Raw genomic sequence first — 115,343 nt, forward strand, 5'->3', positions numbered from 1 at the left:
GGTGGGATAGCCAACGCTACAACCCTAGCAATCCCGTAGGGATGACCGATGTTGTACCCCAACACTTTAGTGGTGGGGTAACCCGATGGCGTAACCTTATCTAGTTCAACGTAATCACCCCCCCCTTCACTTCTACCATGGCATTGCCTTCGAGCGACAATTGTGCGTCAGCCTCGGCATTAACCTTCGCCCCTTTAATTTCGACACTGGCTGTACCTTCAATTTTCACACCATTAGTAGCCTTCAGTTCAATATTGTTCTGAGCTTCGAGGGTTATATTGTTCTGCGCCTTCACTTCAATATCCCTGCCTTCGATGTGCACAACACCCTGCGTTTGAATGGTAATTTTACCATCACCATTGAACGATAGTACGATATGCGTATCGTCTTTGTTGACGTTAGTTAGTTCAATTTTCTCGTCCCCCCCTTCATCGTACAAGCTAATCTTATTGCCTCCTTTGGTCTGGATCGTTTTCTGAACATTATCGTGCTGAGTGTAATTGACTCGGTTGTTCTTCGGATATAAGCTGGTTAAAACAAACGGATATTCAGCCAGATTCGACTCGTAGCCAACCATGACCTGGGCATCTATTTCAGGGATAAACACCATGCCTTCGCCATTGGCTGTGTACGGGTGGCCTACCCGGAGCCAGTCAGATTCTTTGTTGTTGCCCGGCCACATAAATTCGACCTTTACCCGTCCTAATGATTCGGGGTCCTCATTATCAATTACTTTAGCCAGCTCGGGCTTGCCGATCGGGAGCTTGAAGGATGGATTGGGGGGCGGATAGGTTACGGAATCAGGCACAGCCCGAAATGTATTGGAATAATTGCCGCTGCCATCTAAGGTGTGCGATACATGCGTAACCCGGTAACTGCCAAAGTTTTCTTCCGATGTGCCCCGTTCGGTTATTCGGGAGCCTTTTACCGAAATAACCGTTCCAACCGACACATCTGGATTTTCGCCAAAGCCCTGAAAATCAACCAATCGACTAGCCTCCATGGCTTTCTGCGTTTTGGCCACTTCGTCCAGTTCGCCTTGGCCGTATACGAGCTTTGGTAGGGGTAGCTGCGATTCCTGACTGAACATTTTTTCGGATTCATCCAGCGTAAAATCGCCCCATTGGCCCAAGCCGCTTACTTGCTGATCGCCAGAATGGCTTTGGTAGGTTTCATCGGCAACATAGTCGTAACGAGTGTATAGAAATTTAGCAGGCAAGACGCGAAGGCTCATGGCAAAGGTTTGCATACCATCCACCTTGAAATCAACTTTTTGATCGTCGGGCTTTCCGAACACGAATTGCAGTCCATCGTAGAAACACCATTCGCCATATTCAGCAGCCAGACGCGCCAGAAACTCGAAGTTCGTTTCGTCGTATTGAACAACGTATTTCAGACTTTCCGATGATTTGGGATCAACTGATCGCTTCAGCAGGTTATTGGGGTAAGGCATTAAAACCTGATTGACAATATCGCTCAGGCTACACTGCAAAAACGTCCGACGCAACCGACTATCTTCCAGCAAAATGGTAAGCCCATAGCCCTTCAGTAGGAAAACATTCGACATGTCGCTGGTATTTTTCAGCGCCAGTTCGGTAATGATTCCTTTAAACTTAAACTCGAATGACCCCTCTTCAAGCAGTGGATCGAACGAGAACTGGATGGTTTTGCCAACCACATTTTTGTGCGATTCATGAAAAAACAGCTCGTTGGCGTCTTCCAGGTCTTCGAAAGGTACAGACAGCTCAAATGTGTGATGGCCGAATAAGTCCTGCTCGATAGACAGACCTGAAACGTTTTTCAGCTCTTTGCCGCCTTCTAATTCGATATGCGGGACGACCTGTTTGGCCATTGGTTACGTGTTTTGGTGATCAATTCCGTCGAGTTTAATCTTGGCGGCCGACAACCGCAGGAGAATGCAGTTACTTATGCCCGTTCGTTTGGCAAAATTTAAGATGACATTTGTACCTGTGATGTACCGATCAAGTAAATCCTGCTTGCCACTTTCATCAAGATCAAATATATCCCGCATGGTGTCGATAATGGGATCCACGTTATTCATATACTCAGATGCCATAAATTCAAAAAAGAAAATTGCGTAAGCATCTTCAAACTCAAGCTTTTGCAGAGACGACTGCTGATCAATCCGATCGAAAACAAGTTCACCGTTTTTTTTGGCGGTCGGGCTGGTTGCCCAACTGCCAAAAATCTCTTCGTCGGTACTATCTATAATCAACACAATCGACCCACCCCGGACACCGGACGTTACTTTGCCCCGCTCACTTTTCTGCTTTAACGAATGGGCGCACTGCAATACGTTGTATGACTTTCCTTCTATAGTTAATGTGGCTCTGAATGACATGGGGCTGACTATACTACTTTTAAAGTGGCTTTATTGAAGGTGATCTCACTGCCAACTATAAAGATCGTCGTTTTTAGGTAATCCTGATCGGCGAAAAACTCATCTCTATAGATGGAACAATAGGCTTTTTTGAATTCAATTTCTTTGTACGTAGCGTCTTCGTCAATCCGATTGAGTACCACTTTGCCATCTTTCTGCATATGCGGATCAATCATCCAATTCTTAATTTTACTGTCTTCCAGGGCATCCAATCCGATGAGTAGGCCCCATTCCGGGCGTGACGAAGGCACTCCCCGCTTATCTTCGTCACGGATGACGCGCAATAACATCCAGTTGATGTTGTAATCATCCCCTTCTATACTAAGTTTTCCTTCGTAGGCCATGATTTCATCCGGATTAGTTAGTTAAGCATCAACCCATTGATTGTCGAGCGGGATGTCGCGCAGTTTTATTTTTTCGCAGGACAACGTAATAAATAAGACGTAAGCCATGTTCGTCCGTTCCTGAAACTGACGGACCCGTTTCCACATATTCCTTACCAGCACGCTTTCCTGTTTACTGAGTCGAGTTAAGTTATAGCCGTATTCATAGGAGTCATCGGTTAAGTCTTCGGCTGAACTGATCCGATTGAACTTGTTCTGAATATTTCCGTGGTCATCGTAGAAACTTTCGGAAACATCCGTAACGAAGGCATTTTCAAACTCATACGTCAGAAAAACGGAGTCCTGATCATTCCGATACGTTTGAATGGTACCACTTTCCAGCCGATCTTCATCCGACAGCCACTCAAAGAAGAAGTCGGAACCACCTTCGGTGATCAGATAAAAATCGCCCAGCATCACATCCGAAGCAGGCAGGCCTTTCTGATTGGACGCCTGTTTGAACGAAACCAGAAATTCCAGGGCTTTAATCTCCTGACCTGCTATTGTTAAAGTTGCTTTATGCGCCATAGTTTTTGTTCGTTGCCGTTTATTCTGCTTCGCTTGGATCTACTGTTAATGTAGCATTTCCATTGGAGACCGATTTCCCCTTAAGAATTAAGTTCGTTGTTTCAAACGACGCGTCGCCAACGAATAATTCAAGCAGGCCAAAACAGTATGTGGCCTCCAGGGTCCACTCTTTTAATTTGGTTTCGCCACCGCCTTCATCGTCGCTGGCGTAAAAGGTAACCGTGACATCTTTTTTCATCTGCGAGTCGAACATCCACTCCGCAAAGGTGGATTGTTCCAGCACGTCCATGGCTATGTGCATTCGCCAGCTAATGCCCGATGCCGGTTCGCCTTTTCGGTTTCGTTTGCGCGAAGCCGTGAAAAAAATTCGGTTAAGCACGAATAAATCATTGTCTACTGTCAGTTCTGCCCGAAACGATGCCATACCTGAAGTTGGTTTAAGGTAAAGAAAGCCTGTTAACTCGCTCACACCGACGTCTTAGCGCCGTTGCGTTTCCCACTCGTTCTTGTGGGTAATTTTTCGAATCTGTACCTGTTCGCACGAGAGGGTGATCATCAGCACGTAATCAATGCCCGTCCGCTGCTGAAACTGCCGGGTCTTGGCTACTGTATTCGTCAGGATATGGCTTAGATCGACGGACTTGAACCCCGTACCTTCCATATTTGTCCACAGCTCAAAGCTTTCACTGGAATCTTCGGCCGTACTTATGCTATTGAAAGCATTCTCAATGCCCTCGTTGTCGTACAGGTTTTCCAGGATGGTGGTAAGAAAGCCCTGCACGAATGTGTATTCGACAAAAGGGGATTCGCCTTTCTTATAATAGACTTTAATCGACCCACTTTCCATACGGGTAGGGTCGCTGATCCACTCGAAGAAGATATCGCTCCCCCCTTCGATAATGAAGTAAAAATCGCCCAGGAAAACGCCCGAAGCGGGTTTGCCCAGGTTATTCGTCTTCTGTCTGAGATTGATATTGAACTCCAACAGGTCAAAATCTTCGCCACAAACCGATAAAACTGCTCGTTTAGCCATTGTTCGTATTGGTTAAGTTCAGTATGATTACGCCCATTGGTAGGTTAACGTCGCGTTTCCGTTGGTGACTGCCTGCCCGGAAAGCAGTAGAATGGTTTCCATAATGCCGAGATCCTGCACGAAATTTTCCTCAAAGCCAACGCAGTACACATCTTTGAAATTCCACTTTTTTACAGCGACCTCTCCCCCTTCATTGAAGAAAATCTCCATGTCCCTTTTTTTGGTCGGATCAATCATCCATTCGGTAAACACAGTATCGCGAACGGCGTACATCGAGACCATAATGGTCCAGGCCAGATTTGGCACTGGTCGGCCTTTATCGTCGCGGTCGCGTGCTACAAAAAAGTTAACCCGGTTGAGTCCGTACCCGAAATCACCGGTCATTAAAATTGCCTTGTAAGCAGACATATTGTTGTTGATTTAGAAGTCTGATGATTAAGTAAGTCTATTGCTGATCGTAGTCTGCTTTCCATTCGGCCGAATCCGGATCGTCGCCTTTCTGGCCGTCGAGTTTGAGCAGGAACGTCTTGGCCGGGAAATACGGCACCATATGGATATCGAGATAGATCCGATCTTTTTGCTTGGGGTCCTGTTCAAAACGCAGTAGTTTGAACTTCTCAATCAGTTTTCCGGGCCCAGTTACATTGTCCAGAAACTTAACAATCTGTTTCTGAATATCAGCTTTGGTGTTGTAGTTGAAATTCTCAAACGCCCGACGGTTCAGAAAATCGATCAATACTTTGGTGATGTAATCGAAGACCCGCACAACAGAATATGTTTGCAAACCCAGATTATCGCCGTTAAATAGTGTTTTCGCAGAGAAAGGCATCACCTTTCCGTATTCGTTTACCATCGGAATCAATCCCATTTTCTCCAGCGCCGAAATTTCACTTTTCTTTAGCGGGAATCGGACACCATCCGCTTCGTTCAGCGCACCATGTTTGCGACCAGCCGACACCTGCGACATAACGGTGGCATAGAGTTTCCCGGCTAAAGCACCTGCTCCGGGCACATAGAGGTCTTCTTCTTCGCCCACATCCTGATGCTTACCTCGCCCAGCCAGCCAGTTACAGGTCATCATTACGTTTGAGAGATAGGCATCGCCCCCCGTCAGATCAGCCGATTCGAACAAATCGACCACATCTTCGGGCGCATCCAGATGTCGAAAATCAGTCACCATCATGACCTTGTTTTTATGAGCAATCTGTGCCCATTTATCCACTACTTTCTTCGACCCTAAGTAGCCCGGAAGTACAAGCAGGGAGTAGCTGTCACGTAAGTCAAGCCGATCGAAGGTGCGGGCAAACTCTTCGGCCACCGCATCGATATAAGTTGTATTATCGAGGTCGGTCAGTTGCTCAGGCTCAGCGTTCATAATGTTGACATTCTTCGCTTTATCCTGTTCTGTATTGGCATAAAAGCTAGCTACCGACCGGTATGATTGCTCCAGACTTCGGTTGGCCTCAAAGGCTCGCAATAGATTTTGCGACAGGAGTTCTTGAGCCGCTTCGGCTTTCTTCTGCGCCGTTTCGGCCACTTCGCCCACGGTGTTGGCACTTCCTAACAACTCAAGCATTAGCTCAAGCCGTTTCTTTAATTCAGCTCGCTCAGCTGCTTTTGCCTCTTCGGTCAGAAAGATTTTTTTACGGGCTTTTTTCTCTGGGTTCATATTTTGAACCCCATCTAATGTGGTTTCTAGAATAGCAAAGCCGCCGTATTTGGCTAATTTGGCCGAACTGGCTTCGAGTGAGGGGATATCTTCAGCGAGTTTTTCGCCTGTTTTCAAGGGTTTGTTCTGGGCTTCCATGTAGATTTTTAGGGGTTGTGGTTTACAGTATTCGGTTTACGGTTGGCTGGCGCGTCATCATTTTTGACAGTCAGCCAGTTGGGCCAGCTAGCTACCGTAAACTGAAAACCATAAACAGAATACTTCATTTCGCTTCTTCCAATTCTCGAATCATGGCCTGGATTGCCGCCATATAGGCAGCTTTGCCATCGGGATTTTCGAGCATGGTTTTCAGGATTTTGTTCGACTTGAGCTGCTTGACGTATTTCTGAAAATCTTCGAAGGTCATGTTCAACTGCTGTAAGTATTCGCTTTGGGCAATGATACCTTTCTTACCGAAATCAGCGAGCGAGTTAAACCGGAGCGTTTCACTGATGGTACTACCTTCTTCAGTGTCAAATTCCACTTCGTTTTCTGGCTTGAAATGGGCAAATACTTCGCCCACATTTTTTAAGCCTTCAACCACTTCCGGGCTGAACGAAGGGTCGGTGGTTAGTTTCTCAATCAAGAGGGTTTTGTTCTGGGGGATGTCAACGATACTCTCGCTAACGTTGAGCTTGCGCTCCTGTCCACCAATTCCGTAGTCAAACATAATTCATGCAGTTAGGTAAAAAATTAGAAATCAATACATTAATTGTTTCAGGTTCAAGGTTTCAAGTTGAAGGTTGATAGTCATAGCAGCTAACGCGTCAGCCAACCTGGAACATGAAACCTGAAACCTTGAACAATACTTCATCCGCCAATCAATACCGTTGGGCAACCAGCTACAATGCTGCCTCCGTGAGCCGTTGTGTCGCCCATTCGGGCAGCGGGTTTTCCACCAATCAGTACCGTTGCCGAGCCTTTTATAATCACATCAGGAGGCCCTACACAGGTGCACATATCGCCCATAACAGCGGCTGGTTGGCCAGCAATCAGTACCGTTGGCATGCCGGGTCCCATGATGGGCCCACCTACATGCGGAATGGGCACTACAGCAGGCGTTTGCATCGGGCAAACGTGCATGTCCATTAAACGAGCGGCTGGTTGTGGCATAATTGGCTAATAATCAGGCGATGTCAGGATTTGTCAGGTATAGTCAGGACAGTTAATAAGCTGCTATCCTGACAATACCTGACCATTTGTGACTAATTCTGATAATACTTGTGAAGCAGGTGTTTCTTCGTGGGTAATTTCCCATTGCAGTTCCTCTCCCTGAAGGCCTACCTGAATCGTTGATCCTTTTGTCACCTCGCCCGCAATGATCATCCGGGAAATCGGCCGACGAAGCTGATTTCGGATTACGCCTTTGAGTTGCCGGGCACCATACTGTGGCGTAAAACCCGATAAGGCCAGATGTCGTTGGGCTTCGGGGGTAAGGTTCAGCGTAATACCTTGTTTGGTGAGCTGATCGGTTAGGCCACGAAGGTGCAGATTGAAAATCCGAACGGCATTTTCCTCGGAGATCGGCGCGAAAGGAACAATCTCGGTCAGGCGGGCCAAAAACTCCGGTCGGAAGTGGCGGCTCATCGTTTCCATCAATTCGGCGTTGGCCGGAATCTGCCCTTCCCCAAACCGCTGAATAACCAGCTGACTACCAATGTTTGAGGTAAACAGCACAACAGCATCCGAGAAATCTCCTTCCTTGCCCAGCCGGTCGTGCAAGCGGCCTTCGTCCAGAATTTGCAGAAAAATATCGAACACCGAGGGGTGCGCTTTTTCGATCTCATCAAACAGCACAACCGAGTACGGTTTCTCGCGGATTTTGTTTACCAACAGCCCTCCTTCTTCGTAACCAACATAGCCGGGAGGAGCGCCGTAGAGCAACGCTGCCGAATGCTCCTCCTTGAACTCCGACATGTCGAACCGAATCAGGAATGACTCATCGTTGAACAGAAAATCAGCCAGTGATTTAGCCAGTTCCGTTTTTCCGGTTCCGGTTGGACCAAGCAAAAAGAACGAACCAATGGGTTGTCCCGCTTTCGTCAGGCCCGACCGAGCCTCCAGAATCGCGTCAGCTACAGCTTTCACGGCATGATCCTGACCAATGACCCGCTTTTTCAGGACCTCATCCATCGCCAGCAGTTTATCGCGCTCCTGGCTCTGTATCTTCCCCAGTGGAATACCCGTTTTGTGCGAGATCACAGCCGCTACATCATGGCGATCGACGTCGGTTTTCGGCGTAGCCACCTGATCGGCCAGGCGACTGAGCGTTTGCCGGATATGCTCAGCTAAGGTCGATGCCGACTCAAATGGATCGGGTGCGGATTCTTCATCAGACGTGGTATCGGCCAACAGATTCGCCAGCAAAATCGGGCTGATCTTGTTTTCCAACTCCTGATGTAAATAGCGCAGGGTACGCAGCGAATCAGGCCCGTTGGATACAGCACTTAGCTGGTCGAGTTGTTCGGTCAGTTTTGCAACTTCAACGGGTGTTCGCTCGCTAATCATCCGAACTGCCGAGAGCGTCCGGTCGAGCAGATCGACAGCGGCATCGGGTAATCGACGATTGCGACTGTATCGTTTGGCTAGTATTACGGCTTCGGCTACGGCATCGGACCCGACATTGAGCTGGTGGTGTTGCTCATAAAAAGGCACCAACCGTTGAATCATCTGGATGGCGGTGTCAACATTGGGCTCTTCTACCCGCAACACATCGAATCGGCGGCTAAAAGCCTCGTCCGTTTCGATGTATTTCCGATATTCATCGAGCGTTGTAGCCCCAATGACGGTTAAATTCCCTTTGGCTAATTCGGGTTTTAGGAGATTGGCGACGCCAGTGCCCAGTGGCCCCCGGCTATCCAATAGTTGGTGAATCTCGTCGATGAACAGAATGATCTTCGTGTCCTGTTTCAACTCTTTCAGGATACTTTTTAACCGATCTTCTACTTCTCCTTTATACGAAGCACCTGCCACTAATGCTCCCAGATCCAGCTCAAGCAAGCGGGCATTTTGCAAATGATTAGGAACTTCGCCAGCTACAATATTCAGGGCGAAACCATCTGCCAGCGCGGTTTTACCAACCCCCGGTTCACCTACCAGAATAACATTCGGTTTCGTCCGTCGACCCAGGGTTTCGGTCATCATACGCACTTCCCGGTCACGACCGATAATTGGATCTAAACGACCTTCGGCAGCCATCGCCGTTTTATCGACGCAGTAACGCAATAACGCCTGTCCAGCTACACCCGCCTGTGATTGGGCTATTTTCGCACCATTTTCTTTGGTATCTGGTGCCACCGCCGTTTGTACATCAGCATCGGCCAGAGCGGCCTGCATTAGTTCTGACTGGGTTATAGGCAGACTCTTTAGCTGCTCGGCACTGAATGCCACGCCCGGTTTAAGCAAAGCAGCCAATACACAGACAGGATCGGTTTGCGCTTTACCCAACTGCATGGCTACCAGATCGGCCAACTCCATAGCCGTTTTTACCTGCCCATCGCCCGGCGGGTTGGGCGACAAACGACTCGATTTGGGGCTAGCTTCCAAACGCACCTCAGCCCACTCGCGCAGGTAGGGCACATCCTGACCAATAACCGCCAGCCACGAAGCCATGCCGACTTCGTTATGCAACAGCCCCATTAGCAAATGTGTCGGAGCGAATAATTCGTTCTGATATTCCTTAGACAGAGCCTGGGCAATCTGTATGGCTCGCTTCACTTCTTCCGTATACGCCATCAGAATTGGAGTTTAAAAATGAGTCAGGATGTGGTCGAGTGTTGTCAGATATTGTCAAGAGTGGGCAGGCATTGTCAGGAGTGGTCAATAGTTGTCAAGGCTGGATAACAATGTCTGACACACTTGACTACTCTTGACCATGCCTGACAGTTTATTCCTCAGTCAGAACCAAGCCGACGTAGTTTGTCATTGATGGCCGTGATGCGCTGTTTGGCGTCAGGGCGAGAATTTCGCTCGAGCGTTTCTATGGCAAATTCATACAAGGGGCGTCGCCAGAGCGGAGGACGATTGGTGGCATCAGCTTTTTTCTCGCAACGATCCACCACGTCCATTTCGACATCTGCCCGCGAAACGCCCGAAGCTACAGGAGCCGCAGCCGGTGCTGGTGTAGTACCGGCCGCTTTCAGTTGATCCTGAAGCTGCGTAATCCGCCGTTGCGCGTCTACCATTTTGGCGGTGCATTCCTGAAACTGCGCCAGGTAGTTAGGCCCTCCCCCACCCGAAGGTGCTGGCGCAGCCGCTGGTGCCGACGTTTTAGCCGCCAAAAGCTTGAGCATTTCATTTTCCTGACGAGCCTGGGTAAGTGCTGCCGTCAGTTTATCGACCTGACTGGCATCGATACCTTCTTTTTCGAGTAGATCGCGCAGGTAGCTAATGCTATTGCGGTACGTCAGCACGGCATCATAGGCTCCAATAATGCCATACGAAAGTTGCTTGTTAAGGGGCTGTAACTGTGCGGTGTCGGCCTTAAGCCCATTTACTTGTTGCTGAAGTCCGTTTTCTAAGCCTGAAAGCTGGTTTTTCAGACTTCCTTTCTCAATGTCTGTTGCTTTCAGATAAGCCTGATCGGTTGTCTGGATGGTTTTGAGATCCGCACTTACCCCATCCATACGCTTCATCAGCTTCTGCGTTTGTTCAGTCAGGGTTTCATTGAGTCGGGCGTTTTCCTGTTTTAGCACGTAGTTAGGAGCGCTGAATAGCAGGTAAACTGCCAATAATGGCACACTAAGCGAAAGACAGTATACACCCAGAAATCGGCTGAAAGCCTGCTGTCGTTCGGGTTTGTTGAGAGGTTCCATTGGTAAGCGGAGAGGATTGATAGAGTTAGGTTTTAAGGTCAGTCAAGATTGAGGTCAGTATTCAGGAACTTGAACTATAGAACTTAGCAACTTAAGAGAATCAATGTTAATCTATTTTCGGACAGACGCTGATTTCTACTTATTAAGCGGTTCTATCCCAGGGGACTCCAGCGTGAACGTGGTTTTTCGGGAGGGGTTTCTTTCACTTCATGTTCAATGATAAATACGTTTTGTCCCTTGCGTTTACCAATGAAATCAAGCTGCGCCAGTTTGTAAAACACATTCGACAGGGTGCGATAAAACGTATCCAACGCCGTGAGCAAGTTGGTTAATTCGGTGTGTTCGTAAGGCAATTGCAGGGTTGCATTGAGCTGTGCTTCCAGTGCTCCCGGTGTTAAATCGGCCCACTCACCAATGTAACCGATGAACTCTTCGCGCTCCCGTCCACTCAACATGGTCATAACTACCCGAACGGCCTGAATAGGTCGAAGCAGCAGTTCAGCCATTTGAACGGGTGGTTCATAAGGAATAATCCAGCTATACCGGGTACTGATGTCGCCCAGAATAAAGGCGATCCGTTCGGCCATCAGTAGCGTACTACTTTGCAGGCCATTTTTGGGGTCTCTCTCCTTTGTTCGTTGCAGGATTTTATAGGCATTGGTTTCCAGCGATTCGAGGTGTTTGCCAAATTGCTGATGCCATTGCTGCAATCGGGGTAAACTATGAATCGATGTACAGGCCGGGAGGTAATCGGTATCCTGCTGCACTTCTCCATTGCCATATCGAACCCGGCCCACAATCAGTTGATGATTCAGCTCATTAGCGCGGACCTGTGTTGAGGGCACTACATCGAGCCGATAATCGGGGCGGGTATGCGGATGACGCGGGGGCACTTCGGTCAGAATGGGCTCGCCCGTAGGAATACGATTAAACGGATCGACCGTCAGGAGTACGTCAAAAGTCTGCGGTTTGCCCGTTTGTAAGCCATAGGTTTCGGCCAACGATGCAAACGATGTCGAGCAAGTAAGTGAGTCGGCTGGACTGTGGTAGTCAATCCGGCCACCATGCGGACTGATGGCCCGACAACTGCGCAGTTGCACCCGGATTTGCTGGTTAAAATCACACTGGATCTGCACATCAAGCGCATTATCAGCTGGCAGAATGCCGTAGCGAAATCGGGATAGCCCCAACGCGTTGCTATCGCGCAACTGATCGTGCATGAAGTTTTCCCATTCGGTAAAATGCCGTCGGGCAATCTTCATTCCATCAATCCAGTTGACAGGTGGGTAACTAAGTTCAGGAACAGTCATGGTAGAGGGGGTCTTTTTTGATGTATGATGTAGGGGAAATGTCGATTGGAATGAAATACAGCCTATATCCTACATTTATATTCGTGTTGTAAAATCCAGTCGACTCAATGAGTTATTGTCGGTAAATAGAAACGAATCGTTCAGTGCCGATGTGTCCAGATCGATCTGGACATCGGTATCTAAGGGTACTAAATAGCCGGTCAGCCATTCGATCAGTCGAATACCGTTATGCCCTGGCATGTAATCAACTACCCGTTCGCTCCGGTCAATGTGCACGGTTATTCGAAGCAAGGGTTCCTCATTATTCAGCCAGCCATCAAATACCGAGCTGTTGCCTAACTCCCACTGCCCCAACGCAGGCGTATTGGCCTGAACCAACGCCATTCCCGGCGAATCAAGTTGAAGACTCACCCGCTCTTCAACCAATTGTTCCAGACAGGTCGTCATAGCCGCAACATCGCCCGCCAGTTTATGCATCAAGGGCAATAGGTACAGCAGGCGTTTTGTCTGGATGGGAATCAGGAAATCTGGCAAATTCCAGAACCAGGCCAGCGGATCATCTGAGAGCACCGGATTCGTATCCGAAAGAAATGTCTGCTGCTCCTGCTCAATCCGGACACGCTGCCGAAAAAACTCCTGCTCGATGGGCAGGAAAAATCGGCGGGCGGCCTGCTCGCGCTCGCGCTGCACACTTATCTCGCGCAATACAGCTTCTTTCGACGCTGAGGCATCATTCGATGTTGGCTGATGAAAAACGCCCTCCGGCAGCAAATCATATAAGCCACTCCGATTCAGGTCTATCTGCAACCATCGCTGTGATTTATACTGTGCTTCAATCCACTTGGTTCGGACAATGTCACGCCCAAATGTCCGTTTGAAGGCGCCTACTGGATTCAAAATCAGCTCATCGAGCGAGATTCCGTCTTCCAGCATATCCACCAGCACCATCTCGGCCCGCAGGTCAATCGGAAGGTGCTTTAATTGGGTGACATAATCGGCTAGTGGTTCCATTCGAACGTTTATCTTAATGGGCTACAACAATAACCTGATAGGGCAAGGCCGATACCGACTGTACCTCTAAACTGCTCTGTAACAACTTAGCCTGCTGCGCCCAATCGGCATCGGAATAAGTGCTCCTTGCAGATGGCTCCAGACTAACCTGAATGCACCGTTGAAAACCGTTTGTGGGCAGTGGGTCTACACGAAAAGCCCGTTCTACACGAACCGACTGAAGGTGATGCCCCAGCTCCGCCTGACACACAACACGCACATCTTCAAGGGTTACAATTCGATTTCGGGTCAGCAATGCCCGTTTATACTGCGTAATCTTTTCTGATTCTTTCAAGCGCTCGCGGCCACCCGTGGTTGCTGTCATCAGAAAACCAGAATCCTTACGCAATGTGCTATCGGAATAGGGAGCGAGTCGGCTCCCCACGGGCAGACGATTGGCTGATTCGCCATCGCAGGTCCAATACTCGATAAATACGGTCTCGCCCGCCTGTTTGGGTTTAACGATCAGATACGGAATCGAATCGCGCTTGCGCGTTTTCTGATCAACCTTTGTTTCGAGCCGCGCCAGTGCCTGATTCAGTTCCCGAATAACCGACGTCAGAAAATCTTCGCCCAATGCCGCAAATGATGCACTTTCATCCCGTAGTAAATCCTGCATATTGATCAGCGCCTGACGAGCATCCCGGTCATCGAATCGGCTGACGCCATACTGCACGGTGTAGGTATCCGTGGCCAAATCCGATAAGTTACCAAGGGGAATCGATGTGAGCTGGCGATTCTGATTCGTTCGAACATCCCGCATGGCCAAAAAGCAACGATCGGTTTCGAGCGGAATGATATTAAGATTTTGCTGAAGTCGGTACGTGATTCGGTGAAGGCGCCGGTTCACAACCGGGAAACAGTTCAGCCCAACAATGAGCCCCTCCAGCGCCTGCGAACTAACCGTATGCGATAACCGTAGTTCGACCCACCAAAGCGACTCCCGAACCGTACGCAATTCCCGCTCAGCAAACCATTGTCCGACCTGTGCCGGATATGCCTGCCGTTGCATACCTGACGATTTAAAGGTTGGTGCTGCTTCGATGGTCACGAAATGACGTTCATAAGCAACTAATGCCTGTTTCTCAACCTTATTCATGACGTCGAATTCGTCTCCTAAAAGCCCATTTGACGAAGTAGGCACTTTCTTTTCAGATAAACCCGCCCGAACTCGTAGTTCCTGTCCGCCTAGCCACCATGAGCCAGTCGCCGGAAAAGATTGATAAGCAGTCCGGTCCGTTTCAGACGACCAGTCGAAGAAGAATGTCAACCCCTCCAACGACGCAATATCCTCGTCCAGCTCTAGTCCCAGCCATACCGATTGATAAGGAAGCACGGCTGGTAGTCCCTGGCGCTGGGCAATGGGCGCTTTCTGCGTCGGTTCGTCTACTCGGTAGAGGGTATCGGTAGTAGCCATGTAGCGAATCGCTCCGTCGACAATTGAATAGGCATCAACAGGCGAGAAATAGGCTTCAAGTGCATTAGTAGAGTCGGTACGCGAGGCTCCGGCCCGTTTGTAGACGAGTTGCGTGGTTGCAGACAATGAAGCCCTGGGCTCAACCGATCGAACCTGCGCAACGCCAAAAGCAGGACGGGCAACATCAGGCTCAGGGTGAAGCACTTGCGCCAGTCGGTCGAGCAGTCGGGTTTGGGTATTTCCAATGGCTACCGACACTCGTTCAAACTCCACAGCACAGGCTTCAATCAACAATGTAACCAGCGGGTCGAAGCTATCGAGGTCCGTCTCGGCGTAACCCCATAAATCCGCAGCCCGACGCAACATTCGGGCTTTAACCCGCTCGCGCGCAAAGCCTTCCGAAACAAGATCAGTAACAGCCATAGGTTAGGTTATTTCAGATTCCAGGTTTCATATTCCAAGTTCAAAACGCTGGCATATGAAACCTGAAACATTGAACGCAAAACGTTATTCGGTGGAAAGAGGGGCCAGGTACAGACTGCGCTGAAACGAAAATTGCTCATTAGTTCGTGCCAGCACCCCATCAATCCAGACACTGAGTCGTCGTTTAATCCGGCGATTTGTTCGGTCAAGTTGCATTTCCTGATCGGTCAGATCGACCCGAACCCGCACCTGGGTTAATCGCTTTTCATGTTTAAGCACCGATGCCTCAATCGATTGGCGTATATCTTCTTTCCAGCGGCTGCTCGCCAGATTGGAGAAATCTTCGTCCCACAAACTACACCCAAACGATTCATCAAATCGCGACTCGTTAAAGTGAGTCGTCAGCATCAGAAAAAGATTCTGGGCAATCGACTGCGGCAGTGAGCAGGTTGGATGTGATTTATGTTGCAGCACCTCGTCCAGGCGCAGTGGCAATGCATAATATGGCTGTGGCATACCTAACGCTGGTTTAGAACCGGAACATTAAGCCAGCCCCCACACCTATGCTATTCATGACCACATTATAACTAGCTGATTGATAGACATCTATACCATCTTGCTTAGTGTTTGTATATTCGCCCTCATTCTTGTATTGAGAGATGGTAGAGGATTTGCTGGTTACTATACCCGTTTTTGTATTTGTTGTGGTTGATGTATACAAAGACTCCTTTGGCTTGAACGACTGATTATAGGCAACGATCTCAGCAAATCCCCGTAAGCTCTGACTCAGGCGAAATTGAATCCCTAACGCAGCCTGATAGCCAATTGCCAGTGAGTTCTGGCGATAGTCAGTTTCTGCAATTGTTGTGGTAGAGGTACCTGTAGTAGGTGCATATAAGTTGTTGGAATTCGTCTTATAATCCATAATAATCCCTCCAACGAGGCCCAGTCGATTGTATATATAATAGGCAGGCCGCGACAGCGCTTTGAAGGTAATATTTGGCGTTATCGATAAGACCTTTAAGGTTGTGGTCGTAGTACCTGTCGATGTATAGGTAGAGCTCTTACTGATATATTCCGTTGTTAAGGCAGAGCCAAACAACATATCGGCGTCAATTCCCAGATTAATAAAATCACTGACAATTACCCCTACACCGATACCAGCTCGTGGGCCAGCGCCTAATCCGGAACTGTTATTTTTAAAACCCGAATTCGTCATGCCTGACAAGCCCGACGTATAACTGGTCGCCACCTGCGACCCTGGCGTCAACAGACTATAAAAGCCGTAAAGTTTTACGTAGAAAGGAGCTTCCACCATTGCCTTTGGCTGGCGGGGGGCATTCTCTGTAGGTCTCGATTCCGAAGAACGGCTTACTGGGTTTAAAGAGGCTATCGATTGAGCTTGTACCGTCGCCGAACCAGCAACCAGGCAGAAAAGTAGAGTAAGGTAGCGATGAGTAGTCATTTGATGTAGTATTAATCGAGGATATACAACACATAATTAGTCGCCAAAAAAATGAACAACTACTTGTTCACTGGAACTACAAAAAGACAAAGTTAAACCGTCCGATAACCGGTCTCATAGCGTATAAATACGTGTATCAACGGGCATAAATCCGGGTTTTAACCGTCGTATTCCGAAGGCAGTTAGTTGGAGGAGTCTGATGAAGGGCAAGGGTCAACTAAAAAGATAATCTCCTGATTTACAACAACAATAGTATCTCTTATTTATCAGTATACTTTTTATATAGTTTATAAATACATACAACTTTACAGGAAGCTTTTAAGTGAATACTATCATATAACTAATATGACCATTTTTACGACTATAGTATTTGACCAATTTGTATCTATTGTTTAACAAAAAGCTCCTATTATTTCCCGTTTTAGCTACTAATGGGCCTGGCAGTATGGTGGATATTTGGTTACCAATTAACTTGCTCAACGTCTAATAGGTCTCGATTGCAAAATATCATTTTAGCAATCCGATATGGGTTATATTTTAACGCTGGCTTCAATGAGGTCAGCGTTTTTTGTGGTCGTAATTTCGCAACCAGTTTTTAAGGTGTTGCAAGTAAATTACAAAGGCTCCTGGTATTGAACAGGTTAAATCCTAAAATCTTGCTATTATAGACAAAGCCTTTTGGGTAAAAGGCTTTGATGAAATCAGCTGTGACTAATTTAGGCGAAGCAGTTTAAAGAAAGTTGGTTATGTCCCAGCATGTCGTTGTGGCACAACCAGCAGGCCAGTATTAAGATCATACATTACTGAGGACTTACTGAGCATATGAGCCGCTGCCAAAAACTCCTCGGGTGAATCTACCGGCAATCTAAAGGGAGTATCATGCTTTGATGTCGAGATGACGATGCGCCAGGCGTCCGGCCGATTAGGATTAACATCCCATTCCAGTGAATAATCAACGACTTTTTCCATCGATAGATAAATTAAGAATCAGACTTTTTTTAAGATTTGAAGATAGGAGAATGAAGATTAAGGCAGTTACGAGCTGAATTAAATTCTGATTAATAGCGAGTTACTTCTATCTACGGTCACCAAACCGTGTCCTACTACTGATTGTGTAGTGATTTGGCTATTAAGATTCGAAAGCATGTTTAACCGTCTATTTGGCCGTAGAAGCGGGTAGCATTTGGCTAAGCACCTGTTCAAACGATTCGGCATCTACACTAAAGTCACCCCGAAAAGGATTATCCATCGCTACCGTCAAAAACAATAAGGAGCCTAATAGAAGAGCTAACAAAAGTGTCAGTAATAGGTGATATCCTACGTGATCACTGACAAAAAACCAGGTAATAATGATATTAATAAAAGAGCCCAGAATAATGACCCACCATAGAACAGCCGGTAAACTACTGGTGCTGCCTTGCAATCGGTCCCGTCGCACCTTGGCAAGTTCGTTATACTGCTCCAGCGCCTGTTCATGAATTAAGCGTAGCCCAGCATCGGTGGGTACGAAATTGAATAATTCCCGTTTAAACCGGTAGAGGATGTGGGTACTTGCTGTAGGCATGTTCCCCTGTCGAAGATGAGGCCAATCCTGATTAATTACGGCCTTGACATAGTCTTGTAGATGTTGCTGCAATAGTTGGCGCTGGGGCATTGGATAAGCACTGATATCCTGATAGATCGCTGCCGTGATGCCTGCTTCGTCATCAACTTCTCCGGATAAGGTTTGAAAATTACTCCAGACTCCAGCGGCTACTAACCCCAGAGCGATACCATAAATGACACCTGAAGCTCCCAAAAAGTAGCTCACCAAATCATTTTGCTGCTCATGTTGATCGGCATGTCGTTGCACCCATTTTCGGCTTGCCAGCAGACCCAAGGCGGCAAAGGTCATGGAAGTTCCAGTACAGAATAGAAAAAGCAGCCAATTAGGTAAGGTATAAATCCAGTCCATAGCATTGACACAAATCAGTAAACAGAGCCAAAGCTATTCAAGCGAAGCTTATTTTAGGACCTTACTCAGTGGGTATTGGGTTAAATATGGATTAAACTGATTCTCTGCATCAAAGATTTTATATAAGCCCGACTGCTACAGATCAAGAATGAACGTAGTTAATGGCATACGATTTTAACGCTACGCAGCTGATCGTACAACTATAAAATTGGTTTCCTGATGAATGACGGCAACAGGTAACATTTTCTGTCAATTAATAGCCCATTACAGAGCAGAGTAGTGGGAAGGTACCTTTACATCGGCATTTTCATTGAGAGCGATTACTCGCCGATAAACTTCCAGAGTTTGATGAACCAGTTGCTCAGAAGAAAACGCTTCCTGTCGAAGATACCCTTTCTGACGCAAGGACTGGCGCAGCTCAGGATCGACTAAAATGGATTCAACCTGTTGTTGAATTGAGTGAGCAGATTCGGGATCAAAATAAAGGGCGGCATCCTGAGCTACTTCTGGGAAGCAGGAAGTATTACTTACTACTACTGGACAGCCAGCGGCAAAGGCCTCCAGAATCGGAATTCCAAATCCTTCATAAAGCGAGGGATATACGAACGCCAGAGCGTGCTGATATAAACGATACAAGATTGAGTCATTTATAGCATAGTAACTGATCCGGCCGTTTAGTCCTAGCTGTTCAATAAGTCGATTTTCATCGACAGTGAAAGTTCCTCCACCGCCACAAACTAAGGTCAGGGATGGGTATTTTTTGAATAGAGGAACAAGAGCCTGAAGAAACGGAGCAAAATTTTTGTAACTCTCCCGAGCGCCAACATAAAGTAGATAAGACTGGGGCGTCTGGATTTGGAACGTGTCGGGTACGGTGATATCACGGAAATAAGTTGCATGATGAATAACCGTGATTTTATCCGCTTGAAGCTGGAACAACTCGATTAAATCAGCCTTGGTATTTTCTGATACCGCAATGATATGGGCAGCTCGGTTGAGTAAAAGCTGTTTTTGAGCCTTCGATGTATTATCGACATGCCCATATTTATCACCAAATTTATCTTTGATTGCATCGTGATAGGTTAAGACAAAAGGCTTATTACCAATGAATTTCAGAAAATAGGGATGAAAAAACGTAGGATGAAATAGATCATACTGCTTCCGTAATACCTGCACCGAACTCCACAAGCGATTGATTAGTGAAAAGAGCCGGTTAGTGAGTTTATAGCCCAAAAAATAACGAAAGGTTTGAGTGCGAGACCAGGCGTTCTGATTTAAGTACTCATTATTGGAAAAAAGAATCGCTATTCGGGCTTCAATACCTTGTTGGCGAAGAGCACTCCTGAGATGGTAAAAGTAGCGGGATATTCCTCCAAATCGATTTGCGGTAAAGGCCTGGTGATCGTACAATAGTTTCATTACGGGTGTGTATTTTTTACAAATAAAGGCGAAAAGAACAGCTTCTTAGAACTCGGCTGGCCGAAAATGATCGACTGGTGATTTTATGTTATTTTTAGCCATGTCTTTTCGTAAGACTCCAAAAGCGTGCAAATAGTTGGATTCTCCCGTCCTTCTTCAATTCAATTTTTTAACTTGTTATCACTATGAGTCCGAAAGAACAATCCGACATTCGGCGCAATCGGATCACCGAAGCGATTGAAGGTATTCAATTACGCCAAAGAAATTAACCACATCACAAAGACTTGCCGCTATTATAATATTTCCTGTGCGACGTTTTATCACCGCGACGGCGGGCCGTTGGAAGCAGGCCTATGAAGGATCGGGTAAAGCAGGGCTGATTACTAATAAACCCTGCCCCGAAAATCCAAAGCTGAGAACCCCACCTGAGATTGAAGAGTTGATCTTACGCTTATGAAAGACCCACTACCCTGGTCAGATGCGTATCAAATAGTACCTAGAACGCTATCATGATATTAAGGTGTCTTCTGGGGCCGTTTATAATGTCTTGAAACGTAACGGACTAAATAAACTGCTTCAGATTGACAAACGCTCTATGTTCGGGTAAGAGCGCTGAAAATCTATCCGAAACGTAACCAACGGTTAAGCCAGATTACCTGGGTTTCTGCTTATCAGACCAACCTGAGTAAATCTTTTCATCAGCACCTCCCCTATCAAAAGCTAATCCAAAAAAATGTATTGCAACTACATGAAAAAAGCCACTCAACATTTCTGTTAAGTGGCTTTTTTTAGAGAGCCAGTGGAGGGATTCGAACCCCCGACGCGCTTGCGCATCCTGATTACAAATCAGGCGGAATCGACCGTAAAAAGCCCATTGGGAGGGTTTTTAGGGGGTTTTTAGGGACGGGTCAGACATAAATGTTTTACCTATGTTTTACCTAATTTTATGAACCTCTCTATCCGAGTCCTGATCCGTAAGGACAAAAAACCGAAAGACGGTTTGTACCCGATTCATCTTCGAATTACCCAGAATCGGAAACACTACTACCTGTCTACCAAACACCATATTGAACCCAGCTACTGGGATGAAGTCCGGGAGCGGGTTAAAAAAAGCAACCCTAGGCATAAAGCAATTAATGAAGACCTGTCCGAGCTTTATAACCGGATAATCCGGTTGAGCAATGACGATCTGCATCCTATCCAGATCGTTCAGCAGATAAAGAAATTACCAGAAGCTCCCCCGGAGCTGGATGAGCCATTGGTAGGTGAAGCAATCAAAGAACTCAGTAAACAGCTCCGGGCGGCAAACCGGATAAGCTATGCCCGGGCTTTTGAGGAGTTACACGCTGCCTTATTTCGGTTCTGGAAGGAAGATAAACCGGCCTCGGCTATAACATATACCATGCTGGTTAACTGGGAAACCTTCCTGATTCAGAATGGCTGTCGGATGAATAGTGTATTTGTGTACATGAGGCACCTGAAGGTGGTTGTGAACCGCTTACGGAAAGCCGGGTTGATGCCAAAGGACTGGTATCCGTTTGAGTCATTCAGCTTTGCCCGGTATAGCCGGATACGAACCATAAAGCGGGCAATTAGTCAGGAGTCGATTCAGGAACTTATCCATTTAACTCCGCCAACCCCTGCTCAAGTTAAAGCCAGAGACTTTTTTCTTTTCTCGTACTACTGCCGGGGCATGAACTACCGGGATATGGCTTTGCTGACATCCGCTAATTTACATGATGGCCGGTTGCTTTATGTCCGGTCAAAAACGAAGAAACCGTTTTCGATCAGGATTACCGAACCAGTTCAAGCAATATTGACTAAATACCAAAATGAGGGAGGTTATCTGCTTCCAATTCTGGATAATCGAATAGAACGGACTGTTGAAGCCATTGAGGAAAAAATCCGTAGCTCTCGTCAGAATATCAACCGATGCCTACGGAAATTAGGTCAATCTATTGGCCTAAATCTGGAAATGACTACTTATGTAGCCCGTCATAGTTTTGCTACTGGGCTGAAAAAGAAGGGGGTCCGTAATGGGCTAATTTCTGAAATGATGGGTCATCCGACCGAAGAAGTTACCCAGATCTACCTCAAAAGCTTTGATGACGAGGAACTGGACTCAGCCGCCGAAGTCTTACTGTAGCTACTAGACCCTATAGCTGACAATACAGATCGACTATTGTCAACATCCGCACCCATTCGTTGGGGCGGTTTTTTTGTTTTCCAGCTACCCAAAGTGCTTTAGGACCAGACTTATTATATCCCCGTCAGAGCTACTCTGGGTACTAGTACACCCCCGCCCATTTTCGGTCATCCGGTACCCCCCCCTATAACAGCTCACGGGATTATATGTAGCTGACCGACAGTATGAGTGATGGCTGGCTTATTGCCTCTGACATGAACTCTGCTTTTGCCGGAAATATGTTACTAAATCTATAGCCATAAAGGGGTTTTATTGCTCATTAAACCAATTTTCATTTTTAAACAATCCATCATTATGGTTACCATTTCATCTTATCAGGAACGTACCTCAATGGAAGGCAAACCCTATCTCGTACTTGAATTGACCAGCCAGGAACCTGAACTGGTGCTTTCCCAGCAAACGGGTCGGTTTTATGTGACGGTTCGGAAATGTTACCTGTCGGCTACATTCCCTGAAGCGATTTGCAAACAGATGGTCGGAAAACAGTTGCCAGGCTGTATTACCAAAACGGAATGTGAGCCCTATGAGTATACTATTCCTGACACCGGAGAAATCATTACCCGATCACATCGGTACGACTATCAGCCCATTGAACAGAATTCTATGGAGGAAACGGTTTTGGCAGGCTCTCCCTTAGCGGCTGTTTTATGACAGACTGGAAATATGAAACAAACGAAGGGGCCTGAGAAGGTCCCTTTTTCATTTAAACCTTTTATCAATACAGACTATGGAACATCAATTTAACCAACCAGAGCAGGCTCTGGAAGCTGTTCTGCTTCCTGATCATGGCTCCTCCGAATCGGCTTTTATCCAGGCCAATACACAGGATACTTCTTTGGTTGAAATGCAGCAGTATCATATTATTCCTGTATACAGCAAAGACAACGAACCCCTGATCAGCCATAGTGAGTTTATTGAAGCCACAACCGAAACCGTGTACCGGCTTTTCCCTCAGGAATCCATTCTGGAACCTGCCGTTCGAGTATCTCACCCCGTGAAAGGACGTATCCCTCAGGCCCGAAACAAACCCGCTAAGGACTTACAGGAATGGGAGAAGACACTCTACTTCGAACGAGCTGCCTTTGTGATCGAGATACCGACCATTCAGGAAACCGTTGGAGGAAACGCCTTGTCATTGACGGTTGGTGGGGTAAAAGCCTATAACCTGGATAGCCTCCACCTGCGGAAAGGAGCCGATGAACATTTCAAGGTTTTCATCGGCTTTCAGAATAAGGTCTGTACAAACCTGTGTGTCTGGTCGGATGGGTATGTGGCAGACCTTCGGGTGAAGTCGGTCGAACAGTTAGTTCAAGCCATTACTGAGCTTATCACTCGGTACCGGGCTGAACAACAGCTTCACATACTCACCCAGCTAACGAATTACTATCTGACTGAGACGGAGTTTGCCCAACTGATTGGCCGATGCCGTCTGTATCAGTTTCTGCCCCTGGCTACCCGACGAACAATTCCCCCGTTGCTTCTGGGAGATCAGCAGTTAGCGACCATTGCCCGAGATTATTATCGGGACCAATCCTTTTGCCAACTGGAGGATGGCTCTATAAGCCTATGGCGGGTTTACAATCTCTTTACCGGAGCTATCAAATCAAGCTACATTGACACTTTTCTGGACCGGAATGTCAATTCGTTTGACATAGCCAAGAGCCTTCTCCTGACGATTCAGGGTGGGGCTACAAACTGGTTTCTTCAGTAAACAGGCTGGGCAGACTACCATGCATAGTCTGTCCAGCTCTCTCTACCAATGTAAAAATGCTGAAAGACTCTTCCATACCTGCCAGCTTTGATCGTGTTACAAGCTGCCTGTTTGTCAATGGAGCTGGAAAATTATTCCGGGTTCACTGCCCGTTTCAGGTTGTTTGTCAATCCATGTATCCCCCATATGAGGTAGGTGAACGGCTGATAGTTACCCGAATTGGTGCTGCCGCTGATCAACGGGTACTATTCCAGATCAACCAGCAGTATTGGCCTCATCACCCTTTTCGCCTGATCTATTAAGAGCAGTAGTAAGCGGTTATGCTGTATTTTGTTGGCCACGTTCTTTTGAGATGGTTTCCGCCCAACAAAACCTCTGAAAACGAACGTGGTATTTTAATAGATTTGTCAGATCCCAACCATTTGATTTTATGAAATATAAATTTACTGTGTTTGCTTGTACCCTGTTTTTGCTGGGGCTTAGTTGTTCAAAAAAGGATGACACCACCAATAATAATAGTTCTTTCTCTGATGAATCGGATGAAGAATATCCCGATGGCCGATATTGTGCCCGTGTCAATTATTACTACTCTGAAACAGGGACCAGTTCAACTTACACTCTAGCCATTGATATAGAAGATGGCGAATTAGAAAAGATTTACTGGCCAAACGGAGGCTGGTTAGATCACAGCCATTTTTCTATAGCTGACATTAGTGGTGGGACAGCACGGTTCCATAGCTTTGAAGGAGTGGATTATCGAGTGACAATTATTGGTAGAGATGGAGAGTGTTCTCTGTCAACTAATGCTATTTCTGAGGATCAGTTGATAGAGGACGCCAGGGAGGATAAAGAAGAATATGAACAGCAACTTAGGGACGAGCAGGAAGAGGAAGAAGAAAGAGAGAGATAAAGACAGTTAGAGGAAGAGGAGGAGGAAGAAGAGCGTAGAAAAAAAGCAGAAGAGGAAGAAGAGGAGGAGGAAGACCCAAACCAGTTTTGAGCATATAAGTACAATTCTGTGGATAGCCAACCAATAACGAAATAGTTGACCTATACAGTAACATTAATGATAATGTTTGTATATTCCGGTCGACTGATGCTATTCCGCCCGTGACCCCCGAACAGATTGCCCGACAACAAATTGACAAAATGCTGGCTGAGGCTGGCTGGCTTGTACAGGATGTTAAACACCTTAACTTTTCGGCTAGCCCAGGGGTAGCGGTACGGGAGTATCCTACCGATTCCGGGCCAGCCGATTACCTGCTTTTTGTGGACAGGAAGCCGGTCGGGGTCATCGAAGCTAAACCGGAGGGCACCATCCTTAGCCCAGTGGAGGAGCAGTCCGGGCGGTATGCAACTAGTAAATTAAAGTGGCAGAAAGACCATCAAACACTCCGGTTTATCTATGAGTCAACCGGAGCCGAAACCCACTTTACCGATAATGGTGATCCAATTCCCCGGTCTCGGGAAGTCTTTTTCTTCCATCGGCCCGAAACACTTCGGAACTGGTTGAAACAGGGGAGTTCATTACGGGGAAGGTTGCAGTGCTTCCCGGAGCTGGATACCCGTCACCTCCGGGACTGCCAGATAACGGCAATTAACAACCTCGAAAAGTCCTTTGGTAAAAACCAGCCCCGAGCTCTGGTCCAGATGGCTACCGGATCTGGTAAGACCTTCACCGCCATTACAGCCACGTACCGGCTACTGAAATATGCGAAGGCCCACCGAATTCTGTTTCTGGTCGATACCCGGAACCTGGGCGAGCAGGCCGAACAGGAGTTTCAGGCCTTTACCCCAAACGACGATCCCCGGAAGTTTAACGAGCTCTATAACGTTCAACGGCTCAAGTCATCTTTTATAGACCCCTCGGCTCAGGTTTGTATCAGTACCATACAACGGCTCTATTCATCGCTGCGGGGAGAGGAGGTCGATGAGTCGGCTGAGGACGAATCCCCCAACGAGCGGAGGCTGACTCCGGTAGCCAGAGAGGTCGTCTACAATCCTCAGATACCCATAGAGACGTTCGACGTTGTTATCATTGATGAATGCCACCGATCCATCTATAACGAATGGAAACAGGTGCTCGATTACTTCGATGCGTTCCTGGTTGGCCTGACCGCAACGCCCGACAACCGGACGTTTGGCTTCTTCAACCGGAATGTGGTCAGTGAGTACACCTATGAACGGGCGGTTGCCGATGGGGTTAACGTTCCGTTCGATGTCTATACCATTGAAACCGAAATTACCCGAAATGGGGCCGTCGTCAAAGCTGGGGAATGGATCGATAGGAGGGACCGGCAGACCCGGAAGAAACGGTGGGAACAACTGGATGAAGATACCACCTATTCAGGTTCGGCCCTGGATCGGGATGTTGTCAACCCCGATCAGATCCGAACCGTGATCCGAACCTTCCGGGACAAGCTGCCTGAACTGTTCCCCCATCGGACTGAAATTCCGAAAACCCTGATCTTTGCCAAGAGCGACTTCCATGCCGATGATATTATCCGAACGGTAAGGGAGGTCTTTGACGAACGGAATGAGTTTTGCCGGAAAGTAACCTACAGTGTGGGTAAAGATGGGGGCGAGAAACCGTCGGAGGTCCTTCAGCAGTTCCGAACGTCCTACTATCCCCGGATTGCCGTGACAGTCGACATGATTGCTACCGGAACCGATGTAAAGGCCATTGAGTGCCTGCTGTTTATGCGGGATGTGAAATCCCGGTCTTACTTCGAACAGATGAAAGGCCGGGGAACCCGTACTATGTCGGCCGATGATCTGCGGAAAGTGACCCCCTCGGCTGTGGGTAATAAAACCCATTTCGTGCTGGTCGATGCGGTTGGGGTTAGCCGATCCTTGAAAACGGATAGCCGACCCCTGGAACGGAAATCCGGCATTAGCCTGAAAGACCTGCTCTGGAGTGTAGCCGTAGGAGGAGACACTTCTGAAGATACACTGACCTCCCTGGCCAATCGGCTGACCCGGCTGGAAAAGCAGCTCAGCCCGGTCGAACGGGAACAGTTGAGCAAGAAGGCTGGGGGTAAGACCATCAACCGGGTGGTCAATGAACTGCTGGATGCCTACAACCCCGATAAAATAGAGGAACAGGCCCGGCTCATGGCCCAACGTATGGAGGGCTCCGTTACACCTGCTTTGCTCGACGAAGCTCGGGAAGCGTTGTGCCGGGAAGCTATAGCCGTATTCGATGATCCCGACTATCGGGACCTGATCGAATCCATTCGTCGTACCCATGAGCAACTGATTGATGGGGTCAATCTGGATACGGTTATCGCGGCTGGGTGGGATGCCTCCATGGCCGATAAAGCCGAACAGATCATTCAGGATTTTAAGACCTATCTCTACGAACACCGGGACCAGATTACAGCCCTGCAAATCTTTTATAACCAGCCTAACCGCCGTCGAGAGCTGACCTACCGAATGATTCAGGAGGTGGTAGAGAAACTAAAAGTCGACAAACCGGCCCTGGCCCCGTTTACGGTCTGGAAAGCCTATGAAGTGCTGGGCAATGTAAAAGGCAACCGCCCTCAATCGGAATTGGTGGCCCTGGTCTCATTGATTCGGAAGGTTGTCGACATCGATCCGGAGCTTACGCCCTATGACCAGATTGTAAACCGTAATTTCCAGACCTGGGTGTTTCGTCAGCAGGCGGGTTCTCTGAAATTTACCGAAGAGCAGATGGAATGGCTCCGCATGATGAAAGATACCATTGCCCGGTCTATTCAGCTCGACAGGGACGATTTTGAGCTGTCGCCCTTTGTAGAACATGGCGGGCTAGGCCGACTCTGGAAACTGTTTGGTGATCGGACCTTCCCCTTGATTGATGAGTTGAATGAGCACCTAGCTGCCTGATAGGTGGCTCATAGCCCTTCGGCCAACATCCGCTTGTACGTTCTCTTTACCGGGGGTCTACTAAGTCCAGGTTAAACTTTTAATGCCTGGCTTTGGGCCAGAAACTCCAACTGGTCAACATACATCCGCTGTTTCTCGGGCATGTTGTCCAGCAATCGGCCAAAATCAATTTCATAGTCGGTAGTTGTCATCAGCCCCTTTTCCAGATAATCCAGAACCCCTTTTTCTCGGGCAATCTGGTGCCAGAGCGAATGGGGGCGGTGGGTTAAGGCTACCAACTCCTTGGCCGTTAACGAACCGAATTTTTGGGCTACGGTTTCCAGAAGATTCATTTCATTGTCCGAAAACTCATCATCCGAAAAGGGTTTACGGCTTCTCAGCGTCGTTATACAATCCTGCTCCTGACGTTGGATATAATCGCTTAGCAGAACAGGTTCTTCGGTCGAAAAATCGACAAAGACATCTTCGGCCACCGGCCCTAACCGCCAGACCAGAAAGGGCATATTGAAAAAAGGCAGACCGTAAGCTTTAACCGATGTCTCCTGAAGCAGGTAGATCAGTGTAAGAAGCTTGGTCTTGGATAGAGGGCCAATCCGGTCGATCAGGTAAATGATGGCATTACCAAGTTTTGCCAGATCAGCCTGTGTATAAGGGTGTCGATCGGCCATTGAACTTCACTAATGGGGTACAATTATATATAATGTAACTGAAATAACCAGGCTTTGTTGTTAACTAATTGGTTGACTACCAGCCTAAAAAGAATGACCCTGTCAAATAAAGTAAGCCCACCTTTGCACTGAGAAGGTTGTCCTTCAACGACCTGGAGTCGGAGTTCATGCAGAGGCAGGCTTGGCTATAAACATACTAACTAGTTGTATACGTTAATAGGTACCAAGCATTTTATTTGATAATCAGGCTATAGGTTACTCAAAAGAGCAGGGGGGAAGGCGGTTGACTGAGCTCGAATTCTCTACCTTTAACTAAAGTAACCCACTATTTTAAGGAGCTGAACGAACAGGCTGGTAAAGGAGCAGAAAGAATATGTATTTTTCTATCACCTATTCTACCTAGACCCTTCCTGTTTATGAGCGACTCGAAAGAGCCCACCTTTTACCTCGGCCTGTGCATGGCCGGAGCCATCTCCGCTGGTGCCTATACGGCTGGTGTGATGGATTACCTGATTGAAGCCCTCGACCGATGGGAACAGGTCCGTGATAAGGACCCACGAATCCCCAGGCATCGTGTCGTGATCGATATTATGACCGGAGCATCGGCCGGTGGTATGACAGCGGCTATTGCGGCTGCGGCCCTCCACGATCGGCTTGATCCGGTGAATAGTGAAAACGGAGGCTATCTGCATTTCGATTCAACTCGGAAGAAGAACAAGCTGTATCAGGCCTGGGTCAATCTGCTGGCCGATGAGATGCTGCCCATCATGCTCGATACCGATGATCTGCCCGAGCATGGAGCTGCCTCCGTACTGAACTCCAACTTTATTGATCAGGTGGCTCAGGAAATGCTTGAGATCAATGAGTCCTGCCCACCACGCCCCTACGTTTCGGAAAATCTGGAGATATGCGTATCCCTGAGCAATCTGACAGGCTTTCAGGAGGTTATTAAATTTGATAATGATTCAGAAACCCGCCGAACAGTAACCGACCCCAGTCATGAGGTTGATGGCCGTTACATTAGTATCAACCACCGGGATTTTGGTCATTTTGTTGTCGGAAAGCATTACAATCATGATGGACGAATTCCCGTACTGTTTGGGGATGAAACCAACGAGGGCTTGCATACCCTGCGCGACTGTGCCATGGCTACCGGAGCCTTTCCCGTTGGGTTACGATGGCGGCCTGTTATCCGAAAAGGTAAGTATCTGAACGATAATCGGCTGATCAATTACCTGGCTCCCAATAAGTCTATTTTTAAAATTAACGATAATCAACTCTATGCCAGTGTCAACGTGGATGGCGGGTTGTTGAACAATGAGCCGTTCGAAATCGCTCAGGATATTCTGGGGTTTCGGGGCCGGGAGCCTAAACCCAATCCTAATGAAGAGGAAGCAGAACGGAGGTTTGTTCAGCAGGCAACGCAGACGGCTAAAGACCGGTATGCCTGGGCGGCAAATAACCAGACAGCGGCCTCTGTTCTGATGATTGAGCCCTTTCCGACGATTCAGAATCCACCCCAGATCAAACCCCAGCCGCGACTGCTGCTGAAAACCCTGATCGGTCAGATTTACTCGACCATGCGGACGCAGCTCCGGTTCAAACAGGGGAATCTTCAGCAAGCTGTTGATCAGGATTTAATCAGTAAGTACATCATTGCCCCAACCCGGCTGGCTGGCAACCGGAAAGTTATCGGATCGCAGGCCATTGCCTGTGGTTCACTCGGTGGTTTTGGCGGGTTCCTGACAAAGGCGTATCGAGCTCATGACTTTCAGTTAGGCAGGCTTAACTGCCAGAAATTCCTTCGGGAGCATTTCCGGATCGATGCCGATACGACGAATACAATCTTTACGGAAGGCTATGCCGATCCAGAAAGCCAGAACACGTTTACCTACAAGAGTAAGGGGAAATACTATTGGCCCATTATTCCGGATATCGACCCTAAGCTTATTCGAAAACCAAGCTCAGCGAAACGACCACCGTCCATAGCTCCTCCTCCTGAGCCCATTCCGGACTATCCGGTTCGGACGGTAACCGAGCTTACTGATTTACTGGGCCGGTCTCGCGGGGCACTGAAAGAACGGCTCTTTGCCATTTTAAAGGCCAACGGTGCCTTTTCTAATGTCTGGATAGGGCTGGCTGTCCGGCTGTTTAAGTCGAAAATTATGGGTACCCTGGCCCGTCAGATTGAGGATATGGTGATCGAGGATTTATACGATCATGACCTGCTTAAAAAGAACATTATCCGGCTGACAAAAGAGTTTCTGAAAAATGGCCCGGTTACCCGAACAACCGACGCTGATTAAGCCGTCAAAGCCGTATCTTGCCCGTTTATTACCGAATTAAATCATGTCTGAAATACAGTTGCCGAAAGGGTGGGTTTGGAAGAAGCTGGGGGAGATTTTGACAAATTTTGATGGTAAAAGAGTCCCCCTTAGTAGAGAAGTTCGATCCAAACGACAGGGTGAATACCGGTATTACGGGGCCACGGAGATAGTAGATCACATCGACTCCTATATTTTTGACGGTGATTATATCTTAATTGGAGAAGACGGAGCTAATTTGTTGTCTAAAACAAAGCCCCTCTCTTTTATAGTTTCAGGTAAGTTTTGGGTTAATAATCATGCCCATATACTCCAACCCAAATCACTGTTAGATATTAAGTTTTTTAATTACTATTTCAATTCCCTCCACATAAATGACTACGTAACAGGGTCTGCTCAGCCCAAATTAAATCAAGCCAACCTAAACAAGATTGAAATCCCCCTCCCTCCACTCACCGTTCAGCAAGCCATCGTAGCCCGGATTGAGGAGTTGTTTTCGGAGTTGGAGGCCGGAACTCGGGAACTCCAAACGGCCCTTGATCGGCTGAAAATCTATCGGCAGGCGGTTTTGCATCATTACCTCAATAACCCAGATTGGGAGCGGGTGAAGTTGGGGGAAGTGGCAGATATGCGGTTAGGCAAAATGCTTGATGCTGCAAAAAACAAGGGAGTTGCCCAACCCTATTTGAGGAATATTAATGTACGCTGGGGAGCTTTTGACCTTAGTGATCTACTAGAAATGAGGTTTGAATCCAGTGAGGAGGAGCGTTACGGCCTTGAACAGGGCGATCTTGTTGTATGTGAGGGTGGCGAACCTGGAAGAGCAGCTATATGGAAGGGGCAAAATGGTGGTCTGAAAATTCAAAAAGCCCTACATCGTATCCGATTTACTCACTCGATTAATGTAGAGTTCTTCTACCATTTCCTACATTTAAGTTCTTTTAATGGCTATCTAGCTCAACATTTTACTGGTACAACTATCAAGCATCTAACCGGTAGAGAGTTTGCGAAATTTGAATTTCCTGTGCCAGATATTCATACCCAGACCCAAATCGTCACGGAAATCGAAGCCCGATTATCTGAAGCTGATTCAATGGAAACCACCATTCGGCAGGAGTTGGCCCGGGCTGAGAATTTACGACAAAGTATCCTGAAACAGGCGTTTGAAGGGAAACTGGTTTCGGTCGTTTCGGAGGAATCTGACGAAGAGGAAGCGATAGAGGTTGCGGAACCAGCCAGCCCCGTTCCCAGCAGCCGCCATGCCGGGCCGTCGGGCGGGCAATTGAGCTTATTTTAATCCTATTCACATTCATCAACTTAACTTGCCTTTATGAATCTGTCTCTATTCGATCCTGTTCGCCCAGAGGATATTAGGAAAGCTATTGATGAGATCAATCGAGATGGTGTAAGATCTGGACGGCAATCGTCTACATACGACTTATTAGTTGGAGGTAAGCGATACCCTCCTAAGTACGTGTTGTCTCTGGCGTATAAATACGCTACAGGTAATGAGTTAGATCATAGCTTATTTGATGGTGGAGAAAATACGCCTGCCTTTACTTTTCTCCGTAACTGCGGCTACCAGATAGTACCTAAGGCTATTGAAAACGAGAACGTAAACTATTGGGTGTTTCAGGGCAATCCAGCTCAATTTCGAATTGTAGACTCGTTGAGAGATAGAGCATTAAAAACATGGCGGGTTACTGCTCATGCCGAACGAATCAAGCCAGGAGACAAAGTCATTCTCTGGGTAACAGGTCCTGAAGCAGGCTGTTACGCTCTGGCCGAGGTAACGTCGGAGGTCTATACTGGAATAGACGAAACAGGAGAGCAATATTATCAGCTACCGGGCTTTGCGGGCGAATCGACCCGACGGGTAAAGTTAAAGATCCTGCTCAATCTATGGGATCAGCCTGTCATAAAAGAGGACATACAGGGATTGACTGCCTTTGCAGATTTTAAGGGAGGTAGTCAGGGCACAAACTTTACGGCTACCCGTGAACAGTATGAGTCTATTAGCCAAATGACTAGACCCGCCATTCCGATAGGAAACCGACGGTTTTGGAAGTATGCTCCTGGAAAACAGGCGGCTCGCTGGGCAGATGATCTTAGGGAAAGTGTAATGGCCATCGACTTTTCTAACTATGATACAGGTTCCCTGAGCCAGTATGCTACTCAGGCTGATTTAGATAATTATCTAGGGAAGGCGGATAAAAACTCGAATCAGACTTGGAATATGATCTTATTCAAAGATGCTACTGAGGGTGATGTGGTTTTTGCCAACCGGGGTAGGAATACAGTTGCTGGAATTGGGATTATAAGAGGCCCCTATCGATACCGATCCGATACACCCTATAACCGCCATTCCCGCTCAGTCGAGTGGTTAGCCGATCAAGAATGGCAATATCCTCAAAATCTGTTTCCTGAAAATCGTAATCTATTTCGGATTGATACGTTTTCTCCGACCCGAATGGGGCCACAAATAATTCAGGAATATATCAAACAGTATCCTCAGTATAAGCCAGTATTTGAACAAAATGGTCTGATCGATCCTGTAAAACCAGAAAGCTTATTCATGCCAGTCTCCTTGAATAACCATCCTAAAAATATCATTCTCTACGGCCCTCCGGGTACGGGTAAAACCTACGAAACTATCGACTTGGCCGTAGACATCGTGGATGGCCGGAAAGATCATGATCATAAGGCAAATAAACTCCGGTTTGACCAGCTCCGCAAAGAAGGCCAAATAGAGTTCGTGACCTTCCACCAGAACTACACTTACGAGGATTTTGTGATGGGACTGAAACCTGATGTGTCGGCCGGGAGCCTTCAGTTTGAACAGCGGGAAGGCATTTTTTACCGACTGGCGAAACGGGCTCGCCAGAATTTTGAAGCGAGCCGTAGTAATAGCTCTACCTCTGCCTTACGACCTTTTGACGAGTTGTTTGAGGAGTTTATGCAGCCGCTTACAGATTTCGATAAGCCTATTCAGGTAAAGATGGCTTCTGGAATATTGTTTCAGATTACCGGCCTGGGCGAGCGGAGTATCCTGTTTGAAAAGTCGAATGGTAGTCGAAAACATACCTTAAGTATCAGCACGTTAAAACGGATTTATGAGGGTGGGCAGGAAGTTCAGCCAAACGGACTTAAGCCGTACTACCTGCCCTTATCAGAAGAATTGTCGAAACGTGGCCATCAGTCAGCTTCACGGACGACGGCTAAAAACTACGTGCTGGTCATTGACGAAATCAACCGGGCTAACATGTCCCGGGTGTTTGGTGAATTGATTACCCTACTGGAAGAAGACAAACGACTGGGTGAAGAAAACGAACTGACCGTTACCCTGCCATCTGGTGAGCCGTTTTCAGTGCCGCCTAATCTGTATCTGATTGGTACCATGAATACGGCCGATAAATCCCTGGCTCTGCTGGATATTGCCTTACGTCGGCGGTTCGAGTTTATAGGCAAATACCCAAACTATGAGGTCGTAGACGCCCCCGCCAGTGGTGTACTGGAACGGTTGAACCGGGCTATTCTGGCCCATCACAAACCCGCCGACTTCCTGATTGGTCATGCCTACTTCATTGGCAAACCACTCAACCAGTTACCTGCCGTGTTCAACAACCGGGTTATCCCCTTGCTGATGGAATATTTCAACGGTCGGACCGATCTGGTTATGACCGTATTGAACGAGGCTGGCATCCAGTCGGAACGCCAACCCCTAACCGATCAACTGACCGTGAGCCATGTGGAATGACCCGATTAGCCTGATCGAGTATCACCGAAAGCCGGTACCTAAACCACTGGCCGAAAAACTGGCTGGCCTGAGTCAGTACCTGGATGAGGTATGGCAGACCCGAACCCTCTTTTTCGACGAAGACCCGGATCAGCCCCTATCGGCCCGGCAGCAGTTTCTGGAATTTGGCTTTGATCCGGGCCAGGGGCAGTTGACCATGAAAGCCGGGAAGTACGTCGGCTTTATCCAGTACGAAGGGCATACTATCCAGATTCTGCCCAAGCTGTTCGGCAAAGGCCAGTCAAACGTAGCCTTCCAACATCTGCTCTGGTGGCTGGATTACAGCCAGCGGGTTCGTTTCCCTTTTGCCGATCTGCTGGCGGACTCCGAAACCATCGACAATTTTCCCGAAGCCCTGATCCGGTATTTTGCCCGGTTTACCTATCAGCTACTGTCGGCCTCTCCCTATCATCAGTATGAAGAGACGACGGAAACCATGCCGTATCTGCGGGGGCGGCTCAACACCCAGGCCTATGTGAATACCAGCCTGAGCCGGGGCAACTGGCATGAGCTGGTGTGCGATCATGAACCCTTTGTGTTCAATAACCGACTCAACCAGATCATCAAGTTTGTTGCCCGTCGGCTCGGGCATCTGTGTCGGTATGCCGATACCGGACGGGACCTGGATCGGATTGTCTTTCTGCTCGATGAGGTAGCTGATGTTCCCTGTACGGCTCAGGATTGCCATACGGTACAGATCAACCGGTTCTTTCAGGGGTACGATCAATGCCTGGCTATGTGCCGGTTTTTCCTGTCGGATCAGTACCTGAACCGCCAGAATGCCCACCAGAAACATTTCTGTTTTCTGGTTCCGATGGATATGGTCTACGAAGATTTCATTGCCGGAGTCGTCCGGTCCCAGTTAGGGCATCGGTACACGGTCAAAACACAATCGACCGATTTCCTGGCCCGATCCGAACCGACCGGAAAAGCCGTTTTCCAGATCAGAAACGACCTGTTACTGACCGATAGGCTAACCGGAGCCAATTTAATAGTCGATACAAAATACAAAGTCCGACCATCCGAACCGACCGACCTAAAAGCCGGGATCAGCCAGTCCGACCTCTACCAGATGGTCAGCTACGGTCTCCGCCGAAATACCCGACAGGTGGTGTTGCTGTACCCGTCCATGTACAACCAGGAACCGGCCCAGCCCCAGACCTACACGGTCCATTCCGACTTAATGAACACTGGCCCGATTCACATTCAGGCTGTTGATCTGACCGTGACGGGCCTGGTAAGAACCCAAAAAGAATTTAACCATCAGGTAGTAAAAGGAGCATTACTGCCCCAACTTGCTACCGCTTTCAATCAATTCTATTAGCCATGAGCTCTACTGCTTTAGTCCAAAAAGTCTGGAATTTCTGTAATACCCTCCGCGATGACGGCATGGGCTACGGTGATTATTTGGAACAACTGACCTACCTGCTGTTTCTGAAAATGGCCGATGAGTACAGTAAGCCACCTTACTTTCGGGATACCCACATCCCCGGAGCCTACAACTGGGACAGCCTGACCGATAAGAACGGGGCTGAGCTGGAGGTCCAGTACGTACACACCCTCAATGAACTAGGCAAACAGCAGGGGATGATCGGGCAGATCTTTTTCAAGGCCCAGAACAAAATTCAGGACCCGGCAAAGCTCTACAAGCTGGTACAGCTTATCAACGCCGAAACCTGGATTGGGCTGGATACCGATGTTAAAGGGGATATTTACGAAGGCCTGCTGGAGAAGAACGCCGAAGATACCAAATCGGGAGCCGGGCAGTATTTTACCCCTCGGCCCCTGATCCGGGCCATGGTGGACTGTATCCGTCCGGAGCCGATGAAAACCATTGCCGATCCAAGCTGTGGCACCGGAGGTTTCTTTCTGGCGGCCTACGACTTCCTGGCCAAACAGAAGCTGGACCGGGACCAGTTGAAATTCCTGAAGTACGAAACCTTTCATGGTTGGGAAATTGTACCGGCCACGGCCCGGCTCTGTCTGATGAACCTCTTCTTGCACAACATCGGCGATCTCAACAGTGAGCCCCCCATTGAGCGAAACGACAGCCTGATCAGCCTGCCTTCGCAGCGGTATGATTATGTACTGGCTAATCCACCCTTCGGCAAAAAGAGCAGTATTACCGTGACCAATGAGGAAGGGGAGCAGGAGCGGGAAGCACTGACCTACCAGCGGCAGGATTTCTGGGCTTCGACCTCCAACAAGCAACTGAACTTCTTACAGCATATCCGGTCCCTGCTGAAGATCGACGGACAGGCGGCCGTGGTTCTGCCCGATAACGTACTGTTTGAAGGGGGAGCCGGGGAAATTGTTCGAAAAAGGCTGCTTCAAAGTACCGATTTGCACACCATCCTACGGCTTCCAACGGGCATTTTCTATGCTCAGGGAGTCAAGGCAAACGTCCTGTTTTTTGATAATAAACCGGCCAGTAAGGACCCTTGGACGAAGCAGGTGTGGATTTATGACTACCGGACCAATATTAAACATACCCTGAAAACCAATCCGCTCCGGCTGGACCATCTCCAGGATTTTATTCAATGCTACCGGCCAGGTAATCGTCATGACAGGCAGGAAACCGAACGTTTCCGGAGCTTCAGCTATGATGACATCATTGGCCGGGACAAAACCAGTCTGGACATCTTCTGGCTCAAAGACGACAGCCTGGGCGATCTGGACAACCTCCCTGACCCCGACCAACTGGCAATGGAAATAGTCGACAACCTGGAGTCGGCCCTGGGGAGCTTCCGGCAGATCGTTAGTCAGTTACAGGCCAGGTAGTAGGGATCAAATAAAAGCATACGGCTTAACTTAATTTGATTGTAGGAGATAAGTGTTTGGTGTTATAACCTATAACCTAATCTATAGGTAATATCTATAAATAGATTTTATTCCAATAAAGGTTACCTTTTAAAAAGATGATTACCTTTGTCATGGTAAATCTTTAACTCGGTGGAGTTATGGTCTTTTGCTCTGAATATTGTTTTGATATTCGTTAAAGAGCTTTTTAGCAGATTTACTGCCAATTCTACTTATAGAAATAGTCTAGTTGAGTGGAACCTGTTAACGGGTTGACAACATTTACAAAGACTTTTTCTGTTGCCTAAATCGGTAACCGATTGTAAATAGGCTTCAATCTCCATTGTTCTTTCATAGTTTCATCGAAGTAATATGTACCGGTCCGGTACTGTTTAAATTACTTCGAAAAGCTGGTTCCTCGACCATAGTCAGGTTTGGGCTCTTCACCGGCTATTTTTAACATTTTAACATTTTGTATTATGGACATTAGGCTGACCATTTTGAATGGTATTCCCTATGTGAGTAGCTATACCCTGGCCAACTGGTACAGTATAGACCATAATGATTTAATTAAATGCTTGCAGAAATACCCAGGTATATTAAATGAAACTCGTCGGTTAGGAGCCGACGGATACCTTTTCTCTGAGCAGCAAATGCATGTAATTAGTCTACTGGCAAAAAATAATCAACAGGTTCTTAGGAAAAAAATTAATGAGGCCTTTCATTCCTACTGGGTTAATTCTCTGGCACGCCAAATGCCAACAAAACAACTTTTTAGAAGGGAATACAAAAACCACGATATCTGTTTTTCTATTGAGAATAATCGCATTATGGCTAATGCTCTGCAAATATGTCAGGCCCTCAATGTTAATATCTTTGATTATTTGACTACTACCGAGGCTAGCCAAGCTTTAAGTGATTGTTTTACAAAAATGTCAAAGTTTGTCGACCAGATATTTGTCTATCATTCTGGGCCTTCTAATGCCGGTGGGGGAATATGGATTGTTGAAGAACTGATCGAAGAGTTGGCTTTGTGGCTTTCCGATGATTCCCTTGAGTTCGTTGAATGGTGTGAGAAAAGGATTGAAGAATTAAAATACGAAAATTTGATCATTCAACAATCTCGGGCTTACTCCCTTTCCTTTAGCGATTCATTGGAGGCACAGAAGCTGGTTGATAGAGCTATTGTCACGCCTATTGACCATGTTATTGCCAATGGGGTTCCTTATATGGTGTTTTATAATTAGACTTTATTGTGCCTGATGATAGTTTACCTAGGTCGTAAAAGTGGCTCCGGTAAACTCATCATCAGGTACTTAAACGTGTGAAGTCTAATTTTTTGAGATCAGGAACTAGAGTGAAATAAATTACCTACTTCTAGCCTAGTTGAATGGTAGGTTAAATGCTTTACTTAATGGAATATAGCTTCGAAAAGGGCTAATGCCTCTCTGAGCTATATGCTATAGCGGGTTGGAAGATCGTTGAACAGTGGCATCTAACAGTTACCAGGACGGTAAAGATCAATTGCTATTAATGTAGTGATCTCAGTAGTAAAACCTGATAGCTACAAGTATTGCCAAAGCTTAGCCAGAATACTGCCTGTCATTTACATCTATGGGGGTATGGTATCCAACCGTTAGAGATAATCTGTTAGGACCAGGAGTAGGATAGATAGAAGGGTATTTACTTGTAAAATACTGGTTTTCAGTATGAAATCCAGGTAGTTATTCCTTCAAAAACTACTGTTTATTACTGCATGTTAGAACAACGTATTCTGATCTGAGTAATAATGTTTAATTGAAAAGGCATGGTATTCTTAATAATTTAGAATATCGACCAGTAGAATACCTGTCACTTATCCGTGAGCAAAGGAAGCAGGAATCACATGAACAGACGAAAATCTTATCTTAAAGCCAGTTTGGTTGAACGGGACAATTATTTTGATGCCGACACAGGCGATATTGTGAAGGTCGACCAAAAAATTCACACATACATTGCCAATTCCAAGGAAGAGTTCTTACTAGTTTATACCTCCCTACTGAGCATCTTTAAAGACCTTACATATGGGGCTATTCAGGTATATGCTTACCTCCTTCTGCACTATCGACCAGGTACACCTATAGAAATTGGCCGTAAGACTCGGAAGGAAATTGCCAATCATAGTTCTATTTCGGAAAGTAATGTAGCTAACTCACTGACTGAACTGAAGAAATGTAAGTTGGTCTTCTCGCCCGAACAAAAAATTTATTACCTCAACCCCCGATATGCTTTCCGTGGGAATACCAGCAGTCGTAATAGGGAACTTAAAGCTATTATTGAGCTGGGTTGCAAAAACTGCTGAACGGTTCCTCTGGCTACCACAATCCTTTGCTCTGGCTGGCTCTCAACAGGCAGATTTTGACTCCTAAAAGCCTGGTAATAGTTAGACCCTCCTCTGGTAATTGATTCAACTCTCAGGGCTCCCAGCAAGGACGTGACATTGTTTCTGGTTTCTTTCTTGGCCAGTACCCGCCGTTCGTAGGCAGACAGGCGGGGGCTTTCGGGGCGGTTCCGGTGTCAGGTTGCCGCCGGGTAGCAGGAAGAATTCGGCAATATTCTCCATTTCAGGAATTTTAATTAGGTTTATGTCCGTAGCCAGCAATAAAGTTACATGGCCATGGAACAGACAGAAGACTTACGGTATACTACCCAGAATGAGTTCAAAATGGGGGCACTTTGGTATAAGGTCAAGAAACGGGATCCGGATACAGGTCGTATCCTACAGGTAGTCCAACTGGGCTACTTGCCGGAAACCTCGGAAAACCTAGCGACTCTCCCTCCTCCAACTCTCTTAAAAAAAGGAGAAAAGAGGTTTCCAGATATTATAGAGAGGCTACCCAATGGAGCCATCTATTCCGAACGTTATTTTGACCAGTCTACCGGCAAAGAGATTGGTAATTTACTGGCAGATCCTGTCTATATACCAAAGCCAGGTCAGTCTAAAAATTGGCTACTACGGTTCTGGGCTTGGCTTCATGAGTAAGTTGTATCACTAATCTTACTCTCACAGTATCAATCCCATGGCCAGGAAAGATTCAGACACGATTAGCTTCTAGAGGGACATTAAACAGGTTTTAACGGTAATGGCCCAGCATTGATAGGCTCTACTTGCCCTTTACAAAAGTTGGAAGAGAAAGCATAAGGTCGACAATAGGCTGAACTCTTACCTAGGCAACTCAGAGTAAAGATATACCCGACGGGTAGGTTTTGGGACCGGCTAGGCTGGGTCAGAAAGAAGAGTTCGGCACTATTCTTCATTACAAAGATTTTCGGTAGGAAGTGATCAAGATCAGAGCTAAAGTGACAACAATCCTTCGAACAATTTACCATGCACACCCGGTAGGAAAGGTATTATGCCTAGCGTTGGGATGGACACAAACCTATGATGCCTACGTGGCTCGTCTCTTTATAGGCCCCTGGGTAGAATTTCCATTAGAAGTTCTCAGCCGTCGGATAAATGGTAACTACCAGATTAGCCCGTACGATATTGATAATGTAGTAACTAGGGTCTCTCTGCTCTACTGGCAATTAGTTTATTTACCTACATTGCTAATTATAGCAGTTTTATGGCTTTTTCCTGACGGCCGGGCTCTTTTTCGAACTGGTAGGGATCTCATTATAAAACAGAAAAGAATGGACCGCTCCTAACCTCGTTGTCTACCTGGGCTAAGATCAGACACCTTGCTTTAAAGCTTAGTGACTTTTGGTTGAAGCTCCAGCAGTTTAGTGTCTACCTATTAAATAAGTCGAAGCGATGAGTTTTGTAGATAGCCCGTAGCTAGGTTAAGTCATGTTAACCTCAATCTGTTTAGAGGCTATCAGCAGGAAAATTTATTACCTTTCGGCTGACTCGTTACCTGAATCGCTCCGGGGCCTAAAAATGTTTTACCCCGGTGTTACCTTCCTGGAGAAGATACCATCGGGGTAAGTTGTTTTGAGAGCTAACTCCCTGAGCCAGTGGAGGGATTCGAACCCCCGACGCGCTTGCGCATCCTGATTACAAATCAGGCGGAATCGACCGCTATCCGACACTGGCAACAATTCTCAACTCGTTTCCGAATCGTGATGCAAAAGTAGGCAATTTGAGTTTTCTTTGCAAGACAGTCCCTAAAAAAAAATCAAAAAAGGTGGCCTGATTCTGAATTAGGCCACCTTTTTTGATTTTTCAAGCTATTTTACGCCTGAGCTACTCGTAACTGATGCCGCAGGTCTTCCAATTGCTTTTCAGCCTCAGCGATTTTCTTGTCGATATCAGCACGGAGCTTATCAGCATTCTTTGAGCGAGCAAAGAATTCAATGTTATTCCGATAGGTAGCAATATCGTTTTCGATCGCTGTAATACGTCGACGAATATCGCCTTCGCGCTTATTACCGGCGCTATCACCGCCACCCCGATTGAAATCACGGTCACGTCCGCCACCGTTACGGGAACCGCCAGAGCGGGTAGCTTCAGCTTCGCTTTGAAGCATAATACGCTCTTTGTCTTTGGCAGGAATTTTACCCGTTGCCCCTACCAATGCATTAACGGCATTGATATACCGCTTTTGGGTAGACTGCATATCTTTTTTGGGAACGAAGCCGATTGCATTCCACTCTTTCTTGAACTCGTTCAATTCCGATAGGTCAGCGTTAGCACTGGCAGCCGCTTCAATGCGCTCGATAAGGGCAATTTTCTGCGCCAAATTAGCTTCAAACTCTCGTTCCGTTTCCTGATTTTTCGAGCGTTTCTTATTAAAGAACGCATCGCAGGCCGCTTTGAACCGATCGAAAATCGTATTTTTCTGCTTTTCGGGAACCTGACCGATATTTTTCCACTGACGCTGTAATTCAATAACCGTCTGCGTCAATTCTGGAGATTCTTCGCCCGAAGCCAGAATTGCTTCAACCTGTTCGCAGAGTTGAACTTTCGCCCGTAGGTTTTCTTCCCGCTTGCTTTCGAGTTGACGGAAAAATTCGCCTTTGTTGTGGAAGAACGTTTTTAATGCAGCCCAGAATTTTTTACTCAACTCTTTGCCTTCTTCACGAGGCATTGGCCCTTTGATCGCATTCCAGCGATCCTGCAAAGCCATAACTGCCTTCGTTTTGTCGTTCCAGTCATTAATACTGTTCGAGGCAAATGAAGTAATGGGTACTAATTCTTCATAAATCGCTGACTTCTCTTCGTATAATAGAGCCGACTCTTTCCGCTGCTCATTGGTTTGTCCTCGACGTTTGTCGTACAGAACATCCAGAGCGGCTTTCATCCGACCCCACAATACTTCCTGCTCAGCTTTAGGAGCCGGACCGATGTGTTTATATTCTTCGAATAAAGCATTAGCCTCATCGATAGTCTGCCGGGTTACCGACGTTTCTTCCGATGCTTTTGCCATCGCTTCGACCTTCTCGATCACCTCCGTTTTCAGGCTGGTATTTCGTTTACGGTCGAGTTCTTTCAATTCAAAGTATATATTCCGGTTGCTATAATACCGGTCAACCAATGCATGATAGGTTGCCCAAAGCGTTGCGTTATGGGGCGAATTCATGTTTCCGGCCGATTTCCACTCGTCCTGAATTTTCTTGAATTCGTTCCAGCTTACTTTAGGATCACCGGCATTGTTTTCATCCGTTTCAACCAACTCCCGTAAGCGCGTCAGCAACTCTGTTTTCGAAGCAAAGTTGGTTTCTTTAGCCTTATCTAAATTCTGGAAGTAGGTATTCTTCTGACTCTTGATCTGTTTATATAACTCGTCGAAACGAGTAACAGACTCATCATATTTGTATTCAAAGCCTTCTTCGGCCTCTGTTTCAGCAACATAGGCTTGCAAAGCGGCCTCACGCTCTGCCCGCTTCATCTGATCGAAGAGCGGCTTAACTTCTTTCAGTACCAGATCGGCCTTCTTGAAATCGCTGGGATTAACTGATGCTGTGCTGATCGCAGCCAGTTGCGTTTCCAATAGATTAACAAAATCCTGCTTGGTGAACTGACTGTAATCAACGGCAGAATGAGTCACCGTTTCATCTTCGACCTCTGGTACGTCGGCATACTGCGCTGTGATTTCTTCACTGATTTCCGGTACGTCGATCGATACAGCTGCAGTTGGCTCCACTACAGGTATATCTGCAGGCTCGTCAACGGATACTGGAGCAACTTCCTCCGTAGAATCAACCTCAGCCACTTCGGGCGTCTCGGCGATCTCATCCGAAGGAGTTACAGACGTACTACTTTCAACGGGTGTGGGTGTTGAGGGAGTCGCTATATCAGATTCACTCGCTTCAGTCGACTGCGTTTCAGCAGCTGGTGTGGTGTCGACTTCCGCCAATTCAGGCGTAGCCTCACTACCCTCGATTGATGCCTCGGGGGTGACCACAGCGGGTGTTGTGGTATCTTCGGGAATGTGCACTGCCAGCGATCCTTCAGCCTGTGGAGTGGTTTCTGGTTGCTGGTTAATTTCCTGCTCTTGGTTTGCCATGTTGGGAACGTACCGATTACTTTTGCAAAAGTACGATAAAATGCGAATTTTCTTGTAGTACAGCCTTTAAACAAGCCCACAGAATGTCATCAGCTATCAGTGATTTACGTAATGAATACACACTAAGCGGTTTAGACGCTGCTGAGGTCGCTCCAGATCCGATTATTCAGTTCCGGCAATGGTTCGATGCAGCGGTGCAGGCAGGGGTTCCAGAGCCCAATGCGATGCATGTCAGTACCGTTACAGGTGAGGGTCGTCCAGATGGGCGAATCGTTTTACTGAAAGATGTATCAAACGGGGGCTTTGTTTTTTATACTAATTATGAAAGCCGGAAAGGGCAGGAACTTACGCACCATCCGTTTGCCACACTCACTTTTTTTTATGCCGAACTTGAACAGCAAATTCGGATTGAGGGTGTGGTGGAAAAAGTTCGGCCAGAAGAATCGGATGCTTACTTCAGTAGTCGCCCGCGGGGCAGTCAGATTGGCGCCTGGGTTTCAAACCAAAGTAATGTGATCGAAAGCCGCGACGTACTGGAAAATCGACAGCGAGAATTGGAAGCTCAATTTGCGGGTCAGCCCATTCCCAGACCACCCTACTGGGGAGGTTTCCGGGTGTTGCCCGATGCCATCGAATTCTGGCAAGGTCGCCCAAGCCGATTACACGACCGGATTCGCTATAAAATCATAGATGGCAATTGGCAGATTGAACGGCTAGCGCCGTAAATGTAATGGCGAAAGAGCGAATGAGTGAAAGGGCGAAGAGCATCGGCAGCATATAATTTCGCTCTTTCACTCATTCGCTCCGCTTCGGCGGTCCGATTTCGCCATTCTATAAGGTAAATGCTACTCCTAAATCGCTTTGGTAAGCGAAATCTCTCCCTTCCTATTCTTTATGAGTGCCAAGCGAAGCAAAGCGAAACCGAAATCAACGGTTGATAAACGTACTTTATTCAGTGTCATCTCGGCCTCATCGGTCGGAACACTCATTGAATGGTACGATTTCTACATTTTCGGTAGTCTGGCGGCCATATTATCGTCGCAATTTTTCCCAAAAGATAACCCTACAGCCGCCTTACTGTCAACCCTGGCAACCTTCGCGGCAGGCTTCATTGTACGTCCCTTTGGTGCATTGGTGTTTGGGCGATTGGGCGATCTGGTCGGTCGGAAATACACGTTTTTAGTGACGCTGGTGCTAATGGGTGGTTCAACTTTTGCTATCGGACTCATTCCGGGCTATGCAACCATTGGTTTCTGGGCTCCCCTACTGGTTTTGTTGCTTCGACTCATTCAAGGCTTAGCTCTTGGTGGAGAATATGGTGGCGCTGCAACCTACGTGGCCGAGTACGCACCCGAAGGCCGACGAGGCTACTATACCAGTTTTATCCAGACGACCGCTACATTAGGTTTGTTTGTATCATTAGGCGTGATTTTGCTAACCCGCGAATCGCTGGGCGTTGACAAATTTGCGGCCTGGGGTTGGCGGGTGCCGTTTCTGTTATCGATTCTTCTAGTTGGCGTATCCATCGTCATTCGGCTACGGATGGCCGAGTCGCCTTTGTTTTCCAAATTAAAAATTGAAGGAAATCTCTCGAAAAACCCACTGGCAGAAAGTTTTGGCAAGAAGCAGAACCTGAAAATGGTCTTGTTGGCGCTGTTTGGAGCTACAGCCGGGCAGGGTGTTATCTGGTACACAGGGCAGTTTTACGCTTTGTCGTTTATTCAGAAAGCCTGCAATATTGAGTTCGTTCAATCGAATATGATCGTCGCGATTGCGTTACTCGCAGCCACTCCTTTCTTTATCGTATTTGGTGGATTATCCGATCGAATTGGCCGCAAACCCATTATGCTGGCGGGTATGGCGTTGGGTGTTCTGACCTACCGTCCCATTTATGACAAGTTGTACAGCCTGAGCGATCTAAGCCAGAAGCAGGAGTTTGTCGATGCGCAAACGATTGACCGAAAATCGACAAAGCAGGACGATGGTAGTTTGCTAACCACGATGACGAAAAACCACTTTTACGAAGGTGGGCTCATCGCTAAAGAGATTGAAAAAACGGTCACCACGAATCCAGGAGACAAACCATCAAAGCCCGAACTGACTAAAACCATTATCTTACCTACGGGCAGCTTCTGGCTAATGGTCTTACTGATCTTTATACAGGTAATTTATGTAACAATGGTGTATGGCCCTGTTGCGGCCTTCCTGGTCGAATTATTCCCAACCCGTATTCGCTATACGTCCATGTCGCTGCCGTATCATATTGGCAATGGCATTTTTGGTGGACTAACCCCATTCATTGCCACCGCCCTGGTAGCAACAGCCACCAAAGCGAACGAAGTCGCTCCCGGTTCGGTAGCGAAACCCTATCTCGAAGGGCTTTGGTACCCGATTCTGGTAGCGGGCGTATGTTTAGTCATTGGATTGCTTTACTTAAATAACAAGAGCGAAAGGGTGAATGAGTGAATGAGCGAAAACTTGCTGGAACATTTCACTCTTTCATTCATTCGCTCTTTCACTCATTAAAACATGGAACAACTCAAAAAATATTTCGGCATTATCTGGATACTACTCGGCATTTACGTTGGTTACGAACGCATTACCGACAGCTTAACTAAAATCGGTAGCGACAAGCTCGAAGACCGTGTTTTTGGGTGGGTCGTGCTTTGCGTACTTGTCCCCATCGTTGTGGGCGGACTAATCCTTTTCGGGAAGTATGCTCTGGATGGAGAATATTCTAATGATCGAAAGAACGAAAGAGCGAAAGAGTGAATAGATTTGTGGCACCTTTTTGCTTGAGCGATTTTATTCATTCGTTCATTCACTCTTTCGCTCTTTAATTATTATGCGTATCCGAACCTTTGACGAGTACCAGACAGCTTATCAGAAAAGTGTTGACGACCCAGAAGAGTTCTGGGCCGAAATCGCTCAGAATTTCCTGTGGCGCAAACCCTGGACAAAAACCCTGCAATGGAACTTCAACGAGCCGAATGTTAAGTGGTTCATTGGCGGCAAGCTAAACATTACCGAAAACTGTCTTGATCGGCACCTGGCCGAGCGGGGTGATCAGCCGGCTATCATCTGGGAACCCAACGATCCGAACGAAGCGGGTGTTACGCTTACCTACCGAATGCTGCACGATCAGGTTTGCCGGTTTGCCAATGTGCTGAAACGCAACGGCGTTGTCAAAGGCGACCGGGTCTGTATTTACTTGCCAATGGTTCCTGAACTAGCCATTGCCGTGCTGGCCTGCGCCCGAATTGGCGCCGTCCATTCGGTGGTATTTGGCGGTTTTTCGGCACAAAGTATCGCTGACCGAATTAATGACTCGCAGTGTAAAGTGGTCGTTACAGCCGATGGTTCGTATCGGGGCAATAAGGAAATTCCACTCAAAAGTACCGTAGACGACGCGCTGATTGGCTGCCCAAGCGTTCAGAAAGTGATCGTTATGACGCGTACCCGCACTCCAGTGTCCATGCTAAAAGGCCGTGACATTTGGTGGGAGCAGGAATTAAAGCAAGTCACAGCCGATTGCCCCGCTGAGGTAATGGACGCTGAAGACATGCTCTTCATTTTGTATACGTCTGGCTCTACCGGCAAGCCTAAAGGTGTTGTGCATACCTGTGGTGGCTACATGGTTTACGCGACCTATACGTTCCAGAATGTGTTTCAATATGAACCCGGCCAGGTGTTTTTCTGTACTGCCGACATTGGCTGGATTACAGGGCATAGCTATATCGTATATGGTCCATTGGCATCGGGCGCTACTTCGGTGATTTTCGAAGGCGTGCCAACCTACCCCGATTGTGGTCGTTTCTGGGATATTACCGATAAGCACAAAGTCAATATTCTTTACACGGCTCCAACGGCTATTCGGTCGTTGATGGGCTTTGGTCTTGACAAAGTCGAGAACCACGACTTAAGTAGCTTACAGGTGCTTGGTTCGGTGGGTGAACCGATCAATGAAGAAGCCTGGCATTGGTACGACGATCACATTGGTAAAAACCGTTGTCCGATTGTCGATACGTGGTGGCAGACCGAAACAGGTGGCATTCTAATTTCACCATTGGCGGGTATTACCAAAACTAAACCTACGTTTGCTACGCTCCCACTCCCTGGCGTTCAGCCAATTCTGGTGGACGAAAATGGAAAAGAAATTGAAGGGAATGGCGTTAGTGGAAACCTTTGTATAAAATTTCCGTGGCCGGGCATTCTTCGTACCACCTACGGAGATCACGAACGCTGCCGTCAGACGTACTTCGCAACTTATCCGGGTCTGTACTTTACGGGGGATGGTTGTTTGCGGGATGAAGACGGTTATTACCGGATTACAGGTCGCGTCGATGATGTGTTAAACGTATCGGGCCACCGGATTGGTACAGCCGAAGTAGAAAATGCGATCAATATGCACACGGGTGTAGTTGAGAGCGCCGTAGTCGGTTATCCGCACGACATCAAAGGTCAAGGCATTTACGCTTACGTCATTACCGATCAGGAACCAAACGGACACGATGCCGACCTAACCAAACGTGATATTCTGGCAACCGTTAGCCGGGTCATTGGTCCCATTGCCAAGCCCGACAAAATCCAGTTTGTAACGGGTCTTCCTAAAACACGTTCCGGTAAAATCATGCGCCGAATCCTGCGCAAAATTGCCGAAGGGGACACTAGTAATTTAGGCGATACCTCAACTCTGCTCGATCCGGCAGTGGTCGATGAGATTAAGGAGGGAGCATTATAGTTTTTGTCATGCTGACGGAGGAAGCATCTTAAAGCCCTGCTACTAATGAGTTAGGATACCTTAAGATGCTTCTTTCGTCAGCATGAAACTAAACGCCGGACGGAAACGCCCGGCGTTTAGTTTTTGTGGCTAGAATCCCATGTTTTTATAAGCTAAATGGTATATCGTTTAGCCGTTCCCTAACCGAAAATTGCCGCCTACGTCCAGTTGGCTTTTTTCTATTACATTTTCCTTTGTTGGTGTTGGCCCACCTTCACGTGGTTGAGTGTCTCCAATATGTGCATCACCAACGATCTTTAGAGTAGAGTCTTTTATAACATTTTTCTCGTAGGAATAGGCGGCTAACTGCGCCTGCAACTCCTGCACAAACTTAGGATTTTTGAGTAAGTCCGATAGTTTAGCCTCTAGCACCGCTTCTTTTACCGGCGCGGGTTTGTCTGACTCGACAATCGCTTTGGTAACCGGATCATCCTCCAAAAACCACGACCGTACCCAACGGACGGAGGCTGACAAAAAATCTTTGGGAAACTTCTGTACCTCCTCATTCTTCAGAAGTAAATCAGTAAGATAGGCCATAGCCTGCGGCATAAGGGTTTCGATCATGATTATGAATTGGTTTGCATGGATTGAATAATCTGGTTGAAACGCTCCTCGCCGATTTGTTCAAAAATATTATTTAGGTATTGGATTGTGTTATTGGCCTTGGGCGAGCCAAGCTGTTTACGAATTAAGTACGCATACCAGAGCAAGGGAAGAGCTTTTTCTGCATCCTGATACTGTTCCCAATAAAGTGCCCCCATATTGTTGATTGTCGTTCCTTCGCCATTTTTATCCCCAATCTGCTGGCTAATGCGCAGGCTATCCTGCAAATAGCTCAAGGCCGTTTCGTAATCCCCTCTGGCATCATAAATCTGACTGATATTGTTGAGGGTCGTTCCTTCGCCATTTTTATCCCCAATCTGCTGGCGGATGCGCAAGCTATCCTGCAAATAGCTTAAGGTCGTTTCGTAATCCCCTCTGGCATGATAAATTTGGCTGATGTTGTTGAGGAGCGTCCCTTCTCCCTTCTTATCCCCAATCTGCTGGCAGATGCGAAGACTATCCTGCAAATAGCTCAAGGCCGTTTCGTAATCCCCTCTGGCATCATAAATCTGACTGATGTTGTTGAGGATCTTCCCTTCGCCATTCTTATCCCCAATCTGCTGGCAGATGCGAAGACTATCCTGCAAATAGCTCAAGGCCGTTTCGTAGTCCCCCTTGGCATAAGCAGTCGTTGCTAAATTGTTGAGGGTCACCCCTTCGCCATGCTTATCCCCAATCTGCTGGCGGATGCGCAGGCTATCCTGCAAATAGCTTAAGGTCGTTTCGTAATCCCCTCTAGCATCATAAATCTGGCTGATGTTGTTGAGGGTCGCTCCTTCGCCATGCTTATCCCCAATCTGCTGGCGGATGCGCAGGCTATCCTGCAAATAGCTCAAGGCCGTTTCGTAATCCCCAATATATAGTCCAATCAAACCTAACCCATTCAGTGCCTGACTATTCAGCTCAGGCGAGATGTCTTTTCTCAATACATCCTGATTTAACTGTTCAGCAGTAATGTACAAACCAACTAACTGATAGTAGCTATTTAGCCGAAAGGCTACATTGGCATAGTTTTCCCAGGCTTCAGCCTGTTCAAAATAGTCTTTTGCAAGCCAGTAGTCGTTATAAGTGGCTTGCTTCTCAAAATACTGGCCTGCCCGGGCTGATAATTCCCTTCTGCGTTCTGGTTCGGGGTAACCTTGCTGCTGGAGCCAGGCCCTGGTTAGCGCATGAACCTCAACTGTCTGCTCGGCCTCGTCGTAAAAGCATAACGAGCTGTCGCGCAAAGCTTCCACTATAGACAGAAACGAATCGACTGGCTGGTCGAGAATTGCTTCCAGTGCAGCCAATGGACTACGGCTAAACAAGATTCCAGCCGCCATTAGTACAGTACGTTCAGTATCGGTTAGCTGCTCAAACAGCCGTTTCAGTAGTAAGTTCTCAAAAATTTGTACTTCAACCTGCCCAACAGAAGCATCAAAACGGGATAGATCAAACCGGCGGTCCCGGCGTAGCAAGCCTTCCAGCAGTTCCAGCGCCCGAGGGTGGCCATCAATCCTGCGGTCAAGTATGGCTCTCCCGTCAACGGGCAGCTTTCGGAGCGTATCGGAATAGTTGATGTACCGATATTGCTCGGCATACGTCATTTTGTCGATAGGAACGTGCGTTACCCAACTAGCCAGGTCAGGAATAGTGTAGCGGGTTGTGAATAGTACAGGACAATGCTCTGGAAGGTTTTTCAGTAGATGCTCCAAAAACGTTCGAAGCTCATCGGTACTGATGGTGTGGCTCGGCCCTGTTTGTATATCCTCCACATTATCGAAAATCAGAATGGTTGGATGCGTACTCAGGTAGCTGGTTATCAGGTATTGTAACTTCTGTTCGGGCGTTGTTTGGGGACTATTTACCCGTTCTTCCAACTGCTTTATCAGAAATTCACTGAGTCGGGTGGTCGTTTTCGCTTTTTCCAACAGCCGGTTCAGGATAACCGCTTCCTGAACTTCGCCAGTCCGAAACATCAAAATGTCGTGGCCGTGACGTCGACGGTACAAATCGGCAGCCGCTTCGGCAGTTGTGGTTTTGCCAAGTCCACCCAATCCATGCAGGCAAATGGCTTCACCCTCATCAAACCCCTTCCGTATTCGAATCAGAAGTCGCTTACGTCCAATAAATCCCTCACCAACGAGCCGGTTCCCGCCCAGAAATGCCAATGGCGGGTAGAACCGGTTTAGCGTATCGCTATCATAAGTACCCCGCCCCGCCAGGCTACCAACTACCTGATTCTGATAGAGTACTGGCGTAAACCATTCTGCCTGTGGTAGTAATTGAGGAGTAGTTTTTCGTTGTTCGACTACGTGTTCCCACAATGTTTGCCGGGCATCATGCATGGCCTTCGTCAGAGTGTCTCCATAGGCCAGTCGTTCATAAAGGGTTTCGGTAAACAATCTTGCTCCTTCATCTGTCACGGCAAAGCGCATGGCCAGCACGGCAGGCAATCCAACAGCGGCCATTTGTTCGGCAGTGCTTCCCTCCGAGCCTCCTACTGCCGTTTCGCAGGCACTTAATACAAGCAATTTTATAGATCCGAATCGCCGTAAGGCCTTGCCTAGTTCTTTTCCCGAAACAAGCTGCTCGTCGCCGTCTTCATTTTCCAGGTACAGCATTCCCTGCCTCACCGATTCCACATAGGCCCCATGCCCACTAATATGCACAATGTCGTGATGATGATTTTGAAGGGCACTTATAATCTCTTCAAGATGAGCACAGTCCAGAATTTCCATTACTAGCCGGGGCTGCTGACTACCTGTTGCCTCTAATCCACGAACAGCTTCAATGATTTTTTTCTGCTCTTTTTCAATTTCCAGCAGTTTACTCCGCTCAGCCAGGTTTTCGGGCAGAGCGGGAATAAATAACAACTTGAGTGGGGCTATACTGGCAGTTGGTCCCTGTTTGCTGAATCGCTCAATGCTGGTTTCGCGGGTACGAATTAGACCAAAATTATCACGAGGAAGCTCATCGCCAGGGCCAAGCTGCGGAAGTACCATCTCCCAGGGTAAGTTCTGAATTCGCTCATCTGGGGAGGCAATAATCAGCAGTAATTCATTTATTTTTCTGCGCTGTAATAATTCCAGAAAATCGCGACATACTTGCCCAATACCACCCGTAAAAAAGGTCTCGTACAACTGCTGGGCCAGACTGGTTTCGATGGCTTCAGGAGAAACGTTATTGCTGTCGTTCCGGCGCATAAGCTCGGAAGAACTGCGTCGAGTGCTCTGAAAAGCATCTACCTGTTCAAAAAACTGGTCAGGTATCGTCAACTTTACGATCTCACGCAACAGAGGTATTACTTCATCACTCTCTGTTTTCGCTGATAGCATCAACTCAAAATCTGAGGCATTTGCATTGATCTGGAGGAAGAGGAGGCTACACGCAAAATCGCGTTCAACTGTATAATACTTATTACCAATGTGGATATTACCGCCAGCCGTGAGAGAGCTGCCGTAAACTATATTCTCGTACATAAAAGCGCTGGCGGGAAGATTTAGTAGAAAGATATTAACTTTTCACTAAATAATTTAATGGCTTTATTATTTGCCAGGCCAGATTTTGCAATACAAGTACGCTGGGGAGAAAGACTTCTATAATTAGAATTTCCTACTTCACCTTCACAATCTCCCCGAAGTAGTTCATAAACAGCGTAAATTCCATTGTCTTTTTGCTTTCCGGCTCTAGCAGATGCATCGTTAAAGTGATGTACCGCTGCCCGTTGAAGGTCGGTTTATAGGTTACTTTCTCCAGAATAGACTGGTTGATCGCGTCATCACTTTTGGTAAAATACAGTAGATCATCTTTAAGCAACGTTCGCTTGAACAGCTGACTGCCCGATTTTTTCGTTGCCAGCACCGTAATGGTATTATTGAAGTAACAACCACTCCCTACTTGTGTCGAGCTGGTGTCCTGCTCTAAGGTTAGCGAGACTTTAATCGATTTACCTGACTCCTGATACACATCGGCTTTTCCCAGTTTATCCGCATCGGCAACCGATAGGCAATTTTTGGGTTTCGGCGTTGTTGCAGTCACAGAATCTGTAGTAATCGTTGTGGATTGACCGGTAGGCTCCTGTTTTTTTTCTGAATTTCCACCACAAGCCGTTAGCAGACCGAGACCAAAGAGAAGTAGAAAGGCGTTTTTCATAAAATAAAGGGGGCTTAACCACTCCGGCAGCCCGGCGCAAAGGTATCGCAAAGATTGCAAAGAACTATTGCTATACGGCCTTCGCGATACTTTTGCGCTCTCTGCGGTTAAAACAGCTCGTTCCAGACGACCTAAAATCCTCCGTTTTGTGTTGTATTCATGAGGCTGTCGGGTATTAGGTACGCCTGGTTCATCAACGTCTTGTATTACTACTAACTTATTTATGCAACTTCTTTACAGTTATTTACGGCGCTATTGGGGCCTGTTGGCACTTGCGCTGGTGTTGGCAGCTATCAACCAGATTTTCTCGCTGCTTGATCCGTACATCTTCCGAAAAATCATTGACCAGTACGTCGTTAAGCCCGGCGTGGATTCGCCCGGTGGCACTCTGCGACCGTTGGGGTTCTGGGGCTTCCTCAAAAATGGGGCAGGTCTCCTGATTTTGCAGGCGCTTGGTGTTGCTATGGTGAGCCGCATCGCCAAGAATTTTCAGGATTATTACGTCAACGTAATTACCCAACGGTTAGGGGCACGGCTCTACACCGATGGGCTGCGTCATTCGCTCGAACTCCCCTATCAGGTATTTGAAGATCAACGGTCGGGCGAAACGCTGGGCAAGCTACAGAAAGTGCGTTCCGACGTTGAGAAATTAATCCAATCGTTTGTGAATGTGCTGTTTACCTCAGTCGTGGGTATTGTGTTTGTGATGTGGTATGCGGCTACGGTCTATTGGCCCATTGCACCCGCTTACTTCCTGACGATTCCGTTGCTGGGTTTTGTCAGTTCGTTACTCAGCAAAAAAATCAAGACTGTACAGAAAACAATTGTTGCCGAAACAACTGCCCTGGCAGGTTCTACCACCGAAAGTTTACGGAATATCGAGTTAGTCAAAAGTCTCGGTCTGGCTCAACAGGAGACCGAACGACTAAATGGTACGACCGAAAAAATCCTGAAACTCGAACTCAAAAAAGTACGCTACATCCGGTCGCTGTCTTTCATTCAGGGCACGTTTGTGAATTTACTTCGCAATGCAATCATGCTGCTTATGCTGTTTCTGGTGGTGCAGGAACGAATTACAGTGGGTGAGTTTTTCTCTCTGTTTATTTACTCATTTGCCATTTTTGGACCCTTGCAGGAACTCGGAAACATCATCAACGTATATCGGGAAACGGAAGCCTCGCTGGCTAATTTCCAGCAGATTCTGGATACTCCGCGTGATGTTCAACCAACCCATCCGCAACCTGTTGAAACGCTCAAAACACTGGCTTTTGAGGATGTTCACTTCAAACACCTCACCGCCGACAAACCAGCGCTCGATGGTATTTCGTTCGATGCGAAATTGGGTGAAACGATTGCCTTTGTTGGGCCCAGTGGTTCAGGAAAAACAACCCTTGTCAAGTTGCTAGTTGGGTTATACAAACCGCTACGTGGGCAGATTTTGTACAATCATATTCCTGGCTATGAGGTCAATCTGGATGAGCTGCGGGAACAGATCGGTTTTGTTACGCAGGATACGCAGCTTTTTGCCGGGACTATCCGTGAAAACCTTCGCTTTGTGGCTCCCAATGCAACGGATGAAGAATGCCTGACGGCCTTGCATCAGGCAGCTGCCGATTCGCTATTGGCTCGTGCCCCACAAGGACTTGATACGGTCATTGGCGAAGGTGGCGTGAAAGTGTCTGGTGGCGAAAAACAACGACTGAGTATCGCTCGAGCCTTGCTCCGGAAACCAGCCTTGCTGGTCTTCGATGAAGCTACTTCAGCCCTCGATTCGCTTACTGAAGAAGAAATTGGCCGAACGGTTCGGGATCTGTCAGGTTCCCGCCAACACATTACCATTCTCATCGCCCATCGCCTGAGCACCATCCTGCACGCCGACCGAATTTTTGTGCTGGAGCAAGGCCATGTGGTTGAGCAAGGTGGCCATAATGAGCTATTAGCCCAGAAAGGATTGTACTACGCCATGTGGCGGCAACAAATCGGAGAACGCAAAGAATTAGTGGCTGTTTAAAACGAGATCAGGGGTTTCGCTTCAAGCGGGTGCAGCTTTCGTTGCTGTGTTTTTGCTCAGTAGCTTTTTTATTGAGCCGAAGCCAGCCGCAAAAACGGCTAGTGCTTTGGCAAACTAGATTCTAGGGGATTCTATAGATTCTCGGGGCCGCCCGCGCGGTTGGCCCTATTGTGCTGATAATCAAAGACGATAGAATCAAAAGAATCTATAGAAACTAAATTGGACGAGTACTAGAGAGAACTATCAAACGTATTGCTCCTCGTGTCACGGCGAGAAAGTGGAAGCCTTTGTCGACCGGAAATGGAAGCAGAGTAATATCAAGAGCGAGCTGATTACCAGCATTTCGGGAGGCTATCCCGCTTTGGGAATGCCAACCAGGAAAGCGACCCTGAGTGCCACCGAATATGAATCTGTGTGAGGTTGCTAACGTTTTTATCATGACATTCTACCAACAGCAAGTACTAAAATTTAAGAACGAACTCTACCCAAACGAGGCACTATGCCAGCAAGTTGTTCAGGCAAAACGACTAATGGATAGCGAATTAGACGGCAACCTAACGCTCGACGCTATTGCCCAGGAAGCCTCGTTCTCAAAATTCCACTTTATTCGTCTTTTCAAGAAGCTATACGGCCAGACTCCACACCAATACCTGACACTTGTTCGGATCGAAAAGGCGAAACGGCTCCTTCAAACAAACGACTGTATCAAAGACGTCTGTTTTGCCGTTGGTTTTGATAGTGCCAGCTCTTTTACGGGGCTTTTCAAAAAGATGACGGGGTCAACACCGAAAGCCTACAAAAACCGGCAAAACCTGCGTTCTTAGCTGGTGATTCACCACCTTACTATTTCCTCACTTTCGCTGGTACACCTAGAAAAATAGCAATTTTCGAGAAGTGCGTTTAGCAACCATTGTAGACCTTTGCCAGGATCATAAGCAAGGCAAACGCCCTTTGCCGATCAGAACTTAGTGTAGCTGAAGATATGAAACTTAAAGTAACAAGTTTATTAGTTGACGATCAGGAGAAAGCGCTCAAATTTTATACAGAAATACTAGGCTTCGTCAAGAAAACGGAGGTTCCTTTGGGTGACCATAAATGGCTAACTGTTGTCTCAAATGAAGAACGGGACGGCATTGAGATACTCCTTGAACCAATGGCCTTTGCGCCTGCCGCTGTTTATCAGAAAGCTTTATTTGACGCTGGCATTCCGCTGATGGCCTTTAACGTCGATAATATCCAGAGTGAGTACGAACGACTGGAAAAACTCGGGGTCGTTTTTAGTATGAAACCAACGACAATGGGCCCGGTAACGATTGCTGTATTTAATGATACCTGCGGCAATAATATTCAGCTCGTTCAGCTATAGGCGTCATTTCTTATTCATCTAATCTCGCCTTCTGTCGAAAATTAAAATGGGCCTCTAGTGCTCTTTCGGGGCTTTATAAATCTCCCAGGAGCAGCTTTCCAGAAACATTCGACCGCCAAGCGTTTGGGTGGTAGAGCCGTCTGAGATGGAAAGTGTGGCTTCTCCACCCACCGTTCCCCAAACCTGGCTTGGACTGGCAGAGGGGAAACAAACCAATGTTTTTGCCGTAGAAGGCACCATTTTGAGTCGAAACCTAAAGCTCTCGTGCTGAAACTGAATTTCCCCTCCCGTCAGCAATTTGGCATGATCGGGACTTGAGTAGGTACGGTTTTGAAGCGTATAATTCTTGCTAATCAATTGAAAGCCTGCACACAGAATCTGATCGCCCTTTTGTAGATAAATGTAGCTACCCGGACTACCAAAAATATTCCAGCCATCGCCCGCAAAGTGGTACCATGTCCAGCTCCCACCCTGGCGTTCTGGCATGTCGTTCAGTCGACCTTGTTCGTGATAAGCCTGACCGGTGAAGTGAGCCTGATAATCGTTCCAGGCAAGCGAGCCGGAAACAACGCCATTCGGAATCTGGGAAACGTAGCTAAAGCTTGGTGATCCCACAGGAGCCCCACTCAATACCGTACGCAATGGTCCTGGCATCAAGCCCGACGGGTAAGCCGCAAACGGAAGCTGAGTGGGGGTAATAAGAAACTCGCCTTTGATTTCCGGGAAATTTACCTGAATCGAGAATTGATTGTCATCCCTTCCCTGAACAGCCCGAATGACCAAGCGAGATGGAATTTCCAGCTGACTGGCCGAGGTTTTAATTGTCGACTGCGGAACAACGGTCGTAAACCGCTTTACAGCACCTTCCTGGGGCTTAAGCGCTATTGTAAATACAGCTTTTTTGTCGCTGGCTGATTCGGGTTTTTCCCACCAATGCTGGGGAATAAACGCCAGCGTAACCGAACTCCCATCCTGAAGAAAAAAATCGAAATACCACCATTGCAGCTGGACTTTAGCCCGCTGAAAGTTCCGGACCTGAAGCTTATGAAAACGTTCGGTATCCTGCCACTCCTGATAGCTAAGAAACTTATTGACAAGTCGTTTTGGGAGTAAATGTGCGCTAACTCGCTTCAGGAATGGGGCATTAGGTAGGCTAAAGGCGCCATCTTTTTGGGGCTTCAGCGCATATACTTTCTTGATTAATAGGTGCGGAAGTTCGCCATAGTAATGCGGTATTGATTCGTCATGATCCGCCACTTGCTCCCATTTTAAGCGAGGATCGGCGGCAGACACCTTAAGTTTCACTAAGAGCAAATCGGTCTGATTTCGATATAAGCCATTGGCCGTCAGCATTACCTGTTCTGGCGTTAAAAGAGAAATAAAGCCATCGGTAGCCAAAGCAGTAGGCCGGTAATGAGCATTTGCCGATTGAGCTGCCCAATCGGCCTTCTTAACCAGATAGTAAAGAGTTTCGGAAGCTATCGACACGCCGATCGGCAACGTACTCAGGAGCGCAATTAGCAGGAAACGGGGAACGATATTTTGTCGATACATAGACGGGGAACAAATGCACAAAAGTCTTACCAGAATCACCGGGCGTCGTTACCCTGACACAACTTACAGCGAAACGCCTGACATGTACCAAGCTCAAAAGTATGTCAATAAAGACATTTAATAACTCAAGTTATATGGTTAAAGGAAAAATAACAGATAGTGGGCTAATATGAAGCCACCACTTTGAGCAAAAAGCCGTTAGCCGTTACCGCATGAATGCGCCGAGGCCAGCGATCTACCAACCGACTAATGTCGGTTTCCACATGCCGCCGTGCCCGCTGGCGCAACCAGTTGGTACAATAATCGTTGTCTACTGAACACATCGCACAAGTCGTCGGTGTCAAAGTGGAGCATGGTCAATAGTTTGGGTTTGGTGACTCAAAACTATTCAAACCATGCCTTTTTATTCAATTCTGCTTATACCACACAACCTGGTTTAAATAGTATTTAAGTTTTACAAAAGCGGACAATATCGCTACCCAACGCAAGTAGTATCCTCGTAATAATGCTTTATCATGTTATAATGCCAATTTATGCCTCATGGTTAAGCCTGTCTATGTTAGTAGCCTGATTTGTGCCAGTCTTCTATGTTTGCTCAGCTTTAAAACAAACGTAAGAACAACGCTGGGGGAAGGCCCATCACCTGTAAAAACACCAGCCGAAGAACAGGCTACGTTTCAACTCGAACCAGGTTTGAGCATTCAACTGGTTGCTTCCGAGCCAATGATTCAGGACCCGGTGGTCATCAACTTTGATGAAGATGGTCGCCTTTGGGTGGTTGAGATGCGGGGGTTCATGCCCGATGTTAACGGCGATGGTGAGGATAAACCCGTTGGTCGTGTGTCGGTCCTCGAAGACACGAATGGCGACGGCCAGATGGACGTCAGTAAAGTGTATCTCGACAGTCTGGTTATGCCCCGTGCCCTTGCCTTTGTACCTGGCGGTGTGCTGGTTGCTGAAAATGGCGCTTTGTGGATGACCAAAGACCTCAACGGTGACTTGAAAGCCGATACCAAGACCGTTGTTGATGCTCAGTATGTAGGCAGCGGCCTGCCAGAGCATGCACCAAACGGACTATGGCGGGGGTTAGATAACTGGTATTACAACGCCAAATCACGCCTTCGGTATCGTCTGGTCGGCGGAAAATGGGAGCGCGATAGCACTGAGTTTCGTGGGCAATGGGGCATTAGTTACGACGACAAAGGCCGTCTGTACTACAACTACAACTGGTCGCAGCTTCACGCCGATTTGGTGGCTCCAAACTACTTATCCCGGAATAAAAATCATAAACCTACCACCGGTATCGATCATGGCCTAACCATCGACAGGCGAGTTTACCCAATCCGACCCAATCCAGCCGTAAACCGGGGTTATATCCCAGGAACGCTCGACAAAGAGGGTCATTTACTGGAATTTACGGCCGCCTGCTCACCCCTAGCCTATCGGGGAACAGCCTTACCTGCTGCCTATTATGGTAATGCGTTCGTTTGTGAACCCGCCGGGAATCTCATTAAACGCAATGTGGTAGAGGAAAAAGGGTTGCTGATTACGGCGCATGATCCTCATCCGGGCACCGAGTTCCTGGCTTCGACCGATGAACGTTTCCGTCCGGTTCACATGGCAACTGGTCCAGATGGCGCTCTGTATATTGCGGATATGTATCGCGGTCTTATCCAGCACAAAGCGTACGTGACGCCCTATTTGAAAGAGCAAACCCTTGCCCGCGAGCTGGATAAGCCCGTCAACCGGGGCCGTATCTGGCGTATTGTTCCGCAAAACTGGAAAGCACCCAAGGCGAAAAAGCTGTCCAGTGCCTCGTCAGATGAACTCGTGGCAGAATTGTCGAATGCCGATGGATGGCACCGAGATGTAGCCCAACATTTACTCATCGACCGGAACGACAAACGGGTTGGTCCGGCTTTGACAACGTTGGCCACGAAAGGGGGCCAACCGCTTGGGCGATTCCATGCTTTATGGACGCTGGACGGCTTGAAACTCAGCAATCCCAACCTATTGTCTGGGTTAGTAGCCGACCCGAACCCACTGGTTAGTTCAACGGCACTCCGGTTGCTGGAGCCATTTGCCAAAACGGATAAAACCATTCGGACTAAACTCGGCGAACAATTGTTGGCCAGATGGGAACAGGCGCCGATTGAGCAAATCCTCCAGATGACTTTTACGGCTGGCGTACTCGACCAACCTGCTGCTCAGTCATTACTCGCTACTATAGTCGGACGTTATGGAGAGTCGGCCTTGATTCGGGATGCAGCCATGAGTAGCCTTCAGAATCAGGAGTTTGCCTTTTTACAACGATTACTAAAATCACCCCAATGGCAAACGCACGAACCCGCCAAAGAAATTTTCATTGAGGTACTGACAACTGCCATTGTCAAAAAGCGAAACCCTGCTGAGTTAACTTCCCTACTGGCGCTTTTAGATGCACACAAAGAGCCGTTGAGCTGGCAGGAGAAGGCTGTACTGACCAGCATGTCGATTGCCGGAAGCAGTAAAATCAAACCTATTAAACTTGCTGCTGCCCCTAGCCTATTAGCCAAGTCCAGCCACAAAATCGATCCATCGCGTCTGGCTTCGCTGGAATCAATGTTTGAATGGCCCGGCCATGTTGCTGCCAAAAGCAGTTCCGCTAAAAAGAGCCTGCTGAACGATGAAGAGCAAAAGCTATTTGCATCGGGGCGACAATTGTATCTGAATACCTGCTCGGGCTGTCATGGTACCGATGGAGCCGGACTGCCTCGTTTTGGGCCTCCACTGGTTGGTTCGGATTGGGTGCTGGGCGACGAGAAACGATTAGCGCTCGTCCTGTTACACGGTATGGAAGGGCCTGTTGAAATTAATAAACGCGTTTACGATGCGCCCGACATACTCCCAGTTATGCCCGCCCACTCGACCCTGGATGACCAGTCAATTACCTCGATTCTGATGTATATCCGTAACGAATGGGGCAATAATGGGGGACCAATCGGCAAACGAACGGTGGGAATGACCCGCATTCTGGCCCAAGGTCGCGTAGTTCCCTGGACGGCCAAAGAGTTAAACAAATACATCCAGGAGACACAAGCCACAAGCCCTAAATAGATGTCAAAAGTGGTCAGGCGTAGTCAGGTATTGTCAAGTGCAGCCATGCCTTGTTCAAACCAGATATGACAACACTTGACAATTTTTGACCACCCTTGACAATACCTGACAACAAACTCCTACCCTAAACAACTCTTGACCTTTGCCCAAATGGATAGACGAGATTTCTTGCAACAAGCTGCAGCAGGTGCTATAGCTGTTTCTTTCCCTGCTGTTCCCGATTGGTTTGCCGACAAGCGGATGGGTATTGTTGTCCATTCGTACTGGAGCCGCTGGAACTCAAAAGTGGACAGTCAGAAATATCCGGCCTTTACCAACGCGATTCAACTGCTTGATCACTGCCACCAACTGGGGGCTGGTGGTGTGCAGGTGATTGTAGGTGGCTGGTCGTCCGATTTTGCCAAAAAGGTGCGCGATGTACGGGAGAAATACGGACTTTATCTGGAAGGCTCGATTGGATTGCCCAAGAAGGCAGATGAAGTCGCCAAATTTGAACAGGACGTCATCAACGCTCGGGAAGCGGGTGCGCAGGTGTTGCGAACCGTTTGCTCAACAGGTCGACGGTATGAAACCTATCATTCTCCCGCAGCTTTCGAAGAGTTGAAGAAAAACGCCTTGACCATGTTGCAATTGGCCGAACCTGTGCTACGCAAACATAAGGTCAAACTAGGTGTCGAAAATCACAAAGACTGGCGGGCTCCCGATTTAGTGAACCTCTTGAAACAGGTTAACAGCGAGTGGATTGGCGTCACCCTCGATTTTGGTAATAGCATGGCGTTATTGGAAGACCCGATGGAAGTAGTCGAAACCCTATCGCCTTATGTGTTCAGTACCCACGTGAAAGACATGGCGGTAGAGGAATATCCAGATGGATTTCTCTTATCGGAAGTACCAATGGGCAAGGGTATTTTAGACTTACCTAAGATGGTCGACCTCTGCCGAAAACATAATCCAACCGGAACATTTAGTCTGGAAATGATTACCCGCGACCCACTGGAAATTCCCTGCGTGACCAATGCGTACTGGGAAACAATGGGCTCGGTACCGGGCTCTGATCTGGCCCGAATGCTCCGAACGGTCCGGCACCATAAATACGCTGGCGGCTTACCTCGTGTATCGCAATTGAGTAACGATGAAAAACTGGCGCTCGAAGAAGCCAACATTGTAGCCTGCCTAAATTACAGCAAAGACAAATTAGGAATGAAATAAAGCAATCTCATGAGTAAAGAAATACTACCTGGAGTCAGTCAATTTAACTTAACTGGAAAAACGGCCATCATTACGGGCGGCTCAAAAGGTCTCGGTCTGGCTATGGCGGCCGGTCTTGCTTCGGCAGGAGCCAACCTCATGCTCGTCAACCGGAATGCCGAAGAAGGTGAACGTGCCGCTCAGGAACTGAGTCAGGATTATGGTATCAAAGCTATCTCCTTCAGCGCCGACATTTCTAACCCAGAACAAACAGAAGCGATGGCCCAAAAAGCGATCGACACGTTTGGGCAGATCGACATTCTGATCAATAGCGCTGGAATTAACATCCGAGGTCCAATCGACGAACTGACGCCCGCCGATTTTGCCAAGGTCATGGAGGTGAACGTAACGGGAACCTGGCTGTGCTGCAAGGCCGTAGTCCCGTTCATGAAAAAAGCGGGTCGGGGAAGCATCATCAATCTGGCGAGTACGCTTGGTTTGGTAGGCTTATCCAATCGCACCCCCTATACATCCAGCAAAGGGGCGGTAGTCCAGATGACCCGCGCGCTGGCGCTGGAAATGGCACCTTATAATATCAACGTCAATGCCATTTGCCCAGGCCCTTTTCTGACCGAAATGAACCTGCCCATTGCCGACACCGACGAAGGAAAGAAATTTGTAGTAGGCGCAACGGCCTTAGGTCGTTGGGGACATTTGCGGGAGATTCAGGGAGCCGCCATTTTCCTGGCCAGCGACGCCGGAAGCTACATGGTTGGTTCGATGCTCACCGTCGATGGTGGCTGGACTGCACGATAATTTATTGTTTCAAGTTCCAGGTTTCAAGTTCGCTGGGGGAAGTATTGTGCGTCAGCCAACTTGAAACCTGGAACTTGAAAGAACTACTTAACCTCCGAAACAATGGAACAGTTTACCGGAAAAAGCAAACCAACCCGAGTTCGGTATGGGATGTTAGCCCTCGTATTCGTCAATGTAGCGATTAGTTATCTGGATCGCACCAATATTGGTGTCGCTGCGTCAGCCCTTGGCAAAGACCTTAATCTGTCGAAAGTCGAGTTAGGCTACATTCTGTCCGCGTTTGGGTGGGCCTATGCGGCTTTGCAGATTCCGGGTGGGCTAATCGCCGACCGGTTTGGGCCTCGCATTTTATATGCTTTCTGTTTAATTACCTGGTCTATTGTAACCCTGGCCCATGTGCTTGTTCGAGGCATTGCCAGTCTATTCTTTCTCCGACTGGCCACAGGTACCCTCGAAGCACCTTCTTATCCGATCAACAATCGCGTGGTAACTCAATGGTTTCCGAATAACGAGCGAGCATCGGCCATTGCCATGTATGTATCTGGCCAATTTATCGGGCTCGCGTTTCTAAGTCCTATTCTGGCAATGGTTCAGGTATATGCAGGCTGGAGAGGGTTATTTATTGGCACGGGTCTGGTTGGTCTGATATGGGGTATTGTCTGGTATCTGTTCTATCGCGATCCACTCGATAGCGCCAATGTGAATAAAGCAGAACTGGATTATATTGAAGAAGGTGGCGGCTTATTACGAGGAAAAGAGCAAACAAAGGATCAGGCCAATATTTGGCACTGGTCGAATGTAAAACTGATTCTTTCGAGCCGGACGTTATGGGGGGTTTATATCGGTCAATTTTGTGTTAATGCCACACTCTGGTTTTTTCTTACCTGGTTCCCAACTTATTTAGTGGAGTATCGGCATTTGAGTTTTATAAAATCGGGCTATTTGGCTTCAATACCGTTTCTGGCGGCCTGTGCCGGTTTACTGTTATCGGGTTTCCTGTCCGATTGGCTCATCAGTCAGGGTAAATCGGCGAGTCTGGCCCGAAAAGCTCCTATTATCATTGGGTTTATTTTATCATTAAGCATTGTTGGCGCGAACTACACCGAAAATGACACATTGGTCATCTTCTTCCTATCCTTCGCCTTTTTCGGAATCGGCATGGCCCTGATTTCGTGGATATTTGTATCAGTTTTATCGCCTAAACACCTGATTGGTCTGACGAGTGGCGTATTCAATTTCATGGGCAATCTGGCCTCAATCGTGGTACCTATCTCAATTGGATACCTGATTCAAGGCGGAAGTTTTAAACCAGCTCTACTCTTTATCGGGACAATTGAATTTATCGGCGCTTGCTCGTACATCTTCCTCGTTGGTAAAATTGAGCGTATAGGTACGCCTACTCAGAGCGATATAAATGAGGGCAAGCTGGTATCATAAAGATATTAATACCCCTAAATCCTCTGAAGGGGATTTAGGGGTAAAAAGGCCGGTAATCGATCTTAACTTACCTTTATCCTCTTGCGCGTGAAGAAGGGACGGCTTAGGATGAACGAGACGAGCCAGAAAAACGTGGGCACTAAAAGCTGTTCATAATCAATCGAATAATCGACCGACATCAAATCGTTCACTGATGCATCGTAACGCGCTTTTAACGAGTCATTGGGCTTAAGCCTTTCAAAATCATCTTCACTAATAGGAATTACCCGCTCTTGCTGTTGGTAACGAATGGTTGCTTTGTAGGTATACTCACGCCAGCTTCTTGATGTTGAATTACGGTACTTGGCGTGTCGCTGTGTATCCAATACCTTAACGGTAACCTCCTGTCCATGAGCCTTTAGCTGTTGGTAATACTGAAAATACGTCCAGGTATCATACGAAAAGAAGACCGCAGCCATCAGTAGTTCCACAACAAGAATAAAGCGGGCTATATCCTGTAGAAATGTAAGTGGAATAAGCGTTACAACAAGCCCTGTGATCATGAAAAAAGAAGCCGTTGCCAGTATTATGCAGAATAGAAACAACTGATGCTCCCTACTGAAATCGCGTACGGTACTCCAGTCAATTAATCGGGATTTTCGCGCGGACTTATCAAACCGATTGTCGCTTTCTGGTTGCCGAAACGCACTATACGCTGGATGATACAATAACTTAACCCGGTCGCCAGAACCCACATAGCCCGAATCCATAACAAAGCGGGTGGTGTAGGTTTTACCCTGATAAGGAAAAGTTAGATATGCACTATTGCCGAATATATCCCGCCAGGACTGGTGCTTCCGACTGGTCTGCTCAACCATCACCGAAACGAGTTTACCTTCTTTCATAAACTTATTCTGAAGTCGTAACTCCTGATACTGCCCCCAGAATACCCAGGTCGCAATGACCAGAATAGTAGCCACGATCAACCCTATCAGGAAATTATAAACCTTACCTATTGACGAGAGAAGTGGTTTAAGCATGACTGGCTGGTGTCGATAGAGCACATACTACTAATCTCTAAAGGTAGTCGAATGAGAAATCTGATTGACACTACAGTATGTAAACGGTACTGTAAATACCTTAAGCAAAAGTTAAATCGTTCGGCAGGATTTAGTAATAATGCCACAAACGAAATACTCTCTGCGTACTAGATTATAGCGATTGTAGGTTAATGGTGGAACCTACATTTGGTGTGGATAGAACTTAAACGCTGGCTTTACTAAGGCCAGCGTTTTTTTATGGTAATTCCTTCAGGACTTACTTACCTATTTTAAAGTAGCCAGTACAAACGCCAAAAGATAAACTCAGTCAATTAAAAATCGCCATTCAATTGATTATGAGTTAGTTTATCTTATTTTAGCCACAAGTTAATATTCACACTTTCAAACCAACTCCAAGTAAATGAAACCTATTTTTTATGCACTTTTATTTTTTGCAAGCAGCTCACTTTTTGCGCAAAACAATTACATAGCAACCTCTCCTGTTTCAGCTACGCCCGGTATGGATAACACGATCGTAGGTCCTAGTGCCGGCAATACAACCATGACGGGAACTAATAATGTTATTTTGGGCTACTATGCTGGTTTAAAGAACACAACAGGTGATGGAAATGCTTTTTTAGGGTTTCAAGCAGGAGCCTTAAATACGATAGGTAGTAATAATACTATGGTAGGAAATACTGCCGGGAATGCAAATACAAATGGCAACTCCAACACGTTTGTGGGCAATGAGGCTGGTTATAATAATAAGGCATCTAACAACGTCTTTATTGGCAATCAGACAGGCCGTACTAATACATTCGGCGGTCTCAACGTCTTTATTGGTGGGCAGGCAGGATTTGCTAACACCATTGGCAACGCCAATACTTTCATTGGGTACTCTTCAGGTAGTACTAATACTACCGGCAACTCTAATACATTCATGGGAAATTCCGCTGGTATTTCAAATACAGTTGGCAGTTTCAATATTTTTATAGGCGAAGGTGCGGGCTCGTTAAACGAGACAGGTGCCAACAATGCCTTTTTGGGAGCTAATTCGGGTTCAAATAACACCTCGGGCGTTAATAATACCTTTCTTGGCTATTATGCAGGCGCGTCTAATTCTACGGCTAGTAATAACACTTTTTTAGGTACCCAGGCAGGCACGGCCAATCAAACTGGCACATTAAATACGTTTTTGGGTTATCGGGCAGGCTATTTCAATACACAGGGCACTTCCAACACCTTTTTAGGCACTGAAGCGGGTTGGACAAATAAGACTGCTGATCGTAATACATTTGTGGGCAACCAGGCTGGCTACACCAATCTCGACGGGACCAACAATACCTTCTTAGGTTACCACACCGGTTTAGCGAATACATCGGCGGGCTATAACACCTTTCTGGGTGGAGAAGCAGGTGCAGCCAACACAACGGGTGGGGCCAATACGTTCGTCGGCAATAGTGCAGGATTGGCTAACCAAATGGGGCCTAACAACACTTTTCTGGGCTATTTTGCCGGAAGAGCTAATACAAACGGAGCCAGCAATACATTTTTGGGGTATCGGGCAGGTTTTAATGCCACTACTGGCAGTAACAACATTATTATTGGGCCTTTTTCGGGTACGGCCATCACCACGAGCGATGACAATGTACTAATGGGTTATAACACTCAGGCAGGCGACGGAAGCGGGGGACATAATGTTATTATTGGGGGCGAAGCGGGCGGTGGGCTCTGGGCAGGCATCAGTAATACGCTGATTGGCCACCAAACCAATGCTGAGTCAACCAATTTGCATCATGCCACAGCGATTGGGGCTGGCGCGAAAGTAACAATTAGTAATGCCGTTGTATTAGGAAATCAGGCCAATGTTGGTATTGGTACATCAGCCCCAACAGCCCGTTTGGAAGTAGTCAGCGAATCACCTGATATGAGTGGGTTGCGGCTAACCAATCTGACAACTGCCAGCCGGCCTGCGCTGGCGACCGATCAGTTTTTAACCGTTAATGAACGCGGTGATGTAGTAAAAGCCAGATACCAGCTTCGTATCAATACGACGAACGAGTGGAGTGATCACGTCTTTACATCTACCTATCAATTACAACCACTAGCTGCTCTGGCGGCTTACATCAACTTAAATGGTCATTTACCGGGTGTGCCTTCTGCAGAACAGGTGGTACGAGAGGGCGTTGACCTGGTAAAAATGAATGCTAAATTGTTAGAGAAAGTAGAAGAATTAACGCTCTACAGCATTCAACAACAGAAAGAAATTGATGAGTTAAAACTGTTGGTCCGACAACTAGTGGAGAAAAAATAAATCAGTAGCTACGAGAAGCCCCTTTAGAAGAGGCTTCTCGTAGGATAAATTACTGTCCGAACAGGCCTAATACTGTTCCGAGAGCACCTATCAGGGCTATAATCAAGCCAATGAAAGCAGCGGTTCCCGTACCAGCAATCAACAGAATCAAACCCCCAATCAGCAGCACAATTCCACCAATTAAAATCACGGGATTAATAGTTGTATTGGTTATATGAGCGGGTGCCAACTGACGGTTTATCTTTTTATTGATTTTCTTCAGCATCAATCGCTCCATCAAACTCATTTTCTGAGAAGTGTTGGCCGTTTTAGGTGCCAGCGTTCCATGCGTTGACGTCAATAACGCTTTTACGCGACTCATTCGCGCTGTCAGTTTTTTGTTTGAGGCTAATTGGTTGTCATTTCGAACGTAGCCTTCCAGTTGCGTCATAGTCGTGGTAGCCTGGGCGAGCGCTTCGGTCTCGTTGGGTTCAGCGGCAAGCGTCGGCGTGGGCGCAGTTGCAGCTATCGTCTGAGTTTTAGCAGAAGGATCGACAGAAGAACGCTGGAAATAAGCAACGGGGCGGCTACACGACGAAAGAATAGCGGCTCCTACCAGAGCCACACACAGATGTTGAGTGAAAAACTTGATCATAAATTACAACTAGTTAGAAAAAATCTAGCCCCAATACCTGCCTGGCGCTAGTTTAGCTTCGGGTAAAGTTCTCTTTCTAGTTATGACGTAGGATTAAAGTAACGTTAAATCGCATCTCAATACATCATCTCAAAAAACGACTAAACCAATTGCTGGTTCAATCAGGAAGTGGCCAACAAAAAATGCTGCCCCTAAAAGAGTCAGCATTTCCGCTTCTATCCACACCATCCATTTGCCAAACAAACGGCAAACGGTAATCAAGAAATTAATATTCACTGCCCCGAAACTGACTACCAACTACGCAATTCAACTCAAATCAATTCCGGTTTTCCTTCTCGTCGGGTTTTAACCCGGTGCAAATTAAAAATAGTAAATCAGGCAACTACCTATAACATTAGAAGCACACAAACGATTAAGATAGCCAGAAGGGTCAGGGCGACTAAAATATAGTTCAAAATTACTGACTGATAACTCTGGGCATTCATAATAATGGACAAGTTAGCTGAGTACGGTTTATAGATTAGATACAAACGCTAGAAAAAGACACAAAATATTTATTAAAAGGCAGAATAGACCGCTGTGTGATTCGGAGAGATCTGCGCTACATATATAAACCAGATTCATATAGCCTATAAATAAAACTATATTTAGTTTAAATTTTCCTCATAATAGTATCTAATTGTTACCAATAAATAAATAAAACCAATATCATCAGCAATTGTTTAGCGCGAATCTAGTACCTTAAATTCCCGTATGCATAGCTAATAAAATTTATGGTTTCCCCCCCTAATGAACGTAAGCGATTAGAAGCATTACATAGATACCAAATTCTGGACACGCTACCCGACAAAGCATTCGATAGATTAACTGAATTAGCATCGTTGATTTGTGAAACCCCGATGTCGCTTGTAACCTTACTTGATAAGGAACGACAATGGTTCAAATCGCAAATCGGTTTCGATGGATCAGAAACCAGCCGGGACATTTCTTTTTGCCAACATGCTATTCTGAATACGACCATTCTTGAGATAGAAGATGCAACAACAGATAGTCGTTTTAAAGAAAATCCGTTAGTCACAGCGGAGCCGAACATTCGATTTTATGCAGGCTATCCGCTAACTGATCCAGATGGCTATGCCCTAGGTTCTTTGTGTGTATTGGATCAAACACCCAGAAAGCTCACCGCCAGTCAGCAGAAAGCATTGACAATACTGGGCGAAATGGCCACATCGCTCATTGTCGAACACCGCCAGAAACAGGAACTGGCTTATTTTGAAAATCTCTTTACACTATCCAACGATTTAATTTTTGTAGCTGGCATTGATGGATACCTCAAGAAAATAAATCCAGCCTTTCAGCAGCTACTGGGCTGGGACGAGCGCTATTTATTGTCAACCTCATTTTTCGAGTTAGTTCATCCCGACGATCGGCTGGCAACAGAACAGGAAATTAGTCAGTTAGCGGCAGGTAATACAGCCATCAACTTTACCCATCGCTTCCGATGCCAGAATGGTACCTACCGCTATCTGCAATGGGTGGCGACACCTGAATCGGCTACGGGCTATCTGTTTGCAGTGGCTCGGGATGTGACCGCCGAAAAACAAAAAGAGGTTAAACTCTATCAATCGGAGAACAGGTTCCGCTCATTCTTCGAAAACTCGCAGGGTCTTATGTGTATCCACGACCTGGAGGGTAAAATACTGAGTGTCAATGCCGCAGGGGCGCAAGCGCTGGGTTATGAACCCGAAGAACTAATCGGGCGTCGTTTGCAGAATATCGTTCCAGAAGAGCAGCATCCTGGTTTTGAGGTGTATTTAGAAACCATTCGTAAAACCGGCAAGGCTAGCGGGCTTATGCATACGTTGCATAAAGATGGCTCGCTACATATCTGGCTATTTGCGAATATTCTGGAGCATGAGTTAAACGGCGAAGCCTACGTTATTGGAAACGCCATCGACATTACCCGACGGCACCAGTTGGAAGTTGACCTGAAATGGACCAAACAAATGCTCGAGCAAACCAATAAGGTGGCTCAAATTGGAACCTGGGAAGCCGACTTTACAAAAGAAACCATGTATTGGTCGGCCGTTACCAAAGCCATTCATGAAGTCCCCGACGAGTTTGAGCCCATGCTCAACTCGGGTGAAACCTTCTTCCAGGGCAAAAATCATGAGCAAATTGTTGAAGCTGTTGACCGAGCCCTTGCCGAAGGTACTCCGTTTGACATAGAACTGCAGATTGTTACCGCAAACAATCGGGAAGTTTGGGTTCGTGTAGTAGGACAGCCGGAATGTGGCGAAGCAGGATGCACTCGTTTGTACGGTACGTTCCAGGATATTCACGAAAAGAAAGAAGCTGAGCAGGCATTGCTCAACGAAAAATTACGACTCGCAGCCTTCGTTGAGCATGCTCCGGCGGCCGTAGCCATGTTCGACCAGACAATGTCGTATCTGGCCGTTAGTAATCGGTGGCTGGAAGATTACAAACTCAAAACCAGTGTCATTGGCTTATCCCACTACGATGTATTCCCAACGCTATCTGATGACTGGAAGGCGACCTTCAGCCGATGTTTAAATGGAGCCATCGAGAAAAGTGATGAGTATGTCTGGCGTCCCAAATGGAGCGATCATGATCGTTATTTATGTTGGGAAATTAGGCCCTGGTACCAGTATGACGGTTCCATTGGGGGCATCATGATGTTAACCCAGGACATTACCGAATCTTATCTGCAACGCGAAGAACTGAAGAAGGCCAAACAACAGGCCGAGCAGGGCAGTGTTGCCAAATCGGAATTTCTGGCCAATATGAGCCATGAAATCCGAACTCCCTTGAATGGGGTCATTGGCTTTACGGATCTGCTGCTCAAAACCTCGCTCAACGAAACCCAGCACCAATACCTGTCCATTGTCGATCAATCGGCGAATGCCTTATTAAGCATTATCAATGATATCCTGGACTTTTCGAAAATTGAAGCGGGCAAACTGGAATTGGCCGTTGAGAAAGTAGATGTCTACGAAATCAGTAGTCAGGCGGCCGACATTATTACGTATCAGGCTCAGAATAAAGGGCTTGAAATGCTGCTCAATTTGCCAGCCGATTTGCCACGCTTCATTTACATTGATTCGGTACGTTTAAAGCAAATTCTGGTAAACCTGCTGGGCAACGCGGTCAAGTTCACGCAGAAAGGAGAAATAGAACTAAAAATCAAGCCATTAACGGACCCCACTCAGGAGTACGTCACGTTACGGTTTGAGGTACGCGATACCGGCATTGGTATAAAATCCGACATGCAGGAACGCATTTTTGATGCCTTCTCGCAGGAAGATGCTTCGACCACAAAAAAATACGGCGGAACCGGACTGGGCTTAACGATCTCGAATAAACTGCTCGGTCTGATGGGAAGCCGTCTGGAGCTAGTCAGCACACTGAACGAAGGCAGTTGTTTTTCGTTCGATGTTCGCCTGAAAACCGAAGTCGGTGAAGCAATTAATTGGCTGGATATAAACGAGATAAAGAACGTTCTGATTGTTGACGACAATGAAAACAACCGTCTGATTCTGCGCCAGATGTTTTTGCTGCGCCAGATCAGTGTCGATGAAGCCAGCAATGGTTTCGAAGCGCTACAGTTGTTGGCCAAACAGAAACAATACGATGTGATTCTGATGGATTATCACATGCCGTACATGGATGGCCTGGAAACCATTGAGAAAATCCGGGCGAATTTCTCGTCGCCAACTGAGCAACAGACAATTATCCTTCTTCATAGTTCTTCCGATGACGAACGCCTGATTAAAGCAAGTGAGTCATTGGCCATCAACCAGCGATTGGTAAAACCGGTTAAAATGACCGACTTGTTCCGGGCGCTATCACACCTGGGTCAGCAGACCAGCAAACACGCGTTTCAGGAAGCCCAGCAGTCTGCTCAGATTGCCCAACAGGCAGTTAAACTATTGCTGGTTGAAGATAATAAGATCAATCAGTTACTGGCTAAAACCTTTGTAAACAAGCTTATACCCAATGCGCAAATCATAGAAGCCATTAATGGGCAGGAAGCGGTAGACAATTACATAGAGCACCAACCCGACCTGATTCTGATGGATATCCAAATGCCCGTGATGAACGGATATGAAGCCACACAACGTATTCGAGCTTTAGAACAGGATCGGCATATCCCAATTATTGCGCTCACGGCTGGTACGGTAAAAGGCGAACGGGAAAAGTGCCTTGCCGCCGGTATGGATGATTTCATCACGAAACCTATCGTCGAAAAATCAATGGCTTCGCTCTTCCAGAAGTGGCTGGAAACGCAATCAACAGACATACCCGATACTATTGATGTCGACGATCCTGATACTCATTTCGACCCTCAACTCTTAAAAACTATATCGGGCGAAGACCTAGACCTTCTGGAGAAGCTCATAGAAGCTGCTGAAGATGAACTAACTAGTTCACTAGCCAATCTTTTACGTCAGGCAGAAATCCGAAATCTAGCGGGCTTGAAGTCGGCGGGCCATAAGCTGAACGGAACCGCACTCAGTGCTGGTATGCCGAATCTGGCTCAGCTGGCCTACAAACTGGAGCATTTAGAGCAATTTGAAGAAACCCATGTTCGTACTCTGCTGGAACGTACGCAATCGGAAATTAAGCTCGTCACATCGTTGATGAGCGATGTTTTAAAAGTGGTTTGAGTAGAAACCACGCTGTAAATTAAGGAATTACAGAAAAGCAATACGGTATGACCCCGACGGGGTCAGATGTCTATAGAAAAGAACCATATTATAAACATTTGACCCCATCGGGAGTACACCGTGTCCGTGTTCTCACAGACCAAGGATACCAAGAAATCACTAAACTTCCCGAATAAGGGGCTTGATTTGGGTGGCCATGTCGGGCGTAACCGTCACCTGATGCGCTTCCTGCGCATGTTGGGCAGCTAATTCTAACACTTCGGTTTCACTTTCGGCCTGGATCACACCGGGGCAGTCGAAACCAACGTCTTTGCAGTGTAATACTTTCATGATCGGAAGAATTTTGAGGGTGAAGTTTGAGTGGTTTTTAATTTGTCATTTGTAGGATAGACGAAAGTTATCAAACCTATAAAGCCCTAATGACAAGACACTACATTAGGTAGGGTTTACTTTAAAAACGGTGGAATTGGAGCTATAACTGGCTCAGAACACTACATCGGATAGGATTTATTTACGCCAAACCGTTTTTCGAAGGCCAATATAGCCCCCAACGGCATTCGTATATAAGGCCCCAAAATCAGCAGCAACAGAAGCGGTTAACGATAGGCCACCTAGCCATGATAACGGCATACCAATCTGTACAATAGAAGACAACTGCTTTGGTGAATCAGGAAAAGGCCCAAAATAAGTCCCCCGGTTTCGACTGTAGGATAACTTCGCCATCAAGCTCATTCGATGCGCCACCTTGGTTCGCAAACCAATGTGTGCCATCTGAAGACGGTTATTAATAACTGTTAACCCTGTAGCACTCTGGTATTCGGGTTTGACATCCTGTTTTAACGTAATAAAAGGCGTTCCCAGAATGCGGTTTTTATACGCCCAACCTTCCTGATATTGTCCATTATTAAAATAGTTGTCGTTTCCCGACAGCCCATTCCAGGGTTCAAATATTGCTCCGCTCTGGTTTATCGTAGTTAGGAACTCAATTAGAAAATCTTCGATCTGAAATCCAGATGAACCGGCTTGTAGCGGCTGGATTCGCAGGCCACTTAGCCCGTCAGGCGCATTCTTAAAAAACACGCCCGAGGCATCATCATAACTATGTTGATGATAAAGCATCAGGTTAATTGGTACAAGCCTCAATTCAACCCCAAAATCAATACTTCCAACATGATTGCCATATAAATTGACATAATCAAAAGATGTAATACGTGGATTATTTAAGCCATCTGTTCGAATAGCCAGAAATACATTAGGGAAATCACGTAATTGCCCAGGAAGCTGCCCATCTACTGCATAGTGGTAATCTAAATAATCAGAATGCCCTCCCCACTGCACGTTGTGATTAATTCCAGCATATAACCGCACCCGAGACGCCGGTTTTCCAACTCGGAATATGACCGATTTCTGGTGCAGAAACGAATGTTGCATGTAATCGGTATTGGCAAACCAACCGTGAGCTATAAAAGCATTAATGGCCAACCATTGCTTGCGCCCCAATGGAGCAAATCCTTTTGTCCCAAATTGAATTTTAGGAATTGGCAGCGCATTCCCCGACCAGGAGTAGGACCCCGATGTGAGTGTAGTGTCGACCAAACCAATAACCTCCTTTTGGCGACCTATACTGAATTGAATTTGCCGATGAGATAGCTTTATATAATATTCTGGGGCTATTAGCTGATTCTCTTTTCCGGCGTTGCCCACAGCCTCCGCACCATAGCTAACTATCCATGCACGACTTGGCAGCTTACGTGCCTTACTTCCTGCGGTATCTGTAAGTAAAACAGAACCCTTTACACCTGCCCGTAGTGTACCGATTGGCGCAGAATTCGGTACAATTCCAAATTGGTTAGCCCGCAGCCAGAAGGGCGTCCGGTCTACTGATGAAGCCATGCCGCCAGCTTCTACATAAAGCTGCTGAAGACTACCTGTTTGGGCTAAACTGGGCAAATAAAGACTACTGACCAGTATGGCAATTAAGGAGAGTTGTTTCATGTAGAGATGGCATCAGGATACGCTATTCTGCAGCTATATGTTAGAACATATTGAATCAATTTAAACACTAGCACTACCTCTAAGTATACCTTTTTAGCAACCGGTAAATTTGGCTTCCTATTGGCAATAAATCTTATATTGATTCGCGATCAATAGCTCAAACAGAACTAGCTCTACGCTATTCACTCCAAATGTTAAATAATTATAAATCAACCACTTATTAACATTTCTTAACAAGAGTAGCAGACTAGCAATGATGGTTCAGGGTGTAGTTTTGGCGGGTTCTTACACAAATACATATCGCTAAATCTCTACGTCTATGGTATCCTTTAAACGCCTGAACAATTGGGTTGGATGGCTCGTATTTGCCATTGCCTTTATCACCTACGCCCTAACCGTGGAACGAACGGCTAGTTTCTGGGACTGCGGTGAGTTCATTGCTTCTTCGTTCAAACTCCAGATTCCTCACCCGCCCGGTGCCCCCTTGTTTCTTCTACTGGGGCGAATTTTCTCGATGCTATCTTTTGGCGACCTGACTCGTGTAGCGTACTGGATCAACATGGGGTCTGTGCTAGCCAGCGCCTTCACGATTCTATTCTTATTCTGGACGATTACCCTGCTTACCCGAAAACTACTGGGCAACCGAGATACTAACCAATCCGATGAAGCCTATACCCTCACCGACAAGCTATTGATCCTTGGCACGGGAGCCGTTGGGGCGCTGGCGTACACATTCTCCGACACCTTCTGGTTTTCGGCTGTTGAAGCGGAGGTGTATGGCATGTCGTCCTTTTTTACCGCCATCGTTATTTGGGCCGCCTTCAAGTGGGAACGAATACAGGATGATGCCGCAGCCAACCGATGGTTAATTTTGACGGCTTACCTGATCGGTTTATCCATTGGGGTTCACCTGCTCAATCTGGTGATTATCCCCGCGCTTGCCCTTATTTACTACTTCAAAAAATACCCACAGCCCACCTTTTGGGGAGGCACGGCCGCGCTGGGAATTGGATTGGCCATACTTGGTATTATCAATGCGTCGATACCGGGTTTACCAGGCATGGCTTTTTTCGTGGAACGCCTGTTTGTCAATACGTTTGGGTTACCCTTCAATTCAGGAGTGATTTTCTTTACGCTGGCTTTACTAGGAGCCGTTGGGTACGGCATCGTCTGGTCTGCCCGCCAAAAACGTGTGACCCTGAACACCTCGTTACTCAGTCTGGCGTTTCTCTTGATTGGGTATGCCTCATACATGCAGGTTTTGGTACGAGCGAACTTCAACCCGCCCATTAACGAAAATAATCCCGATGATGTACTGAATTTCCGGTCTTACCAAAATCGGGAGCAGTATGGAAGCCGTTCGCTGTTGTTCGGTCCGATCTTTACAGCTCGACCAATCGATCAGAAAAAAGGGGCACCCATGTGGAAAAAACAGGGCGATAAATACGTCATTTACGATTACCAGCCCGACTATATCTATGCACCCGGCGATGAAATGCTTTTTCCCCGCATGTATAGTAGTTATTCCAATCATCCACAATTATACCGGCAGATGTTAGGGCTCGCCGAAGGGCAGAAACCAACGATGGGCGACAATCTTCGTTTTCTGTTTACCTACCAGCTCAACCATATGTGGTGGCGCTATCTGATGTGGAATTTTACGGGTCGGGAAAGCGACGAAGAAGGCGCGGGTTACCTCCTACCCTGGTCATCGGATCAGAACGTACCCGACTTGTTGAAAGCGAATAAAGCCCACGACAATTTCTACATGCTACCCTTTCTATTGGGGCTCTTCGGCATGGTATTTCAATACCGACGTCGCCGTCATGATTTTCTCATCATTGGTTTCCTGTTTCTGATTACAGGGATTGGTCTTCAGGTTTTCCTCAACTCTCCTCCTTCTGAACCGCGCGAACGTGATTATATATACGTTGGCTCGTATTACTTCTTTTCCATTTGGCTGGGATTAGGTGTGCTAGCGCTTGTTGAATTTCTACGCGTCTTTCTGGTCCGATTTAAATCGGTAACGTTCCGAAACGAATTCGTTATTGGTATGTGTTTGCTCGTGCCCGTTATGATGTGCGTTAAAAGCTGGGATAACCACAACCGTGATCATCGCTTTCATTCGGTCGATTTCGCGAAGAATATGCTCAATTCCTGTGCGCCGAATGCGATTCTGTTTACCGAAGGCGACAATGATACCTTCCCACTCTGGTACGTGCAGGAAGTTGAAAGTTTCCGACGCGATGTTCGAGTGTGTAATCTTAGCCTATTGGGTACGGAGTGGTACATTCAGCAAATGAAGCGCAAAACGTACGAGTCCGATGCCGTACCGATGTCGCTGGAATTTGATCAGTTTAATAAGGGCAAAAATGATATTATTCCCTTTTACGAGGTGGCTGGCGTAAAAAATGGAATCGATCTGAAACAGTATATTAACCTCGTTAAAACCAATAATCCGGCCATTCAGGTACCATTGACAACGGGTGATATGACGAATATCCTCCCCTCGTCGGTGTTGTTTTTGCCTATAGACAAGCAGGCCGTCGATCAGGCCAAGTTCGTTCCGGCTAATCTACGTCCACTTATGAAGGATACGTTGCAATGGACGCTTGGTAATAAAGACCTCTTCAAGCCCGATCTGGTTATGCTCGATATGATTGCTACCAATAATTGGCAACGTCCTATTTATTTTTCGAGTACACTGGCCAATGAGCATTATCTGAATCTGAAGAATTACATGCAGCTAGAAGGTTATACTTATCGGCTGATGCCAGTTGCAATACCAGGGGCTACAGATGGCTACGTCAACTCCGACATTATGTATGATAACATGATGAATAAGACGTTCTGGCGGGAGTTTGATAACCCCGCCGTTTATTACGACGACACCTACAAAGGGCCACCCGTTATTTCGGCAAGAATAGCTTTCTTCCGGCTGGCCGATCAATTAATTCGGGAAGGCAAATCCGACAAAGCCCGCAAGGTTCTTGACTATTCGCTGAAGGTGATGCCCGATAAGAGCATTCCATACGATCAAATATCATCCAATTATGTACGGTTCCTGTTTGCAGTAAACGACACAAAGAAAGCACTAACTATTGCCGACACCATGGCTACTCGTGCCGATCAGAACCTTGTGTACGCCAGAAGTAACCAGAGTCGTAGTCCAAATGCTGATTTATACATCCTCCAAACGATAGTGGAAGCCTGTAAAGAAGCAAACCAGCAAACGGCTGCCATGAAGTATGAAGCCATTTTCCAAAAGCACCTAACTATTTTTGGTTAATATAATTAACGTGAATAATGGAGGATTTACGAATAGAATTATACTAGTTTTTTGTCATCCCGACGCCAGGAGGGATCTTCGGCAACTGGTTATTTACCGAAGATCCCTCCTGGCGTCGGGATGACAAAACAACATTATAAATAACTGGTAATCAGTCAACAATTTCAGGATTTATCCATTATTCACGTTATAATTAGGCTCAGGAAAGCAGGTAAATTAAGTAAGCGGCCCTTTTTAGCCCCTCTCCTGTTTTCAGGGGAGGGGTTGGGGTGGGGTAAAAATCACTAAAAAACAAAACAGCAGCCCTACCAATTATGGTAGGGCTGCTTTCATAGGTTGGTAGTTGAAAAGCATTCTCCAAAGCATTCACCACACCCCTGAAGTAATGTACGCAGACAATTCTAAAATCGTTGCGTTACATCCAGGCATTTAGAGATCTTTAATCTACCCACCCTACCGTTTATTGTTAACTGACATTTTAAGTTGATTTTCCAGTCGCTGAATCCGCAGGTTCTGCTGGTTTATTTGCTCACTCTTATGCTGATCCGCTTTTTTCATATCAATCATATACAAGGTCAGCTCTTCCACTTTCTCCAGCAATTTAGCATTCATCTTTACCAGATCAACACCTTCGCGAACCACCTGCTCTGCCGATGGTACACCCGGCAAGTGCCCATATTCACCAATGTAAGTGGCTACGGAATCCAAGGATTTCAATACATAAGTAGGCTCGAAGACTTTATCGCTCCATTCTGTAACATTATTAATTCGTAGCTGATAACGGGCTTTCACCACATCCCCTTGTTCATTTACCGTCAGAAATTGATCGGTAGATTGGGAAGCTGGGCTACTGGCTGTCAGTTGAGTTAATCGAAAACCACTGGCATCGGGTGTTTCACTTACCACCTCCAGGCGGGCCATCGGCGTCGATGTACCAATGCCCACATTGGCATTATTACCCAGCACGATAGCATTGCTTACACCCACTTTTGCATCGGCCCCGATGGCCGTAGCGTGCGTTAAGTTCTGCGCCAAAACATCGGTTCCTGTACCTAAGAGTATATTGTGCGACCCTTTATCGAACTGCCCCGAATTATAGCCTAAATAGACATTATCGTTCCCATCCAGGTTTGAAGGCCCCGCGCCGTTCCCAACAATGGTGTTACGGCTTCCGGTGGTATTTCCCCGACCTGAGCCTACCCCCAGAAATGTATTTCCTTTTCCCGTAGTCGTTGCAAAACCCGACTGATAGCCAATGAATGTATTTGAATCGGCAACGGCATTATAACCCGATTGGAAACCCAAATACGTGCTTTTTTGCCCCGTCAGGTTCGTAAATCCAGCTTTGGAACCAAGCATCACATTGCCATCGCTATTCGTGTTGAAACCTGCACTATCGCCGATGATTACGTTTTTGTTGCCCGTTTGAATTTTACTGCCCGCCCGAAGGCCAACGGATATATTATTCGATCCTGTCGTATTTCGAAGTCCAGCTGAAATGCCTAAAAATGTATTACCAGAACCCGTAGTGTTAAAGGAACCTGTATTACCACCTACGAAGGCATTACTGGAGCCCGTAGTGTTCTCATAACCAGCCGAATTCCCAATAAACGTGTTGGTTGCACCTATTGTATTATTGTAGCCAGCATTGTTACCTATGAATGCATTTTGAGAACCCGTGGTCGTAGCCTGACCAGCATATGAACCGACAAAGGCATTAAAACTACCCGTTGTATTAGCCTGCCCGGCATTGGTACCAATTAGCGTATTTCCAGCACCCGTTGTGTTGTTGTAGCCTGCGTTGCTTCCTAAAAAAGTGCTGCCTCCACCCGTCGTATTTAAGTAACCGGCTGCGTTGCCAAGGAACGTGTTACCAGATCCGATAGTTGTATTAAAACCAGCATTATAACCCAAAAAGGTATTCTGAGAGCCCGTCGTGTTGTTATTGCCCGCCGAAAAGCCAACAAAGCTATTCTGTGTACCTGTTACGTTTAAGGTACCTGCACTGCTTCCTAAAAATGTATTGTTAGCCCCGGTGGTCGTTACCTGACCTGCCAAACTACCCACAAACGTATTTCCGGAGGCCGTTGAACTAGTATAACCAGCCCGGTAGCCTATGTATGCATTATTAGAACCAGCTGAGTTCGTATAACCGGCATCGCTCCCAATAAAGGTGTTGAAATAACCCGTATTATTCGTGTAACCCGAGTTGTTCCCAACAAAGACATTATTGTAGCCAATGGTATTTAGCCGCCCAGCGCCATTGCCGATGAAAGCATTAAAACTAGCCGTGGTCGTCGATAAACCCGATTCATATCCGATAAATGTATTTCGATTTCCGGTGGTTGCCGCCTGACCTGACATTGAGCCTAGAAACGTATTATAATTTCCTGTGATGCTATTCGTTCCCGACCGGTGACCCATAAATGTATTATCGATCCCTGTAGTATTATACCTACCAGCCCCATTACCAATAAACGTATTTTCATAGCCTCCTGTAGTAGATACTCCGCTTTGAAAGCCGTAAAACGAATTAAAATAGCCCGTTAACGTACCGTTCCCTGCAGTAGGACCAACGATCGTGTTATACGTACCCGGTGAATTCGCATTCGCAGAGGTAATAACGTAGTTCGTTTGTGCCAATACAAGGTTTGCGACGAAGCTAAGAAGCGCAGTTAGTACGGTTATTCGCATATAATAGAAGATAAAACTTACCGAGTATATATAGTTATAGATAAAAAAAGAGTTAATAAAACGGTGGTATATGTTACTCTCTTAAACTAATAGCAAACACCTAGCCAAATCTATATTTTGAACGTATACGAAGGATAAAAAATAGGCACAAATAAAAATAATCCTATTTTCCAATATCTAGATTTGTCTAAAAAATAGGCCAACTGTATATGAATCAGACAGAATAGATACAGATGACAGAAGAAAGATCAAGTAAAATTTAAGTTTTAAATCTTAGCAGAAAGACGTTAGGGGACCAGCCATTAACTATCCATGCACTTACCGTACGCTAATAATATTGCATACTCCAATACTTTGGTCAGATTCTTGCTAAGTATCGTTTTTAGGAATTCCGACGATACTACTAGAAAAAATCACATTATAGTCTATCCAAAAGGAGTCATGACTTTATATATCCACCGCTATAGACGTATCTATTTTATTCTAGTCTTTATGTCTTATGCTCAACGACACGTATGCTACGGCTTTAAATGCTGACTTTGTCCCTAATCCGGTAGCTCCAAATGAAACCTATGCAACAGCCTCAAATGGTGATTTTACCCTCAATCCGCCTGTAACTGTACAGACGATTGTGGCCAATCCCGAGTTGTTTACTCCAGCGGTAGAATGGAACTCAGCAGGGAAAGCCCGGATTGTCAACACGGTACAATTGACTACCCAAGGAGCAGAATCTGTTTATTACTTTATAGGTGGCATGACGGCAGTAACCAGTCTGCCAACTACGTATGACTTTAATCCAGGTGATAGTATATCAATCATCATGGCAATTGCTTACCTTCCAACCAGCCCATATAACTGGACCCGAAAAGCGTTCGTTCACATCGTTTTGGGCGCAGACCCTCCTCCTGTTTATCAGTCTACGCTTCCTTACCGCGTAACCCGACCAGCCTGGCTTTCTCCAACCGATATATGGGTGGCTCGTGGTATGAAAGATGCACCTACCCTGTCTCTGCCAGATAACCGGATATTTACCATTGTTCGGAAACGAACAGATATTACCTCCGACAGCATTGTTGCACTTCGGCGAGGAGGAGTACAGGCGGTAATGGACAGTAATCTCCCCAATACGCAACGAATTAGCTGGACACATAGTCAAGACCTTCAAACACCGGGTGCTCCTGGCCCGTATACGGGAAGCGATGGCTATGGTGGACAAAGCCTGAGTAATGACGATATAGTTAGAGCCAGCAACAGCATACCGTGTGCCTTGTTCGAGGCCAATGAGTTTCAGGAAGGTTCCTATGGAATGCCCAGTTATTCACCCCAGTATTTTCAATGGTATGCCGCCAGGCTACAAAAATACAGGAACCCTGACTTTAATCCTGCCGGGTTACCCTTTCGCGATTTTGGAACCTATGGCGGTGACGCCAACTACAACGGCGATCCCTGGAATTATCAGGTACCTGGTGGTGGTAATAAAATGCCTAACGATACCCTGTTTAAACAGAAAATAACCAGTGTCGATGGCGCTCGCCAAACGTGCAATTATTTTTTCCCCAATGCAGGGCTCGAAGCAATGGGAGTTGGTGCCATCATAAAACACTATGCCGATCAGCCTGACTATGCCAGTCGTTATTATAATAAAGCTTTTGCGGCAGAGGTAATGGCTAAAGGTATCAATGACACCCCTGCTGGCATTCCTCCATTTCAATTAATTTATCTGGATTGGGGCAAAGTAGAGGGACTTGGCAGCGAAAATGGCGCCCTACACAACGGCTACTTTTTCACCCGTTCGGTAAGCAATCTGGGTACTATTAAAACAGCTGTTCACCCTCAGGTTGATTATGACTGGCAGGTAGGCAATATCTTCGGCATTGGCTTTTGCCGTACCATTGGTTATATCATTTTTGATAATCGAAGCCAGTATGATCAATACGGCACCAATCCTAACGAAGTGAAGGCCAGAGACCCAAATGCGAATCCGTCAACCTGGCAATGGCTGCCGACAAGTGCCGGTACGCCCGCTCCTATAACTTCGGCTGGCTACCCTACCGAACCGTGCCGATGGCATGATGCAGGTTTCGAAGCAGCCTACTATTACTCGCAGTGTAGCCGAACGGAAGGGGCTCCCTGGCAATACTGTCGATATCAGTTTAAGGAATCCGGTGTTTGGGTTGAACCCCAAACCGATGGGACTACTATTCTGGAACATGCGTCAGCGTTCGACGGCCCTTATGCTACGCATCCGACAGCCCGGCGCGGGCGGCCCGATGCCATGTTTCGAATTAAAGATAATGCCGTGGACGTTTGGGCATTCGACCCTAGCCGTGGTAAAAACAGTTATGAAACCATTATCCTAAACCCGGTTCCTAATGTCCAGATAGAAGTGAATTTGCAGGGGAGCAAGTTGGCCCTGTTCAACACGGTTCAATTTTTCTTCTGACAAGCTCCCTATATAAAAAACATAAATCATTAACAACCATGGCATTAGGCACACAACTTATCCGAATTCGTCGTACTAGCGATGGGCAGGTGATTTACCTGGCGACGACTCTACGAAACACCGCCGACTATCCGCTAAATAGCGCAGGACAAGCAGCTTTCGAAGCGGCTGTCAGTGCAGGAAGTTTTACTTTAACAGTTGATAACGGCGCTATTATTCCGGCAGGAACAATACCACCACTAATAAAACCTGGCGCTGTGACTAGCCCGGCTTTCTCGCAAAAGATACAGGCTGAAGATGCAGCAGGAACAGGAGCATCATCGGGTCCTTCGGCCGATAACAATGTACGTGGCCCCTATACAACGAGCAGTGATTATCTGGTTTATACAGTAACGGGTATACCAACCACAGCGTCTAATTACACATTGATCGTACGTTATCAATCAGCTGCACAGGCATCAGGCATTGCCAGTCTCATCATCAATGGAGCGGCTCCAATTGACTTTCCGATAGAAGGAACTGACGGGGGAATGCGCACCTACACGGCAACCATTTCGCTAACGCCAGGAAATAATACGATTCGAGTTCAGGGTAAATCGGGTGCACCCTTTTTTCAGGATTATATTCTTGTTACGCGACCTGCTGGTTAGCCGTTATCGGCCGAACTGGCGAGTGATCATTGACCACTTGCCGTTGCCGCTATTGATGTACTGACCGCCCGTAAACGAGCCACCCGAATGCCTGAAAGCCGCTTGTGCTCCAACACATAATCGCTGATTGGATAGGGCGTAATGACTACCGCTCCCAGATCAGATGATGCATGCAGGAGGTGCATTCGTCCATCCGGTTGCCGAACGGCAAGACCTACATGCTTCATGTCTAAACCAGGACGGGCGGCTGTCAGCATAATGATGTCGCCTTCACGAAGTTGCGCTTCAGCCTGCCGAATGTTTTTCTTCGGAATAAACGAGAAAGCCTTTTGACTAATTGACGCTTCCGTTTGCGCTACCTGTTTGAAAACAGCAGGATCATTCAGGTGCGGGTATTTGTAAATTGAGGTGGTCATGTACGAAACCGGCTTAGCCACCGATAAGCTACCGGGCAACTCACGGGTTACATCGGTCACGAGCCCCTTACGCTCATTGTCGCCAAGCCAGTCTGAGAAATAATGTAAACGACTGGCATACCCATCAATACGACCATCCCGATAACGAAGTTTGGTCAGGTACTTGCGAAACGTTTGCTCAAAAACAAATTGATTTTGCTTATCTGGTGTGTCCTGATAAGCTAATGAAAGCGCCAGTACAGTCTCCAGATAGGTTGTACAATCAAACTCACGGACATTAACCACCAACTGTTCGGTTGGGTTTGCATCCAGTGTATGCGCAACATAGGGTCGGCCTATGAATTGCTTGCCAATATTAATGGTCGTTTCGGGGGCAGTTTTACCACCTATAAGAGTCAACGACTGTAGGTTTGTCGACAAAACAAGCTCCTGAGCATGGCTCGTTATGACTACCAGCAGTAGGCAAAATGTAGTAAACAGTCTTAGCATAGGTGGGTATTTGTTTTCAACCGTACACTATTGACTAAGTACGGCTTGAAAAGTAGCATGAATCTACGATTTAATTTCGAGTACATATACAGCCCTGGGTGGCAATAAAACAGGCACCCCAGCCAACCCAACACTTTCAATCTGCATATTGTTGAGGAATATATCACAGAACTGATAGGTACCGGTTGGGTCCAGCCCCATAGCACCAAAGGCCGAATTTGGTATTACAACCGTTGTTTCATAGGTCGAGAAATTCGAGAAATTACAGATAATCAGCAACTTTTGCCGCTCAGTATAGCGAAGGTAGCTATAGACCTGATGTGCATCGTAACCCGCACTTTGGCCCTGGTCATTGACGTACTGTAAGTCATAGAAATACCCATTTTGAATCGCATCAGACCCGCTGACCAGGTAGTTCAATTGTTGATAAAATAACCGCAGCCGGCGTTGATCATCGGTTAAACCACCTCCGTCGTACTGTCCGTGGTTGATATACCCCTGCCAGTCGGGCAACCCCCAATAGTCAAAGATGGTGGTCCGACCATCATCGCCACTGAAGCCTTCGGTTCCCTCTGCCCGCACGCCGATCTCCTGACCAAAATAGAGCAACATGGGTCCCGTATGCATGGTGGCCAACAGCGTCATTCCGGGCACTGCGGCCCAGGGATCGTTCGTGAAGAACCGGGACGCAATGCGCTGTTCATCATGGGTTTCCAGAAACCGAAGCATGTGTTGCGCAAAATCGCCGGACTCCTGTTGCCATACCCGAGTAAGGTCATAACAGGAACCATGATTTTCCATCAGCCGTCGAACGGCATCATACAGCCCGACTTTATCGTAAAGATAATCGAACCCACCCCCGAAAATAAACGAACGATATAAGCCGGGGTCGTAAATCTCGGCAATGAAAATCATCCGGGGATAACGCTGCTTAACCCGACTGATTGCCCACTGCCAGAATTCAACCGGTACCAAATGGGCCATATCGCATCGGAATCCATCAATGCCTTTATCCGCCCAGAACAGCAGAATATCGAGCATCTTATGCCAGGTAGTCGGCACAGGGTCAAACTGGGTCGTTCCGTCAAAAATGTTGTAGCCGTAGTTCAGTTTAACCGTTTCGTACCAGTCGTTGATATCAGGAGTTGCCGTAATCGAACCGCTGCCCGTCACTTTAGCCGGAAACTCATGCAACTTATTGACACTATCCTGTGGATATAAATGATCTTGCGGGCCAACAAAGGTTTGCCCAGGTAGATAATAAAAATTGTTCTGACTCGAGAAGGTAACGGTCGTATCATCATGCTGCCCAAGGTCCTCAACGCCCGCTGGTTTCACATCGGACTGGTACTGACGGGCCACATGGTTCGGCACAAAGTCGATAATAACTTTCAACCCATTGGCATGTGTACGTTGCACCAATGCCTCGAATTCGTCCATGCGATCGGGTACGCTTACGGCCAGATCGGGGTCAACATCGTAATAATCTTTAACCGCATAGGGCGAACCAGCTTTCCCCTTCACCACCGCCGGATCGTCGGGGCGGATACCACTGGCCGAGTAATCGGTTTGGGTAGCATGCTCAATAATGCCCGTAAACCAGATATGCGACGCCCCAAATTGCCGGATCGATTTTAGAGCCGCATCGTTGATGTCGTTAAATTTTCCAACACCATTTTCATCACGACTTCCGTTTGTCTGGTTCGTTGTATTCTGATTGCCAAACAGGCGCGTAAAAATCTGGTAAATAATCAGTTTGTCCATTACTGGAACAACAGACGGAGTATACATATAACGGGCAAAAGTCAGGTAGTGGGAACACGTCAGGTTCGTAACCACAAAACTATGGCCTTTTTCAACGAAAATCTTGGGTTATTTTTACGTTCTTGTTGCATTATTTTTAGTTCTTCGACTGCTACCTATGAAACGATCTATTTTTACGCTCCTAATCGCCCTATTCTCCCATTTTAGCGCATCGTATGCCCAGAATGCGCTGATCCAGCGGGTTAATCCGACCAACTGGTGGGTAGGGATGAAAAATCCGAATTTGCAATTGTTAGTATACGGTCCTAATGCCGGAACATTGGCCTATTCGCTTATTTATCCGGGCGTAAAACTGGTCAAAACACACACCGTCGAAAATCCCAACTATGCGTTTCTTGACCTCGTCATTGCCGCTACTGCCAAACCCGGCACCCTGAAACTGATCGGCAAACGGGGCAATCAGACGCTTACCCAATCCTTTGAGTTAAAGGCTCGCGACAACAGCCCGAAAGGCCAGGGCGTGACATCGGCCGATTTTATTTACCTGGCTATGCCCGACCGCTTTGCCAACGGCGATCCGAGCAACGATAAGTTTGCCGATATGGCCGATCCCAACGCCGACCGAAGTAACCCTTTCTACCGACATGGGGGCGATTTGGCTGGGGCAGCTCAACGGATCAATTACCTGAAAGACTTAGGCGTCACGGCCATCTGGTTTACGCCCGTCATTGAAAATAATCAGCCCCTTACGAATGAAGGTGGCGCAATGCGATCGGCTTATCATGGCTACGGTTTTACGGATCACTACGCAGTCGATCGGCGCTTTGGTGGCAACGAAGCTTATAAATCCTTTGTGAAAGAGGCTCATGCGGCTGGCCTGAAAGTGGTGCAGGATGCGGTGTACAACCATTGTGGCATCAACCACTGGTTTATTAAAGATATGCCCAGCAAAGATTGGCTGCACCAGTGGCCAACCTATACCAACACCTCCTACAAATACCAACCTATCACCGACCCTCACGGTGCCGAAAGTGACCGTAAAGTGACCCTCGATGGCTGGTTCGTACCGTTTCTGCCGGATCTAAATCAGAGCAACCCGTTCGTTGCTAACTTTCTGATCCAGCACGCGATTTGGTCCGTCGAGAACTTTGGCGTCGATGCCTGGCGTATTGACACCTACATGTATAACGATCAGCCCTTTATGAATCGCTGCAATCAGGCGCTGATGACCGAGTACCCAAAAATTCACATTTTCGGTGAATCGTGGGTCAATAATGTGGTAGATCAAGCATACTATACGCGCAACAAAATCGATTTTCCCTTCAAGTCAAATCAGCCGGGCGGACTCGATTTTGTACTCTATGCGTCAATGAACGATGCCCTGAAACAGAAATTCAGCTGGGATGATGGCGTGAATCGCTTTTATCAGGCACTTGCTCAGGATGCAGTTTACCAGGACCCTACTAAGCTGGTAACCTTTCTGGACAACCACGATACCGATCGTTACCTGTCGGTCATTGGGGAGGATTTCGAAAAGTATAAAATTGGCCTTACCTGGTTGCTGACCACACGCGGTATTCCATCGATGTACTACGGCACCGAAATTTTAATGAAGAATTTTAAAGACCCATCGGATGCCGAAGTCCGACGTGATTTCCCCGGTGGTTTCCCCGGCGATAAAGAGAATAAGTTTGAAACGGCCGGGCGTACCAACCGGGAAAACGAAGCCTTCCAGTTCGTGCGGAAGTTAGCTACCTACCGGCGAGACAATCCTGTAATGCACACGGGTAAGCTCATGCAGTTTCTACCGCAGGAAGGCACTTATGTCTATTTCCGATACGATGGGCGCAAAACCGTTATGGTTGCCACCAATACCAACGAAAAAGAAATTACGCTGAATACCGCTCGCTTTGGGGAGCGACTGAAGGGCTTTTCGTCGGGTAAAAACGTAGTAAGTGATCAGATACTCACCGATTTGTCCAATATATTACTACCAGCCAAAACGGCTCTTGTGTTAGAATTGAACTAATTGTTGACTAGTACTCGCCCAATTTAGTTTCTAGAGATTCCTGGGATTCTATTGCTCTGATAATCACCTTTGATTAAATCGAAAGAATCTATAGAATCCTCTAGAATCTATGTTGTCAAAGCACTAAGTTATTACTTCCAGACCGGTCTGGACCCAATTCTCAACGTATCTCATGACTCCATCAAGCTCATTTGGTCAGTCAAGTGACGATCGACTGCCATCGCCCGAGACTATACGGTTAGCTCTGGCTGCGTACGATGCATCACTGAACAGCATTATTTCGATGGTCGCCATTCGGGATCAGGAGCGAACTATTGTTGATTTTATGATCGAAACAGCGAACCCGATGACGGAACAGAGTTTGTCTATGCCTCCCAACGAACTAATTGGAAGACGCATGCTGGCCCTATTCCCCGCTGCGATTGAGTTAGGGATACTTACCTTGTTTGAACGCGTGGTCGAAACGGGTCAGGCGGTGCAACTCACGCAATATTACGCCGATGAGCATGTGCCCGAATCTTGGTTCGATTTATCGGCGGTTCGGTCCGAACCCGAGCAGGTAGTGGTAACGTTTCTGAATATTACTGCCAGTAAGCGGGTAGAATTGGAAATGAAACGCCAGGCCGAACTGCTTAAAACGGTGCTTGATCATACACAAACGGCCATTTCCCGACACGAAGCCATTCGGGATCAGACTGGGAAAATTATTGATTTCCAAGCCGTATTAGCCAATCGGCATTCTATTCGTATGTGGGGCGATCTGGCCGAAGCCATCCTGACCAAAAGCTTTTTCGAGGTCTCAACCGCCGATCAGCAACTCTATGATTTTCCGAAGTATGTACATGTCGTTGAAACGGGAGAACCCGACCTGACGGAATTTAACATTGGCGATCAATGGCTACTTCGGCTGACAGCCAAATCGGGCGATGGGGTGGTAATCTCGAATATCGACATCTCGGAAAATCGACGGTACCGACAACAGATCGAAGCGACGAATGTCGAATTAAAGCGGTCAAACGACAGCCTACAATCATTCGCTTACATTGCCAGTCATGATTTACAGGAGCCGCTTCGCAAAATAATTGCGTTTGGAGCCATGCTAAACGAACGCTACACAACCGTACTGGGCACAGAAGGCAGCGAAATGCTCGCTCGAATGCAGTCGGCAGCCGAACGGATGTCGGTCCTGATCCGGGATTTACTGGACTACTCCAAAATATCGTCGCAACGCGATTCGTTCCACTCCTTTTCGCTCACCAAACTGATTGAGGACATTCTGGAAGATCTCTGGCACCCCATTCAGGATACCAATGCCCAGATTCAAATCGGCACCGACGGCCCCTTACCTAACCTAATCGGCGACCGGCCTCAACTGCGGCAGCTATTTCAAAACTTGCTATCCAACGCACTGAAATTTCACCAAACCGACTCAGCAGGCGCTCCTATCCCACCGTTCATTCAGGTATCGGCCAAGCGGATCACAAGCGCCAAATTACCCGATACAATCAGGCAGGAGTTAAAAGCGAATCAGGCCTATTGGGCCATTAGCATTGCCGACAATGGGATTGGTTTTGAGCAGAAATATGCCGAACAGATTTTCCAGGTTTTCCAGCGATTGCACAGCCGCAAACAGTTTGGCGGAACTGGGATTGGGTTAGCCGTTGTCAAAAAAGTTATTGAACAACACGAAGGTGCGATTCAGGTAGACAGCGAGGCCGGAAAAGGCACAACGTTTACGGTTTACCTACCCGCCTGAGCTGGTTGGCATCGGTTACTTATAACCGATACCACCAGTATACCTCTTTGCGACTGTCATTCTCAATTTCCCGGTCTGGGATTTAGCTAGCTTGATCGGCAGCACCCTTTGACTGCTCTAGCTGGTAATCGTGGGTTGTCACTTTTTACGAGATGAGAAACAGCAAGCACGAACTGAAACAACTGCGACCTTTCCTATTGATTACAACGCTTTTAGCATTTTCAGGATCATGACTAAAACCCCTGTCTTATGGCCAAACTCTCCCTACTCTTCGTCTTGCTCCTAGTATTTGTCGGTTGTCAAAAAGAGACTGTTTCACCCGACGATGGCACGCTACCCGGCAGTTTTCGACTGGAAGCCGACCCACTCCGCTGCTCGCTTCCGACTACGCAACGACTGACCATTCAACAGACCAGTAATGGAACCTATCGCTTTGACTATGACCGTTTTGGACTAGGTTCGTATCAATTAGCGGGTGTAGTCGCCACAAAAAGCAGCGCAACCAAATACGACTTACTGGTCGATGATCAGGTGATTGGCCAATATGCATTTGAGGACTTACGCACGCTCAACGGCACTCAGAAACGATGGGTTCTGATGGTTAGTCACAAAGCCAGTCAAAGTGATGGTTTGGAATTTATGGGCGTAAAAGAATGACCTGGTCAAGCCAGCTTCTCCTCTGCTTCATATCCCCGATACCAGTCGACATGGCGAGTCAGATACATAATGCTACTGAGTATCAGCAACAGTCCTAGGCTTCCGAGCAGCAATGAATAATCTTCCAGCTGAAGCAACGAGTAGAAAAAACCATAGAGCAAGGCCAGAACAACACTAAACAGAACCGTCAGGCGAACGTTGCGGAATACATAGCGGACATAGGCTGTAATGAGTGACAGAATGATGACACTCCCGATCAAATACGCCCAGTCGAAGGAGATATGCTCGGAAAAAGACAATAGCAACAAATAAAACAGACAGATGGCAAACCCAACCAGCAGGTATTGGATCGGGTGAATACGTCGACGATCAAGAATTTCGATAAAGAAGAAAGCCACGAAAGTTAGCAAAACGAACATAATGCCGTACTTGGCAGAACGCATTGTTTTCTGATATTCATCGACGGGCAACAGGAGTTTCACGCCAAACGCGGGCAATTCATTCCCCTCATGAACTGATTTGTTCAGGAAATTACCAATACCCTGCTGAGGGAAATTCCGATTGAATTGCAGGACTTTCCAATTGGCCTGAAAACCTTGTGCCGTCACGGTTCGCTCATCGGGCAGGAATGAACCGATAAAACTTGGTGTTGTCCAGGGCGATTGCAGACGTACCCGCGTTTCTTTTCCCAATGGAAGAAAGCTCAGTTGGGTGCTCCCATTCAGGTTAATTGTCGATTCCACCTGGTATGTGTCGGCGTTGAGCTCCACCGGCACACTTACGCCCGACGCCAAAATATCGCTACTGGGAATACCCGGTTCGGCCTCCAGCACTTCTTTGTTCACATGAACCGTGATGGCATCCCGAATCCCTTTCATATCACTGACGCCCAATGATATAAATGCCTTATCCCATTGCATCGTCTCGGGTGCTAAGCCTAACGAAGCAACCGACGGCTTTTTGAACCGCGCCCGAATCGTAAGCTTTGTATTATAAAGCATGACCACAAAAATTCCTCGACTTCGTTGTTCGGGCTGGACTTTACCATCGAACTGGAGATCATCCGGCAGAAAATGAGCAAATTCGGTATGGCTCTCGGATTCGCCTTGCTCGTTTTTGGTGGTCACTTCATAGGGAACGGACAGGACTGGCCCGCCAATCAGTTGCTCGTCGCCCCATTTTTCGCTGACTTCTTTTACGGCCTGATCGCGCGTTGATTCACGTTCATGAATCAATGTACTTAACATACCTGTTGGAATCAGCAACACAAGTGTCAGGATACCAATTACGGCCAATTTCAACATCGTGGATGTACGAATCCAGCGATTAATGCGGTCGACTAGTGAAATAGATTCTTCGGAAGTGGAATCTTGATCCATTGATTATATATTTAAAAGTACTTTGTTAAACAAAGTAAATTAAAAGCAAATTGATTTCGCAATTTTTGGCGTAAGTTTTTTTCAAACCACCAATCAGTACCTGAATCGACTACTTTTGTCGTTTGCCAACCTGAAGCATTATGTCTATCAAAGCGTTCCTGTTCGACCTCGATGGGGTTATTGTCGACACGGCCATCTACCATTATCAAGCCTGGAAACGGCTTGCCAATGAACTCGGCTTCGACATTTCGGAAGAATTTAATGAACAACTCAAAGGCGTTAGCCGCATGGAATCGCTGGATTTGATTCTGGCGCATGGCGGATTAACCCTATCGGATGATAAAAAGAACGAACTGGCTACCCAGAAAAACCAGTGGTATCTCGAACTTGTCAGCCGCATGACCTCCGATGATATTCTGCCAGGAGTGCCTGCTTTCTTTGCCCAGGTTCGCCAAGCAGGTTTGCTTACAGCACTTGGTTCGGTGAGTAAAAACGCGCCCATGATTCTGGAACGAATTGGTATGTCCGATGCCTTTGATGCCATTATCGACGGCACAAAAATCAGCAAAGGCAAACCCGATCCAGAAGTGTTTACTAAAGGGGCCGCCGAATTGGGCGTTAGTCCAGCCGAATGCGTTGTGTTTGAAGATGCAGTAGCGGGTGTCGAAGCGGGTAAGCGAGGTGGTATGTTTGTCGTAGGACTTGGTTCGCCTGAAGTACTCACCCAGGCCGACCTGGTTGCTCCTTCACTGGAAACATTGACAGTAGAGCAGGTTTTGGAAAAAGCATCGGTATAAAGTAGGCTAGCCCAGACTCACATAGAAATCATCAGTACTGGAGAAAACCCAATAGTACCCGATGGATCATTCGCCATAACGGCCTGATCGAGTTGCGCAATCCAATCCTGACAAACCGGAGCATCCATTTTGCAGTGGTGGTCCAATTGGAGGCATAAGTTAGCAGAAGCTGGCTTTTTGCGAAAGGCCTAAAATAAATTACACATAGCCAAAACAACAGCGGCTAGTAACGCGTTATGTGAGTGTATTTCGCTCGAGATGGCAAAGTAGTGTTGAATTGCAGTAGAGTGTCCATCAACAGCGAGACAAAAGCCAGATGACTTCGATCGTCTGGCTTTCTTTTTGGGTAAAATCCCGAATTTTACCCAAAAACCACAGAACCATGACGACCTGGCCTGACAATCGCATTCAACGTTTACTTGGTATTGACTTGCCCATTCTATTGGCTCCGATGGCAGGAGCGGCCACCTCCGAAATGGCAATTGCTGTCGCCGAAGCCGGTGGACTCGGATCGCTTGCCTGCGCGTTGCTTACACCAGAACAGATACGTGCAGAAGTAGCGCATATCCGACAACATACAACGCGCCCAATCAACCTTAATTTTTTCTGCCATCAACCGCCCCAGTTCGATGTCGACCGCGAGAACAACTGGAAAAAACGGCTGGAACCCTATTATCATGAACTGAACATCGATCCGCAAGCCCCCACGCCTATTTCAAATCGTGCTCCATTCGATGCCGCCTTATGCAATCTGGTTGCTGAATTAAAACCAGAGGTGGTGAGTTTTCACTTTGGACTTCCCGATAAAAGCCTTCTTGCCCGCGTAAAGGCCACAGGCGCGCAAATTCTGTCCTCGGCCACCACTGTCGATGAAGCACGTTGGCTTGAGCAGGAAGGTTGCGATGCAATCATTGCGCAGGGTGCCGAAGCTGGCGGACATCGGGGCTTATTTCTTAGTCGGGATATCTCAACGCAGGCAGGTACGATGGCGCTTGTACCCCAGATAGTCGATGCTGTAAAGGTACCGGTTATTGCTGCGGGCGGGATTGCGGATGCCCGCGGTATTGTAGCAGCCTTTGCGCTTGGAGCCTCGGCAGTACAAATCGGCACGGCTTACCTATTCTGTCCAGAATCAACGATAGCGCCTGTTCATCGAGAAGCCTTACGAAGTGCCAAAGACAATACAACAGCGATCACTAATGTATTTACGGGACGTCCAGCCAGAAGTATTGTCAATCGTCTGGTTCGTGAAGTTGGCCCTATGTCCGATAGCGCACCTGAATTTCCGCTGGCTGGCGGAGCCCTTGTGCCCCTGCGTGCAAAAACAGAGCCAGTTGGGTCGGGCGATTTTATGTCGCTGTGGTCAGGTCAGGCAGCTGCTTTGGGCCGGGAATTGCCAGCCGGTGAATTAACTCGACAGTTAGCAGAAGAAACATTAGCGCGATTGGGCAGGTAAGCGAAACCGTTTGGAAAATTGCCACTATCTTTAGAAACTGCAAAAGAGTAGGAACCGACGACTTTTCGGTTTTCAAACCAGACTCATTTATCTCTCCTTTTTATTCCATGCGAGCCTATTCTTTCATTTTTCTAAGCCTGATGAGTGCTGGTTTTACGACTCAGGCCCAGACCTGGCAACCTGTAACTACCCAAAATTCGTGCTCCCCTCGTCACGAAAATGCAGCGGCTCTCATCGGCGACAGTCTGTATGCGGTGGGTGGTCGGGGAATCAAACCACTGGAAGCACTCAATCTCAAAACACTGGTTTGGCAAACACTGCCAACTCCCCCGCTCGAAATGAATCATTTCCAGGCCATTAATTATAACGGGGAGCTTTATGTGATGGGCGCGTTTCAGGGCAAATACCCCCACGAAACACCTATACCAAACATCTATATCTACAGTCCGAAGCAGGGTATCTGGCGCATGGGTCCCGAAATTCCCAAAGAACGTCTTCGGGGTTCGGCGGGCGTAGTCGTTTATAAAAACAAGATTTATATGGCTTGCGGCATCATCGACGGGCATTACGACGGGCACGTAGCCTGGCTGGATGAGTATGACCCCAAAACAAATACCTGGAAACGCTTGCCCGATGCACCCCGCACGCGCGATCATATCAGTGCGGCTGTTGTAGACGATAAACTCTATCTGGCAGGCGGTCGTAACTCCACAGCACGAATCAATAAAGTGCTGGAAACGACTATTGCCGAAGTCGATGTGTATGATTTCAAAACGGGCAAATGGACAACCCTGCCCACTACATCCAATATTCCAACACAACGGGCTGGTGGCACGGCCGTAACGCAAGGCGGTAAAGTCTGGATTATTGGTGGCGAAACGGTACAACTTCTGGCGCATAACGAAGCCGAAGCCCTCGACCCAAAAACGAATCAGTGGACCAAAGGACCGGCCCTGAAACAAGGGCGTCATGGCACACAGGCTGTTGTTTACAAAGACAAAATTTATATTGTTGCCGGGTCGGCCAATCACGGCGGAGGACCGGAATTGAATACGGTGGAAGTGATGAAATAAGTGATAACTGTTCCAGGTTCCAGGTTTTCGAAGCCACATGAAACCTGGAACACGAAACCCAAGACTTAAAGCATGAAAAAACTTATCCAAACGCTAATTCTTTGCCTGATAACCATCTCAACAATATTGGCCCAAAAAGCAGCTGACCGTCAGGAATGGGTTCAGCTTTTCAATGGGAAAGATCTCAAAAACTGGGACATCAAGATTGCGGGATTGCCCCTGAATGATAATTACAAAAACACCTTCCGCGTCGAGAACGGCATCCTGCGTATTGCTTACGATCAGTACAAAACGTTCGATGGCAAATATGGCCATATGTACTACAATAAGCCGTTTTCGTATTACCGGGTGCGGTTTACGTACCGATTTGTAGGGAACCAAACACCTGGTGGCGATACCTGGAATGTACGCAACAGTGGCGTCATGGTCCACTCGCAATCGGCGGCAAGTTGTTCCATTGGGCAAACGTTTCCGGTATCACTGGAAATCCAGTTGCTGGGCGGCTTGGGCAAAGGGCCACGCCACACAGGCAACTTGTGTACACCCGGTACCCAGGTCTACATGCATGGCAAACTCAACCCCGAACATTGCATCGACTCAGATTCCAAAACCTACGATGGTGATCAATGGGTAACGGCCGAAGCTATTGTACTGGGGGACTCTATTGTTCATCATATTGTAGAAGGCAACACGGTACTGACCTATGAGCGCCCCGAAGTCGGTGGTGGCTTTGTGAGTGAAGGCACGGACTGGAAAGCAGCACACATCGACAATGCCGATTACTGGATCAGCCGAGCGAATACGCCCCTTGGTGAAGGCTACATTGCCCTGCAGGCCGAAAGCCACGCCATTGACTTCAAGAAGGTAGAAGTGCTTGAACTAAAAGGGTGCACAGACCCTAAAGCACTGAATTATAAGTCCTATTACCTAAAATCGGACAACACCCAGTGCCGATATAAAAAACGTTAACTATTCTGTTGTTTCAGGTTTCATGTTCCAGGTCTGAAGCAATTTAAATCTGGAACATGAAACCTGAAACAACCAACCTCTGCATGAAGCGCGTAACTGCTATTGACGTAACACGTGGTCTGGTCATGGTAATTATGGCCCTGGACCATGTTCGTGACCTATTGCACCTGCCCGCAATGAGTCAGAATCCGACCGATTTAACGACAACAACACCGGCTATTTTCATGACTCGTTGGGTTACGCACTTATGCGCACCAACCTTCGTGTTTTTATCGGGAACGTCGGCGTATTTGTCACTCAGGAAACGAAACGATGCCGCAGCCCGACAGTTTTTACGCAAGCGTGGGTTGGTTTTACTCCTGCTCGAACTCACGATAATCAACTTTGCCTTCTGGTTCGACATTCATTTTCATTCCCTTATGCTACAGGTAATTTACGCCATCGGGAGTGGGTTAATCATTCTCTCCTTTATCGTGAAATTACCCGTCAAATGGATCGCTATTATTGGCTTCGTGATTGTATTTGGGCATAATATTCTCCAGATCGTGCCTACGTTTGCTAATCCAGCGGCTCGCCTGACTTGGGCCTTAATCTTTCGCAGCGACTTTTTTTCAATAAGCCCATCGTTTGCCTTACTAGTAGCCTATCCAATCGTTCCCTGGTTAGGCATTATGCTCGTTGGTTTTGCCTGCGGCTCGTTGATGGAACGGCCCGTCGAAGAACGTAAACCACTCCTATTACGCATCGGCCTGGGCGCTTTAGTGCTGTTTGTACTGCTCCGTTTCCTGAACCTCTACGGCGATCCCGCTCCCTGGTCCGCGCAGAAAGATGCCTTATTTACGTTTCTGTCCTTCATGAACGTAACCAAGTACCCGCCTTCGCTGCTGTATACACTCGTCACGATTGGCCTGATGCTAATCTTCTTATCAAGCGCCGATGGAGCCAATAATGGCTTCACGCGTTGGCTAACGGTTTACGGAAAAGTGCCCATGTTTTATTACATTTTGCATTGGTATCTGGTGCACATAGCCATGCTTATCATGAGTTTTCTACAAGGCTATACCTGGGCCGATATTCCTTCTGGCCCCCTAAACTTTGGCCGACCCGATGGCGCCGGCCTCTCGCTGGGGGGCGTGTATGCCGTATGGATCGGATTGGTTCTTTTGTTGTACCCTGCCTGTAAATGGTATAGCCGCTACAAAGCCAATCATCCCGAAATTGGCTGGTTACGGTATCTCTAATGAATTTATCTTCTGTTAAAACCACATTCCTATTATGTTAACTCGATTTGCGGGCCAAGTAGCGATTATTACAGGCGGTGCCGATGGTATTGGAAAAGCGATTGCCAACCGCATTGCTTCTGAAGGCGCTACCATTGCCCTGTTCGATATTAACCATGTCCAACTCAAACGTACCGTTGCCGAGTTGAGCAAGCAGGGATTTGCCGTAACAGGTCATGTGGTCGATATTTCGCAGGAGAGTTCGGTTGAAAAGGCAATTCAGGCAGTCGCAGAAGCGTCAGGTCGTTTAGATATTATTGTGAACTCAGCGGGTATTGTAGGACCAACCAGCACCAAAATCACCGACTATTCAGTAGCCGACTACGATCGGGTTTACCATACCAATCTGCGGGGAGCTTTTCTGATGACCAAGTATGGCATTAAGGTCATGGAAAGCCGAAACTATGGGCGCATTCTCCATCTGGCTTCCATTGCGGGGAAAGAAGGTAACCCCTTTATGACGGGCTACTCGTCCATGAAAGCAGGAGTTATTGGCTTGGTCAAAGGAATCGGGAAAGAATACGCCGAAACTGGCATTACGGTCAATGGATTGGCTCCTGCGGTCATCAAAACGGCCTTAAACAACGATACTGACCCTGAACAACTGGCCTATATGACGGCCAAAATACCCATGAAACGCTTGGGTACGGTAGAAGAAGTAGCGGCTATGGCTGCCTGGATTGTATCGGAAGAAGCCAGTTTCACTACAGGTTTCATCTTTGATTTATCGGGCGGACGAGCTACTTATTGATTGACGAAATCAGCTGCCAGAGCAACAGCCGATGGGCAACTATAACTAGATTAGTTAAACAGAGTCTTCTGCTCAAAAACCGAAACGCGTCACTCGCGCTCCTGAAAGTGGCATTCCGCCGGTTTCTTTTTTGCAGTTTATGACTAGTAACTAGTTTTGTTTATAAACCTAACGTGCTATGTCCTATCGTCTAACGACTTCGCAAAAATGGCAACTCGCCCTGAGCGTGTTCGTTATTTACTGGCCCATTCGACTGTACGTCAATGGGGCTACGCTAGATTGGTTGTTCTCACCACGAAATATTCCGTTTTGGGTACTCGAAATATGCCTGATCATTTTGTTTCTATATGCCTGGCTTACTGTAACCGAATGGCTACAGCAACGATTCGTTAGTCGTTTTGGGGATGGATTCCTGATTGAATTCAAAATCCCAGCTCAGGTTGCCACCTTAGTGATTGCCAGCGCCTTGGCTGTTCTGTTCAATATTGGTTTTGGGATGCTTTGGAAGGGTCTGGATACTGTTTTAGAACAACAGTTTGGGTTCTACCGCGAACAGGAAGCTCGTTTTCAACGTCCGCCTGGGCCACCCCGTACCGAAGAAGATAGACGTAGAGGCCGTGAACAACGTCGGCGCGTGAACAACGGGTTGACTGTGATGTCGATGTTATCGGCCTTCTATCTGGCCGCGAACCGACGGGCCAATCGACGGCTGGAGGAAATTCAGGTACGCGCCGAACGGCTGGAAAAAGAGAATGTGCAGGCCCAGTTTGCTGCGCTAAAAAGCCAGGTAAATCCGCATTTTCTGTTCAATAGCCTCAGTATCTTGTCGTCGTTAGTACATGCTGATGCCGAATTGTCCGAAAAATTCATTGACCAGTTATCGAGGGCATATCGCTATATTCTTGAACAGAAAGACAACGAGCGGGTTCTCCTTAAAACAGAGTTGGAGTTTATTCAGGCTTACCGCTTCTTGCTCAATATCCGCTTCGAGAACAAATTTGATGTCATTATTAATGTGCCCGAGGCTGATCTAACGCGCTATAGTATCGCCCCGCTAACGTTGCAACTACTCGTAGAGAATGCGGTGAAACACAACCGAATGTCTGTCAAAGAGCCTTTGAAAGTGCATATTCAGCTTGAAGGCGATTGTTTAGTTGTCAGAAATAACCTACAGCCTCGTCCACAATCGGAAACATCGACTGGTGTAGGTCTGCAAAATATTATTACCCGTTACGCCATGCTTACTGAGGAATCGGTTTGGGTGGGTGAGAGCGATGGTAGTTTTGTTGTTAAGATTCCTCTATTACTTAATGAGCGCATGAATGAAGTAGTGAATGAACGAGCTAACGTGCTGATAAATAAAGTATAAACAGGCTCATTTTCATTTATTTATTCGCTCAGTAACTGATCAAAAATGAACGTAGTCATCATCGAAGACGAAAACCTAACCGCCAAACGACTCGAAAGTCTGCTTCATAAATACGATTCGGGTATTAACGTGCTAGCCCGACTTCCATCGGTAGCCGAAGCGGTGGCGTGGTTTAGCGAATCAACAGACCCCATCGACCTGATTTTTATGGACATCCACCTCGAAGATGACCTGGGATTCCGCATTTTTGAGCAAACACAAGTGGCTACGCCGGTTATTTTCACGACAGCCTATGACGAATACATGATTCAGGCGTTTAAGGTCAATAGCATCGATTACCTGCTGAAACCTATCAATTATGATGAGTTGGTTGCCGCTATCGAAAAGTTTAAAGCGCTGAAAAAACAATTTGGGCAGAATACGTCTTCCTCACACGACATTGAAACGTTACTCAACCTGATTGGCAAATCGAAGCATACCGATTACAAAGATCGGTTTATGATTACGGTTGGCACGAAAATCAGGAGCATTGAAACCAGCGAAGTAGCCTATTTCTATCTGGAAGAAAAAGTAGTGTTTTTAGTCACGAAAGATGGCCTGACACTACCCGTTGATTACAGTCTGGACAAACTGACCCAGTTGCTGAATCCTCGGCAGTTTTTCCGAATCAGTCGTCAGTTTCTGGTTTCACTCCCCGCTATCCAGACGATTCACACGTTTTCGGCGGGTAAACTTAAGCTCGACTTAAACCCCAAATCTCGTCAGGAGGTCTTCGTTAGTGGCGACCGCATGACTGAGTTCAAGGAGTGGCTGGGCAAATAAACACAAAGAGACGCTCAGACTCCCGATTTACATTGAGTCCAATAAACAGACAACCCCGCCAGATTAGCTAGCGGGGTTGTCTGTTTATTGGACTGTACGATTTACCTGACTTTTCGAATGACGACAGGTACGCACTTTGGTGCAGGACACTCACATTCAGCCGGACTCAGAACGACCGTTACATCGGAGAAGCAAGTACCATTGGCACTGTACAATCGAATCGTATAGGACTGCGCACTAGCGGGGTTTGCCAAATTTGCAAAAGACACCACACCTCCGCTTACTACCTGATTACTAGGCGCACCATAAGCAGGCCCGGCGTAGGTGGTTCCGAGCGAAATATCAGCCCGTTCCGCATTCTGCAACGTCGTGAAGTCAATATGCGCATTGTTATTTGCCGCTGCCCCTGTACAAGTAGCTGCGACTACTGTTGGAGCCACACTGTAAGTTGGCGCTGAATTCACAACGACGGTTGTTGCTATGGCAGCGGTACAGCCTGTTAGAAACGTACAGGTGGCCGAGTACGTCGTGGTGATTAGCGGTGTAATCGTTAGAGACGCCGTATTATCACCCGTAGCCCAGTTGAGTGTACCGCCAGCGCAACCATTAACCGTTAAGGTAGCCGTTCCTCCCGCACACAAGGTAACCGAGTTAATGGTGAGTTGTGGTGCAGGATTAACGGTTACAGTCGTACTCGCAACAGCGCTACAACCCACTGAGCTATTTACCGTCACCGAATAAGGTCCGCTGGCAGTTACAGAAATCGTCGCAGTCGTCGCACCTGTTGACCACAGGTAGCCACTCCCTCCGCCTGCGGTGAGTGTTGTGCTTTCCCCCTGGCATATCGTTGAATTAGTAACCGCGATTGTCGCCGTCACCGATGGGTTCACCGTCACCGTACCCGTGGCCACCGCTGAACAACCAAAGCCCGAGGTCACCGTCACTGAATAAGGATTCGATCCGTTCACCGTGGGCGCCACTACTAAGGTGCCCGAGGTGTTGTTGGTCACCGTGGTGCCATCAAAGAAACGATAACTAGACCCGCCACCCGCTACTAACGTGCCGCTGGTGCCGTTACAGATGGTAATACTGGACAAGGTCGCTGTCACCGATGGGTTCACTGTCACCGTACCCGTGGCCACCGCTGAACAACCGAAGCCTGAGGTCACTGTCACCGAGTAGGGATTATCGCCGTTCACCGTGGGTGCTACCACTAAGGTACCCGAGGTGTTGTTGGTTACCGTAGTGCCATCGAAGAAGCGGTAGTTTGTTCCCCCTTCGGCGGTCAGTGTACCGCTGGTGCCGTTACAGATGGTGATGCTGGAGAGCGTGGCCGTTACCGATGGGTTCACCGTCACCGTACCCGTGGCCACCGCTGAACAACCGAAGCCCGAGGTCACCGTCACCGAATAAGGATTCGACCCATTCACTGTAGGCGCCACCACTAAAGTTCCTGAGGTATTGTTGGTCACTGTGGTGCCATCAAAGAAGCGGTACGAACTGCCGCCACCCGCTACTAACGTGCCGCTGGTGCCGTTACAAATCGTGATGCTGGACAGCGTGGCCGTCACCGATGGGTTCACTGTCACCGTACCCGTGGCCACCGCCGAACAACCGAAGCCCGAGGTCACTGTCACCGAGTAGGGATTATCGCCGTTCACCGTGGGTGCTACCACTAAGGTACCCGAGGTGTTGTTGGTTACCGTAGTGCCATCAAAGAAACGGTACGAACTACCGCCACCTGCCACCAACGTACCGCTGGTGCCGTTACAAATCGTGATGCTGGACAAGGTCGCTGTTACTGATGGATTGACCGTAACGGTAGTAGAGGTTACACCGGGACAGGTTCCATAAGCGCTTGGCGTACACGTTACCGAGTAAATGGTTGTTGCGGTTGGGGATACCAAAATACTTGCTGTTGTGGCGCTTGATGCATTTGCGCTCCATAATAAAGTTCCTCCTGTGCAGCCTGCAACCGTTAAGCTTGTGCTTTGTCCCTGACAAATAGCTGGGTTTGTAGGCGTAATAGCCAGCGTTGGAACCAGCCCATCCTCGACAACAATTGGGCAACATCCATTAGCCGGGCAACTTACATTCGCTGTGGTTGTAAATGTATAACTACCCGATTGTACAATTGTAAAACTGTTTCCTGTGGCTACGGGTGTTGACCCTCCATTTCTGAACCATTGGACATTGGTATATTGAGCCGGTAAACTAGCAACATAATTTTCCCCAGCACATAGCTTGATGGGGACAGTTACACAAGACCTTCCCGCATTATTCGCTACACTGTTCTCTGTATCAGTCGTTGCAACATATGCCGTATTATATAAGACTCCTTCGGCACGCGTGGTTGTCGTCACCGTCAGATTCGTTGTCGCCCCTGCGGTTAATGTGCCTAGATTCCAAACTAAAATCCGGGTATCTCCATAAGTCGTTGTGGTTGCAGCTGGCGATGACGATACATAAGCCAAACCAGCGTCCAGCGTATCCCGCACTTGTACATTGGTAGCCGCTCCACTCCCGCTATTCGTTACCTGAATCGTGAAGGTCGCATTATTACCTAACGTCGTTTGCGATACATCTGTGGTTTTAGCCACAATTAAATCAGGGTTTCCGGCCACGAAACCAATATCATACGAGTTATCGGCGGTGTTGGTATTGTTGGTCGTCAGAAAAACAACCGCATTCCCACCAACCAGTTGAGCATCACTATCTACCTCTGGGTTGCTCCCCTGATGGTAACTGGTCAATTTCAGACCTGAAGGAAAATCGCCGGGAGCGATCCTGACTTCGTAAGCCGTATTGGGCAATAATCCCGTTGTGAACGAATATTGACCACTACTATTGGTGGTAGTTTGCCCACGCTGTATCCCACTCTGATAGAGCCGAACAATTACGTTAGCAATACCCGGTTCTCCGGTATCCTGAATACCATTTCGGTTATAATCCAGGAATACAAAATCACCAATTCCCAAAAGTTTCGGAGCCGACTCCTTGTTAGGAGCTTCTGCCCGTACCAACTGCGCTATCAGCAATAAGCCAATAACCCAACCATGTCTCAACATCCTAAGTGACAGAGGCATAATCATTTGTAGTTTTTTTTTCATCAATTCAAGCGGTAAGATGTGAATCAAAAAAGGCACATATCCATAAATTCGAAATCGCTAATTCATATTAAGGGGCAATCGTAACGATGACACAAGACGGTGATGGGCACTGACAATTCACAGGATCAAGTCGGGCACCAACATCGACAAAACAACTCCCCGATCCGCTAAACAACCGAATAGTATATGTCTGGCTGGAAGCTGGATTAGGCAGGCTACTAAAGCTAACCGCACTACTAGTCACTATTTTATTACTTGCAGCTCCGTATGCTGGCCCTGAATAGGTTGCTCCTAAGGAGATATCGGCACGCTCGGTATTCTGTAATGTAGTAAAGTCAATATGGGCCGAGTTCGTAGCCGTCACTCCATTGCAGGTAGCTGCGGTAACGGTCGGTATGCTTGTAAATGTGGGAGTAGGACGTATCGTTACAGTCGCTGAAACTGAAGCGGAACAACCCGAAGTGTTCGTACACGTAGCGGAATAGGTTGTTGTGACCACTGGAGCGACGACAATAGACGTAGTATTGTCGCCTGTTGACCAAAGCAAAGTCCCACCCGTACAGCCCCCTACGGATAAGGTGGTCGATGAACCGGCACAGATTGAAACTGAATTTAAGGTCAAGACTGGTGTAGGCGGTTGAGCATTCACCGTCACTGAAGTAGCCGCTGAGGTACAACCGCTACTATTGCGAACCGTCACAGCGTAGGTGCCTGCTACCACACCCGTGAACACGCCCGTTGTATTCGTATAGGTTGTGCCATTAATACTATACGTCAACCCGGTACCGATGGGTGCCGTAATGGTAATGGTACCCGTGGAGGTCAGACAGTTGGGCTGAGCCGTCACACTCACGGTTGGGGCGGCAGGCGTGGACGGTTGTGCATTTACTGTAACTGAGGTAGCAGTAGAAATACAACCAAGACCATTTCGATCGGTCACTGCATATACACCCGGAGCCACGCCGGTAAACACACCCGTCGTATTGGTGTAAGTCGATCCGTCAATGCTATAAGAAAACCCGAGACCGGTCGGAGCCGTGATGGTAATGGTGCCGGTGGCCGTCAGACAGTTGGGTTGTGATGTCACGCTTGCCGTTGGAGCCGCTGAGGCTAGTAAGGCGCCATTTACGGTTGCGGTAGTAGCTGAGGACGTACACCCACTACTATTGCGGACCGTCACCGAGTACGTTCCAGGTGCAACGCCAGAAAAGGTTGTAGACGAAACATAGTTTACGCCGTCTATACTATACGTCAATCCTGTACCTGTGGGCGCCGTGATAGTGATTGTTCCAGTTGGTTGCGTACACGTTGGCTGGGTTACATTCACCGTTGGCGCTGCCGGTGTCGCAGGTTGCGCAGTTATCGTTACCGACGTAGCGGAAGACGTACACCCACTATTTGTATTGCGGACGGTAACAGTATAGGTACCTGCCGCCACACCTGTGAACACACCTGTTGTATTGGTGTAAGTCGTACCGTTGATACTATACGTTAAACCCGTTCCTGTAGGGGCTGTAACAGTAATGGTACCCGTGGCAAGCGTACAACTGGGCTGTATTAAACTAACCGTGGGGGTAGCTGGTGTAGCCGTATTGCTGACCACGGTTGTAGTAGCTACTGCTGTACAACCACTGGGCGTCGTTACCAAAACCGTATAGGTTCCCGGCTGCGTAACAACCGCTGTACTGGTCGAACCCGTTTGACTTAGACCTGGCCCGGTAAATGCATACGAAGTTGGGGCAGTGCTGCTGGTTGCTGTTAACGTAACGCTGGTTACTGTACAGGTTAGTGTTCCTGAATTAGTTAGGGTAACTGTAGGTGGAGCGTCGACGGTTACCGATGTAACGGCAGTGCTCGTACAGGCCGTGTTTGAATTGAGCGAATTGGTAGTTGTAACGCTAAAATTATATACGCCAGCTGCCAGTCCACTAACCGTAGCCGTGTTTGTGGTGCTTGTAGAGCCAATAATGCCATTCGGCCCTCTGAATGTATAATTCGTTACGCCTGAAGCACTTGTACCGGGCGTAGCCGTCAGGCTAATCGTACTACCCACACAAACCAGCGAAGCATTAGCCGTTAAAAGTGGTTGAAGAACTCGAAACGTAACCGACGTTATGGCCTGATTACCAATATTATCCTGCGCATAGAACGACGTAACCGATGTTCCCTCGGTAGTAGGATTAAAACTAAAGGCAGAGGTTACCGTATTTGAACCCGTGACAGGCGAGAATGTAGCCCCCGATGGCAAACCTACCCCCTGAAGCGTGATGGTATTACTGGTTGGATCAGTATCGGTTGCCCGAACATTAAAATTAATTGGACAACCTACATACGTCTGTATAGTCGAATTATTTGCGGGCGTAATGCCCCCATACACAAAAACGGGCGGATCGCTGGCAGCAACGATTTTAATAATAAAGTCAACAATGACAAACGACTTGCCATCTGATATTTTTATGATCGCATTGTATAACTGCCCAACTGCTTTCGGCGACCGCGTGTCGAATGTGGCTACACCACTGGATGAAATGGAAAAATTGGTTGGCTGAGTAAACGTATACGATGTTGCGCCCAGATCAGCGGCAGTTGCCAGACTGAACGTAAGCGGATTGCCATCTGGATCTGTAGCGGGCACTGTAAACGTAGCCGCAGACTGATTAAACGGTAGATTGACAATTGGCGGTAAGGTCGATGCTGGTGGCAGGTTGGCATTGGCAGCACCGACGTTAACCAACGAGTTGATTCGATAACGGCCATCGCCATTATTCTGCAACGTACTAAGCCGTGCGCTTGCCTCAATAAAGGCGGTAAAGTTTCCTGTTGTTGAGTATGCCTTTGTTAATATAGCTTCAGCATAAAAATAATCATCTGCTGTATTAACCGAAGTTACCGTAAAATTGAACGCTGTAGTCGTCGTGCCATCGCCATAGGTAAAGGCGGCACTTCCGTTGGCATTGGCATTACTAACGGTAGAACCAACGGTTGGTGTGGGAGAGAAATTACTATAACTCAGCCGGAACCCCATGGTGAGCTTAAACTCAATAGTTCGGCCTGTTGCATCAGACGGTAATTGTCGCCAGCTAAGGTTGCCATATCTAAAGTGCGTTGCATTAGCCGCAGGTATATGTACGAGCTGCCCAAGGAGACAGAACAATATACATAGCCAAACTCGTTTTAAATAGCTTGGCAACGCCATAAATGAGCTATAAACCTGCACCATACACAAACGTCAAGTAAACCAATACCTTCTGGTTAAAATCTGTTATAGAAGCTATCCCCTTATCTACAATATTATGTTTGAACTATTTGCGAAATCGTTAAACACAATAGCCAATTCTATGCCAGAGTTGAACATTTTAACATGTAATAGAATGTTCAGACATGCGATCAACTATAACTCCCTAATAATCAAAAGGAAGCAAAAAACATTATGAGCGAAAGGCCAAGGTTTGGGAAATTGGCTCTCTACATTCAGAGCAGGAGAACACATATTTATAGTTAGAAAGCCGTCTGCTCCTGCATCCTTGTCGGCTAGCAGATCGGCTGTTTTGTTTTAATAAGGAGCCATGACAAATAAGATCGAACAGGAAACCGTACCTTTGTCGTATGGAGAATACCGACAAGCCTCGCCGACAGCGCGGCCAACGTACTGATAGTAAACTGACTGTCGCAGAGCCGATTCAGCTAATGGCGTTTCTAATTGCCCAGTTACCTCATAAGAATCGGAACAACATCAAATCGTTGCTGAGTAACAAGCAAATTCTCGTTGATGGTAAAGTGTTCACGCAGTTTAATCATCCGCTGAGAGCCGGGCAAATTGTGACTGTAGCCGCTAATCGTGCCCCTCAAACCACGCAGTACCGTGGTCTGACCATTCTATACGAAGACCCAAGTATTATTGTCATTAACAAACAGGCCGGGCTGCTCTCGATGGCAACGAACAAAGAGCGGGACCGTACTGCCTATGGCATTTTGAGTGATTACCTTAAGAAAGAGAATCCCAAAAACAAAATCTTCATCATCCACCGGCTCGATCGCGAGACGTCGGGTGTTATGATGTTTGCCAAAAGCGAGAAAGTTCAGAAGTTGATGCAGGAGTCCTGGAATGCGACGACTAAACAGCGGACTTACGTAGCTTTGGTGGAAGGCGTACCAGAACCACCAACTGGCACAGTTACCTCCTTCCTGCGCGAAAGTAAAGCGCTGATCGTTTATTCGAGTCAGAATCCCGATAACGGACAGCTAGCCATCACGAATTACAAGGTTTTAAAATCCAATCAAGCGTATTCGTTGCTGGAACTAGAGCTGGAAACCGGGCGCAAAAATCAGATTCGGGTGCATATGCAGGACATTGGCCACCCTATTGTGGGCGATGCCAAGTATGGAGCATCTACCGATCCTATTGGCCGACTGGGGTTACATGCCGAAGTACTAGCCTTTGAACACCCGATAACGGGCGAGGCTATGCGTTTCGATGCCCCCATACCCCGAGCTTTTGTGAATATGATGAAAGAACGGACTGAGGAGTAGTCAGAAATAATCAAGAGTGGTCAGGTATTGTCAAGGACTGTCTATCGACACCTGACAATACCTGACCACTCTTGACTATTCATGACCTTTACTTCACAATTCGGTATTTCAGAAGTACCCAAATCGCTTCAATACCATCCAGCCATGAGATTTTTTTTCCCTCAGCAATAGAGCGAGGGTAATAACTAATTGGTAACTCTTTGATACGGATGCCTCGCTTTGCTACTTTGGCGGTCACTTCGGGACAAAATTCAAAACGCGTACATTCAAGCGGAATAGATCGTAGGAAGTTGGCATCGAATACTTTATAGCAGGTCGGTTCGTCGGTGAGTCGTTGGTTGAAGAGAATATTGGTTAGCAACGTAACGACCTGACCACCAATATAGAAACTGTAATAGGAATGTCGGTTTTCGGGCTTCAGAAATCGGGACCCATAAATTACCTTCTCTTTACCATCAACAATCGGCTGGATCAATGCCGGATAATCCATTGGTTCATATTCCAGATCTGCATCCTGAACAATGGCAATATCACCCGTCATATGCTGAATAGCCGTGCGAATAGCGGCTCCTTTACCCTGATTATGCTCGTGAAAGATAACCTGAATGTTCGGTACAGATCGGTATGTGTTCAAACGTTCACGCGTACCATCCGTAGAGCCATCGTCAACAATAATAATTTCTTTCGCTAATGGAACAGCCTGAACTTTTTCGAGGAGTGTATCAATATTATTAATCTCGTTGTAAGCAGGAATCAAAACAGATAGCAGCATAAAGCAAATATAAGCGAAAACGATGGGTTTACTTTCTTCGCCAGTAGGGTAGCGGGAAACGGGGGTCTTCAACTCGCACAAAGTCTTTTTGCAGACCAGCGCGTAATTGCCCGATGGCGTGAACGTTAGCCGGGTTATTGAGCGCCGTGCTATCGTCTATCACACTCGATCGGTTGCCAAAAATGACAAATTTCAGACTGGTATCAGCCAGTGCCTTCCCATAGGTGTCGGGATGCGACTCCAGATAATGCGTTGCCTGCATTTCAGTAAAAATAAACGGTACATTCGGCTCCCGATCTGATAGATAATATAAAGGCATAGCCATATCGAAGATCAGCACATGCCCATTTGGCCCTGCTTTCTCCCGAATAAATGCGCCAGCCGCTTCTTCATCCTGATAGTCTCTGATCGTCACCAATCGTTTGACGGTATTCGGGCGATAAAGCAACAAGCTCACCAATAAAAGTAAACCCATACCACCAACACCCACGAGGGCTTGCCAGTATGAAACCTGCTGACGACGAGCTTCATAGTGCGCCAGCCATTGATCGGCCATGAAGCCCAGGTGTAGGACAAAAAATACAGAAGCCTGAAAAAAGTAATGACTTGCCTGTGTTTTCAACATCGTAACACAGGCAAAACCCGCTAACAGCAAAGCCAGCCACAAGGCCGGAGTCTTTTGATAGATTTCCCGATAAGGCTGCTGAAAAACGAGGATAAATGAGACCAGCAAAAGCAGAAGAAGCCAGCTTAACTTAATTAAAAACTTGACCAGAAACAGCGTATGGGACGGATACCCACCAAACGGATAAACATACGTCCACTCCAGGTGAGCCTCTAAGCGATTGGTGGCGAAAAAATAGAGCATCGACAGAAGCAATGGCAAAGCAAAACCAGCCAGCACTAACATGCCACGGCCAACCATTTGCCAGAAGTTTATCCGTCCTGTTAAACACAGCAGGAGTATAAACGCCCCAAATCCTACCAGATAAAATGCCGCTACGCTTTTGAAGCACATAGCCAGGCCAAGCAAAATACCCGCACTGAGCCATCGCCAATTCTGTCTGCCATTATTTTTGACGGCTATAGTAAAGGCATTCAGGCCAAAAATAGCGACCCAACTTTCTGGCTCCAGGAAATTCATTTCCATAAAGCAACAGCAGGCAGCCGTTAGTATCACGGTAAATAAAGCGGTTCGTTCGCCAAACATGCGTGCAGCACGCCAGGCAGATACCAGCACGCCGGTTGCCAGTAGTGTAATCAATGCCGACACACTCAGGTGATTATAGCCTCCTAACAGGTTCAGCAATACACTAGTGGAGGAATACAGCAGGTATGATTTCGACGGAATGAAGTCGTACAAATGATAGCCTTCGTTGAGCGTTCGAGCAATAATTAAGTACTCATACGCATCGTATCCGTAACCAGAATTATAAGCAAAAAGAAAAAAAATAGGGCAGAAAATAGCCAGGAATACTAAAAATCGCGTCATAAAACCGCCTACTGCGTTGAATCAAATTACGGATCAATCGACAAATGTACTGGTTTACTAACAAGGCACCACGCTCACGAAAGCCTTTTTATAGACCGTTCGCTCAGTTCTTAGATACATAATCCGCACGGATTTATTTTTCAACAGGCTTGACAGGATTAGCCAAATGAGGTAGCAAGGGGTAAAAAACTATCTTATTAATCCTGTCAAGCCTGCCGAAAAAAATAGTCACAAACGTTTTCACCAATTAGATGTTGTGTTAGGCAATCGACGGAGCTATTTCTTCGCGAGGCTATTTTTTACATTCAACACCCAAAAACGGGCATTCCGCCAGATTGATTTCGCAGACTAGGTATGCTACCGCACCTTTGATGCGTCAATTTCTAATCGTATGAAAACGCTATTACTCTCTTTACTCATCGTTAGCGCAACTACCTCATTTGCTCAGGTAACTGTTCCCGGCAGCACAACAGCACCTGCCAGCGCTACACCGAGTAGCACTCCAGCAACCCAACCAGCCGTTCCGGATCCGTTTGAAACCAAAACGCCCGCGACCACGGCTCCCGATACATTTACCGCTCCTGCCGACTCGAAACCGAGCCTCATCAATTCGCCAGCCCCAACGGGCGTACAACCGCAATCGGCCCCTACCTCATCTGAGGCAGATGCTGTCGCTCGTGGTAATGGTAAAATTAGCGGTACACTAATAGATTCTACAACAAGCAAACCTGTCGAATTCGCTACAATTGCGCTCTTAAACATCAGCACCAATAAACCCATTGATGGTACAACCGCCGATGCAAAGGGGCAATTTACCATTGGCCGTATATCACCTGGAAAGTATCGCCTTCTGTACACATTTATTGGCTACAAAGACAAACGAAGCGCACTCATTACTATCGATAAAGGCAGCTCAATTACGTTGGGGGCGATTAAAATCGCGCCCGATGTTCGGACACTAAGCGAAGTGAACGTGGTTGGTCAGGCCGCTATGATCGAGGAAAAAGTGGACCGGATGGTTTACAATGCCGATAAGGACCTTGCTGCCAAAGGGGGCGATGCGGGTGATATTCTACGTAAAGTGCCGATGCTGTCAGTCGATCTCGACGGGAATGTGAGTCTGCGTGGAAGCAGTAACGTGACGGTGTTAATCAATAACAAACCGTCGACCATTGTGGCTAGTAGCGTAGCCGATGCCTTGAAGCAGATTCCAGCCGATATGATCAAGACCGTTGAAGTAATCACTTCGCCATCAGCCAAATACGATGCCGAAGGTTCAGCTGGTATCATCAACATCGTAACCAAGAAAACGACCCTGCAAGGGATGACGCTCGATGTTAACGGGGGCGCTGGTAACCGGGGTGCAAACCTGGGTATCAATGGTAACTACCGCACCGGTAAAATGGGTTTTTCGCTTGGTGGTTTCGGTCGTGCAGAGTATAACGTAAAAGGAACATTCCGGAACGATCAAAGCACTCGTAACTACGATCCGACTTCGAACACGTATTCGGCCTGGACTAACACCGTACAAACGGCCAATACGCTGAATCAGCGGCTGTTTGGGAACTATCAGTTAGGTTGGGATTACGACATCGATAAGCGGACTTCGTTAACAGCCAGTATCCGCTACGGTGCCCGAAATGGCCTGAGCACCCAGAAAAACCTGATGACAACGATCACTTCGCCCAATAGCTACTTCCCTTCTGTTAGCAATCGGAATGTAGATACCAAAGACCTGTCGGGAACGGTAGATGCCAACGTAACCTACACAAAAATCTATAAGCCTCAGCAAGAATTCAGCATTCTGGCGCTATATAGCCGCAACAACCGGACGAACAACTTTGTCGCCGATATTATGGGCGGAACTGATTTCCAGACAATTACGTCGCGTCAGAAAAACGACAACCCCAGCTATAACCAGGAGTCAACGTTACAGATTGATTATCAGACACCAATCAAAACAAATCAGCTGATTGAATTCGGTGGTAAAGGTATTTTCCGTCAGGTGAATAGTGATTATCAGTATTACATTGCCAACGGTGCCGATTCACCTTATGTAGTTGATACAACCCGTAAAGGCAATGGCCTGGACTATAATCAGAATATTGCAGCCACCTATTTGTCTTATACGCTGACAACCAAGAGTAAGTTTACCATTAAGGCAGGAGCCCGGTACGAGTACACGTTTATCAATGCGAAGTTCGCCAATGAGACGGCGGGTACGGCAAACACCATTCCGAACTACGGAAATCTGGTGCCAAGCATCAACATTTCGAAAAGTCTAAAAGGTGGCAAGATTATCAAACTGGCGTATAACCGTCGGATTCAGCGCCCTGGTATCCAGTTCCTGAACCCGAACAACAATACCTCGAACCCAACCAACATCAGCACTGGTAACCCATACCTTTCGCCCGAATTAACCGACAATATCGAGTTTGGTACTAGTGCTAATATCAAAGGGCTGTATTTGAATGCAACCGTGTTCGCTCGTCGGACCAACAACGAAATCACCGCTGTTCGTGACGTACAACAGTCGCTTATCAACAATACACTGCAACAGGTGATTCGGACTACCTACCTGAACGTTGGGCATCAGGATGCTTACGGAATTAACTTGTTCGGTAATGGAACATTGTTTCGCAAACTACAACTTGGTGGTGGTATTGACCTCTACCACGTTAACCTGACCAACAACAACGCCAACCCAATTTATTCAGCTTCTAACTCAGGCTGGGTACTGGCCGGTCGGATCATGAGTAGCCTCTCGCTAAGCAATGGTTGGGGCTTCCAGCTATTCGGCGGTGGTCGTGGCAATCAGGTTCAGTTACAAGGGCAACAAAGTGCCATGTATTTCTACAGCCTTGGCTTACGGAAAGAGTTCAACGATAAGAAAGCTAGCTTAGGTCTGGCGGCTGAGAACATCTTCAACCACCCGTTCACACAGCGCTCAGAGCTATCGTCGCCAATTCTGGTGCAGAACTCGCAAACGGGTTACTACAACGCGGGTGTACGCCTGACGTTCAGCTATAAACTTGGCAAAATGAGCTTCGACGCGCCACAAAAACGCCGGAAGTCTGCAGAAAACGATGACCTGAAAGGCGACGGCGGTGGCGACAATAACGCCGGTCCGCAACAACAGCAGTCTTCACCAGGTGGTAACGGTGGTGGCCGTAGCGGTGGTGGTCGTGGCCGTCCATAGTCATATTGACCGTCTTAACATAAATAGGGCGTTGACTCAATTGAGTCAACGCCCTATTTATTAGTTGCCGTTTAAACCCATAAGATTTTCAGAACCTTATAGGTTTGTAATCAAGTTTAATTAGTTACTTCTTTGTCCGTATTTTGCCCACTCTTCCAACCCCACTAGTCTTATGAAATCTAAAAACCTTGTCAGTCTGTTTGTTGCCACAATTTTCTTTGTTCTAGCCATTACTGGTCTGCTCATTTACTTCGGGCAGGGTTCGCACATTGTCGATCATACGCATGCCTGGTTTGGTATTCTATTCTTCATAGCGGCTGTGTTCCATATTGTTAACAACTGGTCGTCGTTGGTGGGATATACCAAAAATCGCCGAACGGGAGCCATTCAAAAGGAATTCGTCCTGCCTGCCATCATTGTGGTCATCTTTGCGGCAGGTATTGGGTTCGACGTCCCCGTTTTCGACAAATTAGCGAATGCAGGCAAGAATCTGTTCCGTGGTGATCGCCCTCAGGGCGGTTCGATGCCACAACCCAAAGTCGATTCGATTGCGAATGCCGTTGAAACAGCCTATGCCACGGCTTACACCAAAGGCGACACAGGCACATTAGCCACAATCATGCCCGTGAAAACGGCGCTCCTTACCGAAGCCGGAACGATTTTAAGCGGCTCCGATGTACAGAAAAACATCCTGAAGCGAACAGGTCCTGAAGTTGTCAAGAATAAAGTTGATCGCGCTGAGGCTCTGGATGATCACC

83 protein-coding genes, 1 tRNA gene and 2 pseudogenes (1 of these 86 running past the window's edge) are annotated in these 115,343 nt (G+C 47.3%); 46 read left to right on the top strand and 40 right to left on the bottom strand.

The window, feature by feature from the left end:
• Nucleotides 1-100: 100 nt before the first annotated feature.
• The 20 genes from ACYVGR_RS04555 to ACYVGR_RS04650 all read right to left on the bottom strand — a co-directional run bounded on the left by ACYVGR_RS04555 (nucleotide 101) and on the right by ACYVGR_RS04650 (nucleotide 19,905).
• Nucleotides 101-1,852 (bottom strand): type VI secretion system Vgr family protein, encoded by a 1,752-nt coding sequence (locus ACYVGR_RS04555; protein WP_460954094.1) that lies wholly within the window; start codon nucleotides 1,850-1,852, stop codon nucleotides 101-103.
• A gap of 3 nt (nucleotides 1,853-1,855) precedes the next feature.
• Entirely contained in the window at nucleotides 1,856-2,362 is a 507-nt protein-coding gene (gene tssD / locus ACYVGR_RS04560; protein ID WP_460954095.1) for a type VI secretion system tube protein TssD, read from the bottom strand.
• Between the two features lie 8 nt (nucleotides 2,363-2,370).
• A complete protein-coding gene (gene tssD / locus ACYVGR_RS04565; protein ID WP_460954096.1) occupies nucleotides 2,371-2,745 on the bottom strand; it encodes a type VI secretion system tube protein TssD in 375 nt (124 codons plus the stop codon).
• Between the two features lie 21 nt (nucleotides 2,746-2,766).
• Entirely contained in the window at nucleotides 2,767-3,312 is a 546-nt protein-coding gene (gene tssD / locus ACYVGR_RS04570) for a type VI secretion system tube protein TssD (RefSeq protein ID WP_460954097.1), read from the bottom strand.
• A 19-nt stretch (nucleotides 3,313-3,331) separates the two neighbouring features.
• A complete protein-coding gene (gene tssD / locus ACYVGR_RS04575; RefSeq protein WP_460954098.1) occupies nucleotides 3,332-3,736 on the bottom strand; it encodes a type VI secretion system tube protein TssD in 405 nt (134 codons plus the stop codon).
• Nucleotides 3,737-3,790: 54 nt separating this feature from the next.
• The gene (gene tssD, locus ACYVGR_RS04580; RefSeq protein ID WP_460954099.1) at nucleotides 3,791-4,345 is read right to left on the bottom strand and encodes a type VI secretion system tube protein TssD; all 555 of its coding nucleotides are present in this window, start codon (nucleotides 4,343-4,345) and stop codon (nucleotides 3,791-3,793) included.
• A 27-nt stretch (nucleotides 4,346-4,372) separates the two neighbouring features.
• Nucleotides 4,373-4,753: a type VI secretion system tube protein TssD gene (gene tssD / locus ACYVGR_RS04585; RefSeq protein ID WP_182461746.1), complete on the bottom strand. Its 381-nt coding sequence runs from the start codon at nucleotides 4,751-4,753 to the stop codon at nucleotides 4,373-4,375.
• A gap of 37 nt (nucleotides 4,754-4,790) precedes the next feature.
• Nucleotides 4,791-6,152, bottom strand: coding sequence for a DUF5458 family protein (locus ACYVGR_RS04590; protein WP_460954100.1), 1,362 nt, complete (start codon nucleotides 6,150-6,152; stop codon nucleotides 4,791-4,793).
• Between the two features lie 124 nt (nucleotides 6,153-6,276).
• Complete coding sequence (locus ACYVGR_RS04595; protein WP_460954101.1) at nucleotides 6,277-6,723, bottom strand: hypothetical protein; 447 nt, start codon at nucleotides 6,721-6,723, stop codon at nucleotides 6,277-6,279.
• Nucleotides 6,724-6,863: 140 nt separating this feature from the next.
• Complete coding sequence (locus ACYVGR_RS04600) at nucleotides 6,864-7,166, bottom strand: PAAR domain-containing protein (protein WP_182461743.1); 303 nt, start codon at nucleotides 7,164-7,166, stop codon at nucleotides 6,864-6,866.
• A gap of 63 nt (nucleotides 7,167-7,229) precedes the next feature.
• Nucleotides 7,230-9,788 (bottom strand): ATP-dependent Clp protease ATP-binding subunit, encoded by a 2,559-nt coding sequence (locus ACYVGR_RS04605; RefSeq protein ID WP_460954102.1) that lies wholly within the window; start codon nucleotides 9,786-9,788, stop codon nucleotides 7,230-7,232.
• A gap of 158 nt (nucleotides 9,789-9,946) precedes the next feature.
• Nucleotides 9,947-10,867 (bottom strand): hypothetical protein, encoded by a 921-nt coding sequence (locus ACYVGR_RS04610; RefSeq protein ID WP_460954103.1) that lies wholly within the window; start codon nucleotides 10,865-10,867, stop codon nucleotides 9,947-9,949.
• A gap of 152 nt (nucleotides 10,868-11,019) precedes the next feature.
• Nucleotides 11,020-12,177 carry a hypothetical protein gene (locus ACYVGR_RS04615; RefSeq protein WP_460954104.1) on the bottom strand — a complete coding sequence of 386 codons (1,158 nt, stop codon included), beginning with the start codon at nucleotides 12,175-12,177 and terminating at the stop codon, nucleotides 11,020-11,022.
• Nucleotides 12,178-12,252: 75 nt separating this feature from the next.
• The gene (locus ACYVGR_RS04620) at nucleotides 12,253-13,188 is read right to left on the bottom strand and encodes a hypothetical protein (RefSeq protein WP_460954105.1); all 936 of its coding nucleotides are present in this window, start codon (nucleotides 13,186-13,188) and stop codon (nucleotides 12,253-12,255) included.
• Between the two features lie 13 nt (nucleotides 13,189-13,201).
• On the bottom strand, nucleotides 13,202-15,067 hold the full coding sequence (locus ACYVGR_RS04625; protein WP_460954106.1) for a hypothetical protein: 1,866 nt from the start codon (nucleotides 15,065-15,067) through the stop codon (nucleotides 13,202-13,204).
• 84 nt (nucleotides 15,068-15,151) lie between these two features.
• Nucleotides 15,152-15,583, bottom strand: coding sequence for a GPW/gp25 family protein (locus ACYVGR_RS04630; protein WP_460954107.1), 432 nt, complete (start codon nucleotides 15,581-15,583; stop codon nucleotides 15,152-15,154).
• 13 nt (nucleotides 15,584-15,596) lie between these two features.
• Nucleotides 15,597-16,532 (bottom strand): hypothetical protein, encoded by a 936-nt coding sequence (locus tag ACYVGR_RS04635; protein WP_460954108.1) that lies wholly within the window; start codon nucleotides 16,530-16,532, stop codon nucleotides 15,597-15,599.
• Between the two features lie 744 nt (nucleotides 16,533-17,276).
• Nucleotides 17,277-17,501, bottom strand: a complete 225-nt coding sequence (locus ACYVGR_RS04640; protein ID WP_460954109.1) for a hypothetical protein — start codon at nucleotides 17,499-17,501, stop codon at nucleotides 17,277-17,279.
• A gap of 187 nt (nucleotides 17,502-17,688) precedes the next feature.
• The gene (locus ACYVGR_RS04645) at nucleotides 17,689-18,426 is read right to left on the bottom strand and encodes a bestrophin-like domain (protein ID WP_460954110.1); all 738 of its coding nucleotides are present in this window, start codon (nucleotides 18,424-18,426) and stop codon (nucleotides 17,689-17,691) included.
• 324 nt (nucleotides 18,427-18,750) lie between these two features.
• On the bottom strand, nucleotides 18,751-19,905 hold the full coding sequence (locus ACYVGR_RS04650; RefSeq protein WP_460954111.1) for a glycosyltransferase family 4 protein: 1,155 nt from the start codon (nucleotides 19,903-19,905) through the stop codon (nucleotides 18,751-18,753).
• A 307-nt stretch (nucleotides 19,906-20,212) separates the two neighbouring features.
• Between ACYVGR_RS04650 and ACYVGR_RS04655 the strand changes: the two genes are divergently transcribed.
• The 7 genes from ACYVGR_RS04655 (at nucleotide 20,213) to ACYVGR_RS04685 (ending at nucleotide 27,689) form a co-directional block, all read left to right on the top strand.
• The gene (locus ACYVGR_RS04655; protein ID WP_460954112.1) at nucleotides 20,213-20,362 is read left to right on the top strand and encodes a hypothetical protein; all 150 of its coding nucleotides are present in this window, start codon (nucleotides 20,213-20,215) and stop codon (nucleotides 20,360-20,362) included.
• A gap of 489 nt (nucleotides 20,363-20,851) precedes the next feature.
• Nucleotides 20,852-22,051: a site-specific integrase gene (locus tag ACYVGR_RS04660; protein WP_460954113.1), complete on the top strand. Its 1,200-nt coding sequence runs from the start codon at nucleotides 20,852-20,854 to the stop codon at nucleotides 22,049-22,051.
• Nucleotides 22,052-22,405: 354 nt separating this feature from the next.
• Entirely contained in the window at nucleotides 22,406-22,762 is a 357-nt protein-coding gene (locus tag ACYVGR_RS04665; RefSeq protein ID WP_460954114.1) for a hypothetical protein, read from the top strand.
• Between the two features lie 76 nt (nucleotides 22,763-22,838).
• Nucleotides 22,839-23,822 (top strand): DUF3871 family protein, encoded by a 984-nt coding sequence (locus ACYVGR_RS04670; RefSeq protein WP_460954115.1) that lies wholly within the window; start codon nucleotides 22,839-22,841, stop codon nucleotides 23,820-23,822.
• A gap of 56 nt (nucleotides 23,823-23,878) precedes the next feature.
• Nucleotides 23,879-24,124, top strand: a complete 246-nt coding sequence (locus ACYVGR_RS04675; protein ID WP_460954116.1) for a hypothetical protein — start codon at nucleotides 23,879-23,881, stop codon at nucleotides 24,122-24,124.
• 128 nt (nucleotides 24,125-24,252) lie between these two features.
• Complete coding sequence (locus ACYVGR_RS04680; RefSeq protein WP_460954117.1) at nucleotides 24,253-24,732, top strand: hypothetical protein; 480 nt, start codon at nucleotides 24,253-24,255, stop codon at nucleotides 24,730-24,732.
• A 200-nt stretch (nucleotides 24,733-24,932) separates the two neighbouring features.
• Complete coding sequence (locus ACYVGR_RS04685; RefSeq protein ID WP_460954118.1) at nucleotides 24,933-27,689, top strand: type I restriction endonuclease subunit R; 2,757 nt, start codon at nucleotides 24,933-24,935, stop codon at nucleotides 27,687-27,689.
• A 71-nt stretch (nucleotides 27,690-27,760) separates the two neighbouring features.
• Here the strand turns inward: ACYVGR_RS04685 and ACYVGR_RS04690 are convergent, their stop codons facing one another.
• Nucleotides 27,761-28,357 (bottom strand): Panacea domain-containing protein, encoded by a 597-nt coding sequence (locus ACYVGR_RS04690; RefSeq protein ID WP_460954119.1) that lies wholly within the window; start codon nucleotides 28,355-28,357, stop codon nucleotides 27,761-27,763.
• A 416-nt stretch (nucleotides 28,358-28,773) separates the two neighbouring features.
• On the opposite strand from ACYVGR_RS04690, the gene ACYVGR_RS04695 reads away from it, so the two are divergent.
• The 8 genes from ACYVGR_RS04695 (at nucleotide 28,774) to ACYVGR_RS04730 (ending at nucleotide 40,298) form a co-directional block, all read left to right on the top strand.
• The gene (locus ACYVGR_RS04695) at nucleotides 28,774-30,663 is read left to right on the top strand and encodes a patatin-like phospholipase domain-containing protein (protein WP_460954120.1); all 1,890 of its coding nucleotides are present in this window, start codon (nucleotides 28,774-28,776) and stop codon (nucleotides 30,661-30,663) included.
• Between the two features lie 43 nt (nucleotides 30,664-30,706).
• On the top strand, nucleotides 30,707-31,978 hold the full coding sequence (locus ACYVGR_RS04700) for a restriction endonuclease subunit S (protein WP_460954121.1): 1,272 nt from the start codon (nucleotides 30,707-30,709) through the stop codon (nucleotides 31,976-31,978).
• A gap of 33 nt (nucleotides 31,979-32,011) precedes the next feature.
• Nucleotides 32,012-34,438: an AAA family ATPase gene (locus ACYVGR_RS04705; RefSeq protein ID WP_460954122.1), complete on the top strand. Its 2,427-nt coding sequence runs from the start codon at nucleotides 32,012-32,014 to the stop codon at nucleotides 34,436-34,438.
• A complete protein-coding gene (locus tag ACYVGR_RS04710; protein ID WP_460954123.1) occupies nucleotides 34,428-35,801 on the top strand; it encodes an McrC family protein in 1,374 nt (457 codons plus the stop codon). The genes ACYVGR_RS04705 and ACYVGR_RS04710 overlap by 11 nt, the downstream gene beginning before the upstream one ends.
• Before the next feature lie 2 nt (nucleotides 35,802-35,803).
• Nucleotides 35,804-37,258, top strand: coding sequence for a class I SAM-dependent DNA methyltransferase (locus ACYVGR_RS04715; protein WP_460954124.1), 1,455 nt, complete (start codon nucleotides 35,804-35,806; stop codon nucleotides 37,256-37,258).
• A gap of 497 nt (nucleotides 37,259-37,755) precedes the next feature.
• On the top strand, nucleotides 37,756-38,523 hold the full coding sequence (locus tag ACYVGR_RS04720; protein ID WP_460954125.1) for a hypothetical protein: 768 nt from the start codon (nucleotides 37,756-37,758) through the stop codon (nucleotides 38,521-38,523).
• A 638-nt stretch (nucleotides 38,524-39,161) separates the two neighbouring features.
• Entirely contained in the window at nucleotides 39,162-39,617 is a 456-nt protein-coding gene (locus ACYVGR_RS04725) for a replication/maintenance protein RepL (RefSeq protein WP_460954126.1), read from the top strand.
• 315 nt (nucleotides 39,618-39,932) lie between these two features.
• A complete protein-coding gene (locus ACYVGR_RS04730; protein ID WP_460954127.1) occupies nucleotides 39,933-40,298 on the top strand; it encodes a hypothetical protein in 366 nt (121 codons plus the stop codon).
• 969 nt (nucleotides 40,299-41,267) lie between these two features.
• On the opposite strand, the gene ACYVGR_RS04735 is transcribed toward ACYVGR_RS04730, so the two are convergent.
• Nucleotides 41,268-41,351: transfer RNA gene (locus ACYVGR_RS04735), tRNA-Thr, on the bottom strand.
• A gap of 139 nt (nucleotides 41,352-41,490) precedes the next feature.
• Nucleotides 41,491-43,764, bottom strand: a complete 2,274-nt coding sequence (locus ACYVGR_RS04740; protein ID WP_460954128.1) for a DUF349 domain-containing protein — start codon at nucleotides 43,762-43,764, stop codon at nucleotides 41,491-41,493.
• Between the two features lie 83 nt (nucleotides 43,765-43,847).
• Between ACYVGR_RS04740 and pdxH the strand changes: the two genes are divergently transcribed.
• The 4 genes from pdxH (at nucleotide 43,848) to acs (ending at nucleotide 48,505) form a co-directional block, all read left to right on the top strand.
• On the top strand, nucleotides 43,848-44,489 hold the full coding sequence (gene pdxH, locus ACYVGR_RS04745) for a pyridoxamine 5'-phosphate oxidase (protein WP_460954129.1): 642 nt from the start codon (nucleotides 43,848-43,850) through the stop codon (nucleotides 44,487-44,489).
• Between the two features lie 169 nt (nucleotides 44,490-44,658).
• Nucleotides 44,659-46,230, top strand: a complete 1,572-nt coding sequence (locus ACYVGR_RS04750) for an MFS transporter (protein ID WP_460954130.1) — start codon at nucleotides 44,659-44,661, stop codon at nucleotides 46,228-46,230.
• Nucleotides 46,231-46,293: 63 nt separating this feature from the next.
• Nucleotides 46,294-46,536 carry a DUF6814 family protein gene (locus ACYVGR_RS04755; protein ID WP_460954131.1) on the top strand — a complete coding sequence of 81 codons (243 nt, stop codon included), beginning with the start codon at nucleotides 46,294-46,296 and terminating at the stop codon, nucleotides 46,534-46,536.
• Between the two features lie 73 nt (nucleotides 46,537-46,609).
• Nucleotides 46,610-48,505, top strand: coding sequence for an acetate--CoA ligase (gene acs, locus ACYVGR_RS04760; RefSeq protein WP_460954132.1), 1,896 nt, complete (start codon nucleotides 46,610-46,612; stop codon nucleotides 48,503-48,505).
• Between the two features lie 168 nt (nucleotides 48,506-48,673).
• Here acs and ACYVGR_RS04765 read toward each other — a convergent pair whose 3' ends face one another.
• The 3 genes from ACYVGR_RS04765 to ACYVGR_RS04775 all read right to left on the bottom strand — a co-directional run bounded on the left by ACYVGR_RS04765 (nucleotide 48,674) and on the right by ACYVGR_RS04775 (nucleotide 53,281).
• Nucleotides 48,674-49,108 (bottom strand): hypothetical protein, encoded by a 435-nt coding sequence (locus ACYVGR_RS04765; protein WP_460954133.1) that lies wholly within the window; start codon nucleotides 49,106-49,108, stop codon nucleotides 48,674-48,676.
• 2 nt (nucleotides 49,109-49,110) lie between these two features.
• The gene (locus ACYVGR_RS04770; protein ID WP_460954134.1) at nucleotides 49,111-52,608 is read right to left on the bottom strand and encodes a tetratricopeptide repeat protein; all 3,498 of its coding nucleotides are present in this window, start codon (nucleotides 52,606-52,608) and stop codon (nucleotides 49,111-49,113) included.
• Between the two features lie 133 nt (nucleotides 52,609-52,741).
• Nucleotides 52,742-53,281, bottom strand: a complete 540-nt coding sequence (locus ACYVGR_RS04775; RefSeq protein WP_460954135.1) for a hypothetical protein — start codon at nucleotides 53,279-53,281, stop codon at nucleotides 52,742-52,744.
• Between the two features lie 223 nt (nucleotides 53,282-53,504).
• Here ACYVGR_RS04775 and ACYVGR_RS04780 point away from each other — a divergent pair, with 223 nt between their 5' ends.
• The 4 genes and pseudogenes from ACYVGR_RS04780 (at nucleotide 53,505) to ACYVGR_RS04795 (ending at nucleotide 56,658) form a co-directional block, all read left to right on the top strand.
• The gene (locus ACYVGR_RS04780) at nucleotides 53,505-55,292 is read left to right on the top strand and encodes an ABC transporter ATP-binding protein (protein ID WP_460954136.1); all 1,788 of its coding nucleotides are present in this window, start codon (nucleotides 53,505-53,507) and stop codon (nucleotides 55,290-55,292) included.
• A 232-nt stretch (nucleotides 55,293-55,524) separates the two neighbouring features.
• Nucleotides 55,525-55,710, top strand: a pseudogene (locus tag ACYVGR_RS04785) (c-type cytochrome); the annotation flags it as partial.
• 19 nt (nucleotides 55,711-55,729) lie between these two features.
• Nucleotides 55,730-56,116 carry a helix-turn-helix domain-containing protein gene (locus tag ACYVGR_RS04790; protein WP_460954137.1) on the top strand — a complete coding sequence of 129 codons (387 nt, stop codon included), beginning with the start codon at nucleotides 55,730-55,732 and terminating at the stop codon, nucleotides 56,114-56,116.
• Nucleotides 56,117-56,274: 158 nt separating this feature from the next.
• Nucleotides 56,275-56,658 (top strand): VOC family protein, encoded by a 384-nt coding sequence (locus ACYVGR_RS04795; RefSeq protein WP_460954138.1) that lies wholly within the window; start codon nucleotides 56,275-56,277, stop codon nucleotides 56,656-56,658.
• Nucleotides 56,659-56,712: 54 nt separating this feature from the next.
• On the opposite strand, the gene ACYVGR_RS04800 is transcribed toward ACYVGR_RS04795, so the two are convergent.
• Nucleotides 56,713-58,212, bottom strand: a complete 1,500-nt coding sequence (locus ACYVGR_RS04800) for a DUF952 domain-containing protein (RefSeq protein WP_460954139.1) — start codon at nucleotides 58,210-58,212, stop codon at nucleotides 56,713-56,715.
• Nucleotides 58,213-58,350: 138 nt separating this feature from the next.
• Nucleotides 58,351-58,523 (bottom strand): annotated as a pseudogene (locus ACYVGR_RS04805) (IS982 family transposase); the annotation flags it as partial.
• Nucleotides 58,524-58,752: 229 nt separating this feature from the next.
• Between ACYVGR_RS04805 and ACYVGR_RS04810 the strand changes: the two are divergent.
• From ACYVGR_RS04810 to ACYVGR_RS04825, 4 genes are all read left to right on the top strand, one after another.
• Nucleotides 58,753-61,308 (top strand): DUF7133 domain-containing protein, encoded by a 2,556-nt coding sequence (locus ACYVGR_RS04810; protein ID WP_460954140.1) that lies wholly within the window; start codon nucleotides 58,753-58,755, stop codon nucleotides 61,306-61,308.
• 150 nt (nucleotides 61,309-61,458) lie between these two features.
• A complete protein-coding gene (locus ACYVGR_RS04815) occupies nucleotides 61,459-62,517 on the top strand; it encodes a sugar phosphate isomerase/epimerase family protein (protein ID WP_460954141.1) in 1,059 nt (352 codons plus the stop codon).
• 9 nt (nucleotides 62,518-62,526) lie between these two features.
• A complete protein-coding gene (locus ACYVGR_RS04820) occupies nucleotides 62,527-63,312 on the top strand; it encodes an SDR family NAD(P)-dependent oxidoreductase (protein ID WP_460954142.1) in 786 nt (261 codons plus the stop codon).
• Nucleotides 63,313-63,414: 102 nt separating this feature from the next.
• Nucleotides 63,415-64,749 carry an MFS transporter gene (locus ACYVGR_RS04825; RefSeq protein ID WP_460954143.1) on the top strand — a complete coding sequence of 445 codons (1,335 nt, stop codon included), beginning with the start codon at nucleotides 63,415-63,417 and terminating at the stop codon, nucleotides 64,747-64,749.
• Between the two features lie 62 nt (nucleotides 64,750-64,811).
• Here ACYVGR_RS04825 and ACYVGR_RS04830 read toward each other — a convergent pair whose 3' ends face one another.
• Nucleotides 64,812-65,768, bottom strand: coding sequence for a hypothetical protein (locus ACYVGR_RS04830; protein WP_460954144.1), 957 nt, complete (start codon nucleotides 65,766-65,768; stop codon nucleotides 64,812-64,814).
• Between the two features lie 421 nt (nucleotides 65,769-66,189).
• Here ACYVGR_RS04830 and ACYVGR_RS04835 point away from each other — a divergent pair, with 421 nt between their 5' ends.
• The gene (locus ACYVGR_RS04835) at nucleotides 66,190-68,082 is read left to right on the top strand and encodes a beta strand repeat-containing protein (RefSeq protein WP_460954145.1); all 1,893 of its coding nucleotides are present in this window, start codon (nucleotides 66,190-66,192) and stop codon (nucleotides 68,080-68,082) included.
• 49 nt (nucleotides 68,083-68,131) lie between these two features.
• Here ACYVGR_RS04835 and ACYVGR_RS04840 read toward each other — a convergent pair whose 3' ends face one another.
• Complete coding sequence (locus ACYVGR_RS04840; protein ID WP_460954146.1) at nucleotides 68,132-68,716, bottom strand: hypothetical protein; 585 nt, start codon at nucleotides 68,714-68,716, stop codon at nucleotides 68,132-68,134.
• 773 nt (nucleotides 68,717-69,489) lie between these two features.
• Between ACYVGR_RS04840 and ACYVGR_RS04845 the strand changes: the two genes are divergently transcribed.
• Nucleotides 69,490-73,404 carry a PAS domain S-box protein gene (locus tag ACYVGR_RS04845; protein ID WP_460954147.1) on the top strand — a complete coding sequence of 1,305 codons (3,915 nt, stop codon included), beginning with the start codon at nucleotides 69,490-69,492 and terminating at the stop codon, nucleotides 73,402-73,404.
• 159 nt (nucleotides 73,405-73,563) lie between these two features.
• On the opposite strand, the gene ACYVGR_RS04850 is transcribed toward ACYVGR_RS04845, so the two are convergent.
• Both ACYVGR_RS04850 and ACYVGR_RS04855 read right to left on the bottom strand, forming a co-directional pair.
• Entirely contained in the window at nucleotides 73,564-73,734 is a 171-nt protein-coding gene (locus ACYVGR_RS04850; RefSeq protein ID WP_460954148.1) for a DUF1059 domain-containing protein, read from the bottom strand.
• A gap of 177 nt (nucleotides 73,735-73,911) precedes the next feature.
• Nucleotides 73,912-75,399: a capsule assembly Wzi family protein gene (locus ACYVGR_RS04855; RefSeq protein ID WP_460954149.1), complete on the bottom strand. Its 1,488-nt coding sequence runs from the start codon at nucleotides 75,397-75,399 to the stop codon at nucleotides 73,912-73,914.
• A gap of 319 nt (nucleotides 75,400-75,718) precedes the next feature.
• On the opposite strand from ACYVGR_RS04855, the gene ACYVGR_RS04860 reads away from it, so the two are divergent.
• Nucleotides 75,719-78,688: a glycosyltransferase family 117 protein gene (locus ACYVGR_RS04860; RefSeq protein ID WP_460954150.1), complete on the top strand. Its 2,970-nt coding sequence runs from the start codon at nucleotides 75,719-75,721 to the stop codon at nucleotides 78,686-78,688.
• Between the two features lie 453 nt (nucleotides 78,689-79,141).
• On the opposite strand, the gene ACYVGR_RS04865 is transcribed toward ACYVGR_RS04860, so the two are convergent.
• A complete protein-coding gene (locus ACYVGR_RS04865) occupies nucleotides 79,142-81,382 on the bottom strand; it encodes a beta strand repeat-containing protein (protein ID WP_460954151.1) in 2,241 nt (746 codons plus the stop codon).
• Nucleotides 81,383-81,881: 499 nt separating this feature from the next.
• Here ACYVGR_RS04865 and ACYVGR_RS04870 point away from each other — a divergent pair, with 499 nt between their 5' ends.
• Together ACYVGR_RS04870 and ACYVGR_RS04875 are read left to right on the top strand one after the other, a co-directional pair.
• Entirely contained in the window at nucleotides 81,882-83,825 is a 1,944-nt protein-coding gene (locus ACYVGR_RS04870) for a hypothetical protein (protein ID WP_460954152.1), read from the top strand.
• Between the two features lie 38 nt (nucleotides 83,826-83,863).
• On the top strand, nucleotides 83,864-84,475 hold the full coding sequence (locus ACYVGR_RS04875) for a carbohydrate-binding protein (protein WP_460954153.1): 612 nt from the start codon (nucleotides 83,864-83,866) through the stop codon (nucleotides 84,473-84,475).
• 26 nt (nucleotides 84,476-84,501) lie between these two features.
• Here the strand turns inward: ACYVGR_RS04875 and ACYVGR_RS04880 are convergent, their stop codons facing one another.
• Entirely contained in the window at nucleotides 84,502-85,380 is an 879-nt protein-coding gene (locus ACYVGR_RS04880) for an N-acetylmuramoyl-L-alanine amidase-like domain-containing protein (RefSeq protein WP_460954154.1), read from the bottom strand.
• 63 nt (nucleotides 85,381-85,443) lie between these two features.
• A complete protein-coding gene (locus tag ACYVGR_RS04885) occupies nucleotides 85,444-87,171 on the bottom strand; it encodes an alpha-amylase family glycosyl hydrolase (RefSeq protein ID WP_460954155.1) in 1,728 nt (575 codons plus the stop codon).
• Nucleotides 87,172-87,301: 130 nt separating this feature from the next.
• Here ACYVGR_RS04885 and ACYVGR_RS04890 point away from each other — a divergent pair, with 130 nt between their 5' ends.
• The 3 genes from ACYVGR_RS04890 to ACYVGR_RS04900 all read left to right on the top strand — a co-directional run bounded on the left by ACYVGR_RS04890 (nucleotide 87,302) and on the right by ACYVGR_RS04900 (nucleotide 91,586).
• Nucleotides 87,302-89,173 (top strand): glycoside hydrolase family 13 protein, encoded by a 1,872-nt coding sequence (locus ACYVGR_RS04890; RefSeq protein WP_460954156.1) that lies wholly within the window; start codon nucleotides 87,302-87,304, stop codon nucleotides 89,171-89,173.
• A 172-nt stretch (nucleotides 89,174-89,345) separates the two neighbouring features.
• Nucleotides 89,346-90,929, top strand: coding sequence for a sensor histidine kinase (locus tag ACYVGR_RS04895; RefSeq protein ID WP_460954157.1), 1,584 nt, complete (start codon nucleotides 89,346-89,348; stop codon nucleotides 90,927-90,929).
• A gap of 249 nt (nucleotides 90,930-91,178) precedes the next feature.
• Nucleotides 91,179-91,586 (top strand): hypothetical protein, encoded by a 408-nt coding sequence (locus ACYVGR_RS04900; RefSeq protein ID WP_460954158.1) that lies wholly within the window; start codon nucleotides 91,179-91,181, stop codon nucleotides 91,584-91,586.
• A gap of 5 nt (nucleotides 91,587-91,591) precedes the next feature.
• On the opposite strand, the gene creD is transcribed toward ACYVGR_RS04900, so the two are convergent.
• Nucleotides 91,592-92,965: a cell envelope integrity protein CreD gene (gene creD / locus ACYVGR_RS04905; RefSeq protein WP_460954159.1), complete on the bottom strand. Its 1,374-nt coding sequence runs from the start codon at nucleotides 92,963-92,965 to the stop codon at nucleotides 91,592-91,594.
• A gap of 140 nt (nucleotides 92,966-93,105) precedes the next feature.
• Between creD and pgmB the strand changes: the two genes are divergently transcribed.
• The 8 genes from pgmB to ACYVGR_RS04945 all read left to right on the top strand — a co-directional run bounded on the left by pgmB (nucleotide 93,106) and on the right by ACYVGR_RS04945 (nucleotide 101,482).
• Nucleotides 93,106-93,762 carry a beta-phosphoglucomutase gene (pgmB, locus tag ACYVGR_RS04910; RefSeq protein ID WP_460954160.1) on the top strand — a complete coding sequence of 219 codons (657 nt, stop codon included), beginning with the start codon at nucleotides 93,106-93,108 and terminating at the stop codon, nucleotides 93,760-93,762.
• Nucleotides 93,763-94,078: 316 nt separating this feature from the next.
• Nucleotides 94,079-95,218 (top strand): NAD(P)H-dependent flavin oxidoreductase, encoded by a 1,140-nt coding sequence (locus tag ACYVGR_RS04915; protein WP_460954161.1) that lies wholly within the window; start codon nucleotides 94,079-94,081, stop codon nucleotides 95,216-95,218.
• A 107-nt stretch (nucleotides 95,219-95,325) separates the two neighbouring features.
• Entirely contained in the window at nucleotides 95,326-96,291 is a 966-nt protein-coding gene (locus ACYVGR_RS04920) for a Kelch repeat-containing protein (RefSeq protein ID WP_460954162.1), read from the top strand.
• A gap of 72 nt (nucleotides 96,292-96,363) precedes the next feature.
• The gene (locus tag ACYVGR_RS04925) at nucleotides 96,364-97,260 is read left to right on the top strand and encodes a 3-keto-disaccharide hydrolase (RefSeq protein WP_460954163.1); all 897 of its coding nucleotides are present in this window, start codon (nucleotides 96,364-96,366) and stop codon (nucleotides 97,258-97,260) included.
• 83 nt (nucleotides 97,261-97,343) lie between these two features.
• Nucleotides 97,344-98,501 carry a DUF1624 domain-containing protein gene (locus ACYVGR_RS04930; RefSeq protein WP_460954164.1) on the top strand — a complete coding sequence of 386 codons (1,158 nt, stop codon included), beginning with the start codon at nucleotides 97,344-97,346 and terminating at the stop codon, nucleotides 98,499-98,501.
• Nucleotides 98,502-98,535: 34 nt separating this feature from the next.
• A complete protein-coding gene (locus tag ACYVGR_RS04935; protein ID WP_460954165.1) occupies nucleotides 98,536-99,291 on the top strand; it encodes an SDR family NAD(P)-dependent oxidoreductase in 756 nt (251 codons plus the stop codon).
• Nucleotides 99,292-99,469: 178 nt separating this feature from the next.
• A complete protein-coding gene (locus ACYVGR_RS04940) occupies nucleotides 99,470-100,660 on the top strand; it encodes a sensor histidine kinase (RefSeq protein ID WP_460954166.1) in 1,191 nt (396 codons plus the stop codon).
• A 45-nt stretch (nucleotides 100,661-100,705) separates the two neighbouring features.
• On the top strand, nucleotides 100,706-101,482 hold the full coding sequence (locus ACYVGR_RS04945) for a LytR/AlgR family response regulator transcription factor (protein WP_460954167.1): 777 nt from the start codon (nucleotides 100,706-100,708) through the stop codon (nucleotides 101,480-101,482).
• Nucleotides 101,483-101,583: 101 nt separating this feature from the next.
• On the opposite strand, the gene ACYVGR_RS04950 is transcribed toward ACYVGR_RS04945, so the two are convergent.
• On the bottom strand, nucleotides 101,584-104,568 hold the full coding sequence (locus tag ACYVGR_RS04950; RefSeq protein ID WP_460954168.1) for an SdrD B-like domain-containing protein: 2,985 nt from the start codon (nucleotides 104,566-104,568) through the stop codon (nucleotides 101,584-101,586).
• A gap of 91 nt (nucleotides 104,569-104,659) precedes the next feature.
• Nucleotides 104,660-107,812, bottom strand: a complete 3,153-nt coding sequence (locus tag ACYVGR_RS04955; RefSeq protein ID WP_460954170.1) for a beta strand repeat-containing protein — start codon at nucleotides 107,810-107,812, stop codon at nucleotides 104,660-104,662.
• Between the two features lie 386 nt (nucleotides 107,813-108,198).
• Between ACYVGR_RS04955 and ACYVGR_RS04960 the strand changes: the two genes are divergently transcribed.
• Nucleotides 108,199-109,122, top strand: coding sequence for an RluA family pseudouridine synthase (locus ACYVGR_RS04960; RefSeq protein ID WP_460954172.1), 924 nt, complete (start codon nucleotides 108,199-108,201; stop codon nucleotides 109,120-109,122).
• Between the two features lie 88 nt (nucleotides 109,123-109,210).
• Here ACYVGR_RS04960 and ACYVGR_RS04965 read toward each other — a convergent pair whose 3' ends face one another.
• Together ACYVGR_RS04965 and ACYVGR_RS04970 are read right to left on the bottom strand one after the other, a co-directional pair.
• Complete coding sequence (locus ACYVGR_RS04965) at nucleotides 109,211-109,894, bottom strand: glycosyltransferase family 2 protein (RefSeq protein ID WP_460954173.1); 684 nt, start codon at nucleotides 109,892-109,894, stop codon at nucleotides 109,211-109,213.
• A 28-nt stretch (nucleotides 109,895-109,922) separates the two neighbouring features.
• Nucleotides 109,923-111,386, bottom strand: a complete 1,464-nt coding sequence (locus ACYVGR_RS04970) for an ArnT family glycosyltransferase (RefSeq protein WP_460954175.1) — start codon at nucleotides 111,384-111,386, stop codon at nucleotides 109,923-109,925.
• Between the two features lie 391 nt (nucleotides 111,387-111,777).
• Between ACYVGR_RS04970 and ACYVGR_RS04975 the strand changes: the two genes are divergently transcribed.
• Together ACYVGR_RS04975 and ACYVGR_RS04980 are read left to right on the top strand one after the other, a co-directional pair.
• The gene (locus ACYVGR_RS04975) at nucleotides 111,778-114,585 is read left to right on the top strand and encodes a TonB-dependent receptor (protein WP_460954177.1); all 2,808 of its coding nucleotides are present in this window, start codon (nucleotides 111,778-111,780) and stop codon (nucleotides 114,583-114,585) included.
• 172 nt (nucleotides 114,586-114,757) lie between these two features.
• Nucleotides 114,758-115,343: the 5' portion of a DUF4405 domain-containing protein gene (locus ACYVGR_RS04980; protein ID WP_460954179.1), read on the top strand. 131 nt of this gene lie beyond the right edge of the window; the window shows 586 of its 717 coding nt (coding positions 1-586); its start codon is at nucleotides 114,758-114,760; the stop codon falls past the right edge of the window.

Source organism: Spirosoma litoris, assembly GCF_054776755.1.

What these genes read in the sequence shown, in the direction of transcription:
- ACYVGR_RS04650 (WP_460954111.1), bottom strand. Translation starts at nt 19,905, where the DNA reads ATGAAACTATTGTACGATCACCAGGCCTTTACCGCAAATCGATTTGGA.
- ACYVGR_RS04620 (WP_460954105.1), bottom strand. Translation starts at nt 13,188, where the DNA reads ATGGAACCACTAGCCGATTATGTCACCCAATTAAAGCACCTTCCGATT.
- ACYVGR_RS04680 (WP_460954117.1), top strand. Translation starts at nt 24,253, where the DNA reads ATGAAATATAAATTTACTGTGTTTGCTTGTACCCTGTTTTTGCTGGGG.
- pdxH (WP_460954129.1), top strand. Translation starts at nt 43,848, where the DNA reads ATGTCATCAGCTATCAGTGATTTACGTAATGAATACACACTAAGCGGT.
- ACYVGR_RS04755 (WP_460954131.1), top strand. Translation starts at nt 46,294, where the DNA reads ATGGAACAACTCAAAAAATATTTCGGCATTATCTGGATACTACTCGGC.
- tssD (WP_460954097.1), bottom strand. Translation starts at nt 3,312, where the DNA reads ATGGCGCATAAAGCAACTTTAACAATAGCAGGTCAGGAGATTAAAGCC.
- ACYVGR_RS04640 (WP_460954109.1), bottom strand. Translation starts at nt 17,501, where the DNA reads ATGGAAAAAGTCGTTGATTATTCACTGGAATGGGATGTTAATCCTAAT.
- ACYVGR_RS04960 (WP_460954172.1), top strand. Translation starts at nt 108,199, where the DNA reads ATGGAGAATACCGACAAGCCTCGCCGACAGCGCGGCCAACGTACTGAT.
- ACYVGR_RS04895 (WP_460954157.1), top strand. Translation starts at nt 89,346, where the DNA reads ATGACTCCATCAAGCTCATTTGGTCAGTCAAGTGACGATCGACTGCCA.
- ACYVGR_RS04695 (WP_460954120.1), top strand. Translation starts at nt 28,774, where the DNA reads ATGAGCGACTCGAAAGAGCCCACCTTTTACCTCGGCCTGTGCATGGCC.
- ACYVGR_RS04820 (WP_460954142.1), top strand. Translation starts at nt 62,527, where the DNA reads ATGAGTAAAGAAATACTACCTGGAGTCAGTCAATTTAACTTAACTGGA.
- ACYVGR_RS04780 (WP_460954136.1), top strand. Translation starts at nt 53,505, where the DNA reads ATGCAACTTCTTTACAGTTATTTACGGCGCTATTGGGGCCTGTTGGCA.
- ACYVGR_RS04855 (WP_460954149.1), bottom strand. Translation starts at nt 75,399, where the DNA reads ATGAAACAACTCTCCTTAATTGCCATACTGGTCAGTAGTCTTTATTTG.
- ACYVGR_RS04765 (WP_460954133.1), bottom strand. Translation starts at nt 49,108, where the DNA reads ATGATCGAAACCCTTATGCCGCAGGCTATGGCCTATCTTACTGATTTA.
- ACYVGR_RS04950 (WP_460954168.1), bottom strand. Translation starts at nt 104,568, where the DNA reads ATGCCTCTGTCACTTAGGATGTTGAGACATGGTTGGGTTATTGGCTTA.
- ACYVGR_RS04675 (WP_460954116.1), top strand. Translation starts at nt 23,879, where the DNA reads ATGCTGAAAGACTCTTCCATACCTGCCAGCTTTGATCGTGTTACAAGC.
- ACYVGR_RS04625 (WP_460954106.1), bottom strand. Translation starts at nt 15,067, where the DNA reads ATGGCTGTTACTGATCTTGTTTCGGAAGGCTTTGCGCGCGAGCGGGTT.
- ACYVGR_RS04605 (WP_460954102.1), bottom strand. Translation starts at nt 9,788, where the DNA reads ATGGCGTATACGGAAGAAGTGAAGCGAGCCATACAGATTGCCCAGGCT.
- ACYVGR_RS04920 (WP_460954162.1), top strand. Translation starts at nt 95,326, where the DNA reads ATGCGAGCCTATTCTTTCATTTTTCTAAGCCTGATGAGTGCTGGTTTT.
- ACYVGR_RS04770 (WP_460954134.1), bottom strand. Translation starts at nt 52,608, where the DNA reads ATGTACGAGAATATAGTTTACGGCAGCTCTCTCACGGCTGGCGGTAAT.
- ACYVGR_RS04845 (WP_460954147.1), top strand. Translation starts at nt 69,490, where the DNA reads ATGGTTTCCCCCCCTAATGAACGTAAGCGATTAGAAGCATTACATAGA.
- ACYVGR_RS04670 (WP_460954115.1), top strand. Translation starts at nt 22,839, where the DNA reads ATGGAACATCAATTTAACCAACCAGAGCAGGCTCTGGAAGCTGTTCTG.
- ACYVGR_RS04915 (WP_460954161.1), top strand. Translation starts at nt 94,079, where the DNA reads ATGACTTCGATCGTCTGGCTTTCTTTTTGGGTAAAATCCCGAATTTTA.
- ACYVGR_RS04940 (WP_460954166.1), top strand. Translation starts at nt 99,470, where the DNA reads ATGTCCTATCGTCTAACGACTTCGCAAAAATGGCAACTCGCCCTGAGC.
- ACYVGR_RS04725 (WP_460954126.1), top strand. Translation starts at nt 39,162, where the DNA reads ATGAACAGACGAAAATCTTATCTTAAAGCCAGTTTGGTTGAACGGGAC.
- ACYVGR_RS04925 (WP_460954163.1), top strand. Translation starts at nt 96,364, where the DNA reads ATGAAAAAACTTATCCAAACGCTAATTCTTTGCCTGATAACCATCTCA.
- ACYVGR_RS04645 (WP_460954110.1), bottom strand. Translation starts at nt 18,426, where the DNA reads ATGACCTTTGCCGCCTTGGGTCTGCTGGCAAGCCGAAAATGGGTGCAA.
- ACYVGR_RS04590 (WP_460954100.1), bottom strand. Translation starts at nt 6,152, where the DNA reads ATGGAAGCCCAGAACAAACCCTTGAAAACAGGCGAAAAACTCGCTGAA.
- ACYVGR_RS04850 (WP_460954148.1), bottom strand. Translation starts at nt 73,734, where the DNA reads ATGAAAGTATTACACTGCAAAGACGTTGGTTTCGACTGCCCCGGTGTG.
- ACYVGR_RS04885 (WP_460954155.1), bottom strand. Translation starts at nt 87,171, where the DNA reads ATGTATACTCCGTCTGTTGTTCCAGTAATGGACAAACTGATTATTTAC.
- ACYVGR_RS04595 (WP_460954101.1), bottom strand. Translation starts at nt 6,723, where the DNA reads ATGTTTGACTACGGAATTGGTGGACAGGAGCGCAAGCTCAACGTTAGC.
- ACYVGR_RS04720 (WP_460954125.1), top strand. Translation starts at nt 37,756, where the DNA reads ATGGACATTAGGCTGACCATTTTGAATGGTATTCCCTATGTGAGTAGC.
- pgmB (WP_460954160.1), top strand. Translation starts at nt 93,106, where the DNA reads ATGTCTATCAAAGCGTTCCTGTTCGACCTCGATGGGGTTATTGTCGAC.
- ACYVGR_RS04975 (WP_460954177.1), top strand. Translation starts at nt 111,778, where the DNA reads ATGAAAACGCTATTACTCTCTTTACTCATCGTTAGCGCAACTACCTCA.
- ACYVGR_RS04825 (WP_460954143.1), top strand. Translation starts at nt 63,415, where the DNA reads ATGGAACAGTTTACCGGAAAAAGCAAACCAACCCGAGTTCGGTATGGG.
- ACYVGR_RS04795 (WP_460954138.1), top strand. Translation starts at nt 56,275, where the DNA reads ATGAAACTTAAAGTAACAAGTTTATTAGTTGACGATCAGGAGAAAGCG.
- ACYVGR_RS04790 (WP_460954137.1), top strand. Translation starts at nt 55,730, where the DNA reads ATGACATTCTACCAACAGCAAGTACTAAAATTTAAGAACGAACTCTAC.
- tssD (WP_460954098.1), bottom strand. Translation starts at nt 3,736, where the DNA reads ATGGCATCGTTTCGGGCAGAACTGACAGTAGACAATGATTTATTCGTG.
- ACYVGR_RS04970 (WP_460954175.1), bottom strand. Translation starts at nt 111,386, where the DNA reads ATGACGCGATTTTTAGTATTCCTGGCTATTTTCTGCCCTATTTTTTTT.
- ACYVGR_RS04615 (WP_460954104.1), bottom strand. Translation starts at nt 12,177, where the DNA reads ATGACTGTTCCTGAACTTAGTTACCCACCTGTCAACTGGATTGATGGA.
- ACYVGR_RS04665 (WP_460954114.1), top strand. Translation starts at nt 22,406, where the DNA reads ATGGTTACCATTTCATCTTATCAGGAACGTACCTCAATGGAAGGCAAA.
- ACYVGR_RS04690 (WP_460954119.1), bottom strand. Translation starts at nt 28,357, where the DNA reads ATGGCCGATCGACACCCTTATACACAGGCTGATCTGGCAAAACTTGGT.
- ACYVGR_RS04610 (WP_460954103.1), bottom strand. Translation starts at nt 10,867, where the DNA reads ATGGAACCTCTCAACAAACCCGAACGACAGCAGGCTTTCAGCCGATTT.
- ACYVGR_RS04630 (WP_460954107.1), bottom strand. Translation starts at nt 15,583, where the DNA reads ATGCCACAGCCATATTATGCATTGCCACTGCGCCTGGACGAGGTGCTG.
- tssD (WP_460954095.1), bottom strand. Translation starts at nt 2,362, where the DNA reads ATGTCATTCAGAGCCACATTAACTATAGAAGGAAAGTCATACAACGTA.
- ACYVGR_RS04935 (WP_460954165.1), top strand. Translation starts at nt 98,536, where the DNA reads ATGTTAACTCGATTTGCGGGCCAAGTAGCGATTATTACAGGCGGTGCC.
- acs (WP_460954132.1), top strand. Translation starts at nt 46,610, where the DNA reads ATGCGTATCCGAACCTTTGACGAGTACCAGACAGCTTATCAGAAAAGT.
- ACYVGR_RS04600 (WP_182461743.1), bottom strand. Translation starts at nt 7,166, where the DNA reads ATGCCACAACCAGCCGCTCGTTTAATGGACATGCACGTTTGCCCGATG.
- ACYVGR_RS04710 (WP_460954123.1), top strand. Translation starts at nt 34,428, where the DNA reads ATGTGGAATGACCCGATTAGCCTGATCGAGTATCACCGAAAGCCGGTA.
- ACYVGR_RS04740 (WP_460954128.1), bottom strand. Translation starts at nt 43,764, where the DNA reads ATGGCAAACCAAGAGCAGGAAATTAACCAGCAACCAGAAACCACTCCA.
- ACYVGR_RS04840 (WP_460954146.1), bottom strand. Translation starts at nt 68,716, where the DNA reads ATGATCAAGTTTTTCACTCAACATCTGTGTGTGGCTCTGGTAGGAGCC.
- ACYVGR_RS04750 (WP_460954130.1), top strand. Translation starts at nt 44,659, where the DNA reads ATGAGTGCCAAGCGAAGCAAAGCGAAACCGAAATCAACGGTTGATAAA.
- tssD (WP_182461746.1), bottom strand. Translation starts at nt 4,753, where the DNA reads ATGTCTGCTTACAAGGCAATTTTAATGACCGGTGATTTCGGGTACGGA.
- ACYVGR_RS04660 (WP_460954113.1), top strand. Translation starts at nt 20,852, where the DNA reads ATGAACCTCTCTATCCGAGTCCTGATCCGTAAGGACAAAAAACCGAAA.
- ACYVGR_RS04830 (WP_460954144.1), bottom strand. Translation starts at nt 65,768, where the DNA reads ATGCTTAAACCACTTCTCTCGTCAATAGGTAAGGTTTATAATTTCCTG.
- ACYVGR_RS04730 (WP_460954127.1), top strand. Translation starts at nt 39,933, where the DNA reads ATGGAACAGACAGAAGACTTACGGTATACTACCCAGAATGAGTTCAAA.
- ACYVGR_RS04900 (WP_460954158.1), top strand. Translation starts at nt 91,179, where the DNA reads ATGGCCAAACTCTCCCTACTCTTCGTCTTGCTCCTAGTATTTGTCGGT.
- ACYVGR_RS04555 (WP_460954094.1), bottom strand. Translation starts at nt 1,852, where the DNA reads ATGGCCAAACAGGTCGTCCCGCATATCGAATTAGAAGGCGGCAAAGAG.
- ACYVGR_RS04705 (WP_460954122.1), top strand. Translation starts at nt 32,012, where the DNA reads ATGAATCTGTCTCTATTCGATCCTGTTCGCCCAGAGGATATTAGGAAA.
- ACYVGR_RS04635 (WP_460954108.1), bottom strand. Translation starts at nt 16,532, where the DNA reads ATGACTACTCATCGCTACCTTACTCTACTTTTCTGCCTGGTTGCTGGT.
- ACYVGR_RS04930 (WP_460954164.1), top strand. Translation starts at nt 97,344, where the DNA reads ATGAAGCGCGTAACTGCTATTGACGTAACACGTGGTCTGGTCATGGTA.
- ACYVGR_RS04815 (WP_460954141.1), top strand. Translation starts at nt 61,459, where the DNA reads ATGGATAGACGAGATTTCTTGCAACAAGCTGCAGCAGGTGCTATAGCT.
- ACYVGR_RS04715 (WP_460954124.1), top strand. Translation starts at nt 35,804, where the DNA reads ATGAGCTCTACTGCTTTAGTCCAAAAAGTCTGGAATTTCTGTAATACC.
- ACYVGR_RS04800 (WP_460954139.1), bottom strand. Translation starts at nt 58,212, where the DNA reads ATGTATCGACAAAATATCGTTCCCCGTTTCCTGCTAATTGCGCTCCTG.
- creD (WP_460954159.1), bottom strand. Translation starts at nt 92,965, where the DNA reads ATGGATCAAGATTCCACTTCCGAAGAATCTATTTCACTAGTCGACCGC.
- ACYVGR_RS04965 (WP_460954173.1), bottom strand. Translation starts at nt 109,894, where the DNA reads ATGCTGCTATCTGTTTTGATTCCTGCTTACAACGAGATTAATAATATT.
- ACYVGR_RS04875 (WP_460954153.1), top strand. Translation starts at nt 83,864, where the DNA reads ATGGCATTAGGCACACAACTTATCCGAATTCGTCGTACTAGCGATGGG.
- tssD (WP_460954099.1), bottom strand. Translation starts at nt 4,345, where the DNA reads ATGGCTAAACGAGCAGTTTTATCGGTTTGTGGCGAAGATTTTGACCTG.
- ACYVGR_RS04945 (WP_460954167.1), top strand. Translation starts at nt 100,706, where the DNA reads ATGAACGTAGTCATCATCGAAGACGAAAACCTAACCGCCAAACGACTC.
- ACYVGR_RS04890 (WP_460954156.1), top strand. Translation starts at nt 87,302, where the DNA reads ATGAAACGATCTATTTTTACGCTCCTAATCGCCCTATTCTCCCATTTT.
- ACYVGR_RS04865 (WP_460954151.1), bottom strand. Translation starts at nt 81,382, where the DNA reads ATGCGAATAACCGTACTAACTGCGCTTCTTAGCTTCGTCGCAAACCTT.
- ACYVGR_RS04810 (WP_460954140.1), top strand. Translation starts at nt 58,753, where the DNA reads ATGGTTAAGCCTGTCTATGTTAGTAGCCTGATTTGTGCCAGTCTTCTA.
- ACYVGR_RS04775 (WP_460954135.1), bottom strand. Translation starts at nt 53,281, where the DNA reads ATGAAAAACGCCTTTCTACTTCTCTTTGGTCTCGGTCTGCTAACGGCT.
- ACYVGR_RS04880 (WP_460954154.1), bottom strand. Translation starts at nt 85,380, where the DNA reads ATGCTAAGACTGTTTACTACATTTTGCCTACTGCTGGTAGTCATAACG.
- ACYVGR_RS04860 (WP_460954150.1), top strand. Translation starts at nt 75,719, where the DNA reads ATGGTATCCTTTAAACGCCTGAACAATTGGGTTGGATGGCTCGTATTT.
- ACYVGR_RS04835 (WP_460954145.1), top strand. Translation starts at nt 66,190, where the DNA reads ATGAAACCTATTTTTTATGCACTTTTATTTTTTGCAAGCAGCTCACTT.
- ACYVGR_RS04955 (WP_460954170.1), bottom strand. Translation starts at nt 107,812, where the DNA reads ATGGTGCAGGTTTATAGCTCATTTATGGCGTTGCCAAGCTATTTAAAA.
- tssD (WP_460954096.1), bottom strand. Translation starts at nt 2,745, where the DNA reads ATGGCCTACGAAGGAAAACTTAGTATAGAAGGGGATGATTACAACATC.
- ACYVGR_RS04700 (WP_460954121.1), top strand. Translation starts at nt 30,707, where the DNA reads ATGTCTGAAATACAGTTGCCGAAAGGGTGGGTTTGGAAGAAGCTGGGG.
- ACYVGR_RS04870 (WP_460954152.1), top strand. Translation starts at nt 81,882, where the DNA reads ATGCTCAACGACACGTATGCTACGGCTTTAAATGCTGACTTTGTCCCT.